Genomic DNA, 108,256 nt, shown 5'->3' on the forward strand with positions numbered 1-108,256 from the left:
CCAGCCCCTGGAGTACTTCACCTCGCAGGTGTACCGCGTGCTGGCGGCCGAACCGCAGTTGCCGGGGCGTCTGGCGCAGATAGCGCCGTATATGGCGGCGGATGACTGGTTGGGGTCGTACCGCGAGTTTGCGGTGATGGAGCCGGTGTTGCGCGGGATTTCGCGGCGGCTCACACAACCCCAGGAATTAGGGTTTGCGATGCAGGAATTGCGTGAGTTGTATGAGCCGTTGAGTGAAGACTTCCGGATCTTCTACCCCGAACTGCAAGCCTTCGCGCATAACCACCTGACAACACAAAGCTAAATGTGGGAGGGGGCAAGCCCCCCCTCCCACATTTGGAGCAGTGTCTAGCTCATATCACGCGGCAAAGGCTGGTCGCGCCGCTACTTGTTCAGTCTCCGGCATCGGCCCAAACAACGCCTTCTGCACCGCCTGCTGCGCCTGGAACGCCAGTGCCGCACGTTCCTGTCCGGCGCAGGCAATCGGTTTGAGCACGTGGATTTCCACATCGCCCTGGTCATTGCCGAACAGGCGCATCAGGTGCGAGAGCAAATCGTCATCGCCAATGAACGGTGCCAGCGGGTCGACCTGCCCATTGCGCAGATAACGGATGGCCACCGGTTGCAGCGACACATCCGCGTCAATCGCACTGGCCAGCAAGCGCCCGTGGAAGGTGCGCAGGCTGCGGCCGTCGGTGGTGGTGCCTTCGGGGAACATCAGCAGCGGGTGCTGTTGTTCCAGGTGGCGGGTCATCTGCTTGCGGATCAACTGGCTGTCGCCCGAACCGCGACGGATAAACAAGCTACCGGCCTTGGCCGCCAACCAGCCGGCCACCGGCCAGGTGCGCACTTCGGCCTTGGACAAAAACGACATCGGCGCCACTGCGCCCAGCAACGGAATATCGGTCCAGGACACGTGGTTGCTCACCCACAGCATGGGCTGGGTCGGCAACTCACCGTGCACTGTCACGCGAAAGGGCAGGGCGTTGGTCAGCCGCGCCATGAAGAACCGCGACCAGCGTTGGCGCCGCACCATCGAGTTGGCCACGCCCAAGCGTTCGAACACGCCAAACACACTGGCCATGCTCAAGCCCAGCGCCACTACCACCAGCACCCGGGCGATGCGCCCGTACACGCGCAGGCGGCTCATCACATGGCCGCCTTGAAGTGGCGCGCATAGCGCGGGCATAGCTCATCGCGCTTAAGCAGGATGAACACATCGGCGACCTGGAAATCTTCATCCCAGCACGGTTCGCCGCAGATCTTCGCACCCAGGCGCATATAGGCCTTGAGCAGTGGCGGCATCTCGGCGATCACGTTGGTCGGCAGGTCCAGCGCCGGCAGCGGTTTTTTCGGTTCGGCGCGCAGGTGTTCGTTGCACAGGTAACGTTCGCGCAGGCGCTGCATGATCGCGTGGGCCTGGATGCCACCGTCGTGCATCGGGATGCTCGCGCAGCCCATCAGGTAGCTGTAGCCGCCCTGGTTGAGCACTTCGGCCAACTCGCCCCACAACACGGCGATGGTGCCGCCGTTGCGGTAGGCCGGGTCGACGCAGGTGCGGCCGATTTCCAGGATCGGGCCCTGCAGATGCAGCAGGCCATGCAGGCTGAATTCTTCTTCGCTGTAGAACCGGCCCAGGGTGCTGGCGGCCTGGTGGTCGAGCAAACGGGTGGTGGCGACGAGTCGACCGCTGTTCAAGTCCCGCACGCCGATGTGGCTGCAGTGAACATCATAGTCATCCATGTCCAGGCCGTGTTCCGCGCCTTTGAGCTTGGCGTTGAACTCGCCGCTGAAGACGTTGAAACGCAGGGCCTGGGCTTCCTGCAAAGCCTTGGCGCCAACCAGGCGTTCGGCTTGCAGACGGCGTTCATTGCCGGTGTCGCTGATGCGGGCGATCTGAGTCATGGCGAATCTCCGAGTGCCAGCCACGTTTCGGCCGGTCGACTTTGTTGTCCAAAGTCAGGCTATGTAGCCCCGGTGTCATCTCCATGAAGTTATGGTGACGCTTGGATGACAGGGCCTCTGTAGCAAATCTGTCATTGCCCTCGGCTAGGCTCGCGGGCTTGAATGCTCCCTTGAGTGTGTGTCCATGGTCAGAGGCCTGCTGTGCGTTTCCCTGCTGTTCGTCACCGTTACCGCCTGCGCTGAAACCTGGCCCGACAAGGACTGGGCCAAGGGCACGCCGCTCGCAGGACCCGCCGTCGAAGCCCTTGACGCCTATGCATTCCCGCCCCGTGACGACACTGCCCGCCAAGGCATTCGCACCGACGCGCTGCTGGTGATCCGCGACGGTGTGGTCATCTATGAACGCTACGCCGCACCGACCACGGCCAGCACGCCACACCTGACCTGGTCCATCAGCAAAAGCCTGATGGCCACGGTGCTCGGCGTGGCCTACGGCGAAAACCGTTTCAAACTGACCGACCCTGCGGCACGCTTTTACCCGCCGATGAAACAACACCCCAAGGTGACCATGGCCGACCTGCTGCACTGGGCCTCGGGCCTGGACTGGCAGGAAGAGTATGAATACGCGCCGCTGAAGTCCTCGGTGGTGGCGATGCTTTACACCCGTGGTCGCGCCGATATGGCTGAGTTCGCCGCCAGCACTGAGTCCTTCAGCGCACCGGGCCAGGCCTTTCGTTATTCCAGCGGCGACAGCAATATCCTGTCCGCCGCGCTCAAGGGCATGCTCGGCCACAAGGCGTACATGAGTTACCCCTGGGACGCGCTGTTCAAGCCGCTGGGCATTCATAACGCCACCTGGGAAACCGATGCCGACGAAACCTTTGTCGCCTCGTCCTATGCGTTCCTCACCGCGCGTGACCTGGCGCGTGTCGGCCTGCTGATGGCCCGCGACGGGCGCTGGGGGGATCAACAATTGCTGCCCAGGGACTGGGTGGCGTTCAACCGCCAACCCTTCGACAAATACACCGCCGGCCAGGACGAAGCCGTCCCCGGTGGCCAATGGTGGCTCAACCAAGGCGCCCCGAGGCCCTGGCCCGACGCCCCCGCCGACACCTTCGCCGCCCTCGGTCATTGGGGCCAGGCGCTGTACGTGATGCCCGACGAACACCTGGTGATCGTGCGCTATGGCGATGATCGCGACGGCAGCTACCGCCACAACGAACTGCTCAAGCGCGTGCTTGCGGCGGTGCAACCATGATGCGTCGTCGGCCGTTTACCAGCCTTTTTCTGGTGCTGTTGCTCGCCCTGTCAGGCTGGGTTTGGCACGAGCGCGTCAACCTGCAAGCCTTCCCCGATATCATCGCGGCGTATACCGCCAAGGAGTACTGCTCGTGCCGCTATGTGGCGAACAATCCAGCCGACTATTGCCGCGGTTATGTGAAGCAGTACGTGCCCACCAGTGGGTTCAGCGATAACCCGGAACGCAGTGAAGTGACGGCGAGTGGCTTGGGGCGTACGCACAGCGCGCGGTGGTTGGGGGATCGACAGGGCTGTCGTCTGAATCCCTGACACAGCGCAAGTCACCCCCCACATTGGATTTGCGCCGTTCGTGACATTGCGCTTAAGGTTCGTGCAGGTTTTTCGCCCCACGAGTCCTTAATGTTCAACGCGTCTGTTATCAAACCCCTGGCCTTCGCCCTGCTGGCCGCTGCCGCGGTGCCCGCCCATGCCGACTGGTACCTGGACAACGAGTCCTCGCGCCTGTCGTTCGTCACCACCAAAAACACCGAGATTGCTGAAGTCCATCGCTTCCTGGTGCTGCACGGCAAGGTCGACGGCAAGGGCGCGGCGCAATTGGAAGTAGAGCTGGAGTCGGTCAACAGCGGCATCCCGCTGCGCGACGAGCGCATGCGCAACCAGCTGTTCGAGATCAAGACTTTCCCCGAGGCGCTGATCAGCGCACAGATCAATCTGCAACCCATCAATGACCTGGCGCCTGGCGCGCAACTGGAACTGCGCTTGCCCTTGAGCGTCACCCTGCATGGCAAGACCCAGACCTACAGCGCCGAGTTGTTGGCCACGCGCCTGGATGACCGACGCTTCCAGGTGGTGACCCTGGAACCGGTGGTGTTGCGTGCGGAGGATTTCGACCTGGCGCCGGGGGTGGCAGCGTTGCGCAAGGCGGCAGGGCTTAAGTCGATCAGTTTGTCGGTGCCGGTGGGTGCGGTGCTGATCTTTACGGCGCGCTGACATGAGCGGCGCAGTGTTCCCGTGGCGCAGCGCCAACCGTTTCGAGTTGTTGATCGACGGCCCGCAATTTTTTCCGCAGATGCTGGTGGGCATTGCCCGGGCCGAGCGGCAAGTGGAGTTGGAATTGTATCTGGTGGAGGCTGGCGCCTGCGCCGAAGCGATGGTGCAGGCGCTGGTGCTGGCCGCCGAGCGCGGCGTGCGGGTGCGCTGCCTGTTTGATGACTACGGCAGCCTGGCGTTTACCCTGGGGCTGCGTAAGCGCCTGACCGACGCCGGTGTGGAGCTGCGTTTCTACAATCGCCTGAGCTGGCGCCGCTGGATGCGCAACCTGTATCGCGACCACCGCAAGCTGTTGCTGATCGACCAGGAAACTGCCGTGGTCGGCGGCACGGGCGTCACCGATGAGTTCTGGATGCCGGGGCAAGACACCGCCGAGTGGCATGAGGTGATGGTGCAGGTCCACGGCCCGCTGGTGCTGGACTGGCAGGCGCTGTTCGAACGGCAATGGCACGCCAATGTCGCGCGCCGGGCGTGGAAGCCCGCCACCCATTTCGGTTTGCCGCGTTTGCCCAAGGTGCCGGCGACGGGGCCAGGCCTGGGCCGAGTGGCCTATGCAGACGCCCGACAGCACCGCGATATCCTGCAATCGCTGATCCGCGCGCTGAACAGCAGCCAGCAACGTATCTGGTTCGCCACGCCGTATTTCCTGCCCACCTGGGGCGTGCGCCGCGCACTGCGTCGGGCCGCAGGGCGTGGGGTGGATGTGCGTTTGCTGCTCACCGGCCCGCGCACCGACCACCCCTCCGTGCGCTACGCCGGGCACCGTTATTACCCGCGCTTGCTGCGTGCAGGCGTGCAGATCTTTGAATACCAGCCGTGCTTTTTGCACCTGAAGATGGCGCTGGTGGACGATTGGGTGAGTATCGGCTCGTGCAACTTCGATCACTGGAATCTGCGCTTCAACCTGGAAGCCAACCTGGAAGCGTTGGACCCCGGGCTGACGCAGGCGGTGGCGGCGAGCTTTACCGCGGATTTTGCCCAGAGCCTGGTGGTCAGCCTGGAAGCGTGGAAGGCGCGGCCGTTGTGGCGGCGGGTGAAGCAGCGGGTGTGGGGGTGGATTGATCGGTTGGTGGTGAACCTGCTGGATCGACGCGGCTAGCAAGAACACTGAGGTCAAATGTGGGAGGGGGCTTGCTCCCACATTTTTTGACCGTGTCAGGTGTTAGAGCAGTTCGAAGGTCTGCTGCTGTACGTCCTGGGAGTCCAGCCCGATCTGCACATTGAACTCACCCGGTTCGGCGGCGAACTTGAGCTGGGTGTTGTAGAACTTCAAGTCGTCCTCGGTGATGGTGAAGTGCAGCGTGCGTTCTTCGCCAGCCTTGAGCATGACCTTCTGGAAGTTCTTCAGCTCCTTGATCGGACGGATCATCGAACCCGCCACGTCCTGGATATACAACTGCACCACGGTTTCGCCATCGACCTTGCCGGTGTTCTGCACCGTGACGCTGGCGTCGAGCTTGCCGGTCTTGTTCAGGGTGGTGGACGACAGCGCCATGTCCGACAGGCTGAACGTGGTGTAGCTCAGGCCATAGCCAAACGGGAACAGCGGCCCGGTGGTGTCATCGAAGTACTGTGAGGTGTAGTTGCCCGGCTTGCCCGGGGTGAATGGCCGGCCAATGGTCAGGTGGTTGTAGTAGGTCGGAATCTGCCCCACGGAGCGTGGGAAGGTGATCGGCAGCTTGCCAGATGGGTTGTAGTCACCGAACAGCACGTCGGCGATGGCGTTGCCGCCTTCGGTACCGGCGAACCAGGTTTCCAGGATCGCGTCGGCTTGTTGTTTCTCTTCCAGGATCGACAGCGGGCGGCCGTTCATCAGTACCAGCACCAGCGGTTTGCCGGTGGCTTTCAGGGCCTTGATCAGGTCGCGCTGGCTTTGCGGGATATTCAGGTCGGTGCGGCTCGACGATTCGTGGGACATGCCACGGGATTCACCCACGGCGGCGACCACCACGTCGGCATCCTTGGCGGCCTTGACCGCTTCATCGATCATCACCTGGGCCGGGCGGGTGTCATCCACCACTTCCGGTGCATCGAAGTTGAGGAAGTTGAGGTAGTCGACCACCGCCTTGTCGTTGGTGATGTTGGCGCCACGGGCGTAGATGATCTTGCCTTTTTCGCCGATGACCGCGTTCATGCCGTCAAGCAGCGTGACCGATTGCTCCGGCTTGCCGGCCGCCGCCCAACTGCCCATCATGTCGATCGGCGCCTTGGCCAGTGGGCCCACGAGCGCGATGGTCGCGGACTTTTTCAGCGGCAGGGCGTCGTTCTGGTTCTTCAGCAGCACCAGGCTGCGGCGCGCCACATCACGGGCCTCGGCACGGTGCAGGCGGCTGTCGGCGTAGGTGTCGGCCGGGTCATCCTCGGCCTTGCCGATGCGCAGGTACGGGTCTTTGAACAGGCCCATGTCGTACTTGGCAGCGAGCACTTCACGCACGGCGTTGTCGATGTCGCTCTGTTCGATCTCGCCGGACTTGAGCAGCCCCGGCAATTCCTTGCCGTACAACGAGTCGTTCATGCTCATGTCGATGCCGGCCTTGATCGCCAGCTTGGCGGCTTCACGTCCGTCCTTGGCCACGCCGTGCTTGATCAGCTCGAAGATCGCGCCGTGGTCGCTGACGGCCAGGCCCTTGAAGCCCCAGTCCTTGCGCAGCAGGTCGTTCATCAGCCAGGTGTTGGCGGTGGCGGGCACGCCATTGATCGAGTTCAGCGCCACCATCACGCCGCCGGAACCGGCCTTGATTGCCGCGTGGTACGGCGGCAGGTAGTCCTGGTACATCTTGACCGGGCTCATGTCCACCACGTTGTAGTCACGTCCGCCTTCCACTGCGCCGTAGAGGGCGAAGTGCTTGACGCTGGCCATGATGCTGTCGGCATTCGCGGGGCTGGCGCCCTGGAAGGCCTTGACCATCACTTCGGCAATCCGTGAGACCAGATAGGTGTCTTCACCGAAGCCTTCGGACGTGCGACCCCAGCGCGGGTCGCGGGAGATATCGACCATCGGTGCAAAGGTGATGTCGAGGCTGTCGGCGGCGGCTTCCTGGGCGGCGATACGCCCGGAGCGGCCGATGGCGTCCATGTCCCAGCTGGAGGCCAGGGCCAGGCTGATCGGGAAGATCGTGCGGTGGCCGTGGATCACGTCATAGGCGAAGAACATCGGGATCTTCAAGCGGCTGCGCATGGCCGCGTCCTGCATCGGACGGTTTTCCGGGCGGGTGATGGAGTTGAACGTGCCACCGATGCGGCCGGCGGCGATTTCCTTGCGGATCAGCTCGCGGGGCATTTCCGGGCCGATGCTGATCAGGCGCAATTGGCCGATCTTTTCATCCAGGGTCATCTGCTTGAGCAGGTCGCTGACGAAAGCGTCCTTGTCCTTAAGCGCAGCAGGCTTTGTTTCTGCCCAGACGGGGTGGGTGGCCAGCGTGGCAACAAGGCCGAGCAAACACAGCTTCTTCATGAATATCCTTTTTCGGCTCACTGCACAGCGCTTGGGCTGATCGGCCAAAATGTGGGGAGCGTCTATTGTTGTTCGGGTGTTGTTCAGATAAATGCAGCACACTCTGAACTCTTTATCGCGCTGGGCATCTTTGTAGCTGATTGGCTCGATGCATTCCAGTGGTGGCGGATTATGCCCCAAGCGTGTGGTTTTTAGGGTTAGTCGTCATATTCCATCCAGTTTGGGCAGGAGAAACACCATGCAAGCAGCACAACATTCCCGCTGGGGCCTCAAGGCCGCGGCTTTGCTATTGATCAGCACAGTATTGAGCGGCTGCGGCATCAATAACATCCCGACCCTGGACGAACAGGCCAAGGCGGCCTGGGGCCAGGTGCAGAACCAGTACCAGCGCCGCGCCGACCTGATCCCCAACCTGGTGGAAGTGGTCAAGGGTTACGCCGCCCATGAACAGGACACCCTGACCGCCGTGATCGAGGCGCGGGCCAAGGCCACCTCGATCCAGGTGGATGCCAGCACCCTGGACAACCCGGAAAAACTCAAGCAGTTCCAACAGGCCCAGGACGGTTTGAGCGGTGCCCTCAGCCGCTTGATGGTGGTCTCCGAGCGCTACCCGGACCTGAAGGCCAACCAGAACTTCCTGGCCCTGCAATCCCAGCTCGAGGGCACCGAAAACCGCATCGCCGTGGCCCGTCGCGATTTCATCCAGGCCGTGCAGGCGTACAACACCGAGATCCGCACCTTCCCTGGCCGCCTGTGGCACAGCGTGATGTACAGCGACCTGCCGATCCGCGCCACCTTTGAAGCCACCAGTGCCGATGCCGATAAAGCGCCGCAAGTGAAGTTCAAATAAGGCTGCACTGAGGTGTCGATGCGTTTATTACGGATAGGCCTGGCGCTATGGATGCTGGCCTGCGTGGGGGTGGCCCAGGCGGCGCTGACGTTCCCGGCGTTGAGCGGGCGGGTGGTGGACACCGCCCAGATGATCGACCCGGCCACGCGCGAGCACATCACCCAGCAGTTGCAGGCGCTGGAGCAGACCCGTGGCGACCAGATCGTGGTGGTCACGGTGCCCGACCTGCAGGGCGTGCCCATCGAGGACTACGGTTACCAGTTGGGTCGCCAGTGGGGCATCGGCCAGAAGGGCAAGGACAACGGCGCGTTGCTGATTGTCGCCCGTGACGAGCGCACGTTGCGGATCGAAGTTGGCTATGGCCTTGAAGGCGTGCTCACCGATGCGCAGGCCTGGGTGATCATCAACCAGGTGATTGCGCCCAAGTTCAAGGCCGGCAATTTCAGCCAGGGCATCAGCGACGGCGTGGCGGCGATGGTGCAGGTGGTCGGCGGCGAACCGCTGGCGGTGCCGGCGCATGTGGCGGATGCCAACTTTGCCAAGGATAATCCCGGCTTTTCCATCGGCCTGTTCATCCTGCTGATCGGCGTGTTGTGGCTGTGCAATCGCATGGGCCTGCCGGTGGGCGCGATCTTTTTGGCGATCCTCGGCAGCAGTGGACGCGGCGGCGGTGGCGGGGGAGGTGGCGGCGGTTTCCGAGGCGGCGGTGGTGGCTTCGGCGGCGGCGGCGCGTCGGGCGGCTGGTAATGACAATAACTAGAGAGCAACTACAACCATGGCATTACTGACTGAACACGAGCAGCGCCAAGTCGCCGAAGCGATTGCCCGGGTCGAAAAAACCACCGACGCCGAACTGGTCACCGTGCTGGCGGCCCGCGCCGACGATTACGCCTACATCCCCCTGCTGTGGGCCAGCCTGATCGCCTTGGTGGTACCGGGCGTGGTGCATTACCTGTCGGGCTACCTGACCATGTACACCTTGCTGTTGGCGCAGTGGGCGACGTTCATCGTGTTGTGCCTGCTGTTTCGCCTGCCCAAGGTGACCACCCGCCTGATCCCGCGCTCGGTACGCCATTGGCGCGCCTCCAACCTCGCGCGCCGGCAGTTCCTGGAGCAGAACCTGCACCACACCCTGGGCAGCACCGGGGTGCTGATTTTTGTCAGCGAAGCGGAGCGTTATGTGGAAATCCTGGTGGACGAAGGTATCTCCAAGCGCCTGGATAACAGCAGTTGGGATGCCATCGTCAAGGCGTTTACCCAGCAGGTGAAACAGGGGCAGACGCTGGCTGGGTTTATTGCCTGTATCGAGGCGTGTGGCGAGTTGTTGAAGGTGCATGTACCGGTGACACACGCCCGGAATGAACTGCCAAATCGCCTGGTCGTACTCGAATAGAACATCCAGCACCGGAGATCAAATGTGGGAGGGGGCAGTACCGTTGATCAAATAACCCCGTGCCCTGAACCCCCATCCCCCCTAAAATGCCCGGCATTCCCTGCCCGAGGCGTTTTTGTTCATGTCCGTTACCGCTCAACCTGCCAGCCCCGCGCCGGATCATCACGCCCAGTTCATCGAACTGTTGAGCACAAGCCTTGCGCAGAACGCCTTTATCAAGCTGGTGCTGGCCAAATACGTCGGCGACGAAGCCGAGTTGCAGCGGCTGATCATCAAGGCGGTGACCGTCAAGGAGCAGCCGTGCCTGTCCTTCGTCTACCGCTACAAGACCCGCGACATCACCAAGAACTTGGCGCTGGCCGACGGCGTGGCGGCGATTGCCGCGTTGCTGCCGGGCTCGTTCAAGAACGCGCACCTGCTGTCGCTGACCGACGAAGCCCAGTTGGAATACAGCAAGAAGAACAAAAGCTCGCTGTTCAGGAGCAAGCCTCAGCAACTGCGCGAGGCGCCATCGGCCGAGCATAACCGTGAGAAACATCGCTTCCTCGACCTGAGCCGGCCGTTCCTCGCCGACCTGGGCGTGACCGACGCCAGGCAGGCGTTGATCCCGTCGATGTCGCGCAAGTGGAAGCAGATCAACAAGTTCATCGAAGTGTTCAGCCATGCGCTGACCTCCTCACCATTGAAACTCGACCAACCGGTGCGCGTCGCCGATTTCGGTTCGGGCAAGGGCTACCTCACGTTTGCGATTCACGACTACCTGCGCAACACCCTCAAGGCCGAAGGCGAAGTCACCGGCGTCGAGTTGCGCGAAGACATGGTGACCCTGTGCAACACCGCCGCCGCTCGCCTGGAACACCCGGGGCTGGTGTTCAAATGTGGTGATGTGCGCAGCGTGGCGCCCAGCCAACTGGACGTGATGATCGCCCTGCATGCCTGTGACGTCGCCACCGATTACGCGATCCACACCGGCATTCGTTCCGGCGCATCGATCATCATGTGCTCGCCGTGCTGCCATAAGCAGATTCGCCTGCAGATCCAGAGCCCGGCGCTGCTCAAGCCGATGCTGCAATACGGCCTGCACCTGGGCCAGCAGGCGGAAATGGTCACCGACAGCTTGCGTGCGTTGTTCCTCGAAGCGTGCGGCTACGAGACCAAGGTGTTCGAATTCATCTCCCTGGAACACACCAACAAGAACAAGATGATCCTGGCGGTCAAGCGTGCGGAGCCGGTGGACAACGCGCAGTTGCTGGAGAGAATCCAGGAGTTGAAGGCGTTCTATCACATCTCCGAACACTGCCTGGAAACCCTGCTGCGCGCGGATGGCTACCTTAAATAGGGGCTCACGCCGACTTAGCGATCGGCGCAGCCTGCACTGCGGTCTTGCGCCCGAGCATCACCGTGACGATGACCCCACAGGCAAACACCCAGGTAATCGGCTCGATATGTTCACCAAAGAACAGCGCCGAAAACGCGATGGTGAAGAAGATCTGCAACAGCTGAATCTGGCTGACCCGCGCAATGCCGCCCATGGCCAGGCCGGCGTACCAGGCGAAGAAGCCCAGGAACTGCGAGAACAGCGACACATAGCCGAACGCCCACCAGGCGCGCATCGAGACCGCGCCTTGGTGCTGCGCCGTCAGGTACCACACCGGGCCGATCAACACGGGCGTGGACAGTACCAGCGCCCAGCAGATCACCTGCCAGCCGCCCATCTCCTTGGCCAACCGGCCACCTTCGGCATAGCCCAGGCCACCCACGGCTATCGCGCCGAGCATCAATAAATCGCCGGCCTGGATACTGCCGGCGCCGGTGATCAATGCATAACTCAACACCAACCCGCTGCCCAGCGCCGCGCAGGCCCAGAAGGCTTTCGACGGCCGCTCATGGGACAGCCACGCCGCATACAGCGCCACGCACAGCGGTTGCAGGCCATTGACCAGTGCGCCATGGGAGGCCGGCAAGGTTTGCATGGCCCACGCCGACAGCACCGGGAAGCCCAGAATCACCCCGGCAATGACCAGGCACAAACCCCGCACCTGGCGCCAGGTCGGCCAGCGCTCGCGGCGCCACAGCAACAGCGCCGCCGCCGGGACCGCCGCGAACAAGGCACGGCCCAGGCCGTTGAGCAACGGGTGGATCTCCTGCACCACGATACGGGTGAAGGGCAGGGTCAGGCTGAAGATGATGACACCCAGCAGGCCGAGGGCCATGCCGGTGTTTTCGCGCGAGCTCATGGGCGGGATCCGAAATCCAGAGGGCTTCAAGGGAAGCCCATCTAGCCACAACCCCCGCCGATTGCGGGCCTACAGCTGGGTGCGGATTTATCCGTACAGTTTTCAGAAGAAGCGCGTGATGCTGATCTTGGCGTCGCGCCCCTTGGTGTAGGCACGGTCGCCGCTCAGGGCCGGACGGAAGTTGTTGTTGAACATATTGTCCAGGGTGAAGTTGACCTCAGTGCCCTTGAGGTACGCTTGCTGCGGCTTCCATTTGGCGAACAGGCCCTGGGTGTTGTAGCGCTTGTTGCCATACTGGTCGTAGAACACGTCGCCGACGCTGGAGCCCGGGCCGCCCGAATATTTGTCGCTGGGCAGGCGGTCGGTGGCGCCGACGAATTGCCCCGTCCAACCGACCTGGGCATCCCAGGCCGGGATGTTGGTCCCTAACACCAGTACCCATTTGGTCGGCGGAATATCGCGTGCCGACACATCCGGCCCCCACGGGTTGGTGTAGGCCCCTTCGTGTTGGCCGGTGGCATAGGCGTACGATACCGAGCCGAACAGGTAGGTGGAGTTATAGAACGACTCGACCTCGAAGCCCTTGATGGTCAGGCCGCCGATATTGCGATAGTTGGACATCGCCCCCGGCGGGCAGGCCGTGGAAATGCTGCCGCCGTTGATGGCCTGGTTCTGGCAGCCCACACCGGTAGCCTTGAAGATCTCGTCCTCGACTTTGTTGTGGAACAGGGTCGTGCGTATTTGCAGGTTGTCATCCTGGGCGATCAGGTTATCGAAGCTGGTGATGTTACCCACGGTGATCGAGGTGATGCGCTCCGGGTCGAGGTCGACGCTGGTGGCGGTGCGGCTGCCCAGGCCCTGCACTTCGTACTGCTCGTCGATCACCGGCGCGCGCCAGGTCTGGCTCCAATTGGCAAACAGCCCGACATGGGGGGTTACCGTCCAGAACAGCGCCAGGCGCGGCGACCAGCCGGTGTAGGTCCGGTCGCTGTAGTCGTGGCCGACGGCCGGGTCGGGGTTGCTGTAGTACGGCGCATCGTTGGCCTCGCCGCGGTTGCGCACGTGGTCGTAGCGCAGCGATGGGGTAACGGTCACGTCCCCCAGGGTCACCGCGTCCTGGATGAAGAAGCTGTTGGTATCGACCTTGCCATGCGGCATGAAGCCCGGTTGGAAATGCCCGTAGTTGTAGAGTGGGGTGTTGTAGGTGGCGCCGGGCATCCACATCTCGGTTTCGCGGGTGTGCTTGCGAATTTGGCCGCCGAGGGTCACTGCGTGTTGCAAGGGACCCGTGTCAAACAGGCTGACGTTACGGATGTCGAGGTTCTTGTCGGTGTAGGCCGTGTCCATCTTGCGCCCGCCGGTGGCCAGCTGGAAAAACGCCGTGGCATCGCGCTCGTCGGTCTGGTCGGTGTTGGACTGGGAATATTTGACGGTCAGGTCCACCAGCGGGTTGTCCAGGGGCTGGTACTCATACTTGCCCGACCACGTGGTGTCGACGGTATCGCGGTGGGCTAAAAAACGCTTGAGTGCCCCCTCGTAGCCGTAGCGGTCAATGTTGGCCTGAGTCGGTGGCGTGGGGTAGCTGGCGGCGGAAAACGGTGTCCAGCGGTTGCTGTGGGACCGTGAGTAGGACAGGCCGACGCTGTGTTCATCGGTGAAGTGCGCATTGACCTTGAACAGCTTGCCGTCCACATCCTGGGCCGTATTGGGCAGGCGTTGGGGGTTGATCGGGTAACGGTTGTTCTCATTGGGCAGCTTGGCGGCCACCTTCATGTCGTCACCGTCGCGTTTTGTCAGGTAGGCCAGCGCGTCGAAACGGCCATCGTCGGTGCGGCCATACACGGCGCTGCTGTAGACCTGTTCGTGGTCGTTGCTGGAATAACCGTACTTGAGCATCGCACCGCTGTTGCGACCGTCCTTGAGCAAATCCGGGGCATCCTTGGTGGTCATGTTCACCGTACCGCCAAAGCCGCCGTTCCCGCTGAACGGCGAGTTGGGGCCTTTCTCCACTTCGATGCTCTTGATCAACTCAGGCTCGATAAACACGGTGCCTTGCTGGTAGCGCTCGAAACCGCTTTTGGTCGCGCCATCGACGGTCAGCGGCACGTCTTCGGCATCGCCGAAGCCACGGATGTTGATGGTCTGACCGCCGGGTTTCAGTGAGCCACCCTGGCTCACGCCGGGCAGGGTCTGCAACAGGCTGGGGATGTTATTGGCCTGGTAGCGATCGATATCCGCCTGGCTCAGGGTGGAGCGGCCGACGGTGCTCGAGTCGACCTGATTGCCGGTGCCGATCACGCTCAGGGTGTCCAGCTGGATCGCGCCGCTCTGGGTGGTCTTGGCCTCTTCGGGCTTTACCACGTATGTGCTGCCGACCTTGATCAGGGTGAACTCACCGTTTTTCAGCAGGCTGCGAATCGCAACTTCCGGTGTGAAGTCACCGTTGAGCGCCGGTGCCTGCACGTTCTTGAGCAGCTCCTCATCGAACAACAGCTGGATCTTCGCCTGCTGCGCTACTTGGCTCAGGGACGTGGCCAGCGCCTGGGCGGGCAGTTGCAGGGTGAATGACTCGGCTTGGGCGCCGAGGCTGAACGCCAGGCAGGTGGCAATAAGGGTCGGTCGAAGATACAGGTGCGAAGCGTGGCAAGGCGCGCGAAACATGGAATCCCCCGGAGCGGCCAAATGGCCAAAAAGGTGTGCTGATCAGATACAGACCGGAGGAAGACGGGGCAGGCAAAAAAATCCACACCTGCGAATGCAAAATATTCTCAAATAAGAACTTCGCAGGTTATTTGCTCGGTTCAATCCGCACGATGCCATCGGCCGAGACCACGGTTTTCACCGGCAACAGGGCGGGCAGGGCGTTAAGCAGGGCGTCCGGATCATTCACGTCCAGATTGCCCGAGACTTTCAGGTGCGCTACCGCGTTGCTGACCTGCAACGGTGCCTGCGGGCGATACAGGCTCAGTTCATCGATCAGGCTGGCCAGTTCACGGTTGCGGAACGACAAGTGCCCGCTGCGCCAATCGGCGACTTCTTCGGCCGTGAGGGTTTGCTGTTGCAAGGTGCCCTTGGCGTAGCTGTAGATGGCGCGTTGCTGGGCCCCGAGCAGAGAGACGGGGCTTGTGGCGGACGGCTCGAAAGCGACCTGGCCGTGGGCGACGCTGACCACCAGTTGCTGCTGGCTGCGGCGCACATCGAAGCCGGTGCCGACCACCCGCACACTGGCCTCGCCGGCTTGAACGAACAGCGGCCGCTCTTTGTCGGCCGCCACTTCGATATACACCTGGCCCTTGTCCAGGTGCACGATGCGCTGGTGGGCGCTGAAGTCCACGCGCAGGCGGGTGTTGGCATTCACCGACAGGGTGCTGCCATCGGGCAGGTTCAGGGTGCGCATGCCCTTGGCATGGGCCGCCACCTGGCTGTGATACAACTCGCGGGGCGCACCGATGTGAGGGGCCAATACGGCACATAGCACGGCGGCGGCTACGGCCAGGGCCGGGCGCAATACCGATGCTTTGCGCTTGGGCAGCGCCACGGGTTTGTTCAGTTGCTGCAACTGGGCCAGGTCGGCCCACAACTGCTCGAATTCGGCATAGGCGCGGGCATGGGCCGGCGTGGCCTGCCAGGCGGCAAAGGCCTTGCGATCGGCACGGCCTGTGTCGTTCCGGTTGCGCGCAAACCAACTGGCGGCTTGGGCATCGATGGCGTCACTGGCTTCGATATCCAGGCCGTCGGTGTCGCTCAGGCGGTTCATTCTGGCTGCTCCGTGCCGGGGTCGTTTTGAAGGCGTCGCTTGCAATGCAGCAGGGCAAAAGCGATGTGCTTTTCCACCATGCTCGTCGAAATACCCATGCGCTCGGCGATCTGCGCCTGGCTCAGGCCTTCGAAGCGGTGCAGCATAAGGGCTTCTCGCCGGCGGGGCGAGAGTTCGGCGAGGACTTCTTTCAACTGTTCCAGGCGTTGCAGGCGCTGGGCGGCGGCCATGGGGTCGTTTTGCTCGTCGGTGATCGGTTCCGCGTCCCTGTCGGCCTGATCTGGGTGGACGGTCTGCCGTACCTTCTGTTTGCGCCAGTGATCACGCAGCAGGTTGCGTGCCATCTGGAACAAAAATGCCCGTGGCTGTTCGACCTTGGCCCGGTCGCGGTAGTCCAGCCACTGGGTAAAGACGTCCTGGGTCATGTCCGCCGCGTCGCTGGCGTTGTCCGTGCGTCTGCGCAGGAAATACAGAATATCTGCATAGAACCCGCGAAAGGCATCGGCCGACACCGGGTCGGGCTTGGGACGAGACATGGATATCCTTCTTGACGAAGCACGACGTGGAAAAGTCGCGAATGATATCGAGAACCATTGTCATCTGTCTCTATTTTAGACGGGCCCGGATTAAAATATGGGGAGGAGGCAAACCCCTCCCACATAAGGTCGCAGTTTTACCGCAGCAAGGTCTTCAGTTGTTCGATCCCTGCTTCACCCAATGGAAACACCGGCAAACGAGGTTCGCCCGCCTCCAACCCGGTCAGGCGCAGCCCGGCCTTGATCGTCGCCGGCAACCCGCCCTTGAGGATGAACTCCAGCAACGGCAACTGCCGATAAAACAGCTCGCGCGCCTTGTCCAGGTCATTGGCCAGCACCGCCGCATACAACGCCAGGTTCAGGTGCGGGATGAGGTTTGGCGCCGCCGTGCACCAACCCTTGGCTCCGGCCGCGAAGGCTTCCAGGGCCAGCGGGTTGCAGCCGTTGTAGAACGGCACGTCGCTGTGGCGCCGCAGTTGATGCATGCGTTGAACGTCCCCGGTGCTCTCCTTGACCATCGTCACGTTTGCCACCTGCTTGACGATACGCAGGATCAGATCCACCGACATGTCCGTACCGCTGGTGGCCGGGTTGTTGTAGAGCATGATCGGCACGCCGATGCTGTCGCCGATTGCAGCGTAGTGGGCGAGGATTTCCGCCTCGCTGAGCTTCCAATACGAGGCCGGCAGCACCATCACCACATCCGCGCCATTGGCTTCGGCGTAGCGGGCGCGGCGCACGGCCTTGGCGGTGGTCAGGTCGGAGACGCTGACCACCGTGGGCACGCGCCGGGCGATTTTTGCCAGGCTGTAGGCGCTGACTTCGTCCCACTCGGCATCGCTCAAATACGCACCTTCACCGGTGCTGCCCAGAGGCGCGATGGCGTGCACGCCGCTGTCGATCAAACGGTCGATGGAACGACCGAGGGCGTCGAGGTCGATGCGCTCGCCGTCAGCGCTGAACGGGGTGATGGTGTAGCCGATGATGCCGTGAATAGTTGGGCTGGACATGGAAAGTCTCCGGTAGAAAAAGGTCGGGTCAGTTCAGGCAATCGGCGTGCTGGCGCAGGTTCTGCCGCACGTAGTAATTGAACGCGGCGCCGTGGCGCTTGGGTCGGGAAATCCAGGCATGGGCTTCGCGCCCCAGTTGCGGCAGGATCGGCTTGATCGCACCGGCTGCCATGGCGAGCAACTGCAACTTGGCCGCGCGTTCGATCAACTGCGCGATCACGCAGGCTTCTTCGACACTCGCTCCGGTCGACAACTGGCCGTGGTGCGACAGCAGGATCGCGCGCTTGTCGCCCAGGGCCTCGGTGATGATTTCCCCCTCTTCATTGCCCACCGGCACGCCCGGCCAGGCCTCCAGGAACGCGCAGTCTTCGTACAACGGGCAGAGGTCCATGTGGGACACCTGCAACGGCACTTCCAACATCGACAGCGCAGCGATATGGGTCGGGTGCGTATGAATAATGCAATTCACATCCGCTCGCCCGCGGTACACCCAGCTGTGAAAGCGGTTGGCCGGGTTGGGGATGCCGTGACCTTCCAGCACCTCAAGATCCTCGTTGACCAGCAACAGGTTGCTGGCCGTGATTTCATCAAAACCCAGGCCCAGTTGCTGGGTGTAGTAGGTGCCCTGTTCAGGCCCGCGCGCGGTGATCTGCCCGGCGAGGCCGGAGTCGTGGCCGTGTTCGAACAGGATTCGGCAAGTGAGCGCCAGCTTTTGCCGGACGGTCCACGTATTATCCGCCAGGGTGTTTTGCATCTGGACCAGCGCTTGCTTGACCAGTTGGTCTTTGGGGAGTGCTAATGTCTTGGCCATATCGGTGTCCTTTGGGTGGTTCAATGGACGTCGGATTTGCTGGTCTCCCGCTGCTCGCAAGGTCGTTGGGTGAGGCAAATGACACTAATGATGCTATATGACACAAAGTGTCATTGGCAAGCGCAGCTTATCGCTTCTGCATGGATTAACCGCAGCACATGTCTATCCGTTTGAAATTATTGAGGAAAAAACTTGGCGTAACCTTGGAGGCCCTGGCTGAAAAGTCCGGGATGACCAAGAGTTACCTGTCCAAGGTCGAGCGTGGGCTCAACACGCCGTCGATTGCCGCTGCGCTGAAACTGGCCAAGGCGTTGAACGTGAAGGTCGAAGAACTGTTCAGCGAAGACCGCGTCAGCCTCGACAGCTACAGCCTGGTGCGCAGCCATGAGCGGCCCGACACCGCGCCGGGTTACGCAGTGCTGGCCCATCAGGTCAGTGAGCGCAGCTTGTTGCCGTTCATCATCTACCCGCCGGCGCAATTCTCCGACAAGACCTTCAAGGAGCACCTTGGAGAGGAGTTCCTGTTCGTGCATGAAGGGGCGGTAGAAGTGGATTTCATGAACGAACGGGTGATTCTGGAGCGCGGCGATGCGCTGCATTTCAATGCGCAGAAGCCGCATCGGCTGCGTTCGGTAGGGCCTGTGCAGGCGCAGCTATTGGTGGTTGTACACAGCTCGCAAGAATGACCGCGCTGACGGTTTGAAATGCGGTCGGTATGGGCGGGAGCAAGCCCCTCCCACCGGTGGCTCAACGTTCGACAGGTACCGACAGTGCGGGGTCACCCAACGGATGCGTGCGCGCGGCAAAAAACTTCAACTGCGCGCCACTGCCATCAAACAACTGCGAATACCGCCGCTTCTGCTGGCGAATAAACCCGTCGCTGCGGCCCGATACCGAGATCGCCAGGGTCGCGGGGCGGGCCTGGCGAATTGCATCCACCACGTGTTGATCCTGCGTTCCCAGGTCATGGCCAAAGATGCACAGCGCGCCCTCATGGCTCAGCAACTGTTCATAGCAGAACGACAGGTAATCCGAGCTGCGGATGGTCTTGAGCTTCTCTTGCACCGTGCCTTCGTTGATAAACAGCGGCACATCGTCCAGGGTCTTGATCGTGTTGTTGATCGCAAAGCTGCTGAGCAAGGTGCTGTCGGTGCTCGGCAATTTGCGTGCGGTGCCGTCAAGGTTGCGCACCAGGTGCAGGCCGCCGTGCAGGTAGAGGATGCGCGTGCTATCGGTGTGGGTGTTGCGCAGGTCGAAGCTGGCATCGGCGCTGCGGAACAGGTCGTCGATGCCCGGCGTGTGCAGGATCGCCCAATAGTTGAGCAGGTCGTAATTGGTGGTGAACACGCTGGTGTAGGTCGCCAGTTCGCGGTTGATCGTCGCCAGCGTCGACGGCTGCACCAGGCGCCACGGAATGTGCACGGCGTGGATGGTATTGATCAGCGCTTCCTTGATCGCGTAGTAGCGATTACGCGGTGCCGCCGAGCTGACCGCCAGGGCCTTGTTGACTCGGCTGGTGGTTTTCAAGGCCCCCAGGGTCTGCTCGAAGCTGCGGGTCTGCAGGGCGTCGAACACGCTGAGCTCGGATGGGCCCAGGGGTTTTTCTTCGACGGTGCGTGCGTTTTCGAACAGCGAGTCGTAGGCAAAGTCTTCCCAAATCGTGCGGCTCGCGCCATTGCCGATCAGAATCCCACTGAAGGCGGTGCGGCTGCGCAGGGCGCTCCAATCTTCAAGGTGGGCGTCAATATCCTGGAAATCCTTCATTGCTGTGGGTCTACTCGAAATCGGCTGGATGGCGACTTTATCACGAGCCGGCGTTGATCCTGGTCAAGATGCCGCAGGCAGGTGAGGTTGATGCTGTAGGCATACACGTCATCCGAGGATTCGCCATGAGCAGCACCTTCTTCATTCCCGCCGTCAACATCATGGGCACCGACTGCCTCGACGAAGCCATGAATGCCATTCGCAACTACGGTTTTCGCAAAGCGCTGATCGTCACCGACGCGGGCCTGGCCAAGGCGGGCGTGGCCGGCATGATCGCCGAGAAGTTGGCGATGCAGGACATCGATTCGGTGATCTACGACGGCGCCAAGCCCAACCCCAATGTGGAAAACGTCGAGAAAGGCCTGGCGTTGCTGCAGCAGAGCGCCTGCGATTTCGTGGTGTCCCTGGGCGGCGGTTCGCCCCATGACTGTGCCAAGGGCATCGCCCTGTGCGCCACCAACGGCGGGCATATCAGCGACTACGAAGGGGTCGACCAATCCAGCAAGCCGCAGATGCCCCTGGTGGCGATCAACACCACCGCAGGCACCGCCAGCGAGATGACGCGTTTCTGCATCATCACCGACGAAACCCGCCACGTGAAAATGGCCATCGTCGACCGCAACGTCACGCCACTGCTGTCGGTCAATGACCCGAGCCTGATGGTCGGCATGCCCAAGGGCCTCACCGCCGCCACCGGCATGGACGCCCTGACCCACGCCATCGAAGCCTACGTGTCCACGGCGGCCACCCCGATCACCGACGCCTGTGCGATCAAGGCCATCGAACTGATCAGCGCCAACCTGCGCCTGGCCGTACGCGACGGCAGCGACAAGGCCGCGCGGGAAAACATGGCCTATGCCCAGTTCCTCGCAGGCATGGCGTTCAACAATGCCTCCCTCGGTTTCGTGCATGCCATGGCCCACCAACTCGGCGGTCTCTATGACCTGCCTCACGGCGTGTGCAACGCGGTGCTGCTGCCCCATGTACAAAGCTTCAACGCCAGCGTCAGTGCCAAGCGCTTGAGCGATGTCGGCCGCGCGCTGGGTGTCGACGCCAAGGGCACCACTGACGAAGAGGGCGCCCAAGCCGCCATCGCCGCCATTCGCAGCCTGTCCCAGGACGTTGAAATCCCCGCCGGCCTGCGCGAACTGGGGGCCAAGTTGCAGGACATTCCGCTGCTGGCTACCAATGCATTGAAGGACGCGTGCGGGCTGACCAACCCACGGCGCGCCGATCAGCGTCAGATTGAGGAGATCTTTCGTAGCGCGTTCTGATCTGTCCGGCAACTGGCGGTGCACATGAACGCGCCGCCAGCCAATGCCACGCACAAGAGCGCCAATGGCCAAGCCTGCTGGCTCACCAGCAGGCTTGCTACGCCGCCGATCAACGCGGCCATCAACTGATGCATGAAGCCACTCAAGGCCATGGCATAGGAACCGCTGACCGGCGACTGATCATTAGCCAGTGACAAACTGATGGGGTAACTCATCGATTGCCCAAATACTGCCAGGCAATACGGCAACCACAACAACAGCGCGATCCCGCTGGCAAATACACTACCCAACAGCATCAGCGCCGTTCCCATTAACGCCAGCGCCACGCCCCAGCTCATCATCGTCAACCGCCCCATCCGCGCGACGAAGCGGTTGACCATCAACGCCCCCGCCAGATAGGCCCCGCTGATCGGCCACCCCAGCCAGCCGTACTGCGCCGCGCTCCACTCGAAGCGCCCTTGCAGTATCAGCGGAGCACAGGTGTTGAAGGCAATGATCACCCCATAGCCCAGCCCACCGGCCAATGCTGCGTGTAGAAAGGGGGGATGCCGCACAATCGTGGTGTAGATCCGCCAGGCTGAGTCTGGCGAATCAGCCTTCATCACTGACGGAAACACCACCCTTTGCAGCACAGCAATCAACGTGAGGGCACTTATTGCCAACCCATAGAAAATGGCCTTCCAGCCGAAGGCCGCCTGCAACAGCGCCCCCATGAACTGGCCGATACCTAGCGCGATTACAAACGTCATCCCCAGCCACGACAACCCTCTGGCCAAAAGCGCCCCGCTGAAACTGTCCCGCACCAACACCCTGGCCATGACCGCGACTCCACCCGCGCCCAAACCCTGAATCAGGCGTAATGACAAAAAAGACTCGACGTTAAATGCCGATGGAATCGCCGCGCTTGCCGAGGCATATACCGCCAGCGCCGCCAGCAGGACCGGCTTTCTGCCAAAACGCTCCCCCAGGCTGCCCCAGAGCAACATCGGCAGCGCCATGCCCACCAGGTACACGGCCAGGGCCAGTGCGACGTAGTCCTCGGCGGCGAGCAGGGACTGGGCGATGACCGGCACAGCGGGCAAATAGCTGCTAATGCCGACTTGGGCGAGGAAGGCGGCGCAGCAAGCGAGGGCGAGACGGGTGGTGTTTTTCAAGGGGAGGCGTCCTGCGCCTTAAGTTCTGCGTACGTCATCGTAAGTCGATTCCTCCGTATGGATCCGAACAATGATTGATGTTTATGCTCATTGAGAAATAAGAGTGAGTATGTGGCGGTTGTTTATAGTAGGTGCGCAATTTATTTTGCGTCTTTATGTTCCTGTATTAAGGCTGTCAGTGTGGAGCAAAACAAGTCTACTGTTTTAGGGCTCATGTCTGCCCGAAGAGTTATACGTAATGCTGCTTTTTCCTTGGGCACGACAGGAAAAAATACGGCAGAGGTGAAAAATCCGCTGTCAGCCAGTCGCATAGCGAGTTTGTTCGCTTTTTCAGCCTCGCCGCAGGTTACCAATCGTATTGCGGTGTCGGCACCCTGTTGTTCAGTGTGGATAAGGCTGTCGAATAACCGGATATTGGTTTGAAGCTGTTCTTGAAGCACGGATAGCTCGGTTGTTTGATGTATTTTTATTGACGCCAGCCCGGCTCCTATAGCGGCAGAATTGAGACTTTGGGACCAGTTACTGGGCCCGCCGTATCGATACATTAGACTTTTCTGTCTTTCGCTACCGAACATGATCATTCCTCCACTGGCACCAAATGATTTGCCTAGAGAGGCCACGATTAAGGTTTTATTGTCTATCTCTTGCAAGCGCGGCCGGATAAAACCGGCCCCTTTATCTCCAAATGCGGACAAGGCGTGGGAGTCATCCAAATAAAGGAACAGTCCGTAACGCGCCTTCAAGTAGAGCAGGCTATCGATATCTGCGACTCCACCCATGCTGTATATGCCGTCTGCTATGTAAGCTACATTTTTACGTTTTTTGCACAAGTCTTCAATCCAGCACATGTCATTGTGAGGCGCGGTTTTTACTTCTGTTTCATCTGCGCACGAGGCTTTAATATGATTCATTGAATAGTGGGAATATTTGTCGAATATCATTGTGGGTGGGGAGTTATTGGTAAATACGCCGCTGGCGAGCATGGGCAAGAGTCCGGAGCTGGCCGCACTACAGGACAAAGTGCTGAGGCAGATTGAGTTGAAAAGGCCTGATAGCTCTGTTTCATATCGTTCAAGTATTTCAAGTTTGCATCGATTTTTTGAGTTTGCAATGCGAAGTGTTTTGGCTTCTTTTATTCCCTGGATAGCCCCTTTTAGTATCTTTGGGTTGTAGTCGAGGCCAAGATATGATGTTGTGCAAAAGTGATGAAGTTTTCGTCCGTACTGATCAATAAGTTGGTTGTTGCTTTTGGCTTTTACATTAAGTTCGCAAATTCGGCCTGACTGTGCTGAGTGCCAGTCTCTGTCGGCAAGGTCGATCAGTTTTTTGTAATTTGTGAACTGATTTTTTGAATGAATATTTTCCATTGTTTTTACCTGTCCTTAGGGAAGGCAAAAACAGTAAAGGGAAAATTTTGATAAGGTAAGTCAGATATTTCCCATGCAAGCTACTCCGAATGGATATTTTGTTGTGAGTAAGGTCCTACATTTTGTAAGTCCCAATGGACATCCGACCGATTCTTATGTGCATGACTCAACGTAGCGGATCCAGGGAGCATTTGATTGTGATTGGGTAAATGAATGCAGTGGGGGCGTTCGCGTTTTGTTGAGGTCGTATCCCGCAGGATTGAGTAAGGTGTCCGCATACCGGCCGGATGTGACGATGGCCTTCAAGGACCTGTCTCTTGGGTAGTCGAAACCATATGGATGAAGGGAGTACTTGATGAGAGTTCTGTTATTCGGTGCCACCGGCATGGTCGGCCAGGGCGTCCTGCGCGAGTGCCTGCTGGCCGCTGACGTACAGGAAGTCGTCGCCGTCGGCCGCACGCCCCTGACCCGGGAACACGGCAAGTTGCATCAGGTGTTGCACAGCGACATGCTGGATTTCCAACCCCTGGAAAACCTGCTGCAAGGGTTTGATGCGTGTTTCTTCTGCCTCGGCGTGTCGTCTGCCGGCCTGAATGAAACCAAGTACACCCACCTCACTTATGACCTGACCCTCGTCGCCGCCAGCACCCTGGCGCGGCTTAATCCGCAGATGACGTTCATCTACGTGTCCGGCGCCGGTACCGACAGCTCCGAGGTGGGCAAGTCGATGTGGGCGCGGGTCAAGGGCAAGACCGAGAATGCCCTGCTGCGCCTGCCGTTCAAGGCGGTGTTCCTGTTCCGGCCGGGGATCATTCAGCCGCTGCACGGTGTGCGCTCGAAGACGCCGTTGTATCAAGCCTTCTATTCCGTACTCGGGCCCGTACTGTCGTTGGTGCGTCGGGTCAAGCCGGGCTGGGTGGTGAGCACCGAGACTGTCGGCCGGGCGATGCTCGCGGCGGTGCGCCATGGCGCGCCGCAACCGGTGGTGGAACAGGCCGAGATCAATCGCCTGGCGTCCGAGCGCGCCTGATGCTGCACAAGAGCCTGGTGCGTCGCCTTGACTTGATCACCCTGCAGCTGTTCGTCGCGGTGTTCGAAGAGGGCACCCTGACCCGCGCCGCCGCCCGCGAAGCCATCGCCGTGTCGGCAGCCAGCAAGCGTTTGATGGAGCTGGAGCAGGTGCTGGGGGTGAGCCTGTTCGTGCGACGGGCCAAGGGCATGGACCTCACCGCCGCCGGCGAAACCCTGCTGCACCATGCCCGGCAGATGCTGTTCAACGTGGAAAAAATGGGCCTGGAGCTTGGCGAGCATAGCCACGGCGTGCGCGGTTACGTGCGGATGCTGGCCAATCTCTCGGCGATTATTCAGTTTCTTCCGGAAGACTTGCGGGATTTTTCCAGGCTGCATCCCGAAGTGAAAACCGACCTCGAAGAACGCCCCAGCAACGGCGTGGTGCAAGGTGTGCTGGATGGGGTGGCGGACCTGGGGATCTGCTCCAGTGATACCGACACCAAGGGCCTGCCCAGCGTGACCTATCGCCACGACAAACTGGTGGTGTTGATGCCGGCGGATCACCCCTTGGCGCCGCGCGAAAGCCTGGCCTTCGCCGAGACCCTGGACAGTGACTACGTGGGCCTGCACGCCGCCAGCTCGATCAACATGCGCACCCACGCCGCCGCGCGCGAGGCCGGCAAGACACTGCGCCTGCGTATTCATGTGCCGGGCTTTGATGCGATGTGCCGGATGGTCCAGGCGAACATGGGCATCGGCATCCTGCCGCTGAAGGCCTATGAGTTGTTTGGCCGTGCCCTGGGCCTGCATGCCGTGCCGCTGACCGATGCCTGGTCGGACCGCAGTTTGATCCTGGTGGTGCGCGATGAGGCGCAGTTGTCACCCGTGAGCCGGCTGTTGTTCGATTACCTGAGCGTTCGCATTCAGCGAACGCTCCTTGCCAACTGACGGTTGGATTTTTCCTGTCCCTGTCCTCTAGCCTTGGCTGCACATTCCAAGAATAAGAGGTACACCCCATGACGGCTCCCTTGAGCGGTATCAAGGTGATCGAGATCGGCACGCTGATTGCCGCGCCGTTCGCCGCCCGGCTGATGGCCGAGTTCGGTGCCGAGGTGATCAAGATCGAAGCCCTGGGGCAGGGCGATCCACTTCGTAAATGGCGAAAGCTGCATGAAGGCACCTCGCTGTGGTGGTACCTGCAATCGCGCAACAAGAAATCCCTGGCCCTGGACCTCAAGTCCGCTGAAGGCCTGGACCTGATCAAGCAGCTGCTCGGCGACGCCGATGTGCTGATCGAAAACCTGCGCCCCGGTGGCCTGGAAAAACTCGGCCTGGGCTGGGACGTACTGCATGCGCTCAACCCCAAGCTGACCCTGGTGCGTATCTCCGGCTACGGCCAGACCGGCCCGTACCGCGACCGCCCTGGTTTCGGTGCCATCGGCGAAGCCATGGGCGGGATTCGCTACACCACCGGCAACCCCGACTCGCCCCCGGCGCGGGTCGGCGTCAGCCTCGGCGACTCCCTGGCGTCGTTGCATGGCGTGATCGGCGCGCTGATGGCGTTGCTGCGGGTCAAGACGGGCCAGGGCGACGGGCAGGTTGTCGATGTGTCCCTGGCGGAAAGCGTGTTCAACCTGATGGAAAGCCTGGTGCCCGAATACGACATGCTCGGCCACGTGCGTGAGCGCAGCGGCGGTGCCTTGCCCGGTATCGCACCTTCGAATACCTACCTGACCGCCGACGGTGCCTATGTGGTGATCGCCGGTAACAGCGACCCGATCTACAAGCGCCTGATGACCACCATCGGCCGTGCCGACCTGGCCGAAGCCGCCGAATTCGCCCACAACGATGGCCGTGCGGCGAAAAGCGCTTTGCTCGATGCCGCCATCACCCACTGGACCAGCAGCCTGCCTATCGAGCAGGTGCTCAGCGCCCTGGAAGCCGCCGAAGTGCCGGCCGGGCGCATCTACTCCGTGGCCGATATCGTCAGCGACCCGCACTACCAGGCGCGCGACATGTTGCTCAATGCCGAGCTGCCGGGCGGTGTGTCGGTGAAGATGCCCGGCATCGTGCCCAAGCTCTCGGAAACCCCCGGCGCCGTGAACTGGCAGGGCCCGAGCCTGGGCCAGCACACCGATGACATCCTCGGCAGCCTGGGCCTTACGGTTGCCGACATCCAACGCCTGAAAACCTCGGGAGTGGTGCAATGATCACTGACTATTCCGACCCGCTGATCGTGCAGGAAGTGTCCCCGCGCGATGGCCTGCAAATCGAACCGACCTGGGTCGAGACCGCTGACAAGATCGCCCTGATCGACCAGCTTTCCCTGGCCGGTTTTTCGCGGATCGAAGCCGGTTCCTTCGTGTCGCCCAAGGCCATCCCTGCATTGCGCGATGGCGAACACGTGTTCCAGGGCATTGCGCGCAAAGCCGGGGTGATCTACGTTGCGCTGATCCCTAACCTCAAGGGCGCCCAGCGCGCCGTCGAGTCGCGCGCCGATGAACTGAACCTGGTGATGTCGGCCAGCCAGACCCACAACCTGGCGAATATGCGCATGCGGTGCGAGGCGTCGTTGGCGGCATTCGGCGAGATCGTCAGCTTTGCCGCCGGGCACCCGGTACGCCTCAACGGCAGCATCGCCACCACCTTTGGCTGCCCGTTCGAAGGCAGGATCGATGAAGACCGCGTGCTGCAACTGGTCGAGGCCTATCTGCAGCTCGGCATCCAGGGTATCAGCCTTGCCGACACCACCGGCATGGCCAACCCGCGCCAGGTGGAACGCCTGGTCAAGCGCGTGTTGCAACACGTGCCGGCCAGCGACCTGACCCTGCATTTCCATAACACCCGCGGCCTGGGCCTGTGCAATGTGCTGGCCGCCTACGAAGCCGGGGCACGGCGTTTTGACGCGGCGTTGGGTGGCCTGGGTGGGTGCCCGTTTGCGCCGGGGGCGTCGGGCAATATCTGCACCGAAGACCTGGTCAACCTGTGTGAAGAGGTGGGCATTCACACCGGAGTCGACCTGCCGCACCTGCTGAACCTGTCCCGCCGCTTGCCGGTCTTGCTGGGCCATGAATTGCCTGGCCAGGTGGCCAAGGCCGGGCGCAATTGCGACCTGCATCCGCCGCCGGACTACATCGCCGCCTTGTAACGCCATACCAGACAACAAAAACAATCGGACGCCTGTGAGCAGTCCGCTGGAGAGAAACCATGAGCACTAATACGTTGGAGGCCGGCGCGCGCCCGGCCGCTGAAATCGATGCCGAAAAAGCCCTGGTCAGCAAGGTCGCCTGGCGCCTGATGCCGCTGATCATGGTGTGCTACCTGTTCGCGTTTTTTGACCGCATCAACATCAGCTTTGCCAAGTTCCAGCTGCAGGCCGACCTCAGCCTGAGCGACACCGCCTACGGCCTGGGCGCCGGGTTGTTCGTGGTGGGGTATGTGATCTTTGAAGTGCCGAGCAACATGATGCTGTACAAGGTCGGCGCGCGGCGCTGGATCGCGCGGATCATGATGTCGTGGGGCCTGGCCACGGCGGCCATGGTGTTTGTCACCGCCGAATGGCAGTTTTATGGCCTGCGTTTCATCATCGGTGCGATGGAGGCGGGCTTCGCGCCCGGTGTGCTGTATTACCTGACGTTGTGGTTCCCGCAGCACTTCCGCGGGCGCATTACCTCGATGCTGTTCCTGGCGTCCGCCTTTGCCGGCCTGGTAGGTGCGCCGTTCTCCGGCCTGGTGCTGGAACACCTCGACGGCGTGCTGCAGATGCGCGGCTGGCACTGGCTGTTCCTGCTCGGCGGCTTGCCCTGCATCGGCTTGGGCTTGCTGGTGCTGACCCTGCTCAAGGACCGTATCGAAGATGCGCACTGGCTGACGCCGGCGGAGAAGACCCTGCTGTCGAGCCGCATTGCCCGGCATGAGCCGAACACACATGGCGGCTCACTGTTGTCGGCGATCCGCATTCCCGGCTTCCTGATGCTCGGGTTTATCTACTTCCTGATCCAGGTGGCGTCTTACGGCCTCAACTTCTGGGCGCCGCAGCTGATCCGCAGCGCCGGCACCCAAAGCCCGGTGATGATCGGCCTGCTCACCGCGATTCCCTATGTGTGCGGCGCGATCAGCATGGTGGTGATCGGGCGGCTGTCGGACGCGACCGGCGAGCGCCGCAAGTTTGTCTGCGGCTTGGTGGTGCTGGGCGCGGTGGGCTTCTTCAGTGCCGGGATCTTTGCCGATCACACCACCTTCCTGATCATCGCCCTGGGCATGTTGGGCGCCGGCATCATCGCGTCGATCCCGACCTTCTGGACCCTGCCACCCAAGTTGCTGGCCGGTGCCGGCGCAGGCGCGGCGGGCGGGATTGCGGTGATCAATACCCTCGGGCAGTTCGGTGGGATTGTCAGCCCGGTGATGGTGGGGCGGATCAAGGACCTTACCGGCAGCACCACCCCGGCACTCTATGTGATCGGCGTGTGCGCGTTGTTGGCGGCGGCCCTGCTGTTGTGGGGCCTGCCGCAAAAGCTGCGCACCCTCGACAAGGCCTGATCAGCCGGCGTTTGTCAGCGCTTGGGCCGGTGTGGCGCTGAACTGAATCAACGCCACGCCGCCCATCAACAACAACGCACCCAGGATTCGAGGCGTTGTCAGTGGGCGCTCCGCCAAGCCAAACAGGCCGAAGTGATCCAGCAGCAGCGACGCGAGAATCTGCCCGGCCATGGCCAGGGCGATAAACCCCGACGCGCCCAGCTTGGGCAGCAGCGTCAACGCCAGCGCGATAAAGCACACGCCAAACGCGCCCCCGGCCCACATCCACAGGGGCGCCTTGGTGATAAATGCGAGGCCGGGCAGCGGCAGGCGCAGCGCCACGATCACCGGCAGCAGCACGAGGATGCTCACCAGCAGCGACGCCAGGGTGGCCCACAGAGGATGCCCAAGGCCGCGTCCGAGGTTGGCATTGATCGCACTTTGAAACGGCACCATCGCCCCGGCGATCACCGCCAATAGCAACAAACCGGCCCCATGCAACGTCGTCATGGCGAATCTCCCAGAGGTTTTGCTGGACTCTAGGCTATTCGTCACGCAAATTTAAATTCCAAGTTCTTATGCCGAGCATGCAACTGATGAATGATCTGCGCCGCGTCGACCTTAACCTGTTGGTGGTCCTTGACGCCTTGCTCAGTGAGCAACACGTCACCCGCGCCGCCGAGCGTTTGCACCTCAGCCAGCCGGCAGTGAGCCACGCGCTGGCGCGCTTGCGCGATTTATTGGGTGACCCGTTGCTGGTACGCCAGGGCGGCATGTTAGTGCCCACGGCCCGCGCCCTGGAGTTGGCGGCGCCATTGGCCGAAGCCCTGGCCCAGGTCCAGGCGTTGCTGGCGCCGAATCGCTTTGACCCGGCATCGGCCAAGCGCCGGTTTCGTGTGGCGATGTCGGACTACAGTGCGGCGATTTTCCTACCGGGTCTGGTCCGCGTCCTGCGACGTGAAGCGTCCGGTATCGACCTGCAAATCATCCAGGCCAGCCGCGAAGGCATGGTGGAGGGCGTGCTCAATGGTGATATCGACCTGGCTGCCGGCGTCTTTCCCGACATGCCCGCCGAGCTGCGCACCGCAGCGTTATTCGAAGAGCATTACACCTGCCTGCTGGACCGCAACAGCCTGCCGCAGGGCGGTGCGCTCGACCTGCCCTCCTACCTGTCGCGCCCCCACGTACTGTTGGAAATGCGCGGCAGCGGCGCGCCGGAAATCGAGCGGGCACTGACCGCGATTCGCGAGCGACGGCATGTGGCGATCAGCCTGCCGCACTGGGGCGTGGCGCCGCAGTTGATCGAGGGCACGGACTTGATTCTCACCGTATCGTCGCGAGGCTTGCTGAATATTGATCACCCGCATCTGGTCGCCGTGGCGCCGCCGTTTCATATTCCGTCGTTTACCTTTGAACTGGCGTGGCATGCGCGACGGGGCGGGGATTCGGGGTTGCAGTGGTTGATTGGGCAGGTGCAGGGTATGTTGTCCGAAGGCCGCAGATAACAGGAAAAAACATGTTCTCAGGCTTCAACCACTTGACCCTGGCCGTCACCGACGTGAGTCGCAGCGTCACCTTTTACCATGAGTTGTTGCAACTCAAGCTCGAAGCCACCTGGGACACCGGCGCCTATTTGTCATTGCCGGGCCTATGGCTATGCCTGTCCCTTGATCCGCTGCGCGACTCGAAGCCGTCGGCCGATTACACCCACTATGGGTTCACTGTCGCTGCGAGTGATTTCGCTGCGCTGGTCTCGCGTCTGCGCGCCGCCAAGGTGCAAGCGTGGCGCGACAATCGCAGCGAAGGTGCCTCGTTCTATTTCCTTGATCCCGACGGCCATAAGCTCGAAGCCCATGTCGGCGACCTGGCTTCGCGTCTGTTGGCTTGCCGCGACAATCCCTATGCGGGAATGCGGTTTTACCCATAGCGCAGGAACGTGCAGAATCCGTCCACCTTCCTACGTTTTGTCAGAGTCGCGCCCATGACCCCCTCCTTGCTGCTCGCCGTCCTCGCTTCGGGTTTTATCTACGGTATTACGCCTGGCCCCGGCGTATTGGCGGTGTTTGGCATCGGCGCCGCCCGGGGGCGTCGTGCCGGGGCGGGGTTTCTGTGCGGGCACTTGCTCGGCGATGTGCTGTGGTGCAGTACGGCGCTGATCGCGATTGTGGGCGCGCGGGAAGTCGGCAGCAGCGCGTTCGATGTGCTCGGCGTGCTCAGTGGGCTGTACCTGTTCTGGCTCGGCTGGCGCGCGATTCGTACCCAGCGTCGCAGCAGTGAAGCCCCCCAGGGCGCGGCGCGGCATCCGTTCTGGCACGGCATCCTGTTCGGCTTGACCAACCCCAAGGCGTATCCGGTGGCCGTGGCGACATTTACTGCATTGCTGTCCAGCCGCGCCGAATTGCTGACCTGGTCGATGCTGCCGGCGTTGATCTTCCTGAGCTTCGTCGGTGGCCTGTTGGCCTACGCGATCCTGATCGGCGTGGTCGGTGCCCAGCGGGTGCGCACGGTGTATCAGCGCCACGAAATCCTCATCACCAGGCTTTGCGGCGTGATGTTTATCGGCTTCGCCATCAATGCCCTGGCCCATGCGCTGCCAGGCCTGTTCGGCAGCAAACCGGCCTGACTGGGCACGACCGTTCGTCGCACGGGCAAGTTTTTTCTAAACCTTTGCCGCCCTGAAAATTCGAATTCAGGGCGAGGTGTCTTTCCCCGCACTTATTTTTGCCCTGGAGGAACCCATCATGAGCCGCATGGCTATCCGGTTACGCACCGCCAGTTTCGCGATGCTGCTGGGCCTCGGCGCCAGCAATGCTTTCGCCCAGTCGCCTGCTGAATTCATCGAGCAGGCTTCGGCCAAAGGCATGGCCGATATCGAAACCAGTCGCATGGCCCACGCCAAGACCTCGTCCCAGGAAATCAAGGACTACACCATCGAGGTGATCAACGAGCGCACCCTGGCCAACCAGCATTTGGCGGCGATCGCCAAGAAGCTTGACCTGCCCGTGGCCCCACGGGAGAAGATCGTCGACAAGGCCGAAACCCTGATGCCCGAACTCAAGGACGGCGACTCCTTCGACGCGGCCTACACCGCGCAGCAAGTGAAGGAAAACGAAGACGCCATTGCCCTGTTCAAGCGCGAAGGGGCGGCCTCGGATGTGCCGGAAATCAAGGCACTGGTGGATGAGACGCTGCCCAAGCTGGAAGAACGTCTGCAAAAGGCCCGAGCCCTGGCCTCGACCTACGGTAAGGGCCATCAAGGCGACGGTTGAGCCTTTCGCTTGATATAAAAAACGGCGGTTGGATCATGTCCAACCGCCGTTTTTTTATGCCTGGTTCAGATCGGTCTTGTTCGGGGCCGCATCGTCGGCCGCGTGGCCACAGCTGCTGTTCAGGCTGACGGTGCCGGTGTTGCCGATGCTGCGGTATTCCTGGCGCAGTTTTTCCAGTTCCTTGCGGTCCAGGCCGTCCAGGCTCAGCACGGCGTTCTGCGCATCCTTGGAGACTCGCAGCAGTTCATCGATCTTGATGTGCAGGATGTCGTTATCGCGGTTTTGGGTGTTCTGGATCAGGAACACCATCAGGAAGGTGATGATGGTGGTCGAGGTGTTGATGATCAACTGCCAGGTGTCGTTGTAGTGGAAGTACGGACCGCTCAAGCTCCACAGGAAAATCAACGCGACCGCCGCATAGAACGTCCGGGCACTGCCTGCCCAACGGGACAGGGATTGTGAGACTGCAGAGAATTTCATGACCGTTTTCCTTAAAGGTGAGTGATGAAAATACTGACCGCAGGCACGCTCTGAAATTTCTTTTTACAACTTAGGGTGTGAGCAACATCGTGCGTTTTCTGCACGGTTCTTAGGAGTGAGCCTACGGCGCTCTGCAGCGATAGGCGCAAGACTGGGTTTTTATGCGGAAATTCCCATGCACGCTGATACCGCCTGCGACCTGCCTACGCTTTATCACCAGACCGAAGATCATTATTTCGCCGCGACGTGCTCGCTGCATCGCCGCTACAACGCCTGTATCAACGCTTACTTTACCGGCGAATATTTCGACCCGTGGAACCTGTTGTTTATCCGGGTCGGCAGTGCCCCGCTGGGGGGGGCTATGACAGCGCCCCTGGACCTGCTTCGTCGTATTTTCCTGGATACGCGCGTCGTGATTCATGAGGAAAAGGTCGGTGCGGTAGCCGAGGCCCTCATCGGGCTGGGCTTTCAGCCTGCCGAAAAGACCACTGCGATGGTCCTCGATCTGTCGGGTTTTGTTTTATCTACGGATGACCGCTCGGTGCAGATCAGCTTGACTCGGAACCTGGCCCACTGGGCAGTTCCCCTTGGCAATGCGTTTTCGATGGCGCCCGAGGGTGTTGCACGTTATCAGGCCCGGCACCAGCGGGCCCTTGAAACGGGCCAATCGCTTTACCACTTCATCCTTTCCACCGAGGGGCAGGTGAGGTGTTCGTTGACTTTATCCATGTGGAATGGAGAGGCACGGCTTAGCGATTTCGGCACGCTCGTGGATTTTCGCGCAAGAGGTTATGGCACGCGATTGCTTCAAGCCGCCCTGCTTCACGCTGCAAGCCTGGGGGCCCGGCGCTGTTTTCTTGAAGCGACGATGGAGGGGATCTCGCTGTATCGCAAGCTGGGTTTCGAAGGCTTATTCGATTACCAGGCTTTTACTCGAGGGCCGGTTGCAATTGCCTGATCAGAAGCTCATTTTCACCTGGCTGCAGTCCTCAAGCGTCAACAGATACTGCTTGGCGTCGAGTCCTCCGGCAAACCCGGTCAAGGTGCCCGAGGCACCAATCACTCGATGGCACGGCGCAATGATCGAGATGGGATTACGCCCATTGGCGGCGCCCACGGCTCGTACGGCTTTCGGGTTGCCAATTTGCCGGGCGATCTGGCTGTAGCTGCGGGTTTCGCCAAAAGGAATAGTCAGCAGCGCCTGCCAGACCTGCTTCTGAAAGGCGGTACCGGTGAAATCCAGTTCCAGGTCGAATGTGTGGCGAGTCCCCGCAAAGTACTCCTTCAACTGGCGCTCGGTTTCCAACAGCACCGGGCTGTCGTTGGCTTCGTGCAATTGACCCAGGCGCACACGGTTGGCGCGCTCGACTTCCCACAGGATGGCACTGAGCTTGCCATCGCGCGCCACCAGGGTGAGCTCACCGACAGGGGAGGGCATGAGCTTGTATTCGTAAGACATGAGCGGGCTCCTCGAGGGGCAGTTGTTAAACGCTACAGGCCTACGGTATTGCCATCCGCCGGACTGAACACTACGTTTCTTGCGGTGGAATTCTCACTGGCCCTGGACATTCCAGTAAACCCAGTTGGAATAGTACGGGTACCAGTAGAACCAGGAAATCCTGTAGAGCCCCATGATGACTGAGGCCTCCCCGATGGCGACCAGGGAAATCAGATTGAACAGCGTGACGATTGCAGCGAATGCGGTGACGCCTCGGATGGCATGGCGCCTGGCAAACACTACGCCGTAGACGGATGCGGCGATGGATCCGAGCGCCAGCCCCAGCCCCAAGGGGTACGGAAGTCGCACCAGCGCGACCAGCAGTGGCAACACCAGCACCCAGCCGAGTACTTGGCGCAGAACAGGTGTGGATGTGGGTTGTTTGGGTTCAATCATGGCAATAACCCTGGGGCCGCAAGCTCAATGAAGCGACATCATCACGCTATGGATGCAGTGCCGCATTCAGACTTTGCTCCCGTTGCAGCTACCGATCCTGTTGCAGCACCTTGAGCGCCGCCGACGCGAGGAAGCCGGAGCGGCTTTTTTCCTCCGGGTGGTGCAGTACGTATTCATCGATGCGGTTGAGCAGGTAGCCCGGCAACGTGATGTTGAGTTTTTGCGCCTTGCCCAGGTACTTGGTGACATCGATGTCTACAACCGCCCAAGTGCAGCCGGCGTACTGAGGGTTGGCGGCATGCACGGTGACCTTCTGGGCGCTCGGGATCGGCGCGCCGTCTTCCGCGAGGATTTCGAAGTGTCCTTCGATGGCTTCGCGCGCCATGGCCATGGCGTCGTCCAGGTCGTCGCCGGCAGAGTAGCAACCGGGAATATCCGGGACTTCCACGCCCCAGGCGTGATCGTGGTCACCGGTTGAAATTGCGATGGGGTACAGCATGTTCGTTGTCCTCCAGGGACGATTAACTCAACAGAGCTTGTTTCAAAATGCTCTTGGCGGTCTTGTCCAACAGGTCTTTCTTTGGATGGGGGATCGTCACCAAGCCAGGCTTCGTCGGGTGCTTGAAGTGGTGATGACTGCCTCTGATGCGCACCAGGTACCAGCCGTCTGCGACGATGTGACCTATCAAGTATCGGCTATCCACAGCACCTCCTTGTGGTGTGTGTTGGTGGTGACTATAACCACTGAAAATAAATTATCAACACTCTACCTACCAGTCTTCGATGGCCGGTATTTCGGCAGGTGGTGAATGCAGTGTAAAAGCCAGTGGGATCGGCGCTGTGGGGAGGTATTGCGAGGTTTTTCGGGTCATTGCCGGATGTGTAATGCCTCTCCTATAACGGCAAGAAACGCGTCAATCAACACACTGTGTCTTTCGGTCGGCGTCAACACCAACAACTGCGCACACGCATCCGCCTCCACCAAAGGCCGATAAGTCACGCCTTTGTTCATCAAACTCCGGGTACAGGCCGGTACCAGCGCCACCCCTTGCCCGGCGGCCACCAGTGCAATGATCGAAGTGATCTGCCGTCCGGTCGGTCCGGCATGCAGGGGCACGCCATGGTGGCGGTAAAGCTGCTCGATGGACTGGTTCAGCCCCGAGCCGTAATCGGCTGGAAACAGAATCAAAGGATAGGCACTGAGCTGCGCCAGGCTGATGTCGGCCTGGCAGGCCAACGGGCTGTCACTCGACACCGCTGCCACCAAGGGTTCCTCGCCCAACGACAGCGTTTGCACTGCGTCGTTTTGTGGCAACAGCCGGCTCAACCCAATATCCAGCCGTCCATCGGCCACTTGCGCACCGAGACTGCCGGAGGCGCATTCCACCAGGGTCAGTTGCACATCGGGAAAGCGTTGGGCGAAGGCCTGGATCGATTGGCTGAACAGGTCCGACAGGGCAATCGAGCTGACGTAGCCCAAGGCCAGTTGACCCGCTGTCCCTGCTGCCAACTTCCCGGCAATCACCTGAGCCAACTCCACCTGTTCCAACACGCCACGTGCATAGGGCAAGAACGAGCGTCCCTGTGCGGTGAGGGTCACGGTGCGGCTGGTGCGATCGAACAGCTTGAAACCCAACTCTGCCTCCAGCGCTGAAATATGCCGGGTCAAAGGCGGCTGGGCGAGGTGCAGGCGCAGGGCCGCGCGACCGAAGTGCAATTCTTCGGCGACGGTCAGAAAGTAACGCAGCTTGCGTAGGTCGAGCATCCTGATCCTTGGGTATCAATCGGTCGGAATTCGGTATTGGTTTAAGACCCGCCGGCCATTCTATAAAGACCTTTCAAAATAAAACGAGAGGTTTCATGAAACCGCGCCTGCATTGTGCCCGCCTTGCCCTGTTCCTGTGTGGCTGCGCGGCGTTTCTCAACCTCTATGCGACCCAAAGCATCCTCCAGACGTTTGCCGCGCACTTTCATATCAGTGCCAAGGAGGCGGGCTGGAGCATCACCGTCACCACCCTGGCGGTGGCGATCACGGCACCTTTCGTCAGTCGCCTGACCGGACGTTTTGCACAACGCACGGTGATCTCGGTGGCCGCTGTGTTGCTGGCGGTGCCGGCATTGATGACCGCTTATGCCGACAGCTTTGCCGAAGTGCTGGTGTGGCGCTTTGTCGAGGGCATGCTGATCCCGGTGCTGTTCGCCACCAGTGTGGCCTACATCGGCGACCGCTGGAGCGGCGGCACGGTCACGGAGGTGACGAGTCTCTACGTCGCGGGCACCGTGTTGGGCGGGTTCGCCGGGCGCTTCGTCACCGGAGTCATGACCGAGTATGTGGGCTGGCGTGAGGCCTTTGAAGTGCTCGCGGTGCTGAGCTTGATGGTCGGCGGATTCATCCAGTTTCTGTTGCCGGCCAACCGTCCGCGGACCGTGCAGGTTAAAGCCTCCTCGTCAGGTGTATTTCGCCAGCCGCTGTTGGCCGCATACGCCGTAGGTTTCTGCGTGTTGTTTTCGCAAGTCGCGGCGTTTACCTACGCAGGTTTGTACTTGGGCCTGCCGCCGTTCAACCTCGGGCCTGCGGCGTTGGGGACGCTGTACATGGTGTTCCTGTTGGCGTTGATCGTGATCCCCATCGCTGGACGCCTCAGCAAAGCCCGGCCCCATGCCCAACTGCTGGGTGTCGCCGCCGTGCTGGGCGTCAGTGGTTCGGCGTTGACCCTGATGCCCTCCCTCTGGTGCATCGTAGTCGGCCTGGCGTTCAGTTCCACCGGTGTGTTCCTCGCCCAAGCGGCCGCCAATGGGTTTATCACCGCTGCCGCGGGCGATAACAAGACGGGCGCTGTCGGTGTGTATCTCACCTGTTATTACCTGGGCGGCAGTGGTGGCGCCATTGTCCCGGCGCTGATCTGGGAACGTTGGGGCTGGGCCGGTTGCGTGGTGCTGATCATCGGTTTCCAGCTGCTGACCTTGTTGATCGCCTTGACCGGCTGGAAGCCTCTTAAACCTGAGCTGATTCCTGCACCATGAACGACACAGTCGCTGTGCCTTCGCCCGAATCATCGACGCGCCGTCGCGCCTTGTGCGCCGGTTGCAGCGCCCATGCCGTGCATGATGGGCTCACTGATGTGATCTACGTTTTGCTGCCTGTCTGGCAGGCTCAGTTCGCCTTGTCCTACGCCCAGATCGGCCTGCTGCGGGGTGCCTATTCCGGGGTGATGGCCGTGTTCCAATTGCTGGCCAGCCGCGCCGCCAGACGCTGGGGCCGCACACCGATGCTGGTGGGCGGCACGGCGCTGGCGGGTGTTGCCTACCTGCTGGTGGGCCAGGCGACAGGGCTGGCTGTGTTGTTGGTGGCGCTGCTGCTGGGCGGCCTGGGGGCCAGCACCCAGCACCCACTGGCCTCGTCGATGATCACCGACGCCTACGAGGACGGCGGTGGGATCAAGCAGGCGCTGTCCCAGTACAACTTCTCCGGCGACATCGGCAAAACACTGATTCCTGGTCTGGTCGGGCTGCTGCTCACCGTCATCAGTTGGCGGGCGAGCGCCACGTTGCTGGGCCTGCTTGGCCTGGCGGCGGCGGGGCTGTTGTGGTGGCTGATTCCTGCTCAAGCATCCGAATCCACCGCCACAAAAACAGCCAAGTTCCTCAGGGGTAGCGGCTCCGCCACGGGCCTGCACGCGCTGATCCTCACCGGCACCCTCGACAGCGCCGTGCGCATGGGATTTCTCACTTTCCTGCCGTTCCTGCTGCAAGCCAAAGGCGCCGGTATTGCTGGCATCGGCCTCGCCCTGACCTTGCTGTTCATCGGTGGTGCCTTCGGCAAACTGTTCTGCGGCTACCTCGGCGCACGCATCGGCATGATGAAGACCGTGTGGATCACGGAAACCAGCACTGCAGTGCTGATCGTCGCGGCGGTGTACCTGCCGCTCAGCGGGTTGATGGTGATGCTGCCGCTCTTGGGCCTGGTGCTTAATGGCACCTCCTCGGTACTGTACGGCGCCGTGCCCGACCTTGCCGGCGCGGGCAAGCGCGAGCAGGCGTTTGCACTGTTCTACACCGGCACGATTGGGGGGGGCGCGCTGGCGCCGGTGGTGTTTGGTGCAGTGGGGGATGTGCTCGGCGTGCCGGTGGCGGTGATGGTGTTGGCGGGGATGTTGGGTGTGACGTTGCCGTTGGCGTGGGTGGTGCAGAGGAGTGGGGTTGAGGCTTAAAAGGCTCACTCTCGGGTACTTGGAATTTTTTGCTTAAATGCCAAGGAGTCGAACGGCTGAGGTTCTCGGCTGGACTCAACCATCGCCAGTTCTGCCCGAATTTTCTCACGGGCTTTGGCCGCAAAATCGACAGCCCTTAGGAACTCTGATTTATCACCCTCTGCAATCACCTGAGAAAGGTATTCGTGGATGGCTTCCTGGCTGTCGAGCAGGTCAACAATATCGAAAGCGGTCAATGGCTGAGTCATGATCAAACCTGCGTATGCATTTCTGGTGGGCTGGGGCCATGGACAATGATGTGAGTGGTAGGTTGAATTCAAACGTTCTTCAACGGCTATTTGTTGCCAAAAGCTTCGATTTCTTCACGCTTCGAGCATGGGGCTGAACCTTGCGGCATTGCCTACACAACGATCAGACTCGTCCGAGTTGTGCGCCTTGGACGGCCTCTTTAAGGTTCGTCAGCCGCTGCCCATCAGCGGTCGGGTTTAGTAGCCCGATACGATCAACGGCGTACAGCTGCTCTTATGGTGGCTGCACGCAGGGCGTCTTCGGGCGCGCCGGTTTCGTTGATTCGCCGGTCTACTAACCTGCGTACAGCCGCCACCCATTGTTTAGTAGCTCTGGTATGCGGTCCCTAACGAGGATCAACAGATGTGTACTGACTCATGCAATCCATCCGTAAAACTGTTCAGCGTCCGTCCCGAAATCGACACTCAAGCGCTGCTCGCCAACGCCTACGAAACCATCGCCGGTGCAGGTGCCATGACCCACGAGTTCGTCGAAAGCCTGCCCTCTCAACAGCGCTACCTGGCCCTGGCCATTCAGCAGATGATTGAACTGGGCCTGCTGCTGGTCGAGGCTGTTCAGGACCGCGTGGACCGAGCCGCGTAGGTCACCCGTACGGTGTAAACGGCTTGCCTTCCCAGGCCGCCCATACCACGGGGGAGGGGAGCCAGGATTTACAGTGTCGCCGCCAGCGAAAACGGAATGCGCAACGCACCGATAGGCCCTTCACGCGTACCGCACATTTCATCGTGAACACAGTGTTGCACCAGTACGCAAGGAAACGGCGGAACCCGCTGCAACAGGTCGCGTAAATGCGTGGTGGACCCGATGCGCATCGGCTTGCCGTGATCGTCCAGTAACGTCGCCTCGACGTGCTCCAGCCTGACGCGAGCGATATAGAAACCGCCCTCCAGGGACAGCAACTCCAGCTCACGTATTTCGCCTTTCCCGGCCAGCTCGGCCAGCATTTGCATATTCATGATTGACCCTCGCTCGTGGCTCATTGGCGACGAAAGAACAGTGTGACCTGACCCCACTCGACACCGAACTTGGACATGCTCGAGCGGTTGATCAAGGTGTCCTCGTCCATCAGGTACATCCAATCGTCAAAGCTGACTTCGTACACCGAGCCATCCACCGGCAGGTTGAGCCGGTAGCGCCAACGCAGCGCATTACCCGCCACTTCGCCGATCGCCTCGCCCACCACATCCCCGGCTCGTCCGCGCCAGCGTCCTGGGCCGTCCGGCGTCAGTGTCCACACTCGTTGCTGGCGCGTGCCATCGCTGTACAAGAAACGCTCATCCAGAATCAACGCGTTGCCCTCGCGCCGGCTGGCAATATCGACCTCAAAGCGCTTGGCCACTTCCCCCGAACGCTTCTGGAAGATGCCCCAGGCTTTCACCGGTTTACTGAAGAAGCGCTCCAGGTCCAGTTTCGGTTGCTGGTCGGCGTAGTGGTCGACACCCACATTGGCGCAGCTGCTCACACTCAATGCCAGCAACAGTGAAACCCATAGACGCGTCATGACCAGGCTCCTTGAGCGTGCGAGGCGCGATGCCAACGCTTGGGTCTGATACTTGTACATAATTCATTGTTTGTACATGTTTTTGAGTGCGCGAGGGATGTTGAAATTTCGGGCATTGCCTACGCAATCATCGGAAGCGTCGGTGTTGTGCGTGTTGGACGAGGTACTTATGGTTTGCCAGCGACTATCCGCGCTTGACCGCAGCTGTATGCAGGGCATTTGGAGTGTGCTGGTGTCCCGAAAAAAGCTACCCCATAGATCAAATGAGAATGGGTTGAGCAGGCCTTACAGAGCACCAGAGCGGAGAGAAGTGGTGGAAAAAGTCTTATTTGATCGTTTGGCGCAAAGTCTGTGGCAGATGGACGAAATCGTTCGAAGTGAACATGGAGGCGTATCGCGTTCTATCTCACTCAGTCGGGGCAAGTCCGAGAGGCAAGGCCTGAGGATAGGCGTAAAGTCCAATGTGCTAGGATTCACGAATACAGAGGGATGCATCGTGAACAAACCGGTTCAACCAAAAAGCACGCAGCTGACCGCCGACAAGGTGTCGGCTGCTTTGTCAGACGCCGACGCGGTGGTTGAGCGACATGCCTCGAAAAGCCTGGCAAGTAGTGCGTTCAGTCGCACCAGTGGGCTTAAGACTCGTTCAATGCGTGCTACGCATCTTTCGAGTGTGGAACGCGAGCTGGCAGAGCTCAAGAAAGTTGTAGCAGCGCTGGCTGTACGCTCTGTCGCGCATGAAGAAATGGCTTTTGATTTGGACCTTTACGGCGTCACTGTGCTTGATGCCGGTACCGCACACCAACTGTTGGATACGCCACCAGAGCCGACAGAGGCTCTGCAAAAATTGCTCGCCTTGCGCTAAGGCCTCTCAATGGATTTCATTACCGTCAATTTTAACAAGTCTATTGACCGTTCTGCTTTCGATTGTGAAGTTCACCCAGCGCTAAACGCTTATATCGCCCAGCACGCAGGGCAAGACGAAAAGCGCAACGTTTCTCGAACATTCATGTACATCGAAAGGGGCATTTTGCTCGGCTACTATGCTTTGGCGAATGCATCTGTTGCGGTTGACGAACTGAGTGAAGACCAAAAAAAGCGGATGCCCGGATACCCCATGCCGGCAGTGCTTTTGAGTCGTTTGGCGATTGATAAAAGCAGGCAGGGCGTGGGGCTTGGCCAGCGGCTCATGTCCGACTTCTTCAGGCGGGTTTATACGGTGTCCAAACAATCGGGCGTAGCGTTTGTAGTCGTGGATGCTAAAGATCAGAGAGCTGCAAGTTATTACCAGGCTAAGTTGGGTTTCGTGGCGTCAACGAATAATCCTAGGCGTCTAATATTGTCCACTGCAACTCTGATCAAAGGATTCCGGGCGGTGGCTTGAGTTGCTGGTGAGCAGGAAGAATAAGTAGAGGCGTTCCCCAATAAAGCTGATTCTGGAAAGCCCATAAAAAAACCGGCCACCAAGGACCGGTTTTTTTATGCATCCCCCGCCAAAATCCTGCCGGCGTGGAATCTATGTCTGAGTGGAGCGGGTGAAGGGAATCGAACCCTCGTTATCAGCTTGGGAAGCTGGAGTAATGCCATTATACGACACCCGCTCAGAGCGGCTGACTTTGTACCAGATGTGCGCCGGGATTTGAAGTTTTTCTTCGGAATTTGTGCAGCTTGCCGTGGCGAGCACGTCCGTTCGCCACGGCAAGCCTTCATTTCAGATGGCGAATGCATGCTGCGTCTGGCCCTGGTGATAACGCAATCGGCTGGCTTGCCGTTCCGGTTTCAAAAAGCCCACCACCGCGTCCCGGCTGTCCCGGCAGGCGGCCTTGTGCTCCATATCCAGGAAGTGCCCCGTCGCCTGGATGGTGCTGAAGCTGCTCTTCGTCACGTACTGCCCGAACTGCCTGGCATCCTCGGCGCTGGTGTATTCGTCCCATTCGCCGTTCAAAAACAGCACCGGCACATCGATCTGCCGCGCGGCCTTGAGGTAGCACAGGCGGTCGTTGTGCAGTACCTGGCTGATGTGAAAATGCATCTGCCCGTATTCGTGCTCGGCCAGGCTGCTCACATGCTTGTAGTTGAAACGCTTGAACAGCGACGGCAGGTGTTTGCCGATGGTGCTGTTGATCAAGTGCCCGACGCGGTCGCGGTCGAGGTTGCCGAGGTAGTCGACGCCACGCTCGAGGTAGTCGCGCATCGGCGCGTTGATCACCGGCGAGAACGAGCTGATCACGGCCTTTTCCACACGCCGTGGCCGCTGGGCGAGGGCCACCAGGGTGGCGGCGCCGCCCCAGGAGAAGGACAGCACGTGCTCGGCGGCGAAGTGGTCGATAAGCTCCAGGAGGATCTGGCCTTCGACTTCCTTCGTCAGCATTTGCTCATGACGGTTATGGATTTTGGAGCGACCGGCGTAGGGCTGGTCGTACAAAACCACATTGAATTGCGGGTACAGGCTTTTCACGGTTTGGGCGAAGGAGGCCGTGGTGGCCAGCGAGCCGTTGACCAGGATGATGGTCTTTTCAGCAGCATCCGCGCGGTAGAACTCCGTGTAAACCCGATACTGACCCTGTATATCCAACACAGCGATTTCTGGCCTCATGTCGTAAGACTCCTGGCAAGCGGGTAGGGCGCGCAGATCACTCTGCACGAGCTTTATGACAGGTAGGCATACGCCTGGAAGATGAGAGCCCATGTCGGTCCGATGACGGCTGGCCGACGGCTGTTGTTAGGGCGGGCTGTTTGCCTGGGAGGCCCGTAGATCAAGCGCGGGCGGGGCAAGGTGTTTCTTGGAGGTTATAGGCGACTCGCCAGTCATAATTTGGCTGACGGTTTGATTCAAGCAGTAGACCGGGGATGCCGCAAGTCGCGCAAATGGGTTTTTGCCATCACCGGCCGAACGGTCGTCAGACCTGTCGGATTTCTTCCTCGGACAGCGCCCGGTACTTGCCGGGCGCCAGGGCCGCATCCAAGCCCAATGGGCCCATTCGCTCACGGTGCAGGCCGATCACTTTGTTGTTGAAGTGCCCGAACATGCGCTTCACCTGGTGATAGCGGCCTTCGATGATGCTCAGCCGGGCCAGGCGTGGCCCCAGCAGCTCCAGCTCGGCCGGTTGCGTGGTCAGGTCTTCAAAGGCGAAATAAAGGCCCGCTGCAAAGGTTGCCGCGTATTCGGGGCCGATGTCCTGCTCCGTCTCTACCCGATAGACCTTGGGCAACTTGGTCTGCGGTTGCGTCAGGCGCCGCGACCACTGGCCGTCGTTGGTGATCAGCATCAGGCCGGTGGTGTTGAAATCCAGGCGGCCGGCGATATGCAGCTCGTCTTTGTCCGGCTCATCCAGCAGGTCCAGGACGGTCGGGTGTTGCGGGTCTGAGGTCGCGCTGACGCAGCCCTGGGGTTTGTGCAGCATGAAATAGCGCGCCGCTTTGCCCACCTGCAGTACGTCATCGTCCACGCACACGCGGCTGAATTCGCGCACTTCATGATGAGGGTCGCTGACTGCCACGCCATCCACCTTCACCCGCCGCTCCACCAGCAACACGCGCACTTGCTGGCGATTGAAACGCGGCAGGTTGCTGAGGAAACGGTCAACGCGCATTGCGAAGCTGCTCATCCACCTGAGCACAGCGCGGGCACAGGCAGGCTGTGTTGCGCAATGCATCGGGCAGCGCTTCAAGCACCGCCGGGTCGATGGTGACGCTGTAGCACCAGCACGGCTGGTCGGCGGTGCGTGGGTCGGCCAGGGTGCAATCGTTGCGGGCCCCGCAGGCGGGGCAAAGGGTTGGCGTGGTCATGGTCGGTGGGGCAGGGCCTCGGAAGTCCCTGCACGATACAGCGCCGGTCAGTCCCGTTCCAGCACCACGACCCGTTGGCCGGCGCCAATGCCGCTGCCCGGCTGCACCGGGATTTCCCGCACCACCCCGGCAAAGGGCGCCAGCACCGGGATCTCCATTTTCATCGACTCCAGAATCACTAGCACATCCCCGGCGGCAACCCGCGCACCCACGGCCACCGGCACCTGCCAGAGGTTGCCGGCGATAGGGCTGTCGATGCTGTATTCATTGGCCTTGAGCAGCGTGTCTTGCGCCGCTGGCGCCGCGAGCTCTTCGCTGTCGAAATGCGCCTGGCCGCTGACGATCCAGCGCTCACGCTCGGCATTGAACGCCTGTTGCTGTTGTTCACGAAAAGCACTGATCCCCGAGGCTTCCCGCGCAAGAAATGCCTGGTAATCCGCCAGGTTCAGGGTGCTCTCCTCGATATCCAGCTCGAAGCGTCCCAGGGGGAAATCCCGACGAATCCGTACCAGCTCATCCGCGCTCACGGGATAGAACCGAATCTGATCGAAGAAGCGCAGCAGCCACGGCTTGCCGTCAAACGCCGCCACTTCGCGATAGCGGTTCCACATCTGCAAGGTGCGCCCGACAAACTGATAACCGCCGGGCCCTTCCATGCCGTACACGCACAAATACGCGCCGCCGATGCCCACCGAATTTTCGGCGGTCCAGGTGCGGGCCGGGTTGTATTTGGTGGTCACCAGGCGATGACGCGGGTCCAGCGGCGTAGCCACCGGCGCGCCGAGGTAGACGTCGCCCAGGCCCATCACCAGGTAGCTGGCGTCGAACACGGTGTGGCGCACTTCATCGAGGTTGGCCAGGTCGTTGATGCGACGGATGAATTCCAGGTTGCTCGGGCACCACGGGGCGTCCTTGCGCACGGTGGTCATGTATTTTTCGATGGCCAGTTGGCACGCCGGGTCGTCCCAGGACAGCGGCAGGTGCACGATGCGCGAGGGCACTTGCAGGTTTTGCCGGGTGCACACGGCGGTCCACTCGTGGCTGATCAGTGCGATCAGGTCGGCGAGGGGCAGTTGTTCCGGCTGGTAGTGGATCTGCAACGAGCGGATCCCGGGCGTCAGGTCGATCACGCCCTTCAGCGCTCGGGTTTCCAGGGCCTGCATCAGGGCATGGGCGCGAAAGCGCAGCACCAGGTCCAGCTCCGGCGCGCCGATTTCCAGCAGCAGGTGGGTGTCGCCGGCGAGGCGCGCGACCAGGCGGGTGTCGGCGTGGCCGATGTCCAGGATGATGGGGGATGCCAATTGCTCGATGCGGGCGGCTGACCGAGTTGGTCCCATCGCGAGCAAGCTCTGCTCCCACAGGGTTTCGGCATTCTTTTGATCCCAGTTCAGGGCAAGGTCGCGGGCGGTCTTGAGGTCCACCGGTTCAAAGCGAACCTTGTCACCGGCCTTGAGCTGGCCGAGTTGCCAAAGGTCCGCCTCGATCACCGTCACCGGGCACACGAAACCGCCCAGACTCGGCCCGTCCGGTCCCAGGATCACCGGCATGTCACCGGTGAAATCCACCGCGCCGATGGCATAGGGGTTGTCATGGATGTTCGATGGATGCAGCCCCGCTTCACCGCCATCGGTACGCGCCCACAATGGCTTGGGCCCGATCAGCCGAACACCGGTGCGGCTGGAGTTGAAATGCACTTCCCACTGCGTGGCGAAGAACGTGTCGATGTACGCCGGCAGGAAGTATTCCGGTGCGCCGTGGGGGCCGTAAATCACCCGCAGTGTGCGGACCTCCGGCAGCGGTTCAGCGACTGATTGTTGCCCGGCGTTCCGGTCTTCCAACGGCAACAGATGCAACACATCGCCCGCCCGCAAGGCGCGCCCGCCATGCCCGCCAAACTGGCCGAGGGTGAAGGTGCTTTTGCTGCCCAGATAGTCCGGCACTTGCAGCCCGCCACGCAGGCACAGGTAACTGCGCGCCCCGGCGCCGGCGAGGGTGCCCAGGCTCAGGACCGACCCGGCCTCAATCAACAACGCGGTGTTCATTGGCACGGCTTGATCATTCAACCGCAGCGGGATTTCAGCGCCGGTCACGGCGACCACCGCCGCGCAATTGAAGCGCAGCAGCGGCCCGCTCAGGGTGATTTCCAGCGCCGCTGCTCCCTCCTCGTTGCCCAGCAGGCGATTGCCCAGGCGCAGCGCGCGGCTGTCCATCGGCCCCGACGGCGGCACGCCCACGGCCCAGTAGCCGAGGCGGCCGGGATAGTCCTGCACACTGGTTTGCGTGCCTGCGCTGATCACTTCAAACGTGGCGGCCACGTAGACCAGGCCTTCCAGGCACCGCGTCCACGGCCGGCCATTGGCAAAGGGCGGAGCCAGCAGGATTTGGCACAGGTAATCGCGGTTGGTTTCCACGCCGTACAACCGACTGTCACTCAACGCCCGGTGCAGATCCAGGCGCGCCTGTTCGCGGGTGGGCGCCCAGGTGATGAGCTTGGCGATCATCGGGTCGAAGTACGGCGGGATCTCGCAGCCGGCTTCCACCCAAGTGTCGATGCGCAGGCCCTCGGCCAGCGGGAAATCCACACAGGTCAGCAAGCCAGGGCTGGGCTGGAAATCGCGGCCCGGGTCTTCGGCATACAGGCGCGCCTGGATCGCGTGGCCCCGGGGGGTTAACTCGAGTGTGTTCAGCGGCGGCATTTCCCCGGCCGCCAGTTGCACCATCCAGCGCACCAGGTCCACGCCCCATACCTGTTCGGTGACGCCGTGTTCCACCTGCAAGCGCGTGTTCACTTCGAGGAAGTAGAAGCGCCCGTCAGCACTGTCATAGATAAATTCCACGGTGCCGGCGCTGCGGTAGTTCACGGCCTTGGCCAGGGTGATGGCGGCGGCGCACAGGGCCTCGGCCATGCCTTCGGGCAGGTTCGGCGCCGGGGTTTCTTCGAGGACTTTCTGGTTGCGCCGTTGCACCGAGCAGTCGCGTACGCCGAGGGCGATCACTTCACCGGCGCCGTCGCCGAACACCTGCACTTCCAGGTGGCGTGCGTGCTCGATGTACTTCTCGATAAACACGCCGGCATCGCTGAAATTGTTCTGCCCCAGGCGTTTGACCGCCTCGAAGGACTCGCTCAACTCCACGCTGCTGCGGCATACGCGCATGCCGATACCGCCACCGCCGGCGGTGCTTTTGAGCATCACCGGGTAGCCCACGGCGTCGGCGGCCAGCAACGCAGAGGCGAGGCTGTCGAGCAGTTCGGTGCCTTCCAGCAGCGGGATCTTGTGTTGCTTGGCCAGGGCGCGGGCGGTGTGCTTGAGGCCAAATACCCGCAGCTGTTGCGGCGTCGGCCCGACAAAGGCGATGCCGGCGTTTTCACAGGCTTCGGCAAACGCGGCGTTCTCCGACAGGAAGCCGTAGCCGGGATGGATCGCCTTGGCCCCACAGGCCTTGGCGGTGGCGAGGATTTTGTCCACCGCCAGGTACGTACTGGCCGCTGCGCCTTCACCGAGGCTGTAGGCCTCGTCGGCTTGCTGGATATGCAGGCTCGCCGCATCGGCCTCGGCGTACACGGCGATGCCCTTGACCTGCAGCTCGCGCAAGGTGCGCAGGATGCGGCAGGCGATGGCGCCACGGTTGGCGATCAACAGTTTTTCGAACATGGCAAAACCCTGCGGGCCGTCCCGCAAAGTGGGGGAGCACTGCGGTCGTCCGCAGTGGGTGCAGTCAGTGTGGATCCCAGATTGGCGCGCTATTGTTTGCGGATGCACTGCCCGGCTCGGGATTGGCACAGGGCAAACAGCCAACGGCGCAGGCGCTTGAGTTTCAGTTCCATACCAGCAGCTCCGCAGGGGTGGGGTTGTAGGCGTTGCATGGGTTGTTCAACTGCGGGCAGTTGGAGATCAGCACGATCACATCCATCTCCGCCCGCAGGTCGACGTACTTGCCGGGGGCGGAAATGCCGTCTTCGAAGGTCAGCCCGCCGTCGGCCGTCACCGGCACATTCATGAAGAAATTGATGTTCGGCCCGATGTCGCCTTTGCCCAGGCGGCCGTCGTGGGCACAGGCGCGCAGGTAGTTGTCGCGGCAGCTGTGCATGTAGCGTTTTTCCAGGGCGTAGCGCACGGTGTTGCTCTCTTGGGCGCAGGCGCCGCCGAGGGTGTCGTGGCGTCCGCAGGTGTCATCGACGATGGTCAGCATCGGCTGGCCGAGGTTGGAATACAGCACGCTGCCGGTGCCCAGGTACACGCTGTTCTGCCGGCGCAACGTGCGTTGCACGTCGTAGCGTTCACGGGGGTTTTTCACGCTGTAGAACAACGTGTCGACGGCCTGGTTGCCCTCCAGGTCGAGGATGCGCAGGGTCTGCCCGGCCTTGACCTCCATCAGCCACGGTTCGCCGGCGGGGATGGTTGCGCGGTAAACGGCCGCGTCCGGTTGTTTCAGTGCGATAGACATGGCAGCTCCTCAAGCGAACAGGCGGTCGGTGTTGATAAAGCCGCGCTCGTTTTCCGGGCGCGAGGTGCGGCAGTGTTCGGCGACGCTTTTGTCGGCGTTCATCCAGCTCAGTTTCAGCGGTTGCGGGGCGTATTGCGGGTTCGGGTCCATGGGGTGTTGCAGCGCGGTGAGCACTACCAGGGTGTCCATCGGCGCGTAGAGCTCGATGTAATCGCCGGCCTTGGAATGGCCCGGTACAAAGTGCAGGCCTCCGTCGCTGTCCACCGTGACTTTGCTGAACAGGTTGAGGGTCATCAGCAGGTCGGACAGGCCCAGGCCCCACTTGCCCAACTCCACCAACAGGTTGTCGGTGCCGTTGCGGAAGAAGCCATTGCGCAGTTCCTGGTAGCGGCCCTGGCCGTATTTCTCGGCGACTTCGGCGGCGCACAGCACGCCGCCGATGCTGTCGCTCCAGCCGCAGGTGTCGGCGGTGATCGCGGCCAGCACGCGGCCCATGTCCGAGTACAGGCAATGGCCGGTGGTGAGCTTGGCGGTGTGTTGGCATTTGAGACTGTCGGGCAGGTTCAGGCGCTCGGTTTTTTCGTTGGCGTTGAGCAGGGTCAGGCTGACGTTGGCGCCGCCGCGCAGGTCGGTCAGGCGCAGCAGTTGGCCGCGCTTGAGCACGAACGAACGGTGGCCGCCGCCGGGCAGCATTTCTTCGGCAAAGGGTGGGAACAGTTGGGTGGAATCGGTCATTTGGACGTGGCTCCAAGTTCGGCGGCGAGCGCCTTGCGGCGTTCGCTGTTCAAAGGGATGTCGTAGGTGATGCGTGCGCCATAGGCGCCGGGGGCGTGGGGATCGACGCGAACCTTGTCGAACACCAGCAGGCGCGTGCCGAGGCTGAAGCCTTCGCTCAGGTCATGGGTGACCATGAACACCGTCAGCCGGGTTTCACGCCACAGCGCCAGCAGCAGCTGGTGCATGTCCTTGCGAATGCCCGGGTCGAGGGCGCCGAAGGGCTCGTCCAGCAGCAACACGCGGGGTTTCATGATCAGGGCCTGGGCGATGGCCAGGCGTTGTTGCATGCCGCCGGAGAGCTGCGCGGGGTACTTGTCCAGGGCGTGGCCGAGGCCGACCTTGTGCAACAGCGCGGCAGCCTGTTCCCGGGCGTCCTTTTTGGCTTTACCGAACAGCCGGCCCAGCAGGCGAGAACGTGGCAGTTCCAGGCCAAGGGCGACGTTGTCGAGCACCGTCAAATGCGGGAACACCGAGTAGCGCTGGAACACCACGCCACGGCTGGCATCCGGCTCGGCGGCGAGGGCCTGGCCGTCCAGCAGGATCTGGCCCTTGCTCGCGGTTTCCTGGCCCAGCAGCAGGCGCAGGAAAGTCGACTTGCCACAGCCGGACGTGCCCACCAGTGTGCAGAATTCACCCTCGGCGACCTGCAGGTTGAGGCCTTCGAGCACCACCTGATCGCCATAGCGCTGCCACACATTATTGACGCTGATAAAGCTCATGCCCGCGCTCCTTCGTACCAGGGGAACGCACGCCGGGTCAGGGCCTTGAGGCCCCAGTCCATCAGCCAGGCGAGCAGGGTGATCCACACCACGTAGGGCAGGATCACGTCCATCGCCAGGTAGCGTCGTACCAGGAAGATCCGGTAGCCCAAACCGTCGGTGGAGGCGATGGCTTCGGCGGCGATCAAAAACAACCACGCCGAGCCGAGCATCAGCCGCAGCGAGATCAGCAGGCGCGGCAGCAATTGCGGCAATACCACACGCAGCATCAGGGTCCAGGTGGAGGCGCCGAGGGTCTGCGCCTTCACCAGCAGCTCGACCGGAATTTCCCGCGCGCGCTGTTCCAGGTCGCGGGCCAGGCAGGGGGTGACGCCGATGACGATCAGCATCACCTTGGACAATTCCCCCAGCCCGAACACGATGAACAGGATCGGCAGGATCGCCAGCGGCGGCACCATCGACAGCACCGTCAGCAACGGTGACAACGGCGCGCCAAACAGCGGCAGCGTGCCGGCGGCGATCCCCAGGCACAGGCCGGCGAGGGCGCTGATGCCCAGGCCGATGGCGAGGCGCCGCAGGCTGGCGGCGCTGTCCTGCCACAGCACGTATTCGCCGGTGCGGGTGTCGGCGTTGAAGGCCAGGCGTTTTACCGCGTCAAGCATTTGCCCGGCACCGGGCAGCAGCTTGTCGTTGGGGTTGTCCGCCAGGCGCTCGGCCGAGCCCACGAAGTAGGCGAACAGCAGCAGGGCGAACGGCAGCAGCACCAACAGCAGGCGGCTGGAGCGGTCCGGATGACGGTTGATCAGGCGCATGGCCGGGTCCTCTTACAGCTTGCCGTCGGCGGCCATCTGTACGTAGCTGGGGTCGAACTGCAGCTTGAGGTTGGCCTTGTCGCCGCTGGTCACACCGTTGGCGAAGCGCATGCCCACGGCGCTGGCGTCCTTGGCGCCTTCACCCAGCAGGCCGTGTTTAAACGAGAACTCGGCGACTTTGCCCATGGTGGCGGGCAACTGTGGACTGGTGGCGAAGGCCAGGGCTTCCTGGGGCGTGGCGAACAGCTTGGTAGTGTCCAGCTGCGACTGGAAGCCCGCAAGGTCCGTGCCGGAGGCCTTGGCCATATGTTCGAGGGCTGCGGTGCTGGCGGGGCCCTTGGCGCTCATCAGCGCGACCACTTCGAACCAGGCGCCGGTGAGGGCTTTGCCCAGCTTGGGGTTGTCTTTGAGGACCTGGGTGTTGACCACCATCATGTCCATGATTTCGCCGGGCACTTTGCTCGAGTCGAACACCTGGCTCACCCCAGGCTTGGCCTTGATCTCCGAAAGCATCGGGTTCCAGGTGGTGACGGCCTGGACCTGGTCGGTGTTGAACGCCGCCGCGATGTCGGCATCGGAGGTGTTGACCACCTTCAGGTCTTTTTCCGTCAAGTCCGCCGACTCCAGCGCGCGGGCCAGCAGGTAGTGGGACACCGAGAGTTCCACCAGGTTGACGTTCATGCCCTTGAGGTCGGCCACGGTCTTGCCGGTGCCCTTGATCACCACGCCGTCGTTGCCGTTGGAGAAGTCGCTGACCACCAGCGCGGTGCTGTCCACGCCACCGGCGGCGGGGATGGTCAGGGCGTCCATGTTGGTCATGGTGCAGCCGTCGAACTGGCCGGCGGTGTATTGGTTGATGGATTCGACGTAGTCGTTGAGCTGCACCATGTCGATGCTGATGCCGTACTTCTTCGCCCACTTGTCGAGGATGCCTTGGCTGCCGGCGTACTCCCACGGCATCCAGCCGGCGTAGATCGTCCAGCACACGCTGAAGTGTTTTTTGGGGGCGGCTTGGGCCTGGACGCTCAGCACGGCGGCAAAGACGACGGCGAGCAGGGCGGGTAAACGGATTGAGGGCATGGGTCTTCTCCAGTTGATCAAGGGCGAGCAGGAGCAACGCGGCACCGTGAACGGTGGCTTGTCTCCCGGGCTTTTATCCCGCCGTGTAACCTCAACTGGAGGTCGCCAACTCTCGGACCAGCCACTCGCTTTCGGCGAGCCGGAACCCTAGTCGGCCATTGCAAATTGTGGTGCCGCGAACCTGTATCAATCCTGCACGCAAGAGATAAAGCGAGAGTCGTGCCAAGTGGCTTCGATGCCCGGCGGTTCAGCCGGGCGGGCGGGAGAGGAGGGTGTAGAAGAGGGCGGTGTGCGCCACGCGGGTGCGTCGGCGCACTGCTATGAGGCGCTTACAGCTGGAACTTGCTGACCAGCACATTGAACGAGGTGGCCAGGCGCGACAGGTCCTGGCTGGAGGCGTTGGTCTGGTGCGCACCGGCGGCGGTCTGGGTCGACAGGTCCTGGATGTTGAGCAGGTTGCGATCCACTTCCCGGGCCACCTGGGCCTGTTCCTCGGACGCCGAGGCGATCACCAGGTTGCGCTCGTTGATGCTGGCCACGCTGGCGGTGATGCGCTCCAGCGCCTGGCCGGCGTTTTGCGCCAGGGTCTGGGTGTTGTTGGCCCAGGTCAGGCTTTTGTTCATGGCGGCCACGGCGCCATCGGCACCGGCCTGGACTTCACCGATCATTTTCTCGATGTCGACCGTGGAGGTCTGGGTGCGGTGGGCCAGCGCCCGCACCTCATCGGCCACCACGGCAAAACCACGGCCTTGTTCACCGGCTCGGGCAGCTTCGATGGCGGCATTGAGGGCCAGCAGGTTGGTCTGGTCGGCAATGCCGCGGATCACATCGATCACCTTGCCGATTTCGCGCACCTGGTCGGCGAGGTCGGCGACCGATTGGGTCGAATCGTTGATCTCGACCACCATCGATGACATGCCCGACACGGCCTGCTCCACCTGCTGGCGACCGTCCTCGGCTTCGGCGGTGGCCTGGCGCGACGCCTCGGAGGTCGACACGGCGTTGCTCGCCACTTCGTCGACCGCTGCGGTCATCTGGTTGACGGCGGTGGCGGCTTGCTGGATTTCGTCGTTCTGGCGGGTCAGGCCGCGGCTGCTTTCGTCGGTGACCGCGCTCAGCTCTTCGGCGGCTGACGCGAGCTGGTCGGAAGCGTTGGCGATTTCCACCAGGGTGCTTTTCAGGCCGCCCTGCATATCCGACAACGCCATCAACAGTTGCCCGGCTTCGTCGGTGCGCTCGGTAACGATGGCTTGGGTCAGGTCACCCTTGGCAATGCGCTGCGCGCCTTCCACCGCCTGTGCGATGGGGCGGGTGATGAGCCGCGTGATCAGCACGCCAATGATGATTGCAATGATGAAGGCCAGCACGATGCCGGCAATCATCCAGGTCATCGCACTGTTGCGCAGATCGTCGGCGGCGGCGGCGCCTTCCTTGATCTGGCGGTTATTGGAGTCGACCATCACGCGAATCAGCTCACGTGCCTGGCGGAACAGTTCATTGTTACTGGTGTTGAGCTGCGTACGGGCTTGCTCAAGCTGGCCGGCATCGAGCATCGCGATGATGCGTTCGGAGTTACTGACGTAGGTGGGCCAGATCTGGTCGAACTTGTCGCCGGCTGCCCGTTCGTCATCTTCCAACGGTGTGGCGCGATAAATGGCGTAGGCGGTCTGGCTGCGCTTGAGTTCGTTGGCGATGTCCTGGCGCACGCGTTCGCGGTCCTGCTGGGCCACATCGCCATTGCTGGCATCCACCAGGCGATACAGGCCACGGTTGTGGGCGACCATGCCATTGAGGGTGGCGGCGGTATTGCTCACCGAGACCAGGTTGTTCGAGAAGGTCAGTTCAAGCGCCGAAGCCAGCCGTGTCACGCCCTTGATACCCAAGGCGCCCACGACGAGGGTGATGAACGCGCACAATACAAATGAGAGCAGCAGTTTGGTTGAAATCTTCATGACTGGAATCCGGGTATGAGGGGAGGAAGCTCGCGCTAGAGCCTCCCTGGCATTGTGCGATGTCGTAATGACATCATGCAAATCCGGAAAGTTTCAGTTCGTACAAAAAAGCCCTGTTCATGACGGTTACACACATGTTTCAAACTATTGCGAAAACGCACCAGTTTCGTTTTTTGATGTCAGATATTTCGTCATTCAGTGAAAGCTGAATGCCGCCCCCCAGCGTCGCTGGAGGTGCTCTTCCGCGGTCCAGGAGGCCGCCATGTATCGACGACTGCTGCTCAGCGCTTTACTCGGTCTGACCCTTTCCGCTTGTGTGCCCTACTACGATGGAGGCCAGAGCTACTACCGTTCCGAGGTCTACACCTCACCGGCGCCGGCTTATTACTATGGCGGCGGCACGGCGTATCAATATCGCCGTGATTACTACCCGTCGCCGCGTTACTACGCTCCGGCACCGCGTTACTACTCGGCACCGCGTTATTACCAGCCGGCGCCTCGCTATTACCCGTCAGGGCCAAGGGCCGGTTACCGGCCTTACCCGAACCAGGGCTGGGGGGATCGTTGGAACAATGGCGGGCATGGACGCGGTGGCGATCATGACCGTGGAGGTGGCCGCGGCGGTCACCGTTGACCGGCCTGTATGACAAGCGGCGCATGAAGCGCCGCTTTTTCATGGGCGCAAAACCTCAGTAATCGGACAAGTCCGCCAGCGGGTGCCGGCCTTCCCACGCCTTGGTGAAGTGCGCCTGCACCACGGCGTCCGGGACCGTATTGATGTCCGGCCAATGCCAATGGGGCTTCTGGTCCTTGTCGATCAACCGCGCGCGCACCCCTTCGCTGAATTCCGGATGGCGGCAGCAGTTCAGGCTCAGGGTGTATTCCATCTGGAACACCTCGGCCAGGGACAGATGGCGGGCCCGCTGGATCTGTTCCCACACCAGGTGTGCGGTCAGCGGGCAGCCTTCGCTCAGCGTCTTGCCGGCGCGGTTGAACAGCGGGTCGGCGTGGTCGCGCAGCGGGCTCAAGGCGCGCCAGGCGCTGCGCACATCGCCGACGTCCAGCCATTCGTCGATCTGTGCCCGGCGCGGCAGCCATTGCGCCTCGGGTTGCTGGGCCACGGCTTCCTGGGCCAGGGCCTTGAACAGGCTGTTGAGCTGTATCGCGGTCTGCTCCTGCCAGTTCAGTTGCAGCAGGCCATCGAGCAACTCGTCTTGTTGATCGTCGCGCAGGAAACGGTCGGCCAGGCCCAGGTCCAGGGCGTCACGGCCGTTGATATGGGCACCGGTAAGGCCAAGGAATAAGCCCAGCTTGCCCGGCAGGCGCGACAGGAACCAACTGGCGCCCACGTCCGGGTACAGGCCGATGCTGATCTCGGGCATGGCCAGGCGGCTGCTCGGCGTGACAATCCGTATGGCCGCACTTTGCAGCAGGCCCATGCCCCCGCCCAGCACGTAGCCGTGGCCCCAGCAGATCAGTGGTTTAGGGTAAGTGTGCAAGCGGTAGTCGAGACGATATTCCGCAGCAAAAAACTGTGCGGCCAGGGCCGGCACTTCACCCGGCTGCTCGCGGCAGGCCTGGGCCAGGCTGCGCACTTCGCCCCCGGCGCAAAACGCCTTGGGCCCGTTGCCACGCAGCAGCACACAGACGATGTTCGGGTCTTTGGCCCAGGCCTCCAGGCGATCAGTCAGGGCCAGGATCATCGGCAAAGAGAGGGCATTGAGGGACTTTTCAGCGTCGAGGCTGGCGATGCCGACGCGGGCGCCGCCGCTGCCGGTCAGTTCTTCGAAGTGCAGATTCATCGTGACCTCAATCGAGAAGGTGAAGGATCAGTATGATCGCTTCGTGGGAAAGTGCCGGTGGTGTGTCAGATCAATTGACAAGCAGGGCCGGCTTTCCTAGGGTTCGCCTCATTCTTTTCTACAAGACATTTCAACTATGACCGAAGGCGACCGTATCAAACTCGAACCCAGCTGGAAACACGCCCTGCGTGATGAGTTCGATAAGCCCTACATGGGCCAGTTGCGCGAGTTCCTGCGCCAGGAACATGCCGCCGGCAAAGAGATCTACCCGCCCGGCCCGCTGATCTTCAATGCGCTTAACTCAACGCCGCTGGACAAGGTCAAGGTGGTGATCCTCGGCCAGGACCCGTACCACGGCCCCGGCCAGGCCCACGGTTTGTGCTTCTCGGTACAACCGGGCGTGCCGGCGCCGCCGTCCCTGGTCAATATCTACAAAGAGCTCAAGCGCGACCTGAACATCGACATCCCCAACCACGGCTGCCTGCAGAGCTGGGCCGACCAGGGCGTGTTGCTGCTCAACACCACCATGACCGTGGAACGCGCCAACGCCAATGCCCATGCGGGCAAGGGCTGGCAGTTCTTTACCGATCGGATTATCGAGGTGGTCAGCGAGCACCAGCCGCACCTGGTGTTCCTGTTGTGGGGCGCCCATGCCCAGGGCAAGCAGAAGCTGGTCGATGCCACCAAGCATTTGGTGCTGACGTCGGTGCATCCGTCGCCGTTGTCGGCGTACCGGGGGTTCCTGGGGTGCGGGCATTTCAGCCGCACCAACAAGTTTCTTGAGCAGAACGGCGAAACGCCGATTGAGTGGCGGTTGCCGCCGCTCTAAGGCCAGGCACAGTTCAACCTGTGCCGAAGGTTTAGATTTTTTCCGGCTGACGGTTCCAATGCCGAAACAACGGCTCCGCCAGGAACAGCACAAACAACAAGCGCATCACCTGCATCGCCGTCACCAACGGCACCGACAGTTGCAGGGTCTCGGCCGTAAGGCTCATCTCGGCAATCCCGCCGGGCATCATGCCCAGGGTCAGCGAGCGCAGGTCCAGGTGGGTGAGGGCGCTCAAGCCCACCGCCGCCAACGTTGCCAGCGCCATGGTCAAGGCCGTGCCGATCAAGGTGCGGCCCATGAACGATGGTGCTCGACGAAAGAACTGCCGATTGAAGTGGCAGCCCAACCCGCTGCCGATCAACCACTGGCCGATCTGGCTGCCGCCGTCGGGCAGGCCGATATGCAGGTCCCACACCACGCTGGCCGTCGCACTGACCAGCAAGGGGCCGAACAACCACGGGTTAGGCTGGCGCAAGCGCTGCCATCCCCAGGCCACCAGTGCACCGAGTGGAAACAGCAGCGCCAGCCACACCCAACTGACCGGCGCCGGATGAAACTGCGGCGCACCGCCGCCCAACAGATACTTGAAGATCGCCGGCACACACAGCACCACCACCAGCACACGCAGGCTTTGCCCTGCCGCCACACGGCTGAGTACCGCGCCATTGCGCGAGCCGAGGTTGACCATCTCCCCGGAACCGCCCGGCATGCTCGAGAAAAACGCGGTGGCGCGGTCTTCGCCACTGCGGCGCATCAACCACACGCCGACCACGCTCGACAGGCTGGTGACCAACGCACCGAAGAAAATCAGGCCGAAATGGCTCATTACCTGTTCGATTACCACGGGGGTGAAGTGCAGGCCGATGCCGATGCCCACCACCCATTGGCCGCATTTGCGCCCGCCGGGAATCTCCGCCAACTGCCAGGGCGTTAGGCAACGCACGAGGATGATCGCCAGTAAGGAGCCGACCATGTACGGCAAAGGCCAGCCGACCAGGCTGGCCAGGTAACCGCCGGCCAGGCCGACCAGCGGTGTTCCCCACCAATGTTTAAAGGTGACCTCAGACATCGGCCACGGCACGACGCTGCAGGGCACGTTTGCGGTAGATGCGCACCAGCGGGAACGCCAGCATCAACGCGGTCAGTACCCACACCCCGAAGGTGATCGGGCTTGACCAGAGAATCTGCAGGTCACCGTTGGAAATCGACAGCGCGCGGCGCAGGTTCTGCTCCATCAGGCCGCCGAGGATAAAGCCCAGCAGCACCGGCGACAGCGGGAAGTCCAGCTTGCGCAGGATGTAGCCGAAGATGCCGATGCCGACCATCAGGAACAGGTCGAAGGTGGTGGCGTGCACCGCGTACACACCGATCGCGGTGATGATCGCGATCACCGGCACCAGCGCCCAGTTCGGCACGGCGAGGATGCGCGTGAAGATGCGGATCATCGGGATGTTGAGGATCACCAGCATGATGTTGGCGATAAACAACGAGGCGATCAGGCCCCAGACGATGTCCGGTTGCTGTTGGAACAGCAGCGGGCCGGGGGTGATGTTGTACAGCGACAGGGCGCCGATCATCACGGCGGTGGTGCCCGAACCGGGAACGCCGAGGGTCAGCATCGGCACCAGGGCACCGCAGGCGGACGCGCCGATGGCGGTTTCCGGTGCCGCCAGGCCGCGCATGTCGCCCTGGCCGAATTTGCCGCTGGCACCGGCCAGGCGTTTCTCGGTCATGTACGCCACGGCCGAGGCCAGGGTCGCGCCCGCGCCGGGCAGCACGCCCATGATGAAACCGAGCAGGCCGCAACGAATGTTCACCACGAACACCGAACCTGCTTCCTTCAGGTTGAACATCATCCGTCCGGTGGCCTTTACTGCTTCCTGGCCTCGGTGGGTTTTTTCCAGCAGCAACAGGATCTCACTGATGGAGAACAAGCCCAGCACCAACACCACAAACTGGATGCCGTCGGTGAGGTGGATGTTATCGCCGGTAAACCGGTACACGCCGCTGTTGGCATCGATGCCCACTGCCGAGAGGAACAGGCCGATCAGCGCCGCCACGAAGGTTTTCAGCGGTTTGTCACCGGCCATGCCGCCCAGGCAGACAATCGCAAACACCATCAGCACGAAATATTCCGCCGGGCCGAAGGCAATCGCCCATTTGGCCAGCAGCGGCGCGAACAGCACCATGCCGCAGGTGGCGATAAACGCGCCGATGAACGAACTCCACGCGGACAACGACAGCGCCACGCCGGCCAGGCCTTTGCGGGCCATCGGGTAGCCGTCGAGGGTGGTCATCACGGTGGAGGCTTCGCCCGGGATGTTCAGCAGGATCGAGCTGATACGGCCGCCGTATTCGCAGCCCAGGTACACGGCCGCCAGCAGGATCAGCGCCGATTCCGGCGGCAGGCCCAGGGCGAACGCGATGGGGATCAACAGCGCCACGCCGTTGATCGGGCCCAGGCCCGGCAACAGGCCGACCACGGTACCGATCAGGGTGCCGCACAGGGCAGTCACCAGGTTGTAGGGGGACAGCGCAACGCCGAAGCCCTGGCCCAAATAGCCGAAAGTATCCATATCAGTTCTCCAGAACGTCGAGCAGGCCGAGGGGCAGCGGAACATCCATGGCTTTATCGAACAGCAGATAAAGACCGATGGCCATCAGGCTGACGATCACCACGCTGGGCACCCAGCGCCCGCCATACAGGCGCGCCATGGGGATGCCGATCAGCATGCTGCTGAGGATGAAGCCCAGGGGCTCGAAGGTGCCGGCAAACACGATCAACAGCGCCACGCAGATGCCGATCTTGACCAGGGTCTGGCGGTCCAATGCCGGTTCTTCTTCGGTGTGCTGGGTGGGTTGCGGGCGGAACAGCATGTAGATCAGCGCCAGGCTCATCAGCCCGAGCATCAGCAATGGGTAGGCGCGGGGCCCTACGGGTTCGTAGGAAAACGACGCCTGGTAGGGCCAGGCCATCAGCGCCAGACCGGCGCAGGCCAGCAGCAGCGCGGCGGCGAATATGCGTTGTAAGAGCATGTTGAACTCCTGGGCCATGCCTGGGGTTCGCCAGGCATGGCCGCGCGACAGAGGGGCGATTACTGGATCAGGCCGAACTCTTTGGCCAGCACTTTGTAGTCAGCCACCTGTTTCTTCACGTAGGTGTCCAGCTCCGGGCCGGTCATGGCGAACGGGAACAGCTCGCGCTGGTCACGCAGCTTGGCGAACTCGTCGGAGGCCAGCAGTTTGTCGAAGGCCTCCTTCCACCAGGCGTAGTCGGCATCGCTGACTTTTGGCCCGAGGTAGAAGCCACGCACCACCGGCCAGACGATGTCGTAGCCTTGCTCTTTGGCGGTCGGAATATTCTTCATTTCCGGCTCGTCCAGGCGCTCCTCGGAGAACACCGCCAGCAGGCGCATGTCACCGCTGAGGATGTGCGGCATGGAGTCGGAGATGTCGGTACTGCCGACCTGGATATGTCCGCCGAGCAGGGCGGTGGCGATTTCACCGCCGCCTTCGAGCGCCACATAGCGCAGCTCGCGCGGGTTGATCCCGGCGGCCTTGGCGATCAGGGCGGTTTGCATCCAGTCCTGACTGCCGACGGTGCCGCCGGAACCGATCACCACGCTGCCGGGATCTTTCTTCAGGGCTTTGACGAGATCGTCGAGGGTCTTGTAGGGCGAATCGGCTTTAACGGCGATGGCACCGTAGCTGGTACCCACGGCGGCCAGCCAACGTACGGCGCTCTCATCGAAGCGCCCGAACTTGCCCTGGGCCAGGTTCAGCAGCGAACCGCTGGACCAGGCCACGAGCGTACCGCCGTCCGCAGGACGCTGGGCCACCACGGCGTTGTAGGCCACCGCGCCCACGCCGCCCGGCATGTAGGTCACGCGCATTGGTTTGCTCAGCAGTTTCTCGTTGACCAGCGCGCTTTGCGCCAGTTTGCAGGTCAGGTCAAAACCACCGCCGGGGGAGGCCGGGGCGATGCATTCCGGGCGCTTGGGTTCGTCGGCGGCCAGCAGTTGGCCGGCGAACAGCATGCAGCCGGCGGCGAGGGCCAATTTACGCAATGAAGGGGTCATGGTGATCTCCGTCTTTGTTGTTATGAGTGGCTTACCAGAGCGCAACGCTGTAGCTGACCAGCAGGCGCATTTCATCCGCATCACGGGCTGAATAGTTGGAACGGTAGGTGGCATTGCGCAGGCGCACGGCGACATCCTTGAACGTGCCGCTTTGCACCACGTACTTGATCTCGCTGTTGCGTTCCCATTCCTTGCCGGTGTCGCCGTTCCTGAGCTTGATATTGTCACCCGAGAGGTAACGGCTCATGAAACTCAGGCCGGGAATGCCCAGCTTGGCGAAGTCGTAGTCGTAGCGCGCCTGCCAGGAGCGCTCCTCGGCGCCGGCAAAGTCGTTGATCTGCACGAAGTTGACCAGGTACGGGTCGCTGCCATCCACGTACGGAAAGGCACTGTCGCCGGACATATGCTGGTAGCCGGCGCTGAGCTTATGGCCATTGAGGGCATAGCTGAACAGGCCGTTGAGGGAGGTGTTGTCGATCTTGCCGCCACGGGCTGCGCCTGCGTCATCGCTGATCGCCAGGCGCAGGTCGGTGGCGAAGGTGCCGGGGCCCATCGGGCGCGCGGCAACCAGGCCGAGGAAGTGCTGGCGGTACACGTCGTCGAGTTGGGCGAAGTGGTAGCTGCCGGTGATCTTGTCGGCGAACTTGTAGTCGACCCCGCCGAAGTTGAAATGCTTGCCGGTGGCACCGCTGAGAAAGCGGCTGTTCTTGTTGTTGAGGGCGATGTCCTCGTAGTTGCTGTCGTCGCGGTCCTTGGCCTTGTCGAGGCGGCCGCCGGTGAAGACCAGGTTCTTGAATTCCTTGGAGGTGATCAGGCCACCGTTGAAGGTCTGCGGCAGGATGCGCCCGTCATTGGGCTTGAGGATCGGCAGTTCAGGCATCAGCGAGCCGATCTTGAGCTCGGTGGCGGAAATCTTCACTTTGCCGGTCAGGCCCAGCTTGGAGTACTCGTTGGCGGCGCGACCATCATCATGGGTGGGCAGCAGGCCGGTGCCGGTGCGGTCGGGGCTGGAGTCGAGCTTGACGCCGAGCATGCCCAGCGCATCCACGCCAAAGCCGACGGTGCCGTCGGTGTAGCCCGATTGCAGGTTGAGCATGAAGCCCTGGGCCCACTCGTCGCGCTTGGACTGCTGGGCGCTGGTGCCGTCGCGAAAGTCGCGGTTGAAGTACATGTTGCGGGTTTCCAGGGTCGCGCTGCTGTCTTCGAAGAAGGCAGCCTGGCCAAGCGGCGAAAAGCCGGCAAGGGCAGCGGCACTGGCAAGGGCGGTGTGGGTCAGGCGGGAAATACGAACAGGCGGGCAAGCCTGTGGCTGTGTCGACAGCATCGTGGTGCACTCCGTTATTGTTCTTATTTTGGCGAAAACGCTTCGAGGCGTTTTTCGGGCGCGACCCATCAGGTCGCTCGGCAGGCATGACCTACCGTGGCTGGATGCTAAAGGGCGAAGCTTTCACTAACCTTTCAGCTGCCTTTCAATGTTTTCAGGCTTCACAGGGCAGTCGGCGCCTGTAAACTGCCCGGCAAAGCGTGGCGCCGACCACGTCCGAATAAGGTGGAAATCCATGCGTGTCCTTCTGGTTGAAGACCATCTGCAACTCGCCGAAAGCGTCGCCCAAGCGCTCAAGAGCACAGGTTTGACCGTTGACGTATTGCATGACGGCGTGGCCGCCGACTTGGCCTTGGGCAGTGAGGATTACGCGGTCGCCATCCTTGATGTGGGCCTGCCGCGCATGGACGGTTTCGAGGTGCTGGCGCGCTTGCGGGCGCGTGGGAAAAACCTGCCGGTGCTGATGTTGACCGCGCGCAGCGATGTGAAAGACCGCGTGCATGGCCTGAACCTGGGCGCCGATGACTACCTGGCCAAACCGTTCGAACTGACCGAGCTGGAAGCCCGGGTCAAGGCGCTGCTGCGCCGCAGCGTATTGGGCGGCGAGCGCCAGCAGGCCTGCGGGGTGCTGGTCTATGACCTCGACACCCGCCGTTTCACCGTGGGCGGCGAGTTGATGACGTTGACCTCCCGCGAGCAAGCCGTGCTTGAAGCGCTGATTGCCCGCCCAGGCCGGGTGATGAGCAAGGAGCAACTGGCTTCCCAGGTGTTCGGCCTGGACGAAGAGGCCAGCCCCGACGCCATCGAAATCTACGTGCACCGCCTGCGCAAGAAGCTCGATGGCCACCCCATCGCCATCGTGACGTTCCGCGGTCTCGGCTACCTGCTGGAAGCCCGCGATGCATAAGCCCAGCAGCCTGCGCTGGCGCCTGCTGTGGAACCTGGCGCTGCTGCTGGTGCTGTTGATGCTCGCCAGTGGCATGAGTGCCTACTGGAACGGTCGCGAAGCGGCGGACACCGCCTATGACCGCACGCTGCTGGCCTCGGCGCGTACCATCGCCGCCGGCCTGACCCAGGTGGACGGTACCCTCAGCGCCAACGTGCCCTATGTCGCCCTCGACACCTTTGCCTACGACAGCGCCGGGCGCATCTATTACCAGGTCAATGACATTGATCAGAAACTGATTTCCGGCTACGAAAACCTCCCCGGCCCGCCCCCCGGCACACCGCGCACCGACGACTACCCGGCGCTGGCGCGCTTCTACAACGCCAAGTACCAGGGCCAGGAAGTGCGGGTGGTCAGCCTGCTGAAGGCGGTCTCCGAACCGAACATGAACGGCATGGCGGAAATCCGCGTGGCCGAAACCGATGAGGCACGGGTGAGCATGGCCCGCAGCCTGATGGCTGACACCTTGCTGCGCCTGGGCATGCTCGCCATTGGCGCCTTGTTGCTGGTGTGGTTTGCCGTCAGCGCCGCCTTGCGCCCGCTGGAGCGCCTGCGCACGGCGGTGGAAGAGCGCCAGCCCGACGACTTGCGGCCGTTGCCGTTGGTGGAGGTTCAGCATGAGTTCGGCCCGCTGGTGCGTTCCCTCAACCACTTCACCGAACGCCTGCGCGGCCAGTTCGAGCGTCAGGCGCAGTTTATTGCCGATGCATCCCATGAACTGCGTACCCCGTTGGCGGCGCTCAAGGCGCGCCTGGAGCTGGGCCTGCGCGCCGAAGATCCCGCAACCTGGCGCAGTACCCTGGAAACCGCCGCCCAAGGCACCGATCGGTTGACCCACCTGGCCAATCAGTTGCTGTCCCTGGCGCGCATCGAAAACGGTGCCCGGGCGATTGCCGAAGGCGGCGCGCAGTTGCTCGACCTCAGCCAATTGGCCCGTGAACTGGGCATGGCCATGGCGCCGTTGGCCCATGCGCGCGGCGTGGCACTGGCGCTGGAGGCGGATGAACCGGTGTGGTTGCGTGGCGAGCCGACGCTGCTCAACGAGCTGTTGAGCAACCTGGTGGACAACGCCCTGGCGCACACGCCACCGGGCGGCAACGTGATCCTGCGGGTGACGGCGCCGGCGGTACTGGAGGTGGAAGATGATGGCCCGGGCATTCCGCAGGATGAGCGCGACCGGGTGTTCGAGCGCTTTTACCGCCGCAGCCAGCAAGGCATGGGCTCAGGCCTGGGGTTGGCGATCGTGGGCGAAATCTGTCGCGCGCATCTGGCCCAGATCAGCCTGCATGACGGCGAGCACGCGGGGTTGAAGGTGCGGGTGAGTTTTATCGCCGGTTGATCAATCGAACATGGCGCGCGCTTCATCCAGCTCTGCGCGCAGTTTTTCGCTGTAGGGATCAACCCGCAGTTTTTTCATCGCAGGCACGCTGGAGACGTCCACCTTGGCCAGGGGGTGATCGGTGCCGTGATGGCAATACAGCATGGCAATCTGCACTACGTCGATGTAGTCGAGGCAGGCTGAGTCCCGCTCCAGGTTCAGGTACTGGCCCGGCAGTTTCGCCAGCATTTCCGGGAAGTCCCAGCCACTCAGCAACTTGTCGCCCAGCACCGGGTGGATGCTGTCGATCACGTGGTTGAGGCTGACCGGATCCGACAGCAGCTCGTAGTGGTCTTCGGCGTAGGTCAGGATCGGCAGCACGCCGATCTGGTGCACCAGGCCGCCCAGCGCTGCCTGGTCCGGCTTGAGCTGGCTGTGGTTGCGGCACAGGGCGTAGCTTACACCTGCCACTTCCAGGCTGCGGCGCCACACATCGCGCATTTTCTGTTCGACCACTTCGGAACGGGCATGGAAGATCTGTTCCATCACCAGGCCGATGGCCAGGTTGCTGCTGTAGTTGGTGCCCAGCCGGGTGATGGCGGTGTGCAGGTCGGTGACTTCCTGGGTGGCGCGCAACAGCGGGCTGTTGACCACTTTGATCAGGCGCGCCGACAACGCAGTGTCGCGGCCGATCACTTTACTCAAGTGGCTGATGCTGATTTCCGGGTCTTCAGCGGCCTGACGGATGTTCAGGGCCACTTCCGGCAATGTCGGCAGAACCAGGTCATCGTTGTCGATGGCCTTAACCAACGCCTGTTGGACTTTTTCCGCCAGTTTGTTCATTCATGCTCTCTAGGGTGTTGCAGGAAAATACGGCGACTAACGCTGGATCTCACGATCGCGGTCAAGGGTGTAAGGCAGGTCAAGCAGTTGCAAACCGGGGCCTTCCAGTGTGCCTAGGTGCACATCGCCACTATCGGCAGCTTCGGCTTGCAATACCGCCAGAAGTTCAATCACCTGGTCAGCTTTTGCTGCAATCACCACTTCGCCGATCGAGCTGTTGTGGCTGGGGGAAAACAACGGGGTGCCTGGCTCGGGCATTTGCGCCGCGTTCAAGCTCAAGCGGTACAGGCGACGCTTGAGTTTGCCCAGGTACTGCATGCGCGCGACGATTTCCTGGCCGGTGTAGCAGCCTTTCTTGAAGCTGACGCCGCCCACGGCCTGCAGGTTGAGCATCTGCGGGATGAACAGTTCGCGAGTCTGGGGCATGACCTGGCCGATACCGGCGCGGATCTGGCCCAGTAGCCAGTGATTCAAGTCGGTTTGTGTCAACTGTGCGGCCAATTGGCCGCGCACGCCGTCGGCTTGCTCGGCCGGTACCCAGAGTTCGGCGCGGGCGGGGGACACGCGGACGGCGATCAGGTGTTCGGTACGGGCAACGCTGTCCGTTTCGGTGGGCAGCTCAAGGCCAAGGCCGGTCAGCGCCTGATCGCCATCGATCACACCGAAACGCACCCAGGCGGCGCTTTCGTCGGTGAGCTTGGACTTGGAGAACACCGCATATTTCTTCAGGTCCGCCAGTTGCGGTTCGAGCAGTTCGCTGGCCATGGCCAGGAGTACGCCGTCGCCCTGCAACAGGATGCGGAAGCTCGACTGCATGCGGCCTTTTTGCGTGCAGCGCGCACCGAGGCTGGCCTGGGTGTCGCTCAGGTAATTGAGGTTGCAGGTGAGTTGTCCCTGCAGGAACTTGGCAGCGTCGGAGCCGCGGACGGCGAGAACGCCTTCGTGGGACAGGGGGCAGAAGAAAGCAGAGTCAGCCATGGGTCATCGCAGGTCAAAAAGTCATGGGTGCATCATAGAGGGGCGCCCGGCAAATGGATAGTTTCCGTAGGGGGCGACCAAAGCCGACTGTTCCGGTGCCGTCGGGCCTGTATACTTGCGCTCTATTTGAGGAGCGCTCCATGGTCGAAGATGTAGAAATCAATCGTCTCTACTGGCACAGCCGTCGTGGCATGCTTGAGCTTGATGTGTTGCTGGTGCCTTTTACCAAAGAGGTGTATGCGACGCTCAATAAGGAAGATCGCGATCTCTACGTCAGGCTGCTGACTTGCGAAGATCAGGACATGTTCGGCTGGTTCATGGAGCGGGCCGAATCCGAAGATCCTGAACTGCAGCGCATGGTCCGGATGATCCTGGATCGTGTCCAGCCCAAGTAATCGTTTTGAATGCCGCTGGCAGGCCTCACGGCTGCTGCTGGCGGCGTATCTCCTTGCCCAGCTGTTCGCGCTGGGTGCGCTGATGGTCCTCGACTCTCCCTTTGCCGTCCTCGGCGTGCTGGCGTGCCTGGCCCAGGCTGCCTGGGTATTGCCGCGTTATGTCCTGCTGACTCACCGTTCGTCGATTCGTGGCCTGCGACGGGATGAAGAGGGCTGGCAATTATTCAGCGGTGAGCGCGGCTGGCATCGCGTGCAGCTGCGCCCCGACAGCCTGGCGTTGCCGCTGATTGTGGTGTTGCGCTATCGCGTACCGGGGGAATGGCGGGTTCGCTCGGTCTGCGTGCCGACGGATTCGCAGGCCGCCGATGTGCACCGGCGCCTGCGGGTTCGCTTGAAGTTCAGCCGCCGTAGGTGGTTGGCACCAGAATAGTGTCGCGGGCCTCGGGCAACATCTGCGGGTAGTCGAGGGTGTAGTGCAGGCCCCGGCTTTCCTTGCGTTCCATGGCCGAACGGATCATCAACTCCGCGACTTGGGCCAGGTTGCGCAGTTCGATCAGGTCACGGCTGACCTTATAGTTGCTGTAGAACTCGACCTTATGAGGCTAAACCCAATGGATACAGGGGTTTCAGCCGATGATCGTCAACCACCGCTCCCAAACTGGGACAAACCTGTTACAAACTGCGCTCGCCAAGCCGTACCACTATCGCCGGTCTGGTCGCTATTACCTTCGCCTTCGCCCTCAAGGAACCGTTAAGGGCTTCTTCACGCTGTCACTCAGGACTACCGACAAGGCCACCGCAATGACCATCTCCGACGACATCCTCTCGACCCTCAAGGCTTACCACTTGGACAACCCCGAGGCGTCATGGGACGAACTCCGTGAGCGCCTTATAGACATCGCTGAGTACAACCTGACGATGGCACACGGTGACAGTTCACTGGTCGCTTACGAGATGATCAACGATGAGCATCACTTGGCGCTCCGTAAGGCGTCCGCACAGTTGCCCCTAAGCATCAATCAGCAACGAGCAGTCAGTAAGGCCCTTGAGATCCTTGAGGCCTCTCAGGAGCGTATGCGGGGACGGTCAGGAAAGCTGGCCGAGATCGTTAAGGACCTCAATGGTGAACCTTGTGGCACGTCTGTAGCCCCTTGCCTGTCCCTATCTGTAAGCGCTTCCTCAGGTCTGACCTTCAAGTCCCTCTCCGCGCTCTATATGGCCGAGCAAAAGGACAACGTACAGGCCAGCACTATGAGAGATGTAAAGTCGTCTTGTGCGGCTATCAGCGCTGTATTGGGAGACCTCGACCTTAAAGGGCACACTCGGGCTGACATGGTGGCGCTCAAGGCAAAGCTCCTTGAGGACCGCAAAGGTTCCACTGTGAACAAGTTACTGACCCGGCTATCAACTGTCATGGATTGGGCTGTTCATAATGGCTACATCGACAAGGGCTTCGATAAGGGATTGAAGCTATCCAAGGATGCTGACAGCTCCCGTGAGGCGCTCTCTCAGGATCAGGTAAAGGCCCTGATGGCTCACGCTAACTCACTACCAGTAGACGTATGGCAGCGTTGGGCGTTGTCCCTTGGGATCATCACAGGGACTCGTATCGAGGAACTCAGACAGTTGACCAAGGCTGACGTTAAACAGGTCGGCAGCGTGTGGGTCATCGACATCAATAGGAATGACGGCAAGACAGCTAAGACCAAGAATGCTCTCCGTGTTGTGCCACTGACTGATGGTGCCTACGGCTTCGATCTTCAGGCGTTCCTTGAGTTTGTCGATAAGGCTGACTCACGGCTGTTCACACTGGGAGCCGGTCAGTTCTCGAACGTGCTCAATGGGGCCCTTAGGGAGGTCCTGACGTTGAACGCTGATCGGACCCAGACCTTCCATTCGTTGCGTCACTCGCTGGCCGGTGCCTTGAAGGCCGCTGAGGTGCCTGTGGGAACCGCTGAGTCCATCTTGGGGCACGCTTCGGGGTCTATCAGCTATGACCTGTATGGGGCGGGGAGTGCCGTTGAGGTGGGCCGTATGGCTGAGGCGCTGGTAAGTGCGTTTCGTATGGCCGTATGATACTACCCAGAGTTGAATTGACTCATCTGTGAGGCACCGCGAGTTATACGAATTTCCAGCGCGGATAGTGTGCGATAGCGGGTGATCGAATTTCATCTCAGGGAAAAATTGCCCGGACCTTTAATCTAAGGAGTGCGACTTAAGATGTTGAGGGCATTTGATAAATTACTTATCGTTTTGGCGAGTGCTTTACTTTTGTTTGTTAGCTTCTCTGCGTCTGCCGATAAGGGCTGGATAAAACTCGTTTCAGCAGAAGACGGTTCAACTTGGGAAGCTATGCCAGGATCGTTTGAATTTTCACAAAATAAAAGTGATGTTCCTATTGCCGTGTTGGCAGGTAGAGCCATTAGTGCCAAGCGCAAGAAAATAGAATTGAGTAAGTGGTATGTCACTGCTGGGGATTGCAAGAATAAAATGGGGAAGTTGGTAACCCTCAATGTTAGCGGTGAATATCAGTTTGAAAGTGATTTTATATTTGATAGTGGGAATGTAGCTTCATTTATTGCCAAGTTCATCTGTGATGTTGCAGATCAGAGTATAAAGAATGCTGATGGTAAAAGTTTGTGAGTGTCTCTGTTTGAGAGGGGATTTAAACCCCCCACAATAACCAGAGCGACACCACCCGAAACGTGGCGACCTCTGTGAATGATGCTGTAAGGTCACCTCCAAGGTGGCCCTCTGTGGGTAAGGTGTATCCGGACAGTGGCTCATACCCTTAAGGGGATCGTTGAGTCGCTGAAGTATTGAGTTTGGAATTAACCCTCACGGTCCTGAATGAGATCTGAGGAGTTCGTAAGGGGTTGCCCTTGCGGAATTCACGTAGAGCCGCCCTGTTTTGACTGAGGTTTCTGTTGGTTTGTCAACCGATTTAATTAACCCTCACGTTTAGGAGACGACCATAAGAAATCTTAAGTCCTCCTATAGCTTCCTGGTTTGGCTACTCATAAGTAGCATGTCCAGGCTGCACAATTCCGACCCTTGCTCTCTCATAGAGCTTGGCATGATGACGCCTTCGGGTGGCCTGTAGTCGGAGCAGGCGTGTACTGAAGTAAGCCAGGTGTGTCCTGGTCATAACTGAGTTTGGGGCTCTCAGATTATGCTTCAGTATATAGGGGCTTTTATCTTTAAGTTTCTAAAGAGAGACTTGAAGTGCATCATAATATTATCTATTAAATTATCTTTGCTTTTGACTTAAAGACCTTGAGTTATGGTTCTTGCTTCGCAATGAAGACCATGGCTGTGAGTCAACTTTGACACTTGAGTCTCCCAGCTAAGCAGCCCTTTAAAACCTTCTGAGTCTTCTCCCTGGTCGCTCATTCAAAACACCCACTAAAAACCCTCACCATAAAGGGGATACAGCTAAGTCTTCCTCTCAGGGAGGTCCGCATGGTCTGTTACGTGGATCCTTCAGATTGCCTTTGCGCTCTCTCCTGATTGCTTGATTAGCTCTGCTGTGTGGGGTCTGAGATCAGCGAGCCCTGATTTAACCCTCACGTTTAGGAACACAACATCCAACGTCTCAACGCCCGTCGCTGGGCTCATATCAACGTCAAGTCTTTCTGAATGCTTCTTGAGCCATAGTCGATGCCCGTAGTGGGGTCTTGACGGTCGGCCTGTGGAAGCGAACTCAGGGAGCATTCAAAAAGGACACCACTACTATGCTTAACGACATCAAAGAAATCACCATGACCACCGTCGAGATTGCCGCTATGACTGGCAAGCGTCACGACAACGTTTTGCGAGATGCTGACAGTGTCATCGAACTGGTCTCGAAATCTCGCCCCTCAGTTTTGAGGAGCCAAATTGAAGGCGTCACTGAGTCGACCTTTGAGAGCCGTGGTAAGCAGTACCGTATGCTGATTTTGAATAAGCAAATGGTCTTCACACTGATTACGGGTTACGACACCGCACTGCGTTATACGGTGGTCGGTCGCTGGATCGAACTTGAGCAGGCAGCCAACCCGGCGTTCGCCTCACAGGCAATCACGGAAACGCTGATCGACCTGCAAACCCGAGTCGATGCAATGGCACCAGCCTACGACGAACATGTCCGTAAAGGGACCACCACGGGCTATACGTGGCGTGAAGCCTGCCGTCTGGCTGGCGTAGCGAACCCAGATAAGGTGATGGAAATGTTCATCGCCACGGGGCGCGCAGCTAAGCGCAAGGATCTGACTCGGATGCACCCTAAGTACGCCAAGAGCGGCTGGGTCCGTGAGGTCTCCACGTCCAACAAGGCTATCCAACTGACCGGCCACCTCTTCAAGGTCACCCTCAAGGGTATCAATGAGTGGCTTCGACCGAACGCTGAGAACATCGCCAAGGGACTGATCGAACACCGCAAGCCTCGACCTGTAATCGACAGTGATGGCTATGTGATAGACATAAAGGGCTTTGGTTCTGAGAGGATGACCGTTTGGGATGTTGCTAATAGTCCCAATGACGTTAATCAAGTCCAGCGTGAAGCCCATGAGCGTAAACAGCAGGCTCTCAATGAGTCAGCTTAAGCCCGTGTCCTATACGGAAACCATATTGATGGATGCCCCTAAGGATATGCGCAGGGAAGCACTGAGAGCAATTTTGGAAATAGATAAGGCTCCTGGTCTGTTCTGTATTCCAAGGCCCACAGAGTCCACTAAGAGGCTTTGGGTTGAGCGGGAGTTGGCCAAGGTAGGCTGTAAGTACGGTGACTAATCACTGTCAGGTTTATCCCATTATCAATCAATAAGTCCGCGCTGAAAGTAACCTAATGTCCCGCGCATGGGACTATCCGAAATACAAATCCAGAGATGCCATTGGAAGTGAATCAGTAGGGAGAGACGTATGGTCTCCGCCTTTCTGGTCTTCTCTTCCTTATGCGCCTGATTCCCTTACCAATGTCAGGAGACAAATAAATCATGAATCTCAATATCACAAACGTAACTCCTAAGTCTGTTGAGTTGTTTGGTCAGACTCTCACTCGCTCCTTTGCAGAGGCCGTGATGCTGCCCCTATTGGTCTTTCAGGCCGGTAAGGATCGTGTCCGTATCACTAAGGTCGCAGAGGCTTTTGATAATGCTGGACTGTCTCTAAGTTCCGTTCCTGAGGCCTCACGCTTCCTCTTTGAGCAACGTCAGGAAGTCGAGCGATGGGAACGCGACCGTCAAGTATTGGCTCAAGAGGCTGTTGATCGTGTCCATATGTCCACTCCTAAGGAGCAGGCAGAGAAGCGACTTGAACGTGAGCGTAAGTTCGCCAAGGTACGCTCTCATGGTGAGGCTATACGTTCCCGGTCCGGCAATAGTGTTGACTGGTAATTAGCTAACCATTACAGGAATAGTCCTTTGTCTTGCTGAGGATATTTATAACAACTTTAGGAGAACTACATGAAACCTTTTGAGAACAAAAAACCAGACTCATACAGTACCGCCATCACGTCCGATACTTATGGTCAGGTTGATGGTGGGCAGATTCAATACAATGCCGGTCCGGTCCGTAAAGACTTCCTGGCGGCTTCGGATACTTCGGTTTACATCGAGTCGATCAGCCAGGCCTTTGATGAGTATCTAAACTCTGAGGATTGGCGTGAAGCTGCCATAGAGGCGACTCCTTGTGAGTTCCGTCCTTATGGCTCTAACGCCACGGGGCAACAGATCGCTCTCCTGGCCGACCAATCGGTGACTTTTGATCCCCGTGAGAACTGGGACAATCAGGTTGTAGACAAGGCCGATGTGCTGGCTGGTGAATTCATCTTCACTGAAGCCGCCGAAAAGGCCATCTTGATCAGCCATCGGATCACCATGCTTGACCATACGCTCCAGGCTGGTTGGACTGAAGGGTCCATGATGCAAACTGGTCAGAAGCTCTTACTGGACATTGAGTTACATGCTGCTGGCAAGGTCGCTGGGGCACTTGTAGGAGCGCCTTCAGTGGATACCTCATATGTTGGGGCACTATCAGGCAAACCTGTTGAGAAGGCTGAGGACATCTTGGACATGTTGGCCGAACACGTTAACCCTGCTGTAGGTGTTGATGTGGCTGACTTCATCATCCTGATCCCTTCGGCCATCTCTCCTATGCTCAATCGTGCCGCTCAACGTGCTGGCCTTGAGGATGCTCAGGAACTCTTGGGGACGGGCGTACAGGCCTACTCAGGTACTGACTACGGTGTCTTTATGCTGCCTAAGTCCTTCACTTCAGTGAGCTACCGGACGGGCCGTAATGGCGACATCTGGAAGGTTGAGGCGACACGTAATGCTGCTATGCAAGGCTGGGACCTTGAGATCCGCTGTGTCTTCGATATTCTGGCTAATGCCATGGTCCGTGTGAAGTTGGACACTCAAGGTCTACAGACTGAGACCGTGCCTTTCAAGATGATCAAGCGTTTGGTCTTTGCTGTTGCTCCTTAAGGGACACAGTAGGGCGGTCGGGTTATCCAATAACAAAATAGCTTCACAGTGACGATTCACTTTAGGGCGGCTTCGGTCTCCCTAAATTTTATGTAATGTTATATCGAATCAATTGGAGGTTGCATATGACGATCACCTTAGGGGACGCCTACTTGGTCTTCTATGGTGTGTCGTTACTGGTCCGTCTCATGGTTGCCGTTTGGGGCCTATGAGGCAGTCTTAACGGGAAAATTTGGGAATAATTTGTGTGCCCATCTAAAGAAGGGACCTTTATCAAATTCCCCCATGGGCCTCCCGCGCCACGCCCAGGCGCACGATAGTGACCCTTGCGGGCAGGCGATAAGGACCCCAGCGTTGGGACAAATGTGCGCCAAAGCTGTTACAAACCGGGATCCTATGGTGCTACGCTATGGGCTCCTAACGTGCCTCAAAAGGTCGGTGTAAGGATCGTATCCTTCGCCTCTGACAGCATCCCTGGATAGTCCAGCGTGTAGTGCAGACCCCGAGATTCCTTACGTTCCATGGCAGACCTGATCATCAGTTCCGCTACCTGAGCAAGGTTCCTCAGTTCAATCAGGTCTCTACTTACTCGGTAGTTGCTGTAGAACTCATCAATCTCATCCAGCAGCAATCGCACCCGGTGCTGTGCCCGTTGCAGGCGCTTGTTGGTGCGCACGATCCCCACGTAATCCCACATGAAGCGCCGCAGCTCGTCCCAGTTGTGGGCGATGATCACGTCTTCGTCCGAGTCGGTAACCTGGCTGGCATCCCAGCGGGGCAGGGCGGCCGGCACCGGGATGCGCGGCAGTTGTTCGAGAATGTCGGCTGCGGCCGAGCGGGCGTAGACGAAGCATTCGAGCAGTGAGTTGCTGGCCATGCGGTTGGCGCCGTGCAGGCCGGTGAAGCTGGTTTCGCCAATCGCGTACAGGCCGGGTACATCGGTACGCCCATGTTGGTCGACCATCACGCCGCCGCAGGTGTAGTGCGCCGCCGGCACCACCGGGATCGGGCCTTTGGTGATGTCGATGTTGAACGCCAGGCAGCGCTCGTAGACGGTCGGGAAGTGGGTCTTGATGAACGCTTCGGGCTTGTGGCTGATGTCCAGGTAGACGCAGTCGATGCCCAGGCGCTTCATTTCATGGTCGATGGCGCGTGCGACAATATCCCGTGGAGCCAGCTCGGCGCGCGGGTCGAAACGCTGCATGAAGCGCTCACCATTGGGCAGCTTGAGGTGTGCACCTTCGCCGCGCAGGGCTTCGGTGATCAGGAAGCTCTTGGCCTGTGGGTGATAAAGGCAGGTGGGGTGGAACTGGTTGAATTCCAGGTTGGCCACCCGGCAGCCCGAGCGCCATGCCATGGCAATGCCGTCGCCGCAGGCGCCGTCGGGGTTGCTGGTATAGAGGTAGACCTTGGCGGCGCCGCCGGAGGCGAGGATGGTGAAGCGCGCACCATAAGTATCCACTTCGCCGCTGGCGCGGTTGAGCACATAGGCGCCGAGGCAGCGTTCGCCCGGCAGGCCCAGGCGCTTTTCGGTGATCAGGTCGACAGCGACGCGTTGTTCCAGCAATTCGATGTTGGGGCGTTGGCGGGCCTGGTCGAGCAAGGTCCTGAAGATCGCGGCACCGGTGGCATCGGCGGCGTGGATGATACGGCGATGGCTGTGGCCGCCTTCGCGGGTCAGATGGAACTCGAAGCCGCCGTCATCGCTGCCTGCGTGTTCATCGCGGGTGAAGGGCACGCCCTGGTCGATCAGCCATTGGATCGCCTCGCGGCTATGCTCGACGGTGAAGCGCACCGCGTCTTCGTTGCACAGGCCACCGCCGGCGTTGAGGGTGTCTTCAACGTGGGATTGCACCGTATCGGTGTCGTCCAGCACGGCGGCGACACCGCCCTGGGCCCAGAATGTCGAACCGTTGGCCAGGTCGCCTTTGCTCAGGACGGCAATGCGCAAGTGGCTGGGAAGGGTAAGTGCAAGGCTCAAGCCGGCCGCGCCGCTACCGATCACCAGGACATCGTGTTGAAACTGTTGGCTCATTTGAAGGATTCCGCAAAAAGCGATCCACAGGGCTGGCGCAAACAGGACGCCTGGATCGGCGAATCAAAGGGTCACACGGGCCACTAGTATATAGAGGGGGGGAGCGGCACAATAGCCGGGCATTCGTGGCAATGTGAGATTACGGTGCACGGCTCGGGTAAAATCGGCAGGTTATTGAGATGGGAACTTTTTGCATAAGCCTCGACTCAATAGCAGGTTGCCCGAAAGCTGGGAAACGTTGAGTTTATTGGCCCGTCGGGAGCATTGGACGCGTCAGAAAACCGACGACAAGATTATTCGCGCAGCCGGCGTTGCCCGCGCTGCGTTTTTCGTGTGTGCCAAATCAGTGCATGCCGGAAACTTGCTTGAAGGGGGAGAACTTTTGCGAAAAGTCCGAGTCTATGTTTGCAAGCCTGATCGTTTAGTTATGCAAGCCTCCTTCAAGTACAACGAGGAGTGTTCATGCTAACCCAGGAAGAGGATCAGCAGCTGGTCGAGCGCGTTCAACGCGGTGACAAGCGAGCATTTGATCTGCTAGTGCTGAAATACCAGCACAAAATTCTCGGGTTGATCGTGCGGTTTGTGCACGACACCCATGAAGCGCAGGACGTTGCACAGGAAGCCTTTATCAAGGCGTACCGTGCACTGGGCAATTTCCGCGGTGATAGTGCGTTTTACACGTGGCTCTACCGCATCGCCATCAACACGGCGAAGAACTATCTGGTGTCTCGCGGACGCCGCCCACCGGATAGTGATGTAAGTTCAGAAGATGCAGAATTTTACGATGGTGATCACGGCCTCAAAGATCTCGAGTCGCCGGAGCGTGCATTGCTGCGCGACGAGATCGAAGGCACCGTTCATCGCACGATTCAGCAACTGCCAGAAGATTTGCGTACGGCGTTAACTTTACGTGAATTCGATGGTCTGAGTTACGAAGACATTGCGAGCGTCATGCAGTGTCCGGTGGGGACTGTAAGGTCACGGATTTTCCGGGCCCGGGAAGCCATCGATAAAGCCTTGCAACCGTTGTTGCAGGAAAACTAAAGACAGCGGCGACAGCCAAGAGAGGAACCGCCATGAGTCGTGATGCCCTGCAGGAATCGCTGTCCGCAGTGATGGATAACGAAGCGGATGAACTGGAACTTCGTCGAGTGCTCAATGCATTTGATGATGCCGAAACCCGTGATACCTGGTCTCGTTACCAAGTCGCTCGGGCGGTGATGCACAAGGATCTTCTAATCCCTCGTCTGGATATTGCTGCGGCCGTTTCTGCCGCGCTGGCTGATGAAGCCGTTCCGGCAAAAGCTGCTCGTGGCCCTTGGCGCAGCCTGGGTCGCCTGGCAGTGGCTGCTTCGGTGACTGTTGCAGTGCTGGCCGGTGTTCGCCTGTACAACCAGGACGAAATCGCCGGTGCCGAACTGGCCCAGCAGACTCAGCAACCGGTCATGGCCGGTCCGCAAGTCAAAGGCCCAGCGGTACTGGCCGGCTACAAGGAAAGCTCCGACACCACCGGCCCTATGGCCAACGGTGTGCTGCAAGGGCAATCCGGCTGGCAGGACCAGCGTCTTCCAGGCTACCTGCGCCAACACGCACAGGAATCCGCCTTGAAAGGCACTGAAAGCGCTCTGCCATACGCTCGCGCTGCAAGCCTGGAAAACCGCTGATCCGTTAAGGAGCCCTATGCGCGCCATACCGCTCCTTACCTTATTGCTCAGTGGTTGGTTTGCACTCCCCGCCCATGCCGACGACGCCCAAGACTGGCTGACTCGACTTGGGCGTGCAGAGCAGCAGCAAAGTTTTCAAGGTACGTTTGTCTACGAACGTAATGGCAGTTTTTCTACCCATGACATCTGGCATCGTGTCCAGAATGGCCAGGTCCGTGAGCGGCTCTTGCAGCTCGATGGTTCTGCTCAGGAAGTCGTTCGTATAGACGGTCGTACTCAGTGCGTCAGCGGCACTCTTGTCGCCGGCCTTGGCAATTCGCGTGATGCGCCCTCGCGCGCCCTCGATCCGCAAAGACTCAATCAATTCTACGAACTGGCCGTTATCGGCAAATCTCGCGTGGCCGGTCGTAATGCAGTGATTGTGTCGATTACACCCCGTGATCAATACCGCTACGGTTTTGAGCTTCACCTTGATCGTGAAACTGCCTTGCCGCTCAAATCCTTGTTGCTGAATGATCAAGGGCAGTTGCTGGAGCGCTTTCAGTTCACTCGATTGGACACCTCCACCACGCCTAATGATCGCGACTTGCAGCCCAGCGGCGAATGCACCTCCATCGCCGTCGGCGACACCAAGGCAGCGGCCGTAGAGGCCACCGAGGCGTGGCACTTGGAGTGGTTGCCGCCAGGCTTTCAGCTGACCAATAGCAGCGCCCGCAAGGATCCCCATACCAAGGCCACGGTCGACAGCCTGATGTATGAAGATGGACTGGCGCGCTTCTCGGTGTTTCTCGAGCCGATCAGCGATGTGAGCGTGACCGAGACTCGCACCCAATTAGGCCCCACGGTCGCTGTATCTCGTCGCTTGAATACGGTGGATGGCGAAATGATGGTGACTGTGGTCGGCGAAATACCTATTGGCACCGCCGAACGCATCGCACTGTCGGTGCGCGGTGAAAAAAAGGCCACCCCCAAGCCGTGAGTCGTTAATCCTATGTTCATCCGGATCTTTCACAGTACGCCCATGCCAGGTTGGCTGCCGAGAGCATGAAATGTCTGGATCAGCATTTTCACTTGCAAAAATCTCCCATGTTTTTTATAGGTCAGGGCTTGTTGGCCCTGGCCTTGTTTTGTTCGCGGAACAAAGATGTCGTTCGCAGTTTTCGGCGTTTCTTGAACCCTGTCGCTCAACCCTGCTCGTCGTAACGGGAGCTGTATGTCGATACCACGTTTGAAGTCTTACCTATCCATAGTCGCCACGGTATTGGTGCTGGGTCAGGCCGTGCCCGCGCAAGCGGTCGAGTTGCCTGACTTCACCCAATTGGTTGAGCAAGCCTCGCCTGCCGTGGTGAACATCAGTACCACCCAGAAGCTGCCGGATCGCAAAGTCTCCAACCAGCAGATGCCTGACCTGGAAGGCCTGCCGCCGATGCTGCGCGAGTTCTTCGAGCGTGGCATGCCACAACCGCGTGCGCCCCGTGGTGGCGGTGGTGGCCAGCGTGAAGCGCAGTCCCTGGGGTCGGGCTTCATCATTTCGCCAGATGGCTACATCCTCACCAATAACCATGTGATTGCCGACGCCGACGAGATCCTCGTACGCCTGGCCGATCGCAGTGAGCTGAAAGCCAAATTGGTCGGCACCGATCCGCGTTCCGACGTGGCCTTGCTGAAGATCGAGGGCAAGGACCTGCCGGTGCTGAAGCTGGGCAAGTCCCAGGACCTGAAGGCGGGGCAGTGGGTGGTAGCCATCGGCTCGCCGTTTGGTTTTGACCATACCGTTACCCAGGGTATCGTCAGTGCCATTGGTCGCAGCCTGCCGAACGAGAACTATGTGCCGTTCATCCAGACCGACGTGCCGATCAACCCGGGCAACTCCGGTGGCCCGTTGTTCAACCTGGCGGGCGAAGTGGTGGGGATCAACTCGCAGATCTACACCCGTTCCGGTGGCTTCATGGGGGTTTCGTTCGCCATTCCTATCGACGTGGCCATGGATGTTTCCAATCAGCTGAAAAGCGGTGGCAAGGTCAGCCGTGGCTGGTTGGGCGTGGTGATTCAGGAAGTGAACAAGGACCTGGCTGAATCCTTCGGCCTCGACAAGCCGGCGGGCGCCCTGGTCGCGCAAATCCAGGATGACGGCCCGGCTGCCAAAGGCGGTCTGCAAGTGGGCGACGTGATCCTGAGCATGAACGGTCAACCGATCGTTATGTCGGCCGACCTGCCGCACCTGGTTGGCGCACTCAAGGCCGGCAGCAAGGCCAAGTTGGAAGTGATTCGTGATGGCAAGCGCCAGAATGTCGAGCTGACTGTAGGAGCGATCCCTGAAGAGGGCGCGACCCTGGATGCCCTGGGTAACACCAAGCCGGGCGCCGAGCGCAGCAGCAATCGCCTGGGCATTGCCGTGGCCGAGCTGACTGACGAGCAGAAGAAAGCCTTCGATCTCAAGAGCGGCGTGGTGATCAAGGAGGTGCAGGACGGCCCGGCAGCCTTGATCGGCCTGCAGCCTGGCGACGTGATCACTCACCTGAACAATCAGGCGATTGAGACTACCAAGCAGTTCACCGACATCGCCAAGGCGTTGCCGAAGAACCGCTCGGTATCGATGCGCGTGCTTCGCCAGGGGCGTGCCAGCTTCATTACCTTCAAGCTGGCCGAGTAACCCACCCGGCCAATAAAAAGCCCCGCCTTCGTTTTACGAGGGCGGGGCTTTTTTGTGGGCGATGGGTCTAGCCCATCATGCCTTTAACCAGGCGCTCCTGTTCGATCAACTCACGCTGACGTGCATCGATACGTGACGACAACGGGAAATTGCTGCCGGCGCGACGTTTGGCAAAGTCCAACTGCTGAATCGCCTGCTGGAAGTCGCCCACCAAAGCAAAGTATTCGGCGCGAGCCTGATGCAGGCCGATGATATTGCCCGACAAGCCACGGGTCTCGGCGACCTGGTACCACACATCCGGATCGTCCGGGCGCGACTTGAGCAAGCCATCCAGGGCCTTTTCCGCATCGGCGGTGCGATTCTGTTTAAGCAACAGATCTACCCGAATCTGATTCAGCGGGTAGTTGCCGGGGTATTGGGTCAGCATCCGATCCGTGCGTTGCTGGGCATCGGGCAGGTGGTTGTTGTCGATGTCCAACTGGATTTGCGCCAGGTTGTAGGTGATGTCATTGGGCGCCTTGGCCAGCAAGGGTTGCAGGCTTTCCCGTGCCTGCTTGAACTGGGAGGCCTTGATCTGGGCAATGGCCAGGCCATAGCGCGCCACGTCGTTTTTAGGATTTTCGTCCAGTTGCGCCTGGAAGCGTTTGGCGGCGAGTCCGGAGGTGTCTTCGTATTGCAGCTGTACCCGTGCGCGAATCAGCTGGTAGCGCAGGCTGTCTTCCTTGCCACCGGCCTTGGCTTGTTCCGCGCGGTTGCGGGTGTCGGCGATACGCGATTCGGTCACCGGGTGAGTCAGCAGGAATTCCGGCGGCTTGGCGTCGAAGCGGTACTGACGCATCAGGCGTTCGAACATGGTCGGCATGGAACGCGGGTCGTAGCCGGCTTTCTCCAGGTTGACGATGCCGATACGGTCCGCTTCCTGTTCATTCTGGCGAGAGAATCGTCGTTGTTCCTGGATGGCCGCCGCCTGGGTGCCGGCGATTGCAGCGATCCCGGCATCCCCGGCACCGGCGGCGGCCGCAATGATGCCGCCGAGGAGGGCGGCCATCATCGGGATCTGCATGCGCTGCTGCGCCTCGACACCACGGGCGAAGTGACGCTGGGACAAGTGAGCCAGTTCGTGGGCCAGCACCGACGCGTATTCCCCTTCGGTCTGGGCATTGAGAAACAGGCCGCCGTTCACGCCGACGATACCGCCGGGTGCGGCAAAGGCGTTCAGCTGCGGGCTGTTGATCAGGATGAATTCCAGGCGCCGGTCATTCACCTGGCTGGTTTCCACCAGCTTGTACACGCTGGTTTCGACGTAATCCTTGAGCTGCGGGTCGTTCAACTGCGAGACCTGGCCCCGTAGGTAGGCCAGCCAGGCGCGGCCCAGCTGATATTCCTGTTGCGGCGAGACAATGGCAGAACTGGCGTCGCCAAGTGACGGCAGGTCGTCAGCGAAGCCTGGGGAGGCCAGCAGGCAAGCCAGCGTCAGCAGGGTGGGGCGCAAAAAAGTCATGCACAGAGCCTTTCGACAAAGAGCTTACTGTAGCCGGACACTGAGCTTCGGACCAGATATTCTAAGCACCCCGAATGCGTGCCAGGAGTAAAACCATGACCGACGCTGTAGCCTTTGATGCCGAACTCGATGCCAGCGGCCTCAATTGCCCGTTGCCTCTGCTCAAGGCCAAGCTGGAACTCAATCGATTGGCCAGTGGCGCTGTGCTCAAGGTGATCGCCACCGACGCAGGTTCCCAGCGTGATTTTCGCACCTTCGCCAAGCTGGCCGGCCATACCCTGCTGCATGAAGAAGACGTCGCCGGTGTGTACCGTTACTGGTTGCGCAAGGCCTGAACCGTTTGCCCCTACCACCCGAGGTTGATTGATGTTCAAAGTGTTACGAGACTGGATCCAGCGCTACTTCTCCGATGAAGAAGCCGTGGTGCTGGCGGTCCTGCTGTTTCTGGCCTTTACGGCCGTACTCACCTTGGGAGGCATGCTGGCGCCGGTATTGGCGGGGATGGTGCTGGCTTACCTGATGCAGGGCCTGGTCACCACCCTGGAGCGTCTACGCTTGCCGGGCGGCGCGGCAGTGGGCCTGGTATTCGCCTTGTTCATGGGGCTGCTGGTGGTGTTTGTCGTCGTGGTATTGCCGCTGCTGTGGCACCAACTGATCACGTTGTTCAACGAGTTGCCGGGCATGCTCGCCAAGTGGCAGTCGTTGTTGCTGCTGTTGCCGGAGCGCTACCCGCATCTGGTGTCGGACGAGCAGGTGTTGCAGGCCATAGAAGTGGCACGGGGCGAAATCGGAAAATTCGGGCAATGGGCGCTGACCTTTTCCCTGTCCAGCCTGCCGCTGCTGGTCAACATCATGATCTACCTGGTGCTCGTACCGATCCTGGTGTTCTTCTTCCTCAAGGACCGCGCCATGATCGGACGTTGGGTGAGCGGCTATCTGCCCCGCGAACGAGCGCTGATCACCCGGGTGGCCGAAGAAATGAACCGGCAGATCGCCAACTACATTCGTGGCAAGGTCATCGAGATCATTATCTGCGGGGGCGTTACCTACATCGCGTTTATCGCACTGGACCTCAACTACGCCGCCTTGCTGGCACTGCTGGTGGGGATTTCGGTGGTGGTGCCGTATGTCGGTGCCGTGGTGGTAACAGTGCCGGTGACCTTGATCGCCTTGTTCCAGTGGGGCTGGAGCGACCAGTTCATCTACCTGATGGCGGTCTACGGCATCATCCAGACCCTGGATGGCAACGTGCTGGTGCCGCTGCTGTTCTCGGAGGCGGTCAACCTGCACCCGGTGGCGATCATCTGTGCAGTGCTGTTGTTTGGTGGACTGTGGGGATTCTGGGGGGTGTTCTTTGCGATTCCCCTGGCGACGCTGTTCAAGGCCGTGCTGGATGCGTGGCCGCGGCAGGAGCCGGTGGTGGCACCGTTGTTGTAAGGGGAGGTGCGAATCACTGCTTCATCGCCGCAGTGATCCGCGCTACAGATCAGGCCTTGTTCAACGCCTGGGCTGCGGCCAGAACGGCGTCCACATGGCCCGGCACTTTCACGCCGCGCCATTCCTGGCGCAGCACACCGTCCTTGTCGATCAGGAAGGTGCTGCGATCCACACCCAGGTATTCCTTGCCGTACAGCTTCTTCAGCTTGATGACATCGAACAGCTGGCAGACCGCTTCATCCTTGTCGCTGATCAGCTCGAACGGGAATTCCTGCTTGCCCTTGAAGTTCTCATGGGACTTCACGCTGTCGCGCGACACGCCAAACACCTCTGTGTTGGCGGCCTTGAATGCCGCGTACTGGTCACGGAAACCCTGGCCTTCGGTGGTGCAGCCCGGGGTGCTGTCCTTCGGGTAGAAGTAGATCACCACTTGCTTGCCCTTGAGGGCGGCAAGGCTGAAGGTCTGGCCGCTGGTGGCCTGGGCTTCGAAATCGGCTACGGGTTTGTCGATGACTACCGCCATGAAAAAACTTCCTTACATTGGGTTCTGTGGGCGCCACGGCTCGATCAACGCGTCGAGGTTCAGGGCATCGGCGAAATCCAGGAACTGGTCGCGCAGCCAACTGATCTGCACGCCGGCCGGCAGGGTCACGGTGAAGGTGGCGTTGAGCATGGTGCCGCCGGTTTGCGGGGCCTGGTAGGTGTCGCAGGTCAGGTTCTCCAGTTCGACGTTGTGGTCGATGAAGAACTGGCACAGCTCATTGACGATGTCCGAGCGGTAGGCCGAGCTGACATACGCCACATAAGGAAGCGCCTGCGGGCGATTTTCCAGGGCGGCGCTGCGCACCACGTTGACGGTGAAGTCGTGCTTCTTGGCCAGGCCCGGCAGGCCGGTCTCCAGGCGCGCCAGGGCATCCCAGGTGCCGGAAATCTGCAGGACCAGCGCACTGCACTCGCCATGGCGGGTCAGGCGGGAGGTCACCACGGCACAGCGGTTTTCATGGCTGGCGCGGCACAGGACGTTGGTCAGCTCCATGGGGTTGGCGCCGAGGGCACTGATAACAAGGAATTGTTCGCGAACTGTGGGGGTGGACATGCAGCCTTCCTAAAACGATGAGCGGTCGATACTGTGAGGGCTGTATCGATCAAAGCATGAAGGGTAGCGAAAAGCGTCGCCAAGGGATAGGAGGTGGCGTTTTCATTGCGTGATCCGCCTGATTTTGCCCAGCCTCAACCCGTGCTTTGGCCCAATGATGGCATTGCCCGTCGTTTAGTTGCGCCAGAACGCATCCTCAGGCGGTACTTCGCTTGTACAAGCATCTTGGCGCCAGTACCATTACGGCTCTCTTTTTCCGGCAGGAGCGGTTGCATGATTGCGGGCAGTATGGTGGCACTGGTCACACCCATGGATGCACAAGGTCATCTCGACTGGGACAGCCTGGGCAAACTGGTGGACTTCCACCTGCAAGAAGGCACCAACGCCATCGTGGCGGTCGGCACCACAGGTGAATCGGCCACCCTCGATGTGGAAGAACACATCCAGGTGATCGAATTCGTGGTCAAGCGTGTCGCGGGGCGTATTGCCGTGATCGCCGGCACGGGCGCCAACTCGACGCGCGAAGCCATCGAGCTGACCCGAAACGCCAAGAAAGCCGGCGCCGACGCTTGCCTGCTGGTGACCCCGTACTACAACAAGCCGACCCAGGAAGGCCTGTACCAGCACTTCCGCACCATTGCCGAAGCCGTCGACATCCCGCAGATCCTCTATAACGTGCCGGGTCGTACCGCGTGCGACATGAAGGCCGAGACCGTGATCCGCCTGTCCACCGTGCCGAACATCATCGGCATCAAGGAAGCCACCGGCGACCTGCAGCGCGCCAAGGACATCCTGGCCGGGGTGAGCAGCGATTTCCTGCTGTATTCCGGTGACGACGCCACGGCTGTCGAGCTGATCCTGCTGGGCGGCAAGGGCAATATCTCCGTGACCGCCAACGTGGCCCCGCGCGCCATGAGCGACCTGTGTGCCGCCGCCATCGCCGGCGACGCCGTGACCGCCCGTGCGATCCACGAGAAGCTGATGCCGCTCAACAAGACACTGTTTATCGAATCCAACCCTATTCCCGTGAAGTGGGCGCTGTTCGAGATGGGCCTGATGCCGGACGGTATCCGTCTGCCGCTCACCCGCCTCAGCGAAGCCTGTCACGAACCGCTGCGACAGGCCCTGCGCCAGTCCGGCGTCCTGGTTTAATTGAGGAAGCACTACGCATGAAGCGATTGGCCGGACTTTCCGCACTTGCCTTGATTATCTCCAGCACCAGTGGCTGCGGTTGGATCTGGGGCCCGGAAGGCTACTTCCGTGACCGCGGCAGCGATTACCTGGAAGCACAAGCAACCAAACCGATGCAACTGCCGCCGGACGTCAACGTCGCCAAGCGCCTTGACCCGTTGCTGCCGATTCCACGCAACGTTGCCGACGACACCACCAAGGGTGAATACGTCGTGCCACGTCCACAGCCGATCTCGGCCGTGGCGGATGCCAGCGACTACAGCCTGCAGAAGAGCGGTGATTCGCGTTGGATCGTGGCGCAGCGCCCTCCTGCCGAAGTCTGGCCGGTAGCGGTGCAGTTCTTCCAGGACAACGGTTTCCGCATCGACGAGCAGCGCCCGCAGACCGGTGAATTCACCACGGCATGGCAGCAGGGCAGCGAGCTGTCCGCCACCATGGCCAAGCGCCTGCAGGCCGGTGGTGTCGCCGCCGACAGCGAAGCCCGAGTGCGTGTGCGCATCGAGCCGGGCGTACAGCGCAACACCAGTGAAGTCTACGTGGTCAGCGCCGAGCGTCCTGCCGGCAGCACCGCCAACGTCGACTTCACCAACCGCTCGGTCAACACCGGTGTCGACTCGGCATTGGTCGACGAGATGCTGGCCAGCATGAGCCGTATCTCCGAGAAGGGCGGTTCCGTTTCCCTGCTCGCCGCCCGTGATTACGACACCCCGAGCCGTGTCAGCCTCACCGAGGACGGCAGCGGCAACGTGGTGCTGAACCTGGGTGAAGACCTGGATCGCGCCTGGGCCAGCGTCGGCCGCGCGTTGGAGCAAGGCCCATGGCGTGTTGAAGACATCAACCGCAGCCTGGGCCTGTACTACATCAACGTGGCTGAAAAGGCCGAGCGCAAAGACGAAGAGCCTGGTTTCTTCGGCAAACTGTTCGGCAGCAAGCCGACCAAGGAAGAAATCGAGACCCGCGCCGAGCGTTATCAGGTGCGTTTGAGCAAGGTTGGCGAGACTGTGCAGGTCACCGTCGAGAAGAACATCAACACCGTCGCGCCGGCTGAAACAGCGCGCAAGGTGTTGGGCGTGATTCAGGACAACCTGGGCTGATCCGATGCGTTTTGCCGTTCTCGGCAGCGGTAGCCAAGGGAACGGCACGCTGGTCGCCCATGACGACACGTACGTGCTGGTGGATTGTGGTTTCTCGTTAAAGGAAACCGAGCGGCGCCTGCTGCGCCTGGGGGTTCACCCCTCGCAGCTGAGCGCGATTCTGGTGACCCACGAACATGCCGATCACGTGCATGGCGTGGGTTTGCTGTCTCGGCGCTACAATCTTCCGGTGTACCTCAGTCGCGGCACACTGCGCGGGATGCGCAAACCTATAGAACCCGCAGGTTTCCTGGCCGGTGGCGAGCAGCTGCAAATCGGTGCCCTGAGCATCGATGTGATTGCCGTGGCGCACGACGCCCAGGAACCGACGCAGTATGTATTCAGTGACGGAGAGCGGCGTTTCGGCGTGCTCACCGACCTGGGCTCCTACTGCGCCAAGGTACTGGACGGCTACCGGAACCTCGATGCCTTGATGATCGAGTCCAATCACTGCCGAGACCTGTTGGCTCGCGGTCACTACCCGTACTTTCTCAAGCAACGGGTCGGCGGCGAACTGGGACATTTGAACAACCATCAGGCGGCGTACCTGGTGTATGAGTTGGGCTGGCAAGACCTGCAACACCTGGTCCTGGCCCACTTGAGCAGCAAGAACAACCTGCCGACGCTTGCCCGGCAATGTTTTGTCGACACCCTCGGGTGCGACCCGGACTGGCTGCAACTGGCCGATCAAGATTCAGGGCTCGACTGGCGACATATCGCCTAGCCCACCTCACTCAAAGCGGAGCCCATCATGGAAAAACGTGAAGAACTCTACCGCGGCAAAGCCAAGTCGGTTTACAAGACCGACGACGCCAACCGCCTGATCCTGCTGTTTCGCAACGACACCTCGGCGTTCGACGGCAAGCGCATCGAACAACTTGATCGCAAGGGCATGGTGAACAACAAGTTCAACGCCTTCATCATGCAGAAACTCGAAGCGGCCGGCATTCCGACCCAATTCGACAAACTGCTGGGCGACAACGAGTGCCTGGTGAAGAAGCTGGACATGATCCCGGTGGAATGCGTCGTGCGTAACTACGCCGCCGGCAGCCTGGTCAAGCGCCTGGGCGTGGAAGAGGGCCTCAAGCTCAACCCTTACACGTTCGAGCTGTTCCTGAAGGACGACGCCAAGGGCGACCCGTTCATCAACGAATCCCACGTCGTGGCATTCGGCTGGGGCACCGCCGAGCAACTGGCACGCATGAAGGAGTTGTCCCTCAAGGTCAACGACGTGCTGAGCAAGCTGTTCGACGACGCAGGCCTGCTGCTGGTGGACTTCAAGCTGGAATTCGGTGTGTTCCACGATGGCTCCATCGTCCTCGGCGACGAATTCAGCCCGGACGGCTGCCGCCTGTGGGACAAGGACACCAAGAAGAAGATGGACAAGGACCGCTTCCGCCAAGGCCTCGGTGATGTGATCGAAGCCTACGAAGAAGTCGCCAAGCGCCTCGGCGTACCGCTTTAATCGACGCAAGCATCTGATAGCACGGAAAAAAATCGCATCCGCGCTTTGCTTCCACGAAACAGGCTGTTATGATGCGCGCCGTTGGAGAGATGCCAGAGTGGCCGAATGGGACGGATTCGAAATCCGTTGTACCTTCACCGGTACCTAGGGTTCGAATCCCTATCTCTCCGCCATTACATAGAAAAAGCCCCGTAGCTGAATAAGCTACGGGGCTTTTTCGTTTCTGAGATGTGAGGGCAAGCTACTCGTTCCGAGCAGCAAACAGGGCCGCAGTGGTTGTTTCCAGCAGGCACAACCAACCGTATTCCATCTTCAAGCATGCCTTACTGGCTTGATCAGGCTTTCTGCTGGAATTCCAAACATCTCATGCAGCTTCCAAATCATTGGCAAGGTCAGCGCTCGTTTTCCATTCAGCACTTCATAAACACGATTCTGGCGGCCAATGGCGGGAATAAGATCAGCCGCCGACAGGCCAGACTGTTCCATTCTGAAGCGAATGGCGTCGATTGGGTTGGGCAGGTCCATGGGAAAGTGTTTGGCTTCATAGGCCTCGATCAGCGTGATCATTACGTCAAAGTAATCACCTTCCGGGGTGCCGGGTTCTGGTTCGTTGTCGAACAGTGCAGAGACAGACTTGAGCGCGTCCTTGTAATCCTGTTCGGTGTGGATAGGTCGGATGTTCATGGGTTACTCCGTTTCGACGGTATCGGCGTCAATTGCGTCGTACTGCTTATGTGTACCGACAAACTTGATGTAGACAGCGCCATAGCGATAGGCCACGGCGACCACGAGCCTGTAGTCGTTACCTTTGATGTTGAAGACGACCCTTCGGCTTTTGAGAATGCTAGCGCTGCGAAAGTGTTCCTTGATGTCAGCCGGGTTTGACCAGTCGGCGTTTTTTACTTCGTCTATCCAGGCCAGGAACGGTTGCTCCGAATCCGGGTGCTTGTGCCAAAAGGTTTTGAGTTGACTGAGTGCGACTATTCTCATGGGAAAATCCTAGTCCCGCCTTGGGACTTTTGCAAGTGGGCACATGGGAGCAAGCAGTTTTCCAGACGGGTGTCATGGGCTCTCAAGGCATTTCTCCACATAAGGCATTCCCCTTGTAACCGTGCATGACCGGTCCCAGGAACATGAAAGGACCACAGGCATATAAGGGCGAGGGAGCGGGATGTGAGCGGCACACGGGGAGCTTCAGGGGTATTGGAACTACAGCCCAAAGCGTCACGCCGCACCATGCTCGTTCAGGCGGGTTCTGTTGAGGGGTGGTGCGTACGTTTTTCTGTTCAGGAAGTGAAAGTTGTGCGCCGATGCAGCCGTATAGGCAAGAAATCAGTGCCAGAGTAATGACGGCTTTTTCCATGTCAGACCTGCTGGTGGGGTAATCCTTTGATGTTCCCAGTATTGTCGTTGGTGGGCGCCGTGCTCGTCGATACTGCAAATAACTCACTGATATTTATAACTTCCCATTTCCTGGGTGTACGCCCCTCAAGTCTTTACCCACACGGCCGAAACACTCTCGTACGACATCGTATCCCCAATAAGAGAGTCCCCCCTAATGTCCCTTCGCAGCCTGTCCATCGCCCGCCGTGCGGGTCTGGGTTTTGCCCTGATTGCTTTGCTCGTGGCCCTGCTGGGTTTTTTTGCACTGTCGAACATGGCAAGCATCCGCGCCAGCGCGGTGCAGGTGGAAAGCGGGCTGGTGCCGAAGATGCGGCTGGTGGCGGACATTCGTGAAATCATGCTGCGCATTCGTACGATCTCTTTGCGCATGGCCCTGGACCCGAACCCGGCGAGCATCCCGCAATACCGTAGCCAGATGGACACCCGCAGCCAGGACCTGAGCAAACGGCTGGCCGACCTCGATGCAGTGATCGACACCCCCGAAGTACGCACGCTCTATGACCAGTTCCAGGTCTCGCTGCGCCAATACCAGCAAGGGCTGGCGCAGTCGTTCATCCTTGCCGACAAGCAGCAGGGCGCCGAGCTCAACAAGTTGTTGCTGGTGGATATGAAAACCGTGGTGGATGGCTCCGGGGCCCAACTCAATGCCCTGGCCGACTACTACAACGCCCAGATCAACCAGCAAGGCCAGGCGGCCGAATCGCAGTACGGCCGTTCGCGCACCATGGTGTTCGGCTTTGTGATCGTGGCCGGGTTGAGCACCGTGCTGCTGGCCTGGTTGCTCACGCGCAGCATTGTCGGCCCGCTCAGTCATGCCGTACGGGCTGCCGAGAACGTTGCCCAAGGTGACCTGACCCAAACGGTGGACGTGAGCGGCGACGACGAAGTGACGCGCCTGCTCGTGGCACTCAAGACCATGCAGGCCAACCTGCGCGGGACCTTGCAACTGATTCGCCAGTCGGCCGGGCAGATGGCGTCATCGGCCACCGACCTCAACGGCATCACCGACCAGAGCAGCCGCAGCCTGCAAAAGCAGACCGCTGAAATCGAGCAGGCTGCCACCGCCGTCAACGAGATGACCTCGGCGGCGGATGAGGTGGCGCGCAATGCGGTGTCCACCTCCGAGTCCACTCGCCTTTCCAATGAAACCGCGCGCGAAGGCCAGCACCGTGTGGGTGAAACGGTCAGCGCCATTCAAGCCCTGAGCACCAACATCGGCGAAACCTCGACCCTGGTGCAGAACCTCGCCGAGCAATCGCGGGATATCGGCAAGGTGCTCGATGTGATCCGCTCCATCGCCGAGCAGACCAACCTGCTGGCACTCAACGCTGCGATCGAGGCGGCGCGGGCCGGTGAGTCCGGGCGCGGCTTTGCGGTGGTGGCTGACGAAGTCCGTGCACTGGCCCACCGTACCCAGCAATCGACCCTGGAAATCGACCAGATGGTGACCGCGATGCGCACGGGGTCCAACGACGCGTTGAGCTCGATGCAGTCGAGTACCCAGCGTGCCACCGACACTCTGGCATTGGCTGAGGGCGCGGGCGGCGCATTGAGCCAGATCACCGACTCCATCGACCAGATCCACCAGCGCAACCTGGTCATCGCCAGCGCCGCCGAGGAGCAGGCCCAGGTGGCCAAGGAAGTCGATCGCAACATCGTCAATATTCGCGACCTGTCTGCGCAATCCTCTTCCGGCGCCGGGCAGATCAATGGATCGAGTCGAGAACTGGCGCAGCTGGCCGTTTCCCTGAACGAAGCCGTCGCAAGGTTTCAGCTGTAGTGACATGCGCGGGCTAGTTCAGTGTCGACTCGTCCACGATCTCGATATTGACGGCCTGCCAGTCGCCGCCCGGGCCCCTGACCAATTCGTAGGTGACCGTCTGCCCCTCGCGCAGCCGCCGTCCGCCCTGGGCGGTGGTGGCACTGCGAAAGAAAATGTCCTGCTCATCGTAGGCGGCAGTCTTGCTGCTGATGGAGATTGCAGTCTGTGGAGTTTTCCTGGGCATGGCCGTTCTCCTTTCCAGTGCAATAGGTGGCCCGTCGGGGCAGGTATGTCTGCGGGCATCAAGCGGGTCAGGACACGATTTGGACTTTATCGGCCTGCATGCCTTTCTGGCCCTGTACGGCTTCAAAGGTGACCTTCTGGCCCTCCTTCAATGTTTTGAACCCGTTGCCCTCGATTGCCCTGAAGTGGACGAACAGGTCGGGGCCGCTCTCCGGCGTGATGAATCCGTAACCCTTTTCATCGTTGAACCACTTCACTGTGCCGTTCTGTCTGTCGCTCATTCTTCCTGTCCTCGAACCGGTGTGCCCCGCTGCAGATTCGTCGCGGTAACCATAAGCAAAGTCCCGAAGCCGCTGCTCGTCAACGCGCCACGGGACCAGCGGTACTGTCATTCCTGACAGGTTCGCCGCCTGTGCCGTTGCGCGATACTGCTTCGTTTTACCGTGGGTTTTCGCGCCGCGCGGGCATTCGGTTTTCGCCGCCTTCGGGCACCAGGCAGGTGCCTTTTGGCGTGGTGCCCCTGTCCCTTCTAACGCTCGCCTGCCGTCCCATCCAGCCCACGACGGATCTTTTCCAGCAACTCATCGATATGGAACGGCTTGGAAATCAGATCCATGCCTTCGCCGAGGAAGCTTTGCCGGTTCGCGGCATTTTCCGCGTAGCCGGTCATGAACAGGATCGGCAAGGTGTGGCGGATCTCGCGTGCCACGTCTGCCAGTTCGCGCCCGGTCATAAAGGGCAGGCCGACGTCGGTCAGCAACAGGTTGATGCTCGGGTCGCTGCGCAGGCAGACCACCGCTTCGTCACCATTGGCGGCCAGGCTGCAACGGTAGCCGGCGTCGGCCAGGATTTCGGCGACAAAGCTGCGCACCGAAGGCATGTCTTCGACGACCAGCACATGTTCGCCCTGGCTCTGGCCGGGTGCGGCCAGAGGCTTGGTCACGATGCTGGCAGGCCCGCTGGCGGCGGGAAGCATGATGGTCACTTCGGTGCCCTGGCGGGTCACGCTGCGGATCTGTGCATCGCCGCCGGACTGGCGGGCAAACCCGTAGATGGTCGACAGGCCCAGCCCGGTACCCTGGCCCAGCGGCTTGGTGGTGAAGAAAGGGTCGAAGACTTTGTCGATGACGCTGTGTTCGATGCCCACCCCGTTGTCCCGCACCGACAGGGCGATGTAGGCGCCGTTTTCCAGTTTCAGGTTGCCACTGGAGTAGGCCGGGTAAGTCGTCACCCAGACAGTGCCGCCCTTGGGCAGCGCGTCGCGGGCGTTGATCACCAGGTTCAGCACCGCACTTTCCAGCTGGATCGGATCGACCATCGCCACGGCAGGGTTGTGGGTCAGCTCCAGCTTCAGCGCGATATGTTCACCGATGGTGCGTACCAGCAGTTCCTCCAGGGAGCGGATATGCGCGTTGATGTCGATCGGCCGTGTGTCCAGCGGCTGCTGGCGGGCGAAGGCGAGCAGGCGGTTGGTCAGGCCGGCGGCGCTGAGGGCCGAGCTCAACGCTGCATCGGCATAGGCCATGACCTTGTCGGTGCGCTGGGTCTCGATGCGTTTCTTGATCAGCTCCAGGCTGGTGATGATCCCGGTCAGCAGGTTGTTGAAGTCATGGGCAATGCCGCCGGTGAGCTTGCCCAGGGCATCCATCTTCTGCGCCTGCAACAGTTGCGCCTCGGTACGTGCCAACTGGGTGGCGGCGTTGGCCAGCTCGGCCTGTTGGTGCCGCTCGCGGTGGCGGTGCTCGGTGACGTCTTCGACAAACACCAGGCTCAATTCGGCGCTGCGGTAGGGCGAAACCTGCCATTCGGTCTCGCGCAACTGACCGTCGACCTTCATGTGCAGGGTGCCCTTCCAGCGCTCGCCGGCAGCCAGGCGCTGGCACAGTTCCTGGAGCACGCCGAGTTGATCGGCGGCGAAGCACTCCAGCAGGGCGTCGGGGTTGAGGTTGTCGTGAATCAATTGGGCGAAGGCGTGGTTACATTCGTGGACCTTGAGCTGCGCATCCATGACCGCAATCGGTGCGCTGATATTGAAGAATATTTCGCGAAAGCGTGCCTCGCTCTCGCGCAGCGCATATTCGGTGTCGCGCACCCGCAGCAAGGTCCGCAGGGTCGCCAGCAGCACATCGGGGTCGATGGGGTGGATCAGGTAGGCATCGGCCCCGGCATCCAGGCCGGTGATGATATCGCCGGTCTCGATGGAGGCGGCCGACACGTGCACCACCGGCAGCAAGGCCGTGACCGGATCGGCGCGCAGCCCGCGTACGATGTCGAAGCCGCTCATGTCCGGCAGGTTGACGTCGAGGATCAGCCCGTCGATCTTTTGGCTGGCGATCAGGTCCAGCCCTTCCTGGCCGGTGCCGGCCTCGAGCACGCGGTAGTCATGGTTCTCCAGGCGCCGGCGCAGGGCATAGCGGGTCGCCGCGTTGTCGTCGACGATCAGCAGTTGGATGTCACGGTTCATCAACAAGCCCGCCAGGAATAGAGAGAGGAATGATCACGAAGAACATCGAGCCCACGCCTGGGGTACTTTCCACGCCGACGCGGCCGCCGAGCAACTCGGCAAAGCGTTTGCACAGCGACAGCCCCAGGCCGGTGCCGCGCAGGCGTTTTTGCAGCGGCGAATCGATCTGGGAAAAGTCTTCGAACAGGTTGCTATGCAATTCGGCCGGAATGCCCAGGCCGGTGTCGTGCACGGCAAAGCGGATTTCCTGATCACCCACTCTTTGCGCCGACACTCGCACTTCACCTTGCACCGTGAACTTCAGGGCGTTGGAAATGAAGTTGCGCAGGATCTGCGCGAGCTTCTTGTCATCGGTGTACAGCTTGGGCAAGCCGATCGGCTCTTCGAAGATCAAGTCCACCGACGTCGCATCGACGATCGGGCGGAACATCCCGCGCAACGCCGAGAACAGATCGAACATGTCGAACCAGGCCGGCGAGATCGTGATGCGCCCGGCCTCGATCTTGGCCAGGTCCAGCAGGTCGTCGACCATTTCGCGCAGTTCGCGTGCCGAGCTGCGGATAAACCCGACCTGTGTGTGCTGCTCAGGGCTCAGGGGACCGTCGAGTTCGTCGGCCAACAGACTGGTGATGCTCAGGATCGAGCCCAGGGGCGTGCGGAATTCATGGCTCATGTACGACAGGAAACGGCTTTTCAGGTCCGACGCCTGGCGCAGTTGGTCGGCCTGGGTATCCAGCTCGGCATAGAGTGCCAATACGCCCTGGTTGGTTTCGTCCAGTTCGGCGCGCAGTGCATCGGCTTCCAGGCGAAGCGTTCGCACTTGCTCCTCAAGCGAAACGGTGGTGTCAGCCATCGATGGCCTCCAGGGCAATCACAAAGACGGTAACGTCATCCCGGCCGCGACAGAAATCACGGTGCAGGACGGCGGCGATCAGGGCGGGGTGGCGATGGGAAAGCCCGGGATAGTCCGCCAGGTTCCAGCGTGACTGCAGGCCGTCGCTGTAGAGGATCAGCATCTGGCCACCCACTTGAGCGTAGTCGAAGGGCTGCGCCTTGCGAAACTGCACGCCGACGATCCCCGGATGGGACGCCAGCCCGCGGGACTTGCCGGGGCCGATCAGGCTGGCGCCGATATTGCCCACCCCGGTAAAGCGCAGGCTGTCTGCCGTGGCATCGTACTGCGCCACGGCCACGGCTGCGCCGCGGGTGCCGTTCATGCCGATATGCAGGTCGTTGAACAGCTCGCCTGCGTCGAAGAAGGCGTCTTGGGCAAACACCGCTTCGCCGGCCTGCGCCGCGCGTTCGGCTTCGCTGCCATGGCCCAGGCCGTCGGCTACCATCACGCTGAACCGGCCGGGTTCGATCACCAGGTGCCAGGCATCGCCGCAGGCCGGGTCGTCGTGCAGGGAATGCTGGCTGACGCCGTAGCGCATATCTTTGCTGGCCGATGCCCGTGGATACAGGCGCGCCAGCATCGCCGTTCCGCGCTGATCGGCGTACACGTCGAACACCTGGGCCACACGCGAAATGGCGCCCATGCCGATGCCCTGGGTGCCGCCGGTGGAAAAGCCGTCCACCAGGCAACTGTCCAGGTCAAAGCCCTGGCCACGGTCCACGGCGATCAGCTCCACGCCCTGGTTACCCGTGAGGCGCAGATGCAATTGGCCATGGGCGGCATGCTTGAGGATATTGCTGGCCAGCTCGGTGGCCACCAGTGCCACGCGGCCGGCATCGGTCTCGTCGAAACCCGATTGTTCGGCCAACTGTTGCGCGGTGCGTCGGGCATGGCCGATCTGGCTGACATCCTCGATCAACAACACCTGGGTCAGGGCACTGGGAATATTCAGGCCCATCGGGTAATCGTCACGCGGGTGCCCTGGCCGGGTGCGGTGTCCAGTTCAAACTCGTCCACCAACCGCTTGGCGCCGGTCAGGCCCAGGCCCAGGCCGCTGCCGGAGGTCCAGCCGTCGGTCATCGCCAACTTGAGGTCGGGGATGCCCGGCCCTTCGTCGCGAAAGGTCAGGCGCAGGCCTGGGCGGTGGTCTTTTTCGACCACGGCCCAATCCATATGGCCGCCGCCGCCGTACACCACGGTGTTGCGCGCCAGCTCACTGACGGCGGTGACCAGCTTGGTCAGGTCGATCAGGCGCATGCCGCATTCCTGGGCCAGCTTGCGCACCAATTGTCGGGCCAGCACTACGTCCTGTTCGATGAGCACCGGGTGAGTGCCACTGCTGGCCTGGGTCATGAGTGATCTACCCGGTCACGCAGCAACTTCATGCCGCGCTCGACGTTCAACGCGGTGGCCACGCCCGGCAGGGTCATGCCCAGTTCCACCAGCGTGATCGCTACGGCCGGCTGCATGCCCACCAGCACGGTCTGGGCATCCATGATGCGCGACAGGCCGGAAATGGTGCCGATCATGCGGCCGATAAACGAGTCGACCATGTCCAGCGCCGAAATGTCGATCAGCACGCCCCGGGCGGATGTACGGCTGATGCGTTCGGACAGGTCGTCCTGCAGCGTCAGCGCGAGCTGGTCATGCATGTCGACCTGGATCGTCACGAGCAGGAATTCGCCCATCTGCAAAATAGGGATACGTTCCATGCTTAAACAGCCTTGCTGATGGTGACGCCCAGGCGTTTCAGGGCCAGCGCCAAGGCATCCGCCAGGTTGGCCTTGGTCACCACGCCTTGCAGGTCGAGGCCCAGGTGCACGATGGTCTGGGCGATCTGCGGACGCACGCCGCTGATGATGCAGTCGGCCCCCATGAGGCGGATGGCCGTAACGGTTTTCAACAGGTGCTGGGCTACCAGGGTGTCCACGGTGGGTACGCCGGTGATGTCGATGATGGCGATTTCCGAGCCAGTGTCGACGATGCGCTGCAGCAGGGACTCCATGACCACCTGGGTGCGTTGCGAATCCAGGGTGCCGATCATCGGCAGGGCCAGCACGCCGTCCCACAGCTTGACCACCGGGGTGGACAGTTCCAGCAATTCTTCCTGCTGGCGCTTGATCACCGACTCACGGGATTTCTGGAACGTACGGATGGTGTGCATGCCCAGCGCGTCAAGCAGCTCGGAGATTTCCCAGAGTTGTTCGGCCAGTTGCGTCGGTTGTTCGGCGTATTCCCGTTGCAGCAGGGCGAACAGCGGGCCCTTGAGGGCAAAGATAAAGCTGGCGGTCTGTTGCGAGTCCTGGCCGACCAGGGCGCGGCTGTGGGAGAGCTTTTCCAGGAATACTCGGGTTTCTGCCCAGTTTTCATGGTTGACCGGCTGGGAACCGCCTTGCTGCAGGGCCGCGATGAGCAGGTTGAGGAAGTCGTTGGCCTGCTGCCGGGTGTCTTCGGCCTTGACGTTACGCGTGGCCCCCGAAGCTTCAAGGCTGGCAACCCATTCGGTCAGCAGGGTCGGGCGATGGGTGTGCAGTGCCTGGATGGTGTGAGCTTGCAGAGTTGCCACGGGAAACCTCCTTGAATGCCTTGTTGAGTGGCATGCAATTTATACTAAATTGAAGTGCTTTGAATTGTTTCGAAGGTTTTCGTTCATTTGCCTCAAGCCCTGTGGACCGGGCGCTTCAGACTGGTGGAGGCGGGATGGGGGGCCATGCTGCCGTCGATCGCGATACTGGCGTCGGAGCAGCCCATTTGGCTGAGTGTGCGGTGGGTGGAACCGCAGGTGATGGGTAATGTGGGCTTGATCAAACGCCGCGGACGGAGCTGGCCGCCGGCGGCGCTGGAATTGGAGCGGTTGGTGCGCGAGATGCCGTTTCGGTCAGTGTGCCACCGAGTCCAGGCCGGTGGATTGCACCACCGGTTGTGCCTGGGGCGACGCGAGGAATTGCAACAAGGCCTTGGCCTGTGCAGGGTGTTCGGCATTGACCGGAATGCCCGCCGCAAAGCGCGTCACCGATTGCACGTCTTCCGGGATCTTGCCGACGTACGTCACACCCGGCACCGGCAATAACTCCGCCACCTGCTGCAAGCCCACCTCGTAATCGCCCTTGGCGACCTGTTCGGCCACCGGGAGGCGTTCGATCATGGTGCCTTTGGCGGGCATGCCGAGCTTCTTGAACAGCTCTTTCTCGACATACACACCGCTGGCGCTGTCCGAATACGCCACGGACTTGGCCTTGCTCAGTACGGCCTTGAGTTCGGCATCGGTGCCGATCGCGGGTTTGGTCGCACCTGCCTTCACCACCAGGCCGATGCGCGAATCCGCCAGTTCCACGCGGGACGCCGGGTCGACCTTGCCTTGTTTGATCAAGTCATCCAGGGCATAGCCGACCATGATCACCACGTCGGCATGTTCGCCACGGGCCAGGCGGTTGGGAATCGCTTCCGGCGCCTTGCCCATGGACGGGCCGAGGACGGTATCGAGGGTGTCGCCGCTGTGCTGGGCGTATTGCGGGCCCAGCAGTTTATAGGCGGCGGTGAAGCCACCGGAGGTCATCACCTTGAGTTCCTCGGCCTGGGCCGTCAGCGCCAGGGCACCGAGGGCCAGGGCCGCCAGGGTCTTGAACAAAGGCCTCATCACGCCGCCCCCTGCATCACCTGCCCGCGTGCGTTGGCGCGACGATACAGCGCCAGGGTCGAACACAGCGCGCACACCGCAGCGAACATCATCCAATAGGCCGGCGAGGCCTTGTCTTCAGTGATGTGAATAAACCAGGTGGAGATCGCCGGGGTAAACCCACCGAAGATCGCGGTCGCCAGGCTGTAGGCCAGGGAGAAGCCCGCCACGCGCACTTCCACCGGCATGATTTCCGTGAGGGCGGGGATCATCGCGCCGTTGTACATGCCGTACAGGAACGAGAACCACAGCAGCGTCTCCAGCATATGGGCGAAGCTCGGTGCATTCACCACGTAGGACAGCGCCGGATAAGCCGTGAGCACCGTCAACGCGGTCATGGCGATCAGCACCGGCTTGCGGCCGAAGCGGTCGCTCAGGGTGCCGCCGATCGGCAGCCAGACAAAGTTCGACACCGCCACCAGCAAGGTCACCAGCAGGGCGTCGGAGGTGCTCAGTTGCAGCACGGTCTTGCCGAAGGTCGGCGCGTACACGGTGATCAGGTAGAACGCGGTGGTGGTCATGGCCACCATCAGCATGCCGCCGATGACCACGGTCCAGTTTTTCACCAGTGTGGCCAGCACCTCGCGCATGGTCGGGCGATGCTTGCGGTTGGCGAATTCTTCGGTTTCCTGCAGGTTGCGACGCAACACAAAGATAAAGGGGATGATCACGCAACCGATGGCGAACGGAATGCGCCAGCCCCAATCGGCAACCACCGCCGGTTCCATCCACACGTTCAAGCCATAGCCCAGGGCGGCGGCGACCACGATGGAGATCTGTTGGCTGCCCGATTGCCAACTGGTGTAGAACCCCTTGCGGCCTGGGGTGGCCATTTCAGACAGGTACACCGACACACCGCCCAGCTCCGCACCGGCCGAAAAGCCTTGCAGCAAGCGGCCCACCAGCACCAGCAGCGGGGCCCACAGGCCAATGGTGTGATAGCCCGGCACCAGCACGATCAACAGCGTGCCGCTGGCCATGATCGACAAGGTCACGATCAACCCTTTGCGGCGACCGACGTCATCGATATAAGCGCCGAGGATGATGGCGCCCAGTGGGCGCATCAGGAAGCCCGCGCCGAACACGGCGAAGGTCATCATTAATGACGCAAATTCATTGGCGGCAGGGAAGAACGCGGCAGCGATGTAGGTGGCGTAGAAGCCGAACAGAAAGAAGTCGAATTGTTCAAGGAAGTTGCCCGAAGTAACGCGGAATACCGCACCTACTTTCGAACGGGCAGAATCGGGCCGGGAAGGGCTAGTCATGGGTTTGTGTCTCCAGCGTTCTTTTTAAATGCTTGTTTCGCGTAAGACCGAGGATAGTGGCTGACACATTTAGAAATGAAAAGTGAAAAATATGGATTGATTAATGTCTGTTGGTTATGAATTTGCGTGCCTGTCAAAGATCCCGCTCTGTTCTATGCTGGAAGGTATGACCCATTCTTACGGAAGGGAGATGGCTATGGGCAATGAACCGAAGCGCCAAGATGAGCCGGAGCATGAGCAACCCCGGCGACATGAAGAGGAAAAACCCCAGACCTGGAAGCACCCGGACGACGGCACTGAGCTGTCCGAGCGGGATCAGGAGCGTCCGCTCAAGCCCTGATCAATGTTCGGCCGGAGCCAAAAAGCACCCTTGACGGGCCATGAACTGCCTCCACGAAGGGCTCTCCGTGGGGTCGGGTGTTACCTGGGTCGGGGTTTCGAATTCCGCCAGCGCGGCGCCGGTATCGGCATTGATCACCTTAACGCGACACCACCCACTGTCGGCGTCGGCAATCCCGCCTTTGAGCAGGTAGCGTCCCTGGGCGGCGAACTGGGTGTTGAACTCAATCACACAGCGCCGGCCGGCGCTCGCCAGGCCCGACACGATCAAGTGCAGCGGTTGGTCGGCGGCGATGTCCACGTAACCGTCGGGGCGCGAAGTGCTGCTGTGCACCGCAAACAGTGCGGTTTCCTTACTCGGCGTTCCCACCCTGCCTTGCAGGCATTCATGATCCGTCGAAACGCTGACAGACAGCCATTCGTTGTAGCTGGCGTGGGTGCTCAACTCACTTTTGAGCTGCGCGCGCGGGCCTTCGAGCGGTGCCTTGTAGGGCGTCATGGCGGTACATCCGGCCAGTAACAGCGGTAGTGCGATGTTGCGGATGTTTATCAAGGCAATAGCATCCAGTTCAAAGAAGGGGCGTTATGAAACCAGCAACGAAACAGGAAAACCCGAGGCCAGCACCAGGTACGCCACCACTGCTGCCAGGCACAGGCCGACGAACACCCGCAACAAGGTGCGGGCGGTGGGGCGGGTGACAAAGCGGATAAGCCAGAGGCAGAGTCCGGCCACCAGAATGGCCAGGCCAAAAATGACCAGCACGGTAGTGTTCCTGCGACGTTCGAGCGCTGTTTATAGTCCCAAAGCCGCGTGATGAACAGTGTGCACATAGACGCGGCCGGCCCGGCTTTCTAAACTGCGGCTTGTCTTGGGCTAGGGGCAGGCGCCGATGAATCGCAATGAATTACGCAAGGCCGACATCAACCTGATGGTGGTCTTCGAAGCACTGATGCTCGAGCGCAATGTGACGCGGGTGGCCGAGAAGCTGTTTCTCGGCCAGCCGACCATCAGTTCGGCCCTCAACCGTCTGCGCACCCTGTTCAACGACCCGCTGTTCATTCGCGTCGGCCATCGCATGGAACCTACCGCGCGCGCCGAGGAAATCATCCAGCACCTGTCGCCCGCCCTGGACTCACTGTCGTCGGCCTTGAGCCTGACCCACGATTTCGACCCATCCATCAGCACCATGACCTTTCGCATCGGCCTGTCCGACGACGTCGAGTTCGGCCTGTTGCCACCGTTGTTGCGCGCCTTGCGCCAGGAAGCGCCGCAGGTGGTGTTCGTGGTGCAGCACGTGGACTATTGGCGGATTCCCGATCTGCTGGCGTCCGGCGATATTACCGTCGGCATCACCCAGACCCGTGGCCTGCCGGCGAATGCCAAGCGCAAGCTGCTGCGCCACATTCGTCCGCGACTGCTGCGCGCCGATGCCTCGGACACCCCGCTGACCCTCGATGAATATTGCTCGCGCCCCCATGTGCTGGTGTCCCACACCGCCAACGTGTCCGGGTTTGCCGATGAGTGGCTGGCGGAAATCGGCCGCAAGCGCCATGTGGTGTTGTCGGTGCCGCAATACAGCGCATTGCCCGCGCTGCTGGCCGGGACCGACCTGATCGCCAGCCTGCCGGACTACACCGCCGAGGCCATGGCGGTGTCGGGCAACCTGTTCTGCGAGCCGTTTCCGTTCGAGACGCCGACCCTGGATTTGTCCATGGTCTGGCTCAGTCATGTGGACACCGACCCGGCCGAACGCTGGGTGCGTTCGCGGCTGGAAGCGTTCATGAGCGATCGAGGTCAGGCGAACAAGGCCTGAGGCTTTTATCCGTGCTATATCTACAGACTTTCCTACGAATGACTCGGAGTCATCCATGCCACACCTGCACTTGGAATACACCGCCAACCTGACAAACCTGGCCGTCGAGAAAACCCTGTTGCGGCTCAACAATGTGCTGATGGCGTCCGGGCAGTTCGGTTCCGAGTTCGATATCAAAAGCCGCGCCGTGAAGCTCGAGAGTTTTCAGGTCGGCACCTCCCTCAACCCACGCGCTTTCATCGCGGTGAAGCTGTCACTGCTCAGCGGGCGGTCGCCGCAGGTCAAGCAGCAATTGTCGCAAAGCCTGCTGGCAGCGTTGCAGGATCTGGGCGACTGGCCGACGGATCTGCAGGTTCAACTCAGTGTCCAGCTGGTCGACATGGATCGCGATTCCTACAGCAAAGTCGCCATCGGCTAACCCTCGCCACAGAAGTCAGAGTAATCCCTGATCCGCACACACCTTCACCACCTGTTCACGAAACCAGGTATTGGCACTGTCCTGTTCACTGCTTTCATTCCACTGCATATCCAGGGTGAACCCCGGCAACCCGTTGGGGGCCTCGCAGTGGCCGAACACCGTCGCCGGTGCCAGCAGTTTCTGCACGCGGCGCGGCAGGGTGACGATGAAGTCGGTGCCGGTGATCATCTTCAGCGCCGCGCTGTAGCTGTTGGCGCGGGCGATCACCTGGCGCTTGTGGGCCTGGCGCGCCAGCCAGCCGTCGATCATGTTGGTGTCGGAGGTCCATGGCGTGGGGAACACGTGGCGCCGCTCGACGAATGATTGCAGGCTGAATGCCGGCTCGCGCGGTGCCGAGCGTTTATCGAAGACGCACACCAGATCGTCCTCCAGCAGCATCTGGGTCTTGAAGTCTTTATGGGCGCGGTGAAAGTGCGGTCCGAAGCAGATCACCAGGTCCAGGCGGCCCTCGCGCAGGTCGTCGGCGGGGATGTCGGCTTCCAGTTTCTGCACATTGACGATCACCGGCAGGTCGGCGCGGTCGAAATGCTTCAACAGGCGCGGCAGGATCAGTTGTTCGAAGTACTCCGGCGCGCAGACATTGAAGGTCACGGCCTTCTGGGTCGGGTCGAAGGCCTGGCCACCGGCGTGGCACAGGTTGATGCTTTCGAGGATCTTCTGCACATGGGCGTACATGGTAGTGGCCTTGTACGTAGGCCGCATGCCCGCCCGGGTGTTGATAAACAGTTCGTCTTCAAAACTGGTCCGCAGTTTCTTCAGGCTGTAGCTCACGGTGGACTGGCTGACGAACAGCGTTTCTGACACGTCGGTAACGCTGCTCTGGTCATAGACGGCGATAAACACCATCAAGTCCTGCATATCGAGTTTTCTGAGCAAGTTACTGTTTAACATCGGTTTCGTCCGTAAACCCCATGTACCGAAGTCAGTACAAGACAGCGCGAAAGCTTAACGGAACGGCCGTACCAATAGAAAGCTCTGTAGGGCGTTTCTATGTTTGTCGTGAGACAAATACTGTTTACAACACGACGTCAGCGAATGTGTTCTGCGTAATGCCTTGGGTTGAAGCGCGTGACGATCAGCAGCATCACCACGACCACCGCCGTCAACGACCACCAGGCCCATTCGAAGCTGCCCAGCTGGTCGCGGATCATCCCGGCGATCAGCGGCGACAGGCCGGCAATCAGGTAGCCGATGCCCTGCACGAATGCGGTAAGGCCCCCTGCGCGGCGCGGGTTGTCGAGGTGGTCGAGGGACAGGATCAGGCTCATCGGGAACAACCCGCCGATACCCAGGCCCAGCAGGCACGGCCACAGCAGACTGAGGTGTTGCGGGCTGAGGATCAGGCCGCAGAACCCGAGGATGATCAGCCCCAGCAACACCGCCACCACCCCGCGTTTATCCCGGCGGCGGTTGGCGATGGCCGGCGTCACCAGGCCGGACACCACCTCCATCGCGGTCAGGAATCCCAGCAACAACCCGGCATTCTGTTCGCTCCAGCCTTGCTCCACGTAGTACGGCGCCAGCCACGCCAGCACGCAGGTGTAGGACGCCGTACCGAGGCCGAAAAAGATCGCCAGCAACCAGGCGCGGCCGTTGCCGAAAAACGATTCCTGAGGACCGGCGGTGGCTTGGGGCAACGGTGGCAACACCGAGCGCTGGGCGTACCAGAACACCAGGGCCAGCAACGCCAGAAACCCCCAGATCGCCAGGCCGATGCGCCAACTGCCGGTCTGCACCTGCACGAAGGGGGAGAACGCTGCCGCCAGCGCCGCGCCGCCCATGATGGCGGTGACGTAGAGGCCCATGAACAGCGAAACGTTGTCGCTGAACCGCGACTTGATCAGGGCCGGCATCAACGCCTGGATCATGGCGATGCCCACACCGGCGGCAATGGCGCTGACGATCAATTCCAGGGCCGAATCCAGGAACAATCGCGACAGCGTCGCCACGCCAATCACCAGCAGTGACAGCACAATGCTGCGGTGCTCGCCAACGCGCTTGGCCAGGCCCATGCCAAAGAACATCGCCAGGCCCATGGCCATGACCGGCAACATGGTCAGCAACGCCGCGCTGCTGAAACTCAACGGCACCTCGCCGCGAATCGACGACAACAACGGCCCCACGGCGGCCATCGACGGCCGCAGGTTAAGGGCGACCAGCACGACGCTGATCATCAGCCATACGGCGGTGGTGGGTTTTGCCTGAACGTTTTCCATGGGCCTGCCTTGAGTGAACAAGGGTGAATCAGGCCACGCAGGGGGGAGGGGGGCAAATGAGAAAGTCGCAGGGGCTATCTAAAAATTGCGGTTAACTGAAACACCGCAAGTCAAAGTGTGAGAGCGGGCAAGCCCGCTCACCACAGTTACAGTGTTCCTCCTTAACTGACTGGCATTAGGTGCAAGCTCCCTCCCATATTTGTTCTGCGTCGTCAGATAGACCGGATCACATGCTTGAGCTCCTGAAACGCCGCCAGCCCCCACGGGCCCAGCTCACGGCCGATACTGCTCTGCTTGTAACCGCCCCATGCGGTCTGCGGGAAGATCACCTGCGGTGAGTTGATCCACACCAGCCCGGCCTGCAAGGCATTCGCCACGCGCTCGGTGGTCTCGACGCTGCGGCTGACCACGCTGGCCACCAGGCCGAAATCGCTGTCGTTGGCCAGGGCAATGGCCTCTTCCTCAGTGGCAAAAGCTCGTACACACAGCACCGGGCCGAAGATTTCTTCGTTCCACAATGCACTGTCCAGTGGCACGTCGGTAAACACCGTCGGGCGAATGAAGTAGCCCTTCGCCAGGTTCGCCGGGCGTTCGCCGCCACACACCAATCGTGCGCCAGCCTCGACGCCCCGTTGGATATGCCCCAGCACCCGCTGATACTGCACGCGGTTGATCAGCGCGCCCATTCCCACGTCGTCGGCAAATGGGTCGGCGACGCGAATCCCTTCAGCCCGTGCCTGCAAGCGTTGCAGGAATTCATCCGCCAGGCTGTCGGCCACCAGCACGCGGCTGGTGGCGGAACACATTTGCCCGGCGTTGAAAAAGCCACCGCCACACGCCAGTTCCACCGCCAGGTCGAGGTCGGCATCCGCCAGTACCAGCAGCGAAGATTTACCACCCAATTCCAGGCTTACGCCCTTGATGGTTTCCGCTGCGCGTTGCATCACCTGCACGCCCACGGCGTTGCTGCCGGTGAAGGAAATCTTCGCCACGCGACGGTCTGCGGCCAACGGTGCGCCAACGGCCACCCCGGTGCCGCAGACCAGGTTGAACACCCCCGCCGGGCAGCCCGCGTCAGCGATGATTTGCGCCAACTGCAACTCCGCCAATGGCGTTACTTCCGAGGGCTTGAGTACCACGCAGCAACCGGCGGCAAGGGCCGGGGCGAGTTTCCAGGCGGTGGTGACCATCGGGAAATTCCACGGCACGATCAGCCCCACCACGCCGCACGGCTCACGGCGCAGGCGCGCGCTGAAGTCATCGCTGGGCAGCGCCACCGGGCGGTCCTGGCCGGCGTCCATGTCGTCGGCGATACCGGCGTAGTACTCGAACGTGGCGATCACATCGTCCACATCGATGCCGGCTTCAAACAGCGGCTTGCCGTTGTTGCTCGATTGCAGGTGCATCAACTGTTCGCGCTGCGCGCTGACGCCTTGGGCGATTTTGCGCAGCAGGCTGGCGCGATCACGGCCGCTACTTTTCGACCAGTCGATAAAGGCCGCGCTGGCTGCATCCACGGCCTGGGTCACGGCCTGCCCATCGCCGACGCTGACGCGGGCCAGGGTCGCCTCGGTGGCCGGGTTGATCACCTCCAGCACGTCATGGCCGGCACGCCATGCGCCGTCGATATACACACCGTTCACTACTGCGCTCATACCGCTGTCTCCTTCATCCATAGGTCCTGGTCGATCTCAATCAGCGTCGGCCCTGGGCGATCGGCGGCGGCGCGCAAGGCGTTGCGCAGCTGTGCAACGCTGTGAGCGCTGTCGGCAGCACTGCCGAGGGCCTTGGCCACGCCGATAAAATCCGGGGTGTAGATGTCTACGCCGACCGGTTCGATGGCGCGGTTGAGCATGTATTTCTTGATCTCTTCATACCCCTGGTTATTCCACAGCAGCACGATGATCGGCGTGCGCGCTTCCACTGCGCTGGCCAGTTCCGGCAGGGTGAATTGCAGCCCGCCGTCACCAATCAAACACACCACCGGTTGCCCATCGCCACGGCCCAACCAGGCGCCGATGGCGGCCGGCAGGGCGTAGCCCAGGGTGCCGTAGCCGGTGGAGGAGTTGAACCAGCGGCGCGGGTGGTCGAGGTTCAGGGTCAGGTTGCCGCTGTACACCGGTTGGGTCGAGTCGCCCACCAGCACGGCGCCCGGCAGTGCTTCCAGCACCGTATTGAGGAACAGGGTTTGCGCGCGGGTGGCGGCGTCCCAGGTGGGGACCAGTTCGGCCCACAACCGGGCGACGCGCTGAGCGCCCCAGTCGGTGTGGCGGGGGCCCAGCGGCGTGCGGTTCAAGTCGGTCAGCAAGGCATCGGCGGCGATCTGCGCATCGGCCACCAGTGCGAGGTGCGGCGGGTAATTGCGCACGGTCTGGTCGGGGTCGATATCGATGCGCAGCAGCGCGCCGGGTATCTCGAAGCCACCGGCGAAGGTCACGTCGTAGTCGGTCTCGGCCAGCTCGGTGCCGATGGCCAGCACCACATCGGCCTCGGCCACCAGCGCGCGGGTAGCGACCAGGGACTGGGTGGAGCCGATCAGCAGCGGATGCTCGGAAGGCAGCATGCCCTTCGCATTGATGGTCAGGGCCACCGGCGCGCCGAGGGTTTCGGCCAGGCGAGTCAATTCGGCGGCCGCCTCAATCGCGCCGCCACCGGCCAGGATCAGCGGGCGTTTGGCGGCGGCGAGCAACTGGCTCATCTGCTTGACTGCCGCCGGTGCCGCACCGGCACGGGCGATGCTGACCGGTTGACTGCCCAGCAGTGCATCGGCGTTTTCCACCAGCACATCCAACGGAATCTCGATATGCACCGGGCGCGGCCTGCCGGCCTGGAACAACGCAAACGCCCGCGCCAGCACCGCGGGCAGCTCCGCTGCCGACATCAATGTATGGGAGAACGCCGCCACCCCGGCCATCATCGCGCCTTGGTTCGGCAGCTCATGCAGCTTGCCGCGCCCACCACCCAATTGGCTGCGCGATTGCACGCTGGAAATCACCAGCATCGGGATCGAGTCGGCATAGGCCTGGCCCATGGCGGTGGTGATATTGGTCATGCCCGGGCCGGTGATGATGAAACATACGCCCGGCTTGCCACGGGTGCGCGCGTAGCCGTCGGCCATAAAGCCGGCGCCCTGTTCGTGGCGCGGGGTGACGTGGCGGATGCTCGAGCGGGCCAGGCCGCGATACAGCTCCACGGTGTGCACGCCGGGGATACCAAACACCTGGTCCACGCCGTAGCGTTCCAGGAGGTTGACCAATACTTCGCCGCAGGTCGCCATAGGTGTCGCTCTTGTTATGGAATCGTGGCGGTATTGGACCGGTTGGCCCGTAGCGGCAACAATCGATAAAAAGTCATACTAGCCATGTCCTCACGTCATGGCTGCGCCCATATGAAACGCCTTCCGCCCCTGCCCGCGCTGCATACCTTCTGGGTCACGGCCCAGTGCTGCAACTTCACCCGCGCCGCCGAGCAACTGCACATCACCCAAGGCGCGGTGAGCCGGCAGATCGCCGGCCTGGAGAGCCATTTGGGCTACGCCTTGTTCCAGCGCCAGGCACGGGGGTTGAGCCTGACCGAAGAAGGTCGCGAGTGGTCGCAACGGGTGCAGCAGGTGTTTGGCCTGCTCGGTGACGCGCTGGAACAGATCGGCAATCGCCGCCAGACCCTGCAAATCAAGGCCTCCACCTGTGTCATGCGCTGGTTGTTGCCGCGCCTGATGCAATGGCAGCGGGAGCGCCCGGACGTGCCGGTGGAACTCACCACCACCGTGGCCTACAGCGTGGATTTTCGTCGCGAGCAATTCGACGCGGCGGTGATCTATGCGCCCATCGCCGAGCAATCGGCCGAGGCGCGGCACTTGTTCGATGAGCAACTCACCCCGGTCTGCGCCCCCGCGCTGCTCGCCGGTTTGCACACCCTGGCGGACTTGCAGCAACAGGTGCTGTTGCACCCCACCCG

General features: G+C 61.0%; 115 protein-coding genes, 2 tRNA genes, 3 pseudogenes and 1 riboswitch (2 of these 121 running past the window's edge). Of the genes and pseudogenes, 55 read left to right on the forward strand and 65 right to left on the reverse strand.

Translation table 11 applies throughout. The features are described from left to right. Positions 1-304, forward strand: the 3' portion of a protein-coding gene (locus C8K58_RS17290) for an ACP phosphodiesterase (protein WP_108573975.1). It extends 281 nt beyond the left edge of the window; only the last 304 of its 585 coding nucleotides appear in the window; its start codon lies off the left edge, out of view; its stop codon occupies positions 302-304. Between the two features lie 54 nt (positions 305-358). Here the strand turns inward: C8K58_RS17290 and C8K58_RS17295 are convergent, their stop codons facing one another. Next, complete coding sequence (locus tag C8K58_RS17295; protein ID WP_098480239.1) at positions 359-1,150, reverse strand: lysophospholipid acyltransferase family protein; 792 nt, start codon at positions 1,148-1,150, stop codon at positions 359-361. Continuing rightward, the gene (gene olsB / locus C8K58_RS17300; RefSeq protein WP_027604385.1) at positions 1,150-1,905 is read right to left on the reverse strand and encodes an L-ornithine N(alpha)-acyltransferase; all 756 of its coding nucleotides are present in this window, start codon (positions 1,903-1,905) and stop codon (positions 1,150-1,152) included. Before olsB ends, C8K58_RS17295 begins: the two co-directional genes overlap by 1 nt. Before the next feature lie 184 nt (positions 1,906-2,089). Between olsB and C8K58_RS17305 the strand changes: the two genes are divergently transcribed. The 4 genes from C8K58_RS17305 (at position 2,090) to C8K58_RS17320 (ending at position 5,314) form a co-directional block, all read left to right on the forward strand. Next, the gene (locus C8K58_RS17305) at positions 2,090-3,163 is read left to right on the forward strand and encodes a serine hydrolase (protein ID WP_027604384.1); all 1,074 of its coding nucleotides are present in this window, start codon (positions 2,090-2,092) and stop codon (positions 3,161-3,163) included. After that, positions 3,160-3,474: a hypothetical protein gene (locus tag C8K58_RS17310; RefSeq protein WP_027604383.1), complete on the forward strand. Its 315-nt coding sequence runs from the start codon at positions 3,160-3,162 to the stop codon at positions 3,472-3,474. Before C8K58_RS17305 ends, C8K58_RS17310 begins: the two co-directional genes overlap by 4 nt. A gap of 90 nt (positions 3,475-3,564) precedes the next feature. Then, positions 3,565-4,155, forward strand: a complete 591-nt coding sequence (locus C8K58_RS17315) for a YceI family protein (RefSeq protein ID WP_108573976.1) — start codon at positions 3,565-3,567, stop codon at positions 4,153-4,155. 1 nt (position 4,156) lies between these two features. Next, complete coding sequence (locus C8K58_RS17320) at positions 4,157-5,314, forward strand: phosphatidylserine/phosphatidylglycerophosphate/cardiolipin synthase family protein (RefSeq protein WP_108573977.1); 1,158 nt, start codon at positions 4,157-4,159, stop codon at positions 5,312-5,314. Between the two features lie 63 nt (positions 5,315-5,377). On the opposite strand, the gene bglX is transcribed toward C8K58_RS17320, so the two are convergent. After that, positions 5,378-7,669, reverse strand: a complete 2,292-nt coding sequence (bglX, locus tag C8K58_RS17325; RefSeq protein ID WP_098480238.1) for a beta-glucosidase BglX — start codon at positions 7,667-7,669, stop codon at positions 5,378-5,380. A gap of 238 nt (positions 7,670-7,907) precedes the next feature. On the opposite strand from bglX, the gene C8K58_RS17330 reads away from it, so the two are divergent. The 4 genes from C8K58_RS17330 (at position 7,908) to C8K58_RS17345 (ending at position 11,251) form a co-directional block, all read left to right on the forward strand. Next, positions 7,908-8,519: a LemA family protein gene (locus tag C8K58_RS17330; RefSeq protein WP_065928260.1), complete on the forward strand. Its 612-nt coding sequence runs from the start codon at positions 7,908-7,910 to the stop codon at positions 8,517-8,519. 18 nt (positions 8,520-8,537) lie between these two features. Then, complete coding sequence (locus C8K58_RS17335) at positions 8,538-9,266, forward strand: YgcG family protein (RefSeq protein WP_027604378.1); 729 nt, start codon at positions 8,538-8,540, stop codon at positions 9,264-9,266. A 28-nt stretch (positions 9,267-9,294) separates the two neighbouring features. Further along, positions 9,295-9,912, forward strand: a complete 618-nt coding sequence (locus tag C8K58_RS17340; protein WP_027604377.1) for a TPM domain-containing protein — start codon at positions 9,295-9,297, stop codon at positions 9,910-9,912. 121 nt (positions 9,913-10,033) lie between these two features. Then, a complete protein-coding gene (locus tag C8K58_RS17345; protein ID WP_027604376.1) occupies positions 10,034-11,251 on the forward strand; it encodes an SAM-dependent methyltransferase in 1,218 nt (405 codons plus the stop codon). Positions 11,252-11,255: 4 nt separating this feature from the next. On the opposite strand, the gene C8K58_RS17350 is transcribed toward C8K58_RS17345, so the two are convergent. The 6 genes from C8K58_RS17350 to C8K58_RS17375 form a co-directional block, all read right to left on the reverse strand. After that, positions 11,256-12,149, reverse strand: a complete 894-nt coding sequence (locus C8K58_RS17350; RefSeq protein WP_027604375.1) for a DMT family transporter — start codon at positions 12,147-12,149, stop codon at positions 11,256-11,258. 102 nt (positions 12,150-12,251) lie between these two features. After that, on the reverse strand, positions 12,252-14,810 hold the full coding sequence (locus C8K58_RS17355; RefSeq protein WP_098480235.1) for a TonB-dependent receptor: 2,559 nt from the start codon (positions 14,808-14,810) through the stop codon (positions 12,252-12,254). 127 nt (positions 14,811-14,937) lie between these two features. Further along, the gene (locus tag C8K58_RS17360; protein WP_027604373.1) at positions 14,938-15,906 is read right to left on the reverse strand and encodes a FecR domain-containing protein; all 969 of its coding nucleotides are present in this window, start codon (positions 15,904-15,906) and stop codon (positions 14,938-14,940) included. After that, entirely contained in the window at positions 15,903-16,442 is a 540-nt protein-coding gene (locus tag C8K58_RS17365) for an RNA polymerase sigma factor (RefSeq protein ID WP_027604372.1), read from the reverse strand. The genes C8K58_RS17360 and C8K58_RS17365 overlap by 4 nt, the downstream gene beginning before the upstream one ends. A 137-nt stretch (positions 16,443-16,579) precedes the next feature. Then, a complete protein-coding gene (locus C8K58_RS17370) occupies positions 16,580-17,452 on the reverse strand; it encodes a dihydrodipicolinate synthase family protein (RefSeq protein WP_108573978.1) in 873 nt (290 codons plus the stop codon). Positions 17,453-17,480: 28 nt separating this feature from the next. Then, positions 17,481-18,263, reverse strand: coding sequence for an aldolase (locus C8K58_RS17375; protein ID WP_065928252.1), 783 nt, complete (start codon positions 18,261-18,263; stop codon positions 17,481-17,483). 158 nt (positions 18,264-18,421) lie between these two features. On the opposite strand from C8K58_RS17375, the gene C8K58_RS17380 reads away from it, so the two are divergent. Continuing rightward, complete coding sequence (locus tag C8K58_RS17380; RefSeq protein ID WP_027604369.1) at positions 18,422-18,949, forward strand: helix-turn-helix domain-containing protein; 528 nt, start codon at positions 18,422-18,424, stop codon at positions 18,947-18,949. Between the two features lie 61 nt (positions 18,950-19,010). Here C8K58_RS17380 and C8K58_RS17385 read toward each other — a convergent pair whose 3' ends face one another. Further along, complete coding sequence (locus tag C8K58_RS17385) at positions 19,011-20,027, reverse strand: DUF4917 family protein (RefSeq protein ID WP_027604368.1); 1,017 nt, start codon at positions 20,025-20,027, stop codon at positions 19,011-19,013. A 125-nt stretch (positions 20,028-20,152) separates the two neighbouring features. Here C8K58_RS17385 and yiaY point away from each other — a divergent pair, with 125 nt between their 5' ends. Then, a complete protein-coding gene (yiaY, locus tag C8K58_RS17390; RefSeq protein ID WP_092356518.1) occupies positions 20,153-21,301 on the forward strand; it encodes an L-threonine dehydrogenase in 1,149 nt (382 codons plus the stop codon). Here yiaY and C8K58_RS17395 read toward each other — a convergent pair. Together C8K58_RS17395 and C8K58_RS17400 are read right to left on the reverse strand one after the other, a co-directional pair. Continuing rightward, on the reverse strand, positions 21,268-22,455 hold the full coding sequence (locus C8K58_RS17395) for an MFS transporter (protein WP_027604366.1): 1,188 nt from the start codon (positions 22,453-22,455) through the stop codon (positions 21,268-21,270). The two genes, yiaY and C8K58_RS17395, sit on opposite strands and share 34 nt — an antisense overlap. A 140-nt stretch (positions 22,456-22,595) precedes the next feature. Continuing rightward, a complete protein-coding gene (locus C8K58_RS17400; protein WP_108573979.1) occupies positions 22,596-23,822 on the reverse strand; it encodes an aminotransferase class I/II-fold pyridoxal phosphate-dependent enzyme in 1,227 nt (408 codons plus the stop codon). A gap of 355 nt (positions 23,823-24,177) precedes the next feature. On the opposite strand from C8K58_RS17400, the gene C8K58_RS17405 reads away from it, so the two are divergent. The 5 genes from C8K58_RS17405 (at position 24,178) to C8K58_RS17425 (ending at position 29,372) form a co-directional block, all read left to right on the forward strand. Continuing rightward, the gene (locus C8K58_RS17405) at positions 24,178-24,852 is read left to right on the forward strand and encodes an NAD(P)H-binding protein (RefSeq protein WP_098480231.1); all 675 of its coding nucleotides are present in this window, start codon (positions 24,178-24,180) and stop codon (positions 24,850-24,852) included. Then, complete coding sequence (locus C8K58_RS17410; protein ID WP_027604364.1) at positions 24,852-25,781, forward strand: LysR family transcriptional regulator; 930 nt, start codon at positions 24,852-24,854, stop codon at positions 25,779-25,781. Before C8K58_RS17405 ends, C8K58_RS17410 begins: the two co-directional genes overlap by 1 nt. 68 nt (positions 25,782-25,849) lie before the next feature. Then, positions 25,850-27,043 (forward strand): CaiB/BaiF CoA-transferase family protein, encoded by a 1,194-nt coding sequence (locus tag C8K58_RS17415; RefSeq protein WP_027604363.1) that lies wholly within the window; start codon positions 25,850-25,852, stop codon positions 27,041-27,043. Beyond that, positions 27,040-27,981: a hydroxymethylglutaryl-CoA lyase gene (locus tag C8K58_RS17420; protein WP_027604362.1), complete on the forward strand. Its 942-nt coding sequence runs from the start codon at positions 27,040-27,042 to the stop codon at positions 27,979-27,981. The genes C8K58_RS17415 and C8K58_RS17420 overlap by 4 nt, the downstream gene beginning before the upstream one ends. Before the next feature lie 59 nt (positions 27,982-28,040). Beyond that, on the forward strand, positions 28,041-29,372 hold the full coding sequence (locus C8K58_RS17425; protein ID WP_027604361.1) for an MFS transporter: 1,332 nt from the start codon (positions 28,041-28,043) through the stop codon (positions 29,370-29,372). On the opposite strand, the gene C8K58_RS17430 is transcribed toward C8K58_RS17425, so the two are convergent. Beyond that, complete coding sequence (locus tag C8K58_RS17430) at positions 29,373-29,861, reverse strand: DMT family transporter (RefSeq protein WP_108573980.1); 489 nt, start codon at positions 29,859-29,861, stop codon at positions 29,373-29,375. A gap of 68 nt (positions 29,862-29,929) precedes the next feature. On the opposite strand from C8K58_RS17430, the gene C8K58_RS17435 reads away from it, so the two are divergent. From C8K58_RS17435 to C8K58_RS17450, 4 genes are all read left to right on the forward strand, one after another. Beyond that, on the forward strand, positions 29,930-30,856 hold the full coding sequence (locus C8K58_RS17435) for a LysR family transcriptional regulator (RefSeq protein ID WP_092356527.1): 927 nt from the start codon (positions 29,930-29,932) through the stop codon (positions 30,854-30,856). Positions 30,857-30,867: 11 nt separating this feature from the next. After that, positions 30,868-31,278, forward strand: a complete 411-nt coding sequence (gene fos, locus C8K58_RS17440) for a fosfomycin resistance glutathione transferase (protein WP_092356530.1) — start codon at positions 30,868-30,870, stop codon at positions 31,276-31,278. 54 nt (positions 31,279-31,332) lie between these two features. Then, complete coding sequence (locus C8K58_RS17445; RefSeq protein ID WP_027604357.1) at positions 31,333-31,974, forward strand: LysE family translocator; 642 nt, start codon at positions 31,333-31,335, stop codon at positions 31,972-31,974. Positions 31,975-32,092: 118 nt separating this feature from the next. Beyond that, entirely contained in the window at positions 32,093-32,620 is a 528-nt protein-coding gene (locus tag C8K58_RS17450; RefSeq protein WP_027604356.1) for a DUF4142 domain-containing protein, read from the forward strand. Positions 32,621-32,674: 54 nt separating this feature from the next. Here C8K58_RS17450 and C8K58_RS17455 read toward each other — a convergent pair whose 3' ends face one another. Then, positions 32,675-33,100, reverse strand: a complete 426-nt coding sequence (locus C8K58_RS17455; RefSeq protein ID WP_027604355.1) for a low affinity iron permease family protein — start codon at positions 33,098-33,100, stop codon at positions 32,675-32,677. Between the two features lie 175 nt (positions 33,101-33,275). On the opposite strand from C8K58_RS17455, the gene C8K58_RS17460 reads away from it, so the two are divergent. Further along, on the forward strand, positions 33,276-34,058 hold the full coding sequence (locus C8K58_RS17460) for a GNAT family N-acetyltransferase (RefSeq protein ID WP_027604354.1): 783 nt from the start codon (positions 33,276-33,278) through the stop codon (positions 34,056-34,058). Here the strand turns inward: C8K58_RS17460 and C8K58_RS17465 are convergent, their stop codons facing one another. The 5 genes from C8K58_RS17465 to C8K58_RS17485 all read right to left on the reverse strand — a co-directional run bounded on the left by C8K58_RS17465 (position 34,059) and on the right by C8K58_RS17485 (position 36,759). Next, a complete protein-coding gene (locus C8K58_RS17465; RefSeq protein ID WP_027604353.1) occupies positions 34,059-34,559 on the reverse strand; it encodes a methylated-DNA--[protein]-cysteine S-methyltransferase in 501 nt (166 codons plus the stop codon). A 93-nt stretch (positions 34,560-34,652) separates the two neighbouring features. Continuing rightward, complete coding sequence (locus C8K58_RS17470; protein WP_108573981.1) at positions 34,653-34,994, reverse strand: hypothetical protein; 342 nt, start codon at positions 34,992-34,994, stop codon at positions 34,653-34,655. Positions 34,995-35,082: 88 nt separating this feature from the next. After that, positions 35,083-35,493 (reverse strand): type II toxin-antitoxin system HicB family antitoxin, encoded by a 411-nt coding sequence (locus tag C8K58_RS17475; protein ID WP_027604351.1) that lies wholly within the window; start codon positions 35,491-35,493, stop codon positions 35,083-35,085. 22 nt (positions 35,494-35,515) lie between these two features. Then, entirely contained in the window at positions 35,516-35,698 is a 183-nt protein-coding gene (locus C8K58_RS17480) for a type II toxin-antitoxin system HicA family toxin (RefSeq protein WP_003189411.1), read from the reverse strand. A 164-nt stretch (positions 35,699-35,862) separates the two neighbouring features. Beyond that, positions 35,863-36,759 carry a LysR family transcriptional regulator gene (locus tag C8K58_RS17485; RefSeq protein ID WP_027604350.1) on the reverse strand — a complete coding sequence of 299 codons (897 nt, stop codon included), beginning with the start codon at positions 36,757-36,759 and terminating at the stop codon, positions 35,863-35,865. A 95-nt stretch (positions 36,760-36,854) separates the two neighbouring features. Between C8K58_RS17485 and C8K58_RS17490 the strand changes: the two genes are divergently transcribed. Together C8K58_RS17490 and C8K58_RS17495 are read left to right on the forward strand one after the other, a co-directional pair. Beyond that, positions 36,855-38,018: an MFS transporter gene (locus C8K58_RS17490; RefSeq protein WP_108573982.1), complete on the forward strand. Its 1,164-nt coding sequence runs from the start codon at positions 36,855-36,857 to the stop codon at positions 38,016-38,018. After that, entirely contained in the window at positions 38,015-39,205 is a 1,191-nt protein-coding gene (locus C8K58_RS17495; RefSeq protein WP_108573983.1) for an MFS transporter, read from the forward strand. The genes C8K58_RS17490 and C8K58_RS17495 overlap by 4 nt, the downstream gene beginning before the upstream one ends. Before the next feature lie 5 nt (positions 39,206-39,210). Here the strand turns inward: C8K58_RS17495 and C8K58_RS32510 are convergent, their stop codons facing one another. Further along, complete coding sequence (locus C8K58_RS32510; protein WP_177414150.1) at positions 39,211-39,453, reverse strand: DNA-binding protein; 243 nt, start codon at positions 39,451-39,453, stop codon at positions 39,211-39,213. 403 nt (positions 39,454-39,856) lie between these two features. Here C8K58_RS32510 and C8K58_RS17505 point away from each other — a divergent pair, with 403 nt between their 5' ends. Next, positions 39,857-40,096 carry a DUF6124 family protein gene (locus C8K58_RS17505; RefSeq protein WP_027604347.1) on the forward strand — a complete coding sequence of 80 codons (240 nt, stop codon included), beginning with the start codon at positions 39,857-39,859 and terminating at the stop codon, positions 40,094-40,096. 68 nt (positions 40,097-40,164) lie between these two features. Here the strand turns inward: C8K58_RS17505 and C8K58_RS17510 are convergent, their stop codons facing one another. After that, positions 40,165-40,470, reverse strand: a complete 306-nt coding sequence (locus C8K58_RS17510) for a DUF6482 family protein (protein WP_027604346.1) — start codon at positions 40,468-40,470, stop codon at positions 40,165-40,167. A 20-nt stretch (positions 40,471-40,490) separates the two neighbouring features. Beyond that, positions 40,491-41,015, reverse strand: a complete 525-nt coding sequence (locus tag C8K58_RS17515; RefSeq protein ID WP_027604345.1) for a DUF3833 domain-containing protein — start codon at positions 41,013-41,015, stop codon at positions 40,491-40,493. Between the two features lie 313 nt (positions 41,016-41,328). Between C8K58_RS17515 and C8K58_RS17520 the strand changes: the two genes are divergently transcribed. Next, positions 41,329-41,880, forward strand: coding sequence for a hypothetical protein (locus tag C8K58_RS17520; protein WP_141156994.1), 552 nt, complete (start codon positions 41,329-41,331; stop codon positions 41,878-41,880). Positions 41,881-41,889: 9 nt separating this feature from the next. Next, positions 41,890-42,399 (forward strand): GNAT family N-acetyltransferase, encoded by a 510-nt coding sequence (locus C8K58_RS17525; protein WP_092356545.1) that lies wholly within the window; start codon positions 41,890-41,892, stop codon positions 42,397-42,399. 143 nt (positions 42,400-42,542) lie between these two features. Here C8K58_RS17525 and C8K58_RS17530 read toward each other — a convergent pair. From C8K58_RS17530 to C8K58_RS17580, 11 genes are all read right to left on the reverse strand, one after another. Continuing rightward, positions 42,543-42,616 (reverse strand) — tRNA-Gly (locus C8K58_RS17530). 110 nt (positions 42,617-42,726) lie between these two features. Beyond that, positions 42,727-43,611: an alpha/beta fold hydrolase gene (locus tag C8K58_RS17535; RefSeq protein WP_027604342.1), complete on the reverse strand. Its 885-nt coding sequence runs from the start codon at positions 43,609-43,611 to the stop codon at positions 42,727-42,729. A gap of 304 nt (positions 43,612-43,915) precedes the next feature. After that, positions 43,916-44,608: a 16S rRNA pseudouridine(516) synthase gene (locus tag C8K58_RS17540; protein WP_098480223.1), complete on the reverse strand. Its 693-nt coding sequence runs from the start codon at positions 44,606-44,608 to the stop codon at positions 43,916-43,918. Next, positions 44,598-44,804 carry a cysteine-rich CWC family protein gene (locus C8K58_RS17545; protein ID WP_065938870.1) on the reverse strand — a complete coding sequence of 69 codons (207 nt, stop codon included), beginning with the start codon at positions 44,802-44,804 and terminating at the stop codon, positions 44,598-44,600. The genes C8K58_RS17540 and C8K58_RS17545 overlap by 11 nt, the downstream gene beginning before the upstream one ends. Positions 44,805-44,851: 47 nt before the next feature. Further along, on the reverse strand, positions 44,852-48,457 hold the full coding sequence (gene uca / locus C8K58_RS17550) for an urea carboxylase (protein WP_108573985.1): 3,606 nt from the start codon (positions 48,455-48,457) through the stop codon (positions 44,852-44,854). A 163-nt stretch (positions 48,458-48,620) separates the two neighbouring features. Further along, positions 48,621-49,250, reverse strand: coding sequence for an urea amidolyase associated protein UAAP2 (locus C8K58_RS17555; protein WP_074844417.1), 630 nt, complete (start codon positions 49,248-49,250; stop codon positions 48,621-48,623). A gap of 9 nt (positions 49,251-49,259) precedes the next feature. After that, positions 49,260-49,985: an urea amidolyase associated protein UAAP1 gene (locus tag C8K58_RS17560; RefSeq protein WP_027604337.1), complete on the reverse strand. Its 726-nt coding sequence runs from the start codon at positions 49,983-49,985 to the stop codon at positions 49,260-49,262. Then, complete coding sequence (locus tag C8K58_RS17565; RefSeq protein WP_027604336.1) at positions 49,982-50,746, reverse strand: ABC transporter ATP-binding protein; 765 nt, start codon at positions 50,744-50,746, stop codon at positions 49,982-49,984. Before C8K58_RS17565 ends, C8K58_RS17560 begins: the two co-directional genes overlap by 4 nt. Beyond that, on the reverse strand, positions 50,743-51,558 hold the full coding sequence (locus tag C8K58_RS17570; protein ID WP_027604335.1) for an ABC transporter permease: 816 nt from the start codon (positions 51,556-51,558) through the stop codon (positions 50,743-50,745). The genes C8K58_RS17565 and C8K58_RS17570 overlap by 4 nt, the downstream gene beginning before the upstream one ends. A gap of 12 nt (positions 51,559-51,570) precedes the next feature. After that, a complete protein-coding gene (locus tag C8K58_RS17575) occupies positions 51,571-52,638 on the reverse strand; it encodes a putative urea ABC transporter substrate-binding protein (protein ID WP_098480220.1) in 1,068 nt (355 codons plus the stop codon). Positions 52,639-52,698: 60 nt separating this feature from the next. Continuing rightward, positions 52,699-52,800, reverse strand: a riboswitch (guanidine-I (ykkC/yxkD leader). 167 nt (positions 52,801-52,967) lie between these two features. Then, positions 52,968-54,590, reverse strand: a complete 1,623-nt coding sequence (locus C8K58_RS17580) for a methyl-accepting chemotaxis protein (RefSeq protein WP_092356560.1) — start codon at positions 54,588-54,590, stop codon at positions 52,968-52,970. 262 nt (positions 54,591-54,852) lie between these two features. On the opposite strand from C8K58_RS17580, the gene C8K58_RS17585 reads away from it, so the two are divergent. Next, positions 54,853-55,224: a hypothetical protein gene (locus C8K58_RS17585; RefSeq protein WP_081744398.1), complete on the forward strand. Its 372-nt coding sequence runs from the start codon at positions 54,853-54,855 to the stop codon at positions 55,222-55,224. 55 nt (positions 55,225-55,279) lie between these two features. Here C8K58_RS17585 and C8K58_RS17590 read toward each other — a convergent pair whose 3' ends face one another. Next, positions 55,280-56,392, reverse strand: a complete 1,113-nt coding sequence (locus C8K58_RS17590) for an enoyl-CoA hydratase/isomerase family protein (protein ID WP_065938877.1) — start codon at positions 56,390-56,392, stop codon at positions 55,280-55,282. Positions 56,393-56,528: 136 nt separating this feature from the next. Here C8K58_RS17590 and ung point away from each other — a divergent pair, with 136 nt between their 5' ends. Then, the gene (gene ung / locus C8K58_RS17595) at positions 56,529-57,221 is read left to right on the forward strand and encodes a uracil-DNA glycosylase (protein WP_027604331.1); all 693 of its coding nucleotides are present in this window, start codon (positions 56,529-56,531) and stop codon (positions 57,219-57,221) included. 31 nt (positions 57,222-57,252) lie between these two features. Here the strand turns inward: ung and C8K58_RS17600 are convergent, their stop codons facing one another. The 5 genes from C8K58_RS17600 to C8K58_RS17620 are packed head-to-tail and all read right to left on the reverse strand — an operon-like array spanning position 57,253 to position 62,624. Beyond that, a complete protein-coding gene (locus tag C8K58_RS17600; RefSeq protein WP_027604330.1) occupies positions 57,253-58,290 on the reverse strand; it encodes an AbrB family transcriptional regulator in 1,038 nt (345 codons plus the stop codon). Beyond that, a complete protein-coding gene (locus C8K58_RS17605) occupies positions 58,283-59,797 on the reverse strand; it encodes a tripartite tricarboxylate transporter permease (protein ID WP_027604329.1) in 1,515 nt (504 codons plus the stop codon). The genes C8K58_RS17600 and C8K58_RS17605 overlap by 8 nt, the downstream gene beginning before the upstream one ends. 1 nt (position 59,798) lies before the next feature. Further along, positions 59,799-60,257: a tripartite tricarboxylate transporter TctB family protein gene (locus C8K58_RS17610; protein WP_027604328.1), complete on the reverse strand. Its 459-nt coding sequence runs from the start codon at positions 60,255-60,257 to the stop codon at positions 59,799-59,801. Between the two features lie 59 nt (positions 60,258-60,316). Continuing rightward, positions 60,317-61,300: a tripartite tricarboxylate transporter substrate binding protein gene (locus C8K58_RS17615; protein ID WP_027604327.1), complete on the reverse strand. Its 984-nt coding sequence runs from the start codon at positions 61,298-61,300 to the stop codon at positions 60,317-60,319. A gap of 31 nt (positions 61,301-61,331) precedes the next feature. Continuing rightward, on the reverse strand, positions 61,332-62,624 hold the full coding sequence (locus C8K58_RS17620) for an OprD family porin (RefSeq protein WP_065947359.1): 1,293 nt from the start codon (positions 62,622-62,624) through the stop codon (positions 61,332-61,334). A gap of 235 nt (positions 62,625-62,859) precedes the next feature. On the opposite strand from C8K58_RS17620, the gene C8K58_RS17625 reads away from it, so the two are divergent. Together C8K58_RS17625 and C8K58_RS17630 are read left to right on the forward strand one after the other, a co-directional pair. Beyond that, positions 62,860-63,531, forward strand: coding sequence for a response regulator (locus tag C8K58_RS17625; RefSeq protein ID WP_108573986.1), 672 nt, complete (start codon positions 62,860-62,862; stop codon positions 63,529-63,531). Next, positions 63,524-64,909: a sensor histidine kinase gene (locus tag C8K58_RS17630; RefSeq protein ID WP_027604324.1), complete on the forward strand. Its 1,386-nt coding sequence runs from the start codon at positions 63,524-63,526 to the stop codon at positions 64,907-64,909. The genes C8K58_RS17625 and C8K58_RS17630 overlap by 8 nt, the downstream gene beginning before the upstream one ends. Here the strand turns inward: C8K58_RS17630 and C8K58_RS17635 are convergent, their stop codons facing one another. Then, positions 64,910-65,731, reverse strand: coding sequence for an HDOD domain-containing protein (locus C8K58_RS17635; RefSeq protein ID WP_027604323.1), 822 nt, complete (start codon positions 65,729-65,731; stop codon positions 64,910-64,912). 36 nt (positions 65,732-65,767) lie between these two features. After that, the gene (locus C8K58_RS17640; RefSeq protein ID WP_027604322.1) at positions 65,768-66,709 is read right to left on the reverse strand and encodes a folate-binding protein YgfZ; all 942 of its coding nucleotides are present in this window, start codon (positions 66,707-66,709) and stop codon (positions 65,768-65,770) included. Positions 66,710-66,849: 140 nt separating this feature from the next. Here C8K58_RS17640 and C8K58_RS17645 point away from each other — a divergent pair, with 140 nt between their 5' ends. Together C8K58_RS17645 and C8K58_RS17650 are read left to right on the forward strand one after the other, a co-directional pair. After that, the gene (locus C8K58_RS17645) at positions 66,850-67,104 is read left to right on the forward strand and encodes a succinate dehydrogenase assembly factor 2 (protein ID WP_027604321.1); all 255 of its coding nucleotides are present in this window, start codon (positions 66,850-66,852) and stop codon (positions 67,102-67,104) included. Beyond that, the gene (locus C8K58_RS17650; protein WP_108573987.1) at positions 67,088-67,534 is read left to right on the forward strand and encodes a protein YgfX; all 447 of its coding nucleotides are present in this window, start codon (positions 67,088-67,090) and stop codon (positions 67,532-67,534) included. Before C8K58_RS17645 ends, C8K58_RS17650 begins: the two co-directional genes overlap by 17 nt. On the opposite strand, the pseudogene C8K58_RS17655 reads toward C8K58_RS17650, so the two are convergent. After that, positions 67,503-67,694, reverse strand: a pseudogene (locus tag C8K58_RS17655) (L-aspartate oxidase); the annotation flags it as partial. The gene C8K58_RS17650 and the pseudogene C8K58_RS17655 sit on opposite strands and share 32 nt — an antisense overlap. A 43-nt stretch (positions 67,695-67,737) precedes the next feature. On the opposite strand from C8K58_RS17655, the gene C8K58_RS17660 reads away from it, so the two are divergent. The 5 genes from C8K58_RS17660 (at position 67,738) to C8K58_RS17680 (ending at position 73,568) form a co-directional block, all read left to right on the forward strand. Continuing rightward, positions 67,738-69,180, forward strand: a complete 1,443-nt coding sequence (locus tag C8K58_RS17660) for a tyrosine-type recombinase/integrase (RefSeq protein WP_108573988.1) — start codon at positions 67,738-67,740, stop codon at positions 69,178-69,180. Between the two features lie 144 nt (positions 69,181-69,324). Then, on the forward strand, positions 69,325-69,747 hold the full coding sequence (locus tag C8K58_RS17665) for a hypothetical protein (RefSeq protein WP_108573989.1): 423 nt from the start codon (positions 69,325-69,327) through the stop codon (positions 69,745-69,747). 1,091 nt (positions 69,748-70,838) lie between these two features. Next, on the forward strand, positions 70,839-71,687 hold the full coding sequence (locus tag C8K58_RS17670; RefSeq protein WP_108573990.1) for a Rha family transcriptional regulator: 849 nt from the start codon (positions 70,839-70,841) through the stop codon (positions 71,685-71,687). A gap of 390 nt (positions 71,688-72,077) precedes the next feature. After that, positions 72,078-72,476, forward strand: a complete 399-nt coding sequence (locus C8K58_RS32305) for a hypothetical protein (RefSeq protein WP_133822130.1) — start codon at positions 72,078-72,080, stop codon at positions 72,474-72,476. 69 nt (positions 72,477-72,545) lie between these two features. Then, positions 72,546-73,568, forward strand: a complete 1,023-nt coding sequence (locus tag C8K58_RS17680) for a hypothetical protein (protein ID WP_108573992.1) — start codon at positions 72,546-72,548, stop codon at positions 73,566-73,568. A gap of 427 nt (positions 73,569-73,995) precedes the next feature. On the opposite strand, the gene nadB is transcribed toward C8K58_RS17680, so the two are convergent. Next, positions 73,996-75,603 (reverse strand): L-aspartate oxidase, encoded by a 1,608-nt coding sequence (gene nadB / locus C8K58_RS17685; protein ID WP_108573993.1) that lies wholly within the window; start codon positions 75,601-75,603, stop codon positions 73,996-73,998. A gap of 462 nt (positions 75,604-76,065) precedes the next feature. Here nadB and rpoE point away from each other — a divergent pair, with 462 nt between their 5' ends. Genes rpoE through C8K58_RS17700 form a run of 3 tightly spaced genes read left to right on the forward strand, consistent with a single transcriptional unit; the run spans position 76,066 to position 78,246 of the window. Further along, positions 76,066-76,647 (forward strand): RNA polymerase sigma factor RpoE, encoded by a 582-nt coding sequence (rpoE, locus tag C8K58_RS17690; protein ID WP_003172477.1) that lies wholly within the window; start codon positions 76,066-76,068, stop codon positions 76,645-76,647. Positions 76,648-76,679: 32 nt separating this feature from the next. Continuing rightward, positions 76,680-77,267: a sigma-E factor negative regulatory protein gene (locus C8K58_RS17695; protein WP_003172479.1), complete on the forward strand. Its 588-nt coding sequence runs from the start codon at positions 76,680-76,682 to the stop codon at positions 77,265-77,267. A 16-nt stretch (positions 77,268-77,283) separates the two neighbouring features. Next, a complete protein-coding gene (locus C8K58_RS17700) occupies positions 77,284-78,246 on the forward strand; it encodes a MucB/RseB C-terminal domain-containing protein (protein WP_098480214.1) in 963 nt (320 codons plus the stop codon). A gap of 29 nt (positions 78,247-78,275) precedes the next feature. On the opposite strand, the gene C8K58_RS32310 is transcribed toward C8K58_RS17700, so the two are convergent. After that, the gene (locus C8K58_RS32310) at positions 78,276-78,455 is read right to left on the reverse strand and encodes a hypothetical protein (protein ID WP_133822131.1); all 180 of its coding nucleotides are present in this window, start codon (positions 78,453-78,455) and stop codon (positions 78,276-78,278) included. A gap of 25 nt (positions 78,456-78,480) precedes the next feature. Here C8K58_RS32310 and C8K58_RS17705 point away from each other — a divergent pair, with 25 nt between their 5' ends. Next, a complete protein-coding gene (locus C8K58_RS17705) occupies positions 78,481-79,920 on the forward strand; it encodes a DegQ family serine endoprotease (protein ID WP_027604316.1) in 1,440 nt (479 codons plus the stop codon). Between the two features lie 67 nt (positions 79,921-79,987). Here the strand turns inward: C8K58_RS17705 and C8K58_RS17710 are convergent, their stop codons facing one another. Beyond that, positions 79,988-81,421, reverse strand: coding sequence for a M48 family metalloprotease (locus tag C8K58_RS17710; RefSeq protein ID WP_027604315.1), 1,434 nt, complete (start codon positions 81,419-81,421; stop codon positions 79,988-79,990). A 95-nt stretch (positions 81,422-81,516) separates the two neighbouring features. Between C8K58_RS17710 and C8K58_RS17715 the strand changes: the two genes are divergently transcribed. Further along, positions 81,517-81,756, forward strand: a complete 240-nt coding sequence (locus C8K58_RS17715) for a sulfurtransferase TusA family protein (protein WP_003172483.1) — start codon at positions 81,517-81,519, stop codon at positions 81,754-81,756. A 31-nt stretch (positions 81,757-81,787) separates the two neighbouring features. Next, positions 81,788-82,858, forward strand: coding sequence for an AI-2E family transporter (locus tag C8K58_RS17720; RefSeq protein ID WP_027604314.1), 1,071 nt, complete (start codon positions 81,788-81,790; stop codon positions 82,856-82,858). 49 nt (positions 82,859-82,907) lie between these two features. Here the strand turns inward: C8K58_RS17720 and C8K58_RS17725 are convergent, their stop codons facing one another. Both C8K58_RS17725 and C8K58_RS17730 read right to left on the reverse strand, forming a co-directional pair. After that, positions 82,908-83,381 (reverse strand): peroxiredoxin, encoded by a 474-nt coding sequence (locus C8K58_RS17725; RefSeq protein ID WP_065928211.1) that lies wholly within the window; start codon positions 83,379-83,381, stop codon positions 82,908-82,910. Between the two features lie 12 nt (positions 83,382-83,393). Next, positions 83,394-83,954 carry a glycine cleavage system protein R gene (locus C8K58_RS17730; RefSeq protein WP_003172487.1) on the reverse strand — a complete coding sequence of 187 codons (561 nt, stop codon included), beginning with the start codon at positions 83,952-83,954 and terminating at the stop codon, positions 83,394-83,396. Positions 83,955-84,227: 273 nt separating this feature from the next. Between C8K58_RS17730 and dapA the strand changes: the two genes are divergently transcribed. From dapA to C8K58_RS17755, 5 genes are all read left to right on the forward strand, one after another. After that, complete coding sequence (gene dapA / locus C8K58_RS17735) at positions 84,228-85,106, forward strand: 4-hydroxy-tetrahydrodipicolinate synthase (protein ID WP_065928210.1); 879 nt, start codon at positions 84,228-84,230, stop codon at positions 85,104-85,106. Between the two features lie 17 nt (positions 85,107-85,123). Continuing rightward, the gene (gene bamC / locus C8K58_RS17740; protein WP_027604311.1) at positions 85,124-86,239 is read left to right on the forward strand and encodes an outer membrane protein assembly factor BamC; all 1,116 of its coding nucleotides are present in this window, start codon (positions 85,124-85,126) and stop codon (positions 86,237-86,239) included. Between the two features lie 4 nt (positions 86,240-86,243). Further along, the gene (locus C8K58_RS17745; protein WP_027604310.1) at positions 86,244-87,002 is read left to right on the forward strand and encodes an MBL fold metallo-hydrolase; all 759 of its coding nucleotides are present in this window, start codon (positions 86,244-86,246) and stop codon (positions 87,000-87,002) included. 27 nt (positions 87,003-87,029) lie between these two features. After that, on the forward strand, positions 87,030-87,743 hold the full coding sequence (gene purC, locus C8K58_RS17750) for a phosphoribosylaminoimidazolesuccinocarboxamide synthase (RefSeq protein WP_027604309.1): 714 nt from the start codon (positions 87,030-87,032) through the stop codon (positions 87,741-87,743). An 83-nt stretch (positions 87,744-87,826) separates the two neighbouring features. Then, a tRNA-Ser gene (locus C8K58_RS17755) sits at positions 87,827-87,916 on the forward strand. A 139-nt stretch (positions 87,917-88,055) separates the two neighbouring features. On the opposite strand, the gene C8K58_RS17760 is transcribed toward C8K58_RS17755, so the two are convergent. Both C8K58_RS17760 and C8K58_RS17765 read right to left on the reverse strand, forming a co-directional pair. Continuing rightward, complete coding sequence (locus C8K58_RS17760; RefSeq protein WP_027604308.1) at positions 88,056-88,427, reverse strand: type II toxin-antitoxin system HigA family antitoxin; 372 nt, start codon at positions 88,425-88,427, stop codon at positions 88,056-88,058. Between the two features lie 3 nt (positions 88,428-88,430). Then, positions 88,431-88,733, reverse strand: a complete 303-nt coding sequence (locus tag C8K58_RS17765; RefSeq protein WP_027604307.1) for a type II toxin-antitoxin system HigB family toxin — start codon at positions 88,731-88,733, stop codon at positions 88,431-88,433. Positions 88,734-89,301: 568 nt separating this feature from the next. Between C8K58_RS17765 and C8K58_RS33125 the strand changes: the two are divergent. Then, positions 89,302-90,069, forward strand: a pseudogene (locus tag C8K58_RS33125) (MCP four helix bundle domain-containing protein); the annotation flags it as partial. A 48-nt stretch (positions 90,070-90,117) separates the two neighbouring features. Continuing rightward, complete coding sequence (locus C8K58_RS33130) at positions 90,118-90,927, forward strand: methyl-accepting chemotaxis protein (protein WP_371856053.1); 810 nt, start codon at positions 90,118-90,120, stop codon at positions 90,925-90,927. A 13-nt stretch (positions 90,928-90,940) separates the two neighbouring features. On the opposite strand, the gene C8K58_RS17780 is transcribed toward C8K58_RS33130, so the two are convergent. The 8 genes from C8K58_RS17780 to C8K58_RS17815 form a co-directional block, all read right to left on the reverse strand. After that, positions 90,941-91,153: a cold-shock protein gene (locus tag C8K58_RS17780; RefSeq protein WP_027604305.1), complete on the reverse strand. Its 213-nt coding sequence runs from the start codon at positions 91,151-91,153 to the stop codon at positions 90,941-90,943. 67 nt (positions 91,154-91,220) lie between these two features. Beyond that, a complete protein-coding gene (locus C8K58_RS17785; protein ID WP_027604304.1) occupies positions 91,221-91,433 on the reverse strand; it encodes a cold-shock protein in 213 nt (70 codons plus the stop codon). A gap of 248 nt (positions 91,434-91,681) precedes the next feature. Continuing rightward, positions 91,682-93,616 (reverse strand): response regulator, encoded by a 1,935-nt coding sequence (locus C8K58_RS17790; RefSeq protein ID WP_027604303.1) that lies wholly within the window; start codon positions 93,614-93,616, stop codon positions 91,682-91,684. Then, a complete protein-coding gene (locus C8K58_RS17795) occupies positions 93,606-94,469 on the reverse strand; it encodes a sensor histidine kinase KdpD (RefSeq protein WP_027604302.1) in 864 nt (287 codons plus the stop codon). Before C8K58_RS17795 ends, C8K58_RS17790 begins: the two co-directional genes overlap by 11 nt. Beyond that, positions 94,462-95,469 (reverse strand): ATP-binding protein, encoded by a 1,008-nt coding sequence (locus C8K58_RS17800; RefSeq protein ID WP_081744396.1) that lies wholly within the window; start codon positions 95,467-95,469, stop codon positions 94,462-94,464. Before C8K58_RS17800 ends, C8K58_RS17795 begins: the two co-directional genes overlap by 8 nt. After that, positions 95,460-95,864, reverse strand: coding sequence for an ATP-binding protein (locus tag C8K58_RS17805; protein ID WP_027604300.1), 405 nt, complete (start codon positions 95,862-95,864; stop codon positions 95,460-95,462). The genes C8K58_RS17800 and C8K58_RS17805 overlap by 10 nt, the downstream gene beginning before the upstream one ends. Further along, positions 95,861-96,223: an STAS domain-containing protein gene (locus tag C8K58_RS17810; protein WP_027604299.1), complete on the reverse strand. Its 363-nt coding sequence runs from the start codon at positions 96,221-96,223 to the stop codon at positions 95,861-95,863. Before C8K58_RS17810 ends, C8K58_RS17805 begins: the two co-directional genes overlap by 4 nt. Positions 96,224-96,225: 2 nt before the next feature. Next, on the reverse strand, positions 96,226-97,077 hold the full coding sequence (locus C8K58_RS17815; protein ID WP_027604298.1) for an STAS domain-containing protein: 852 nt from the start codon (positions 97,075-97,077) through the stop codon (positions 96,226-96,228). 120 nt (positions 97,078-97,197) lie between these two features. On the opposite strand from C8K58_RS17815, the pseudogene C8K58_RS32735 reads away from it, so the two are divergent. Beyond that, a pseudogene (locus tag C8K58_RS32735) lies at positions 97,198-97,392 on the forward strand (LysR family transcriptional regulator); the annotation flags it as partial. Here the strand turns inward: C8K58_RS32735 and C8K58_RS17825 are convergent. Together C8K58_RS17825 and C8K58_RS17830 are read right to left on the reverse strand one after the other, a co-directional pair. Then, positions 97,390-98,148: a substrate-binding domain-containing protein gene (locus C8K58_RS17825; protein WP_108573994.1), complete on the reverse strand. Its 759-nt coding sequence runs from the start codon at positions 98,146-98,148 to the stop codon at positions 97,390-97,392. The pseudogene C8K58_RS32735 and the gene C8K58_RS17825 sit on opposite strands and share 3 nt — an antisense overlap. Then, positions 98,148-99,452: an MFS transporter gene (locus C8K58_RS17830; protein WP_108573995.1), complete on the reverse strand. Its 1,305-nt coding sequence runs from the start codon at positions 99,450-99,452 to the stop codon at positions 98,148-98,150. Before C8K58_RS17830 ends, C8K58_RS17825 begins: the two co-directional genes overlap by 1 nt. A 196-nt stretch (positions 99,453-99,648) precedes the next feature. On the opposite strand from C8K58_RS17830, the gene C8K58_RS32515 reads away from it, so the two are divergent. Further along, positions 99,649-99,792, forward strand: coding sequence for a hypothetical protein (locus C8K58_RS32515; protein WP_162844254.1), 144 nt, complete (start codon positions 99,649-99,651; stop codon positions 99,790-99,792). Here the strand turns inward: C8K58_RS32515 and C8K58_RS17840 are convergent, their stop codons facing one another. Both C8K58_RS17840 and C8K58_RS17845 read right to left on the reverse strand, forming a co-directional pair. Then, entirely contained in the window at positions 99,793-100,290 is a 498-nt protein-coding gene (locus C8K58_RS17840; protein WP_051429319.1) for a hypothetical protein, read from the reverse strand. 84 nt (positions 100,291-100,374) lie between these two features. Further along, a complete protein-coding gene (locus C8K58_RS17845) occupies positions 100,375-100,554 on the reverse strand; it encodes a hypothetical protein (protein ID WP_027604295.1) in 180 nt (59 codons plus the stop codon). 127 nt (positions 100,555-100,681) lie between these two features. On the opposite strand from C8K58_RS17845, the gene C8K58_RS17850 reads away from it, so the two are divergent. After that, positions 100,682-101,605, forward strand: coding sequence for a LysR substrate-binding domain-containing protein (locus tag C8K58_RS17850; RefSeq protein WP_092356590.1), 924 nt, complete (start codon positions 100,682-100,684; stop codon positions 101,603-101,605). 55 nt (positions 101,606-101,660) lie between these two features. Further along, positions 101,661-102,023, forward strand: a complete 363-nt coding sequence (locus C8K58_RS17855) for a 5-carboxymethyl-2-hydroxymuconate Delta-isomerase (protein ID WP_027604293.1) — start codon at positions 101,661-101,663, stop codon at positions 102,021-102,023. Between the two features lie 15 nt (positions 102,024-102,038). On the opposite strand, the gene C8K58_RS17860 is transcribed toward C8K58_RS17855, so the two are convergent. The 4 genes from C8K58_RS17860 to C8K58_RS17875 all read right to left on the reverse strand — a co-directional run bounded on the left by C8K58_RS17860 (position 102,039) and on the right by C8K58_RS17875 (position 107,576). Next, positions 102,039-102,974: a LysR family transcriptional regulator gene (locus tag C8K58_RS17860; protein ID WP_027604292.1), complete on the reverse strand. Its 936-nt coding sequence runs from the start codon at positions 102,972-102,974 to the stop codon at positions 102,039-102,041. 137 nt (positions 102,975-103,111) lie between these two features. Continuing rightward, positions 103,112-104,299, reverse strand: a complete 1,188-nt coding sequence (locus C8K58_RS17865) for a cyanate transporter (protein ID WP_092356599.1) — start codon at positions 104,297-104,299, stop codon at positions 103,112-103,114. 212 nt (positions 104,300-104,511) lie between these two features. After that, positions 104,512-105,954 carry an aldehyde dehydrogenase family protein gene (locus C8K58_RS17870; RefSeq protein ID WP_108573996.1) on the reverse strand — a complete coding sequence of 481 codons (1,443 nt, stop codon included), beginning with the start codon at positions 105,952-105,954 and terminating at the stop codon, positions 104,512-104,514. After that, positions 105,951-107,576: a 5-guanidino-2-oxopentanoate decarboxylase gene (locus C8K58_RS17875; protein ID WP_108573997.1), complete on the reverse strand. Its 1,626-nt coding sequence runs from the start codon at positions 107,574-107,576 to the stop codon at positions 105,951-105,953. The genes C8K58_RS17870 and C8K58_RS17875 overlap by 4 nt, the downstream gene beginning before the upstream one ends. Positions 107,577-107,687: 111 nt before the next feature. On the opposite strand from C8K58_RS17875, the gene C8K58_RS17880 reads away from it, so the two are divergent. Continuing rightward, positions 107,688-108,256 carry the 5' portion of a LysR substrate-binding domain-containing protein gene (locus C8K58_RS17880; RefSeq protein WP_108573998.1) on the forward strand. It continues 304 nt past the right edge of the window, so the window shows 569 of its 873 coding nt (coding positions 1-569); the start codon lies at positions 107,688-107,690; the stop codon falls past the right edge of the window.

The organism is Pseudomonas sp. GV047 (genome assembly GCF_003058245.1).
Lineage (GTDB): Bacteria > Pseudomonadota > Gammaproteobacteria > Pseudomonadales > Pseudomonadaceae > Aquipseudomonas > Aquipseudomonas marginalis.

What these genes read in the sequence shown, in the direction of transcription:
- C8K58_RS17295 (WP_098480239.1), bottom strand. Translation starts at nt 1,150, where the DNA reads ATGAGCCGCCTGCGCGTGTACGGGCGCATCGCCCGGGTGCTGGTGGTA.
- olsB (WP_027604385.1), bottom strand. Translation starts at nt 1,905, where the DNA reads ATGACTCAGATCGCCCGCATCAGCGACACCGGCAATGAACGCCGTCTG.
- C8K58_RS17305 (WP_027604384.1), top strand. Translation starts at nt 2,090, where the DNA reads ATGGTCAGAGGCCTGCTGTGCGTTTCCCTGCTGTTCGTCACCGTTACC.
- C8K58_RS17310 (WP_027604383.1), top strand. Translation starts at nt 3,160, where the DNA reads ATGATGCGTCGTCGGCCGTTTACCAGCCTTTTTCTGGTGCTGTTGCTC.
- C8K58_RS17315 (WP_108573976.1), top strand. Translation starts at nt 3,565, where the DNA reads ATGTTCAACGCGTCTGTTATCAAACCCCTGGCCTTCGCCCTGCTGGCC.
- C8K58_RS17320 (WP_108573977.1), top strand. Translation starts at nt 4,157, where the DNA reads ATGAGCGGCGCAGTGTTCCCGTGGCGCAGCGCCAACCGTTTCGAGTTG.
- bglX (WP_098480238.1), bottom strand. Translation starts at nt 7,669, where the DNA reads ATGAAGAAGCTGTGTTTGCTCGGCCTTGTTGCCACGCTGGCCACCCAC.
- C8K58_RS17330 (WP_065928260.1), top strand. Translation starts at nt 7,908, where the DNA reads ATGCAAGCAGCACAACATTCCCGCTGGGGCCTCAAGGCCGCGGCTTTG.
- C8K58_RS17335 (WP_027604378.1), top strand. Translation starts at nt 8,538, where the DNA reads ATGCGTTTATTACGGATAGGCCTGGCGCTATGGATGCTGGCCTGCGTG.
- C8K58_RS17340 (WP_027604377.1), top strand. Translation starts at nt 9,295, where the DNA reads ATGGCATTACTGACTGAACACGAGCAGCGCCAAGTCGCCGAAGCGATT.
- C8K58_RS17345 (WP_027604376.1), top strand. Translation starts at nt 10,034, where the DNA reads ATGTCCGTTACCGCTCAACCTGCCAGCCCCGCGCCGGATCATCACGCC.
- C8K58_RS17350 (WP_027604375.1), bottom strand. Translation starts at nt 12,149, where the DNA reads ATGAGCTCGCGCGAAAACACCGGCATGGCCCTCGGCCTGCTGGGTGTC.
- C8K58_RS17355 (WP_098480235.1), bottom strand. Translation starts at nt 14,810, where the DNA reads ATGTTTCGCGCGCCTTGCCACGCTTCGCACCTGTATCTTCGACCGACC.
- C8K58_RS17360 (WP_027604373.1), bottom strand. Translation starts at nt 15,906, where the DNA reads ATGAACCGCCTGAGCGACACCGACGGCCTGGATATCGAAGCCAGTGAC.
- C8K58_RS17365 (WP_027604372.1), bottom strand. Translation starts at nt 16,442, where the DNA reads ATGTCTCGTCCCAAGCCCGACCCGGTGTCGGCCGATGCCTTTCGCGGG.
- C8K58_RS17370 (WP_108573978.1), bottom strand. Translation starts at nt 17,452, where the DNA reads ATGTCCAGCCCAACTATTCACGGCATCATCGGCTACACCATCACCCCG.
- C8K58_RS17375 (WP_065928252.1), bottom strand. Translation starts at nt 18,263, where the DNA reads ATGGCCAAGACATTAGCACTCCCCAAAGACCAACTGGTCAAGCAAGCG.
- C8K58_RS17380 (WP_027604369.1), top strand. Translation starts at nt 18,422, where the DNA reads ATGTCTATCCGTTTGAAATTATTGAGGAAAAAACTTGGCGTAACCTTG.
- C8K58_RS17385 (WP_027604368.1), bottom strand. Translation starts at nt 20,027, where the DNA reads ATGAAGGATTTCCAGGATATTGACGCCCACCTTGAAGATTGGAGCGCC.
- yiaY (WP_092356518.1), top strand. Translation starts at nt 20,153, where the DNA reads ATGAGCAGCACCTTCTTCATTCCCGCCGTCAACATCATGGGCACCGAC.
- C8K58_RS17400 (WP_108573979.1), bottom strand. Translation starts at nt 23,822, where the DNA reads ATGGAAAATATTCATTCAAAAAATCAGTTCACAAATTACAAAAAACTG.
- C8K58_RS17405 (WP_098480231.1), top strand. Translation starts at nt 24,178, where the DNA reads ATGAGAGTTCTGTTATTCGGTGCCACCGGCATGGTCGGCCAGGGCGTC.
- C8K58_RS17410 (WP_027604364.1), top strand. Translation starts at nt 24,852, where the DNA reads ATGCTGCACAAGAGCCTGGTGCGTCGCCTTGACTTGATCACCCTGCAG.
- C8K58_RS17415 (WP_027604363.1), top strand. Translation starts at nt 25,850, where the DNA reads ATGACGGCTCCCTTGAGCGGTATCAAGGTGATCGAGATCGGCACGCTG.
- C8K58_RS17420 (WP_027604362.1), top strand. Translation starts at nt 27,040, where the DNA reads ATGATCACTGACTATTCCGACCCGCTGATCGTGCAGGAAGTGTCCCCG.
- C8K58_RS17425 (WP_027604361.1), top strand. Translation starts at nt 28,041, where the DNA reads ATGAGCACTAATACGTTGGAGGCCGGCGCGCGCCCGGCCGCTGAAATC.
- C8K58_RS17430 (WP_108573980.1), bottom strand. Translation starts at nt 29,861, where the DNA reads ATGACGACGTTGCATGGGGCCGGTTTGTTGCTATTGGCGGTGATCGCC.
- C8K58_RS17435 (WP_092356527.1), top strand. Translation starts at nt 29,930, where the DNA reads ATGCCGAGCATGCAACTGATGAATGATCTGCGCCGCGTCGACCTTAAC.
- fos (WP_092356530.1), top strand. Translation starts at nt 30,868, where the DNA reads ATGTTCTCAGGCTTCAACCACTTGACCCTGGCCGTCACCGACGTGAGT.
- C8K58_RS17445 (WP_027604357.1), top strand. Translation starts at nt 31,333, where the DNA reads ATGACCCCCTCCTTGCTGCTCGCCGTCCTCGCTTCGGGTTTTATCTAC.
- C8K58_RS17450 (WP_027604356.1), top strand. Translation starts at nt 32,093, where the DNA reads ATGAGCCGCATGGCTATCCGGTTACGCACCGCCAGTTTCGCGATGCTG.
- C8K58_RS17455 (WP_027604355.1), bottom strand. Translation starts at nt 33,100, where the DNA reads ATGAAATTCTCTGCAGTCTCACAATCCCTGTCCCGTTGGGCAGGCAGT.
- C8K58_RS17460 (WP_027604354.1), top strand. Translation starts at nt 33,276, where the DNA reads ATGCACGCTGATACCGCCTGCGACCTGCCTACGCTTTATCACCAGACC.
- C8K58_RS17465 (WP_027604353.1), bottom strand. Translation starts at nt 34,559, where the DNA reads ATGTCTTACGAATACAAGCTCATGCCCTCCCCTGTCGGTGAGCTCACC.
- C8K58_RS17470 (WP_108573981.1), bottom strand. Translation starts at nt 34,994, where the DNA reads ATGATTGAACCCAAACAACCCACATCCACACCTGTTCTGCGCCAAGTA.
- C8K58_RS17475 (WP_027604351.1), bottom strand. Translation starts at nt 35,493, where the DNA reads ATGCTGTACCCCATCGCAATTTCAACCGGTGACCACGATCACGCCTGG.
- C8K58_RS17485 (WP_027604350.1), bottom strand. Translation starts at nt 36,759, where the DNA reads ATGCTCGACCTACGCAAGCTGCGTTACTTTCTGACCGTCGCCGAAGAA.
- C8K58_RS17490 (WP_108573982.1), top strand. Translation starts at nt 36,855, where the DNA reads ATGAAACCGCGCCTGCATTGTGCCCGCCTTGCCCTGTTCCTGTGTGGC.
- C8K58_RS17495 (WP_108573983.1), top strand. Translation starts at nt 38,015, where the DNA reads ATGAACGACACAGTCGCTGTGCCTTCGCCCGAATCATCGACGCGCCGT.
- C8K58_RS32510 (WP_177414150.1), bottom strand. Translation starts at nt 39,453, where the DNA reads ATGACTCAGCCATTGACCGCTTTCGATATTGTTGACCTGCTCGACAGC.
- C8K58_RS17505 (WP_027604347.1), top strand. Translation starts at nt 39,857, where the DNA reads ATGTGTACTGACTCATGCAATCCATCCGTAAAACTGTTCAGCGTCCGT.
- C8K58_RS17510 (WP_027604346.1), bottom strand. Translation starts at nt 40,470, where the DNA reads ATGAATATGCAAATGCTGGCCGAGCTGGCCGGGAAAGGCGAAATACGT.
- C8K58_RS17515 (WP_027604345.1), bottom strand. Translation starts at nt 41,015, where the DNA reads ATGACGCGTCTATGGGTTTCACTGTTGCTGGCATTGAGTGTGAGCAGC.
- C8K58_RS17525 (WP_092356545.1), top strand. Translation starts at nt 41,890, where the DNA reads ATGGATTTCATTACCGTCAATTTTAACAAGTCTATTGACCGTTCTGCT.
- C8K58_RS17535 (WP_027604342.1), bottom strand. Translation starts at nt 43,611, where the DNA reads ATGAGGCCAGAAATCGCTGTGTTGGATATACAGGGTCAGTATCGGGTT.
- C8K58_RS17540 (WP_098480223.1), bottom strand. Translation starts at nt 44,608, where the DNA reads ATGCGCGTTGACCGTTTCCTCAGCAACCTGCCGCGTTTCAATCGCCAG.
- C8K58_RS17545 (WP_065938870.1), bottom strand. Translation starts at nt 44,804, where the DNA reads ATGACCACGCCAACCCTTTGCCCCGCCTGCGGGGCCCGCAACGATTGC.
- uca (WP_108573985.1), bottom strand. Translation starts at nt 48,457, where the DNA reads ATGTTCGAAAAACTGTTGATCGCCAACCGTGGCGCCATCGCCTGCCGC.
- C8K58_RS17555 (WP_074844417.1), bottom strand. Translation starts at nt 49,250, where the DNA reads ATGTCTATCGCACTGAAACAACCGGACGCGGCCGTTTACCGCGCAACC.
- C8K58_RS17560 (WP_027604337.1), bottom strand. Translation starts at nt 49,985, where the DNA reads ATGACCGATTCCACCCAACTGTTCCCACCCTTTGCCGAAGAAATGCTG.
- C8K58_RS17565 (WP_027604336.1), bottom strand. Translation starts at nt 50,746, where the DNA reads ATGAGCTTTATCAGCGTCAATAATGTGTGGCAGCGCTATGGCGATCAG.
- C8K58_RS17570 (WP_027604335.1), bottom strand. Translation starts at nt 51,558, where the DNA reads ATGCGCCTGATCAACCGTCATCCGGACCGCTCCAGCCGCCTGCTGTTG.
- C8K58_RS17575 (WP_098480220.1), bottom strand. Translation starts at nt 52,638, where the DNA reads ATGCCCTCAATCCGTTTACCCGCCCTGCTCGCCGTCGTCTTTGCCGCC.
- C8K58_RS17580 (WP_092356560.1), bottom strand. Translation starts at nt 54,590, where the DNA reads ATGAAGATTTCAACCAAACTGCTGCTCTCATTTGTATTGTGCGCGTTC.
- C8K58_RS17585 (WP_081744398.1), top strand. Translation starts at nt 54,853, where the DNA reads ATGTATCGACGACTGCTGCTCAGCGCTTTACTCGGTCTGACCCTTTCC.
- C8K58_RS17590 (WP_065938877.1), bottom strand. Translation starts at nt 56,392, where the DNA reads ATGAATCTGCACTTCGAAGAACTGACCGGCAGCGGCGGCGCCCGCGTC.
- ung (WP_027604331.1), top strand. Translation starts at nt 56,529, where the DNA reads ATGACCGAAGGCGACCGTATCAAACTCGAACCCAGCTGGAAACACGCC.
- C8K58_RS17600 (WP_027604330.1), bottom strand. Translation starts at nt 58,290, where the DNA reads ATGTCTGAGGTCACCTTTAAACATTGGTGGGGAACACCGCTGGTCGGC.
- C8K58_RS17605 (WP_027604329.1), bottom strand. Translation starts at nt 59,797, where the DNA reads ATGGATACTTTCGGCTATTTGGGCCAGGGCTTCGGCGTTGCGCTGTCC.
- C8K58_RS17610 (WP_027604328.1), bottom strand. Translation starts at nt 60,257, where the DNA reads ATGCTCTTACAACGCATATTCGCCGCCGCGCTGCTGCTGGCCTGCGCC.
- C8K58_RS17615 (WP_027604327.1), bottom strand. Translation starts at nt 61,300, where the DNA reads ATGACCCCTTCATTGCGTAAATTGGCCCTCGCCGCCGGCTGCATGCTG.
- C8K58_RS17620 (WP_065947359.1), bottom strand. Translation starts at nt 62,624, where the DNA reads ATGCTGTCGACACAGCCACAGGCTTGCCCGCCTGTTCGTATTTCCCGC.
- C8K58_RS17625 (WP_108573986.1), top strand. Translation starts at nt 62,860, where the DNA reads ATGCGTGTCCTTCTGGTTGAAGACCATCTGCAACTCGCCGAAAGCGTC.
- C8K58_RS17630 (WP_027604324.1), top strand. Translation starts at nt 63,524, where the DNA reads ATGCATAAGCCCAGCAGCCTGCGCTGGCGCCTGCTGTGGAACCTGGCG.
- C8K58_RS17635 (WP_027604323.1), bottom strand. Translation starts at nt 65,731, where the DNA reads ATGAACAAACTGGCGGAAAAAGTCCAACAGGCGTTGGTTAAGGCCATC.
- C8K58_RS17640 (WP_027604322.1), bottom strand. Translation starts at nt 66,709, where the DNA reads ATGGCTGACTCTGCTTTCTTCTGCCCCCTGTCCCACGAAGGCGTTCTC.
- C8K58_RS17645 (WP_027604321.1), top strand. Translation starts at nt 66,850, where the DNA reads ATGGTCGAAGATGTAGAAATCAATCGTCTCTACTGGCACAGCCGTCGT.
- C8K58_RS17660 (WP_108573988.1), top strand. Translation starts at nt 67,738, where the DNA reads ATGATCGTCAACCACCGCTCCCAAACTGGGACAAACCTGTTACAAACT.
- C8K58_RS17665 (WP_108573989.1), top strand. Translation starts at nt 69,325, where the DNA reads ATGTTGAGGGCATTTGATAAATTACTTATCGTTTTGGCGAGTGCTTTA.
- C8K58_RS17670 (WP_108573990.1), top strand. Translation starts at nt 70,839, where the DNA reads ATGCTTAACGACATCAAAGAAATCACCATGACCACCGTCGAGATTGCC.
- C8K58_RS32305 (WP_133822130.1), top strand. Translation starts at nt 72,078, where the DNA reads ATGAATCTCAATATCACAAACGTAACTCCTAAGTCTGTTGAGTTGTTT.
- C8K58_RS17680 (WP_108573992.1), top strand. Translation starts at nt 72,546, where the DNA reads ATGAAACCTTTTGAGAACAAAAAACCAGACTCATACAGTACCGCCATC.
- nadB (WP_108573993.1), bottom strand. Translation starts at nt 75,603, where the DNA reads ATGAGCCAACAGTTTCAACACGATGTCCTGGTGATCGGTAGCGGCGCG.
- rpoE (WP_003172477.1), top strand. Translation starts at nt 76,066, where the DNA reads ATGCTAACCCAGGAAGAGGATCAGCAGCTGGTCGAGCGCGTTCAACGC.
- C8K58_RS17695 (WP_003172479.1), top strand. Translation starts at nt 76,680, where the DNA reads ATGAGTCGTGATGCCCTGCAGGAATCGCTGTCCGCAGTGATGGATAAC.
- C8K58_RS17700 (WP_098480214.1), top strand. Translation starts at nt 77,284, where the DNA reads ATGCGCGCCATACCGCTCCTTACCTTATTGCTCAGTGGTTGGTTTGCA.
- C8K58_RS17705 (WP_027604316.1), top strand. Translation starts at nt 78,481, where the DNA reads ATGTCGATACCACGTTTGAAGTCTTACCTATCCATAGTCGCCACGGTA.
- C8K58_RS17710 (WP_027604315.1), bottom strand. Translation starts at nt 81,421, where the DNA reads ATGACTTTTTTGCGCCCCACCCTGCTGACGCTGGCTTGCCTGCTGGCC.
- C8K58_RS17715 (WP_003172483.1), top strand. Translation starts at nt 81,517, where the DNA reads ATGACCGACGCTGTAGCCTTTGATGCCGAACTCGATGCCAGCGGCCTC.
- C8K58_RS17720 (WP_027604314.1), top strand. Translation starts at nt 81,788, where the DNA reads ATGTTCAAAGTGTTACGAGACTGGATCCAGCGCTACTTCTCCGATGAA.
- C8K58_RS17725 (WP_065928211.1), bottom strand. Translation starts at nt 83,381, where the DNA reads ATGGCGGTAGTCATCGACAAACCCGTAGCCGATTTCGAAGCCCAGGCC.
- C8K58_RS17730 (WP_003172487.1), bottom strand. Translation starts at nt 83,954, where the DNA reads ATGTCCACCCCCACAGTTCGCGAACAATTCCTTGTTATCAGTGCCCTC.
- dapA (WP_065928210.1), top strand. Translation starts at nt 84,228, where the DNA reads ATGATTGCGGGCAGTATGGTGGCACTGGTCACACCCATGGATGCACAA.
- bamC (WP_027604311.1), top strand. Translation starts at nt 85,124, where the DNA reads ATGAAGCGATTGGCCGGACTTTCCGCACTTGCCTTGATTATCTCCAGC.
- C8K58_RS17745 (WP_027604310.1), top strand. Translation starts at nt 86,244, where the DNA reads ATGCGTTTTGCCGTTCTCGGCAGCGGTAGCCAAGGGAACGGCACGCTG.
- purC (WP_027604309.1), top strand. Translation starts at nt 87,030, where the DNA reads ATGGAAAAACGTGAAGAACTCTACCGCGGCAAAGCCAAGTCGGTTTAC.
- C8K58_RS17760 (WP_027604308.1), bottom strand. Translation starts at nt 88,427, where the DNA reads ATGAACATCCGACCTATCCACACCGAACAGGATTACAAGGACGCGCTC.
- C8K58_RS17765 (WP_027604307.1), bottom strand. Translation starts at nt 88,733, where the DNA reads ATGAGAATAGTCGCACTCAGTCAACTCAAAACCTTTTGGCACAAGCAC.
- C8K58_RS33130 (WP_371856053.1), top strand. Translation starts at nt 90,118, where the DNA reads ATGGCGTCATCGGCCACCGACCTCAACGGCATCACCGACCAGAGCAGC.
- C8K58_RS17780 (WP_027604305.1), bottom strand. Translation starts at nt 91,153, where the DNA reads ATGCCCAGGAAAACTCCACAGACTGCAATCTCCATCAGCAGCAAGACT.
- C8K58_RS17785 (WP_027604304.1), bottom strand. Translation starts at nt 91,433, where the DNA reads ATGAGCGACAGACAGAACGGCACAGTGAAGTGGTTCAACGATGAAAAG.
- C8K58_RS17790 (WP_027604303.1), bottom strand. Translation starts at nt 93,616, where the DNA reads ATGAACCGTGACATCCAACTGCTGATCGTCGACGACAACGCGGCGACC.
- C8K58_RS17795 (WP_027604302.1), bottom strand. Translation starts at nt 94,469, where the DNA reads ATGGCTGACACCACCGTTTCGCTTGAGGAGCAAGTGCGAACGCTTCGC.
- C8K58_RS17800 (WP_081744396.1), bottom strand. Translation starts at nt 95,469, where the DNA reads ATGGGCCTGAATATTCCCAGTGCCCTGACCCAGGTGTTGTTGATCGAG.
- C8K58_RS17805 (WP_027604300.1), bottom strand. Translation starts at nt 95,864, where the DNA reads ATGACCCAGGCCAGCAGTGGCACTCACCCGGTGCTCATCGAACAGGAC.
- C8K58_RS17810 (WP_027604299.1), bottom strand. Translation starts at nt 96,223, where the DNA reads ATGGAACGTATCCCTATTTTGCAGATGGGCGAATTCCTGCTCGTGACG.
- C8K58_RS17825 (WP_108573994.1), bottom strand. Translation starts at nt 98,148, where the DNA reads ATGAGGCCTTTGTTCAAGACCCTGGCGGCCCTGGCCCTCGGTGCCCTG.
- C8K58_RS17830 (WP_108573995.1), bottom strand. Translation starts at nt 99,452, where the DNA reads ATGACTAGCCCTTCCCGGCCCGATTCTGCCCGTTCGAAAGTAGGTGCG.
- C8K58_RS32515 (WP_162844254.1), top strand. Translation starts at nt 99,649, where the DNA reads ATGGGCAATGAACCGAAGCGCCAAGATGAGCCGGAGCATGAGCAACCC.
- C8K58_RS17840 (WP_051429319.1), bottom strand. Translation starts at nt 100,290, where the DNA reads ATGACGCCCTACAAGGCACCGCTCGAAGGCCCGCGCGCGCAGCTCAAA.
- C8K58_RS17850 (WP_092356590.1), top strand. Translation starts at nt 100,682, where the DNA reads ATGAATCGCAATGAATTACGCAAGGCCGACATCAACCTGATGGTGGTC.
- C8K58_RS17855 (WP_027604293.1), top strand. Translation starts at nt 101,661, where the DNA reads ATGCCACACCTGCACTTGGAATACACCGCCAACCTGACAAACCTGGCC.
- C8K58_RS17860 (WP_027604292.1), bottom strand. Translation starts at nt 102,974, where the DNA reads ATGTTAAACAGTAACTTGCTCAGAAAACTCGATATGCAGGACTTGATG.
- C8K58_RS17865 (WP_092356599.1), bottom strand. Translation starts at nt 104,299, where the DNA reads ATGGAAAACGTTCAGGCAAAACCCACCACCGCCGTATGGCTGATGATC.
- C8K58_RS17870 (WP_108573996.1), bottom strand. Translation starts at nt 105,954, where the DNA reads ATGAGCGCAGTAGTGAACGGTGTGTATATCGACGGCGCATGGCGTGCC.
- C8K58_RS17875 (WP_108573997.1), bottom strand. Translation starts at nt 107,576, where the DNA reads ATGGCGACCTGCGGCGAAGTATTGGTCAACCTCCTGGAACGCTACGGC.